General features: G+C 57.5%; 102 protein-coding genes, 4 tRNA genes and 1 other RNA gene (2 of these 107 only partly in view). 53 read left to right on the top strand and 54 right to left on the bottom strand.

Features of this window, described 5'->3' with window-relative positions; genetic code table 11:
- The 3 genes in view from purL to AC0V6Q_RS03720 are tightly spaced (at most 11 nt apart) and all read left to right on the top strand, a layout consistent with a single transcriptional unit that may run on beyond the window.
- Positions 1-1,675, top strand: the 3' portion of a protein-coding gene (purL, locus tag AC0V6Q_RS03730; RefSeq protein ID WP_486167074.1) for a phosphoribosylformylglycinamidine synthase subunit PurL. 566 nt of this gene lie to the left of the window's left edge; only the last 1,675 of its 2,241 coding nucleotides appear in the window; its start codon lies off the left edge, out of view; the stop codon is at positions 1,673-1,675.
- 11 nt (positions 1,676-1,686) lie between these two features.
- Positions 1,687-2,022 carry a DUF6122 family protein gene (locus AC0V6Q_RS03725; protein ID WP_486167073.1) on the top strand — a complete coding sequence of 112 codons (336 nt, stop codon included), beginning with the start codon at positions 1,687-1,689 and terminating at the stop codon, positions 2,020-2,022.
- Entirely contained in the window at positions 2,019-3,287 is a 1,269-nt protein-coding gene (locus AC0V6Q_RS03720) for a TCR/Tet family MFS transporter (protein WP_486167072.1), read from the top strand. The genes AC0V6Q_RS03725 and AC0V6Q_RS03720 overlap by 4 nt, the downstream gene beginning before the upstream one ends.
- Here the strand turns inward: AC0V6Q_RS03720 and AC0V6Q_RS03715 are convergent.
- Positions 3,275-4,081 carry a Coq4 family protein gene (locus AC0V6Q_RS03715; RefSeq protein ID WP_486167071.1) on the bottom strand — a complete coding sequence of 269 codons (807 nt, stop codon included), beginning with the start codon at positions 4,079-4,081 and terminating at the stop codon, positions 3,275-3,277. The genes AC0V6Q_RS03720 and AC0V6Q_RS03715 overlap by 13 nt on opposite strands.
- Positions 4,082-4,171: 90 nt before the next feature.
- Between AC0V6Q_RS03715 and AC0V6Q_RS03710 the strand changes: the two genes are divergently transcribed.
- Positions 4,172-4,858, top strand: coding sequence for a nitroreductase family protein (locus AC0V6Q_RS03710; protein WP_486167070.1), 687 nt, complete (start codon positions 4,172-4,174; stop codon positions 4,856-4,858).
- Here AC0V6Q_RS03710 and AC0V6Q_RS03705 read toward each other — a convergent pair.
- Complete coding sequence (locus AC0V6Q_RS03705; protein ID WP_486167069.1) at positions 4,855-5,682, bottom strand: Coq4 family protein; 828 nt, start codon at positions 5,680-5,682, stop codon at positions 4,855-4,857. The genes AC0V6Q_RS03710 and AC0V6Q_RS03705 overlap by 4 nt on opposite strands.
- A 128-nt stretch (positions 5,683-5,810) precedes the next feature.
- Entirely contained in the window at positions 5,811-6,722 is a 912-nt protein-coding gene (gene serB, locus AC0V6Q_RS03700; RefSeq protein WP_486167068.1) for a phosphoserine phosphatase SerB, read from the bottom strand.
- Between serB and miaA the strand changes: the two genes are divergently transcribed.
- The 5 genes from miaA to AC0V6Q_RS03675 all read left to right on the top strand — a co-directional run bounded on the left by miaA (position 6,715) and on the right by AC0V6Q_RS03675 (position 11,939).
- Positions 6,715-7,668, top strand: coding sequence for a tRNA (adenosine(37)-N6)-dimethylallyltransferase MiaA (gene miaA / locus AC0V6Q_RS03695; RefSeq protein WP_486167067.1), 954 nt, complete (start codon positions 6,715-6,717; stop codon positions 7,666-7,668). The genes serB and miaA overlap by 8 nt on opposite strands.
- Positions 7,669-7,999: 331 nt before the next feature.
- Positions 8,000-9,739 (top strand): biosynthetic-type acetolactate synthase large subunit, encoded by a 1,740-nt coding sequence (gene ilvB, locus AC0V6Q_RS03690; RefSeq protein ID WP_486169244.1) that lies wholly within the window; start codon positions 8,000-8,002, stop codon positions 9,737-9,739.
- Complete coding sequence (gene ilvN / locus AC0V6Q_RS03685) at positions 9,739-10,254, top strand: acetolactate synthase small subunit (RefSeq protein WP_486167066.1); 516 nt, start codon at positions 9,739-9,741, stop codon at positions 10,252-10,254. The genes ilvB and ilvN overlap by 1 nt, the downstream gene beginning before the upstream one ends.
- 46 nt (positions 10,255-10,300) lie before the next feature.
- Positions 10,301-11,320, top strand: a complete 1,020-nt coding sequence (ilvC, locus tag AC0V6Q_RS03680) for a ketol-acid reductoisomerase (protein ID WP_486167065.1) — start codon at positions 10,301-10,303, stop codon at positions 11,318-11,320.
- A gap of 19 nt (positions 11,321-11,339) precedes the next feature.
- Entirely contained in the window at positions 11,340-11,939 is a 600-nt protein-coding gene (locus AC0V6Q_RS03675) for a DUF4329 domain-containing protein (RefSeq protein ID WP_486167064.1), read from the top strand.
- Between the two features lie 79 nt (positions 11,940-12,018).
- On the opposite strand, the gene AC0V6Q_RS03670 is transcribed toward AC0V6Q_RS03675, so the two are convergent.
- Together AC0V6Q_RS03670 and AC0V6Q_RS03665 are read right to left on the bottom strand one after the other, a co-directional pair.
- A complete protein-coding gene (locus AC0V6Q_RS03670; protein ID WP_486167063.1) occupies positions 12,019-12,405 on the bottom strand; it encodes a hypothetical protein in 387 nt (128 codons plus the stop codon).
- A gap of 119 nt (positions 12,406-12,524) precedes the next feature.
- On the bottom strand, positions 12,525-13,007 hold the full coding sequence (locus AC0V6Q_RS03665; protein ID WP_486167062.1) for a YHS domain-containing (seleno)protein: 483 nt from the start codon (positions 13,005-13,007) through the stop codon (positions 12,525-12,527).
- Between the two features lie 296 nt (positions 13,008-13,303).
- Here AC0V6Q_RS03665 and AC0V6Q_RS03660 point away from each other — a divergent pair, with 296 nt between their 5' ends.
- Together AC0V6Q_RS03660 and AC0V6Q_RS03655 are read left to right on the top strand one after the other, a co-directional pair.
- Positions 13,304-14,458 carry an alpha-hydroxy acid oxidase gene (locus AC0V6Q_RS03660; protein WP_486167061.1) on the top strand — a complete coding sequence of 385 codons (1,155 nt, stop codon included), beginning with the start codon at positions 13,304-13,306 and terminating at the stop codon, positions 14,456-14,458.
- Positions 14,459-14,474: 16 nt separating this feature from the next.
- Complete coding sequence (locus tag AC0V6Q_RS03655) at positions 14,475-14,945, top strand: hypothetical protein (RefSeq protein WP_486167060.1); 471 nt, start codon at positions 14,475-14,477, stop codon at positions 14,943-14,945.
- Positions 14,946-15,025: 80 nt separating this feature from the next.
- Here the strand turns inward: AC0V6Q_RS03655 and AC0V6Q_RS03650 are convergent, their stop codons facing one another.
- Positions 15,026-15,586, bottom strand: a complete 561-nt coding sequence (locus tag AC0V6Q_RS03650) for a YHS domain-containing (seleno)protein (protein WP_486167059.1) — start codon at positions 15,584-15,586, stop codon at positions 15,026-15,028.
- 389 nt (positions 15,587-15,975) lie between these two features.
- On the opposite strand from AC0V6Q_RS03650, the gene leuA reads away from it, so the two are divergent.
- Positions 15,976-17,646 carry a 2-isopropylmalate synthase gene (gene leuA / locus AC0V6Q_RS03645; protein ID WP_486167058.1) on the top strand — a complete coding sequence of 557 codons (1,671 nt, stop codon included), beginning with the start codon at positions 15,976-15,978 and terminating at the stop codon, positions 17,644-17,646.
- A 6-nt stretch (positions 17,647-17,652) separates the two neighbouring features.
- On the opposite strand, the gene AC0V6Q_RS03640 is transcribed toward leuA, so the two are convergent.
- Positions 17,653-19,434 (bottom strand): vWA domain-containing protein, encoded by a 1,782-nt coding sequence (locus tag AC0V6Q_RS03640; RefSeq protein ID WP_486167057.1) that lies wholly within the window; start codon positions 19,432-19,434, stop codon positions 17,653-17,655.
- Between the two features lie 217 nt (positions 19,435-19,651).
- Here AC0V6Q_RS03640 and AC0V6Q_RS03635 point away from each other — a divergent pair, with 217 nt between their 5' ends.
- Both AC0V6Q_RS03635 and AC0V6Q_RS03630 read left to right on the top strand, forming a co-directional pair.
- Positions 19,652-20,698 (top strand): amidohydrolase family protein, encoded by a 1,047-nt coding sequence (locus AC0V6Q_RS03635; protein WP_486167056.1) that lies wholly within the window; start codon positions 19,652-19,654, stop codon positions 20,696-20,698.
- 66 nt (positions 20,699-20,764) lie between these two features.
- On the top strand, positions 20,765-21,748 hold the full coding sequence (locus AC0V6Q_RS03630) for an NAD(P)H-dependent flavin oxidoreductase (RefSeq protein ID WP_486167055.1): 984 nt from the start codon (positions 20,765-20,767) through the stop codon (positions 21,746-21,748).
- 12 nt (positions 21,749-21,760) lie between these two features.
- Here the strand turns inward: AC0V6Q_RS03630 and AC0V6Q_RS03625 are convergent, their stop codons facing one another.
- The 4 genes from AC0V6Q_RS03625 to AC0V6Q_RS03610 all read right to left on the bottom strand — a co-directional run bounded on the left by AC0V6Q_RS03625 (position 21,761) and on the right by AC0V6Q_RS03610 (position 23,838).
- Positions 21,761-22,228, bottom strand: coding sequence for an AHH domain-containing protein (locus AC0V6Q_RS03625; protein WP_486169243.1), 468 nt, complete (start codon positions 22,226-22,228; stop codon positions 21,761-21,763).
- Positions 22,229-22,259: 31 nt separating this feature from the next.
- Positions 22,260-22,388 carry a hypothetical protein gene (locus AC0V6Q_RS03620; protein ID WP_486169323.1) on the bottom strand — a complete coding sequence of 43 codons (129 nt, stop codon included), beginning with the start codon at positions 22,386-22,388 and terminating at the stop codon, positions 22,260-22,262.
- The gene (locus tag AC0V6Q_RS03615) at positions 22,385-23,011 is read right to left on the bottom strand and encodes a hypothetical protein (RefSeq protein WP_486167054.1); all 627 of its coding nucleotides are present in this window, start codon (positions 23,009-23,011) and stop codon (positions 22,385-22,387) included. Before AC0V6Q_RS03615 ends, AC0V6Q_RS03620 begins: the two co-directional genes overlap by 4 nt.
- 344 nt (positions 23,012-23,355) lie before the next feature.
- The gene (locus AC0V6Q_RS03610) at positions 23,356-23,838 is read right to left on the bottom strand and encodes a flavodoxin family protein (RefSeq protein ID WP_486167053.1); all 483 of its coding nucleotides are present in this window, start codon (positions 23,836-23,838) and stop codon (positions 23,356-23,358) included.
- Between the two features lie 81 nt (positions 23,839-23,919).
- Here AC0V6Q_RS03610 and recJ point away from each other — a divergent pair, with 81 nt between their 5' ends.
- The 10 genes from recJ (at position 23,920) to phoB (ending at position 34,819) form a co-directional block, all read left to right on the top strand.
- Positions 23,920-25,713, top strand: a complete 1,794-nt coding sequence (gene recJ, locus AC0V6Q_RS03605; protein WP_486167052.1) for a single-stranded-DNA-specific exonuclease RecJ — start codon at positions 23,920-23,922, stop codon at positions 25,711-25,713.
- 131 nt (positions 25,714-25,844) lie between these two features.
- Positions 25,845-25,919 (top strand) — tRNA-Glu (locus tag AC0V6Q_RS03600).
- Between the two features lie 107 nt (positions 25,920-26,026).
- Positions 26,027-27,223 (top strand): sensor histidine kinase, encoded by a 1,197-nt coding sequence (locus AC0V6Q_RS03595; RefSeq protein WP_486167051.1) that lies wholly within the window; start codon positions 26,027-26,029, stop codon positions 27,221-27,223.
- A gap of 189 nt (positions 27,224-27,412) precedes the next feature.
- Positions 27,413-28,807 (top strand): OprO/OprP family phosphate-selective porin, encoded by a 1,395-nt coding sequence (locus AC0V6Q_RS03590; protein ID WP_486167050.1) that lies wholly within the window; start codon positions 27,413-27,415, stop codon positions 28,805-28,807.
- Positions 28,808-28,912: 105 nt separating this feature from the next.
- Positions 28,913-29,959, top strand: a complete 1,047-nt coding sequence (locus AC0V6Q_RS03585; protein ID WP_486167049.1) for a substrate-binding domain-containing protein — start codon at positions 28,913-28,915, stop codon at positions 29,957-29,959.
- A 26-nt stretch (positions 29,960-29,985) separates the two neighbouring features.
- Entirely contained in the window at positions 29,986-31,362 is a 1,377-nt protein-coding gene (gene pstC, locus AC0V6Q_RS03580) for a phosphate ABC transporter permease subunit PstC (protein WP_486169242.1), read from the top strand.
- On the top strand, positions 31,355-32,632 hold the full coding sequence (gene pstA / locus AC0V6Q_RS03575) for a phosphate ABC transporter permease PstA (RefSeq protein WP_486167048.1): 1,278 nt from the start codon (positions 31,355-31,357) through the stop codon (positions 32,630-32,632). Before pstC ends, pstA begins: the two co-directional genes overlap by 8 nt.
- A gap of 38 nt (positions 32,633-32,670) precedes the next feature.
- Positions 32,671-33,417: a phosphate ABC transporter ATP-binding protein PstB gene (pstB, locus tag AC0V6Q_RS03570; RefSeq protein WP_486169241.1), complete on the top strand. Its 747-nt coding sequence runs from the start codon at positions 32,671-32,673 to the stop codon at positions 33,415-33,417.
- The gene (gene phoU, locus AC0V6Q_RS03565; protein ID WP_486167047.1) at positions 33,417-34,085 is read left to right on the top strand and encodes a phosphate signaling complex protein PhoU; all 669 of its coding nucleotides are present in this window, start codon (positions 33,417-33,419) and stop codon (positions 34,083-34,085) included. The genes pstB and phoU overlap by 1 nt, the downstream gene beginning before the upstream one ends.
- Before the next feature lie 44 nt (positions 34,086-34,129).
- Positions 34,130-34,819 carry a phosphate regulon transcriptional regulator PhoB gene (gene phoB, locus AC0V6Q_RS03560; RefSeq protein WP_486167046.1) on the top strand — a complete coding sequence of 230 codons (690 nt, stop codon included), beginning with the start codon at positions 34,130-34,132 and terminating at the stop codon, positions 34,817-34,819.
- Here phoB and AC0V6Q_RS03555 read toward each other — a convergent pair.
- The 4 genes from AC0V6Q_RS03555 to AC0V6Q_RS03540 are packed head-to-tail and all read right to left on the bottom strand — an operon-like array spanning position 34,816 to position 41,775.
- On the bottom strand, positions 34,816-35,559 hold the full coding sequence (locus AC0V6Q_RS03555) for an extensin-like domain-containing protein (protein ID WP_486167045.1): 744 nt from the start codon (positions 35,557-35,559) through the stop codon (positions 34,816-34,818). The two genes, phoB and AC0V6Q_RS03555, sit on opposite strands and share 4 nt — an antisense overlap.
- A 9-nt stretch (positions 35,560-35,568) precedes the next feature.
- Positions 35,569-39,078, bottom strand: coding sequence for an error-prone DNA polymerase (locus AC0V6Q_RS03550; RefSeq protein WP_486167044.1), 3,510 nt, complete (start codon positions 39,076-39,078; stop codon positions 35,569-35,571).
- A 1-nt stretch (position 39,079) separates the two neighbouring features.
- Entirely contained in the window at positions 39,080-40,525 is a 1,446-nt protein-coding gene (locus AC0V6Q_RS03545; protein WP_486167043.1) for a UdgX family uracil-DNA binding protein, read from the bottom strand.
- Positions 40,525-41,775 (bottom strand): putative DNA modification/repair radical SAM protein, encoded by a 1,251-nt coding sequence (locus tag AC0V6Q_RS03540; protein WP_486167042.1) that lies wholly within the window; start codon positions 41,773-41,775, stop codon positions 40,525-40,527. The genes AC0V6Q_RS03545 and AC0V6Q_RS03540 overlap by 1 nt, the downstream gene beginning before the upstream one ends.
- Positions 41,776-41,963: 188 nt before the next feature.
- Between AC0V6Q_RS03540 and AC0V6Q_RS03535 the strand changes: the two genes are divergently transcribed.
- Positions 41,964-42,530 (top strand): phosphoribosyl-AMP cyclohydrolase, encoded by a 567-nt coding sequence (locus AC0V6Q_RS03535; RefSeq protein WP_486167041.1) that lies wholly within the window; start codon positions 41,964-41,966, stop codon positions 42,528-42,530.
- A 138-nt stretch (positions 42,531-42,668) separates the two neighbouring features.
- Here AC0V6Q_RS03535 and AC0V6Q_RS03530 read toward each other — a convergent pair whose 3' ends face one another.
- From AC0V6Q_RS03530 to AC0V6Q_RS03515, 4 genes are all read right to left on the bottom strand, one after another.
- Positions 42,669-43,004: a PilZ domain-containing protein gene (locus AC0V6Q_RS03530; RefSeq protein ID WP_486167040.1), complete on the bottom strand. Its 336-nt coding sequence runs from the start codon at positions 43,002-43,004 to the stop codon at positions 42,669-42,671.
- A gap of 62 nt (positions 43,005-43,066) precedes the next feature.
- Positions 43,067-44,701, bottom strand: a complete 1,635-nt coding sequence (locus tag AC0V6Q_RS03525) for a Y-family DNA polymerase (protein WP_486167039.1) — start codon at positions 44,699-44,701, stop codon at positions 43,067-43,069.
- Entirely contained in the window at positions 44,643-45,527 is an 885-nt protein-coding gene (locus AC0V6Q_RS03520) for an ImuA family protein (RefSeq protein WP_486167038.1), read from the bottom strand. The genes AC0V6Q_RS03525 and AC0V6Q_RS03520 overlap by 59 nt, the downstream gene beginning before the upstream one ends.
- A gap of 111 nt (positions 45,528-45,638) precedes the next feature.
- Entirely contained in the window at positions 45,639-47,051 is a 1,413-nt protein-coding gene (locus tag AC0V6Q_RS03515) for a sodium-dependent transporter (protein ID WP_486167037.1), read from the bottom strand.
- A gap of 448 nt (positions 47,052-47,499) precedes the next feature.
- On the opposite strand from AC0V6Q_RS03515, the gene panB reads away from it, so the two are divergent.
- Entirely contained in the window at positions 47,500-48,372 is an 873-nt protein-coding gene (panB, locus tag AC0V6Q_RS03510) for a 3-methyl-2-oxobutanoate hydroxymethyltransferase (protein ID WP_486167036.1), read from the top strand.
- Here the strand turns inward: panB and AC0V6Q_RS03505 are convergent.
- The 6 genes from AC0V6Q_RS03505 to AC0V6Q_RS03480 all read right to left on the bottom strand — a co-directional run bounded on the left by AC0V6Q_RS03505 (position 48,362) and on the right by AC0V6Q_RS03480 (position 57,274).
- Positions 48,362-49,330, bottom strand: a complete 969-nt coding sequence (locus AC0V6Q_RS03505; RefSeq protein WP_486167035.1) for a bile acid:sodium symporter family protein — start codon at positions 49,328-49,330, stop codon at positions 48,362-48,364. The two genes, panB and AC0V6Q_RS03505, sit on opposite strands and share 11 nt — an antisense overlap.
- A 75-nt stretch (positions 49,331-49,405) precedes the next feature.
- Positions 49,406-50,881, bottom strand: coding sequence for a tetratricopeptide repeat protein (locus AC0V6Q_RS03500; RefSeq protein WP_486167034.1), 1,476 nt, complete (start codon positions 50,879-50,881; stop codon positions 49,406-49,408).
- A complete protein-coding gene (gene prsR, locus AC0V6Q_RS03495) occupies positions 50,874-52,238 on the bottom strand; it encodes a PEP-CTERM-box response regulator transcription factor (protein WP_486167033.1) in 1,365 nt (454 codons plus the stop codon). Before prsR ends, AC0V6Q_RS03500 begins: the two co-directional genes overlap by 8 nt.
- Positions 52,238-54,397, bottom strand: coding sequence for an XrtA/PEP-CTERM system histidine kinase PrsK (prsK, locus tag AC0V6Q_RS03490; protein ID WP_486167032.1), 2,160 nt, complete (start codon positions 54,395-54,397; stop codon positions 52,238-52,240). Before prsK ends, prsR begins: the two co-directional genes overlap by 1 nt.
- Positions 54,398-54,399: 2 nt before the next feature.
- Complete coding sequence (locus tag AC0V6Q_RS03485; protein ID WP_486167031.1) at positions 54,400-55,785, bottom strand: TIGR03013 family XrtA/PEP-CTERM system glycosyltransferase; 1,386 nt, start codon at positions 55,783-55,785, stop codon at positions 54,400-54,402.
- A 154-nt stretch (positions 55,786-55,939) separates the two neighbouring features.
- The gene (locus tag AC0V6Q_RS03480) at positions 55,940-57,274 is read right to left on the bottom strand and encodes a helix-turn-helix domain-containing protein (protein WP_486167030.1); all 1,335 of its coding nucleotides are present in this window, start codon (positions 57,272-57,274) and stop codon (positions 55,940-55,942) included.
- Between the two features lie 152 nt (positions 57,275-57,426).
- On the opposite strand from AC0V6Q_RS03480, the gene AC0V6Q_RS03475 reads away from it, so the two are divergent.
- Entirely contained in the window at positions 57,427-59,025 is a 1,599-nt protein-coding gene (locus tag AC0V6Q_RS03475; protein ID WP_486167029.1) for an isocitrate lyase, read from the top strand.
- 129 nt (positions 59,026-59,154) lie between these two features.
- A complete protein-coding gene (locus AC0V6Q_RS03470) occupies positions 59,155-59,334 on the top strand; it encodes a hypothetical protein (protein WP_298333358.1) in 180 nt (59 codons plus the stop codon).
- 319 nt (positions 59,335-59,653) lie between these two features.
- Here AC0V6Q_RS03470 and AC0V6Q_RS03465 read toward each other — a convergent pair whose 3' ends face one another.
- The 5 genes from AC0V6Q_RS03465 to efp form a co-directional block, all read right to left on the bottom strand.
- Entirely contained in the window at positions 59,654-61,453 is a 1,800-nt protein-coding gene (locus tag AC0V6Q_RS03465) for an SLC13 family permease (RefSeq protein ID WP_486167028.1), read from the bottom strand.
- A gap of 80 nt (positions 61,454-61,533) precedes the next feature.
- Positions 61,534-62,319: a DUF998 domain-containing protein gene (locus AC0V6Q_RS03460; protein WP_486167027.1), complete on the bottom strand. Its 786-nt coding sequence runs from the start codon at positions 62,317-62,319 to the stop codon at positions 61,534-61,536.
- A 157-nt stretch (positions 62,320-62,476) separates the two neighbouring features.
- Positions 62,477-62,562: transfer RNA gene (locus tag AC0V6Q_RS03455), tRNA-Leu, on the bottom strand.
- Between the two features lie 45 nt (positions 62,563-62,607).
- Positions 62,608-63,426 carry an inositol monophosphatase family protein gene (locus AC0V6Q_RS03450; RefSeq protein WP_486167026.1) on the bottom strand — a complete coding sequence of 273 codons (819 nt, stop codon included), beginning with the start codon at positions 63,424-63,426 and terminating at the stop codon, positions 62,608-62,610.
- A gap of 5 nt (positions 63,427-63,431) precedes the next feature.
- On the bottom strand, positions 63,432-63,995 hold the full coding sequence (gene efp / locus AC0V6Q_RS03445) for an elongation factor P (protein WP_486167025.1): 564 nt from the start codon (positions 63,993-63,995) through the stop codon (positions 63,432-63,434).
- Positions 63,996-64,262: 267 nt separating this feature from the next.
- Between efp and AC0V6Q_RS03440 the strand changes: the two genes are divergently transcribed.
- On the top strand, positions 64,263-64,706 hold the full coding sequence (locus AC0V6Q_RS03440; protein ID WP_486167024.1) for an elongation factor P: 444 nt from the start codon (positions 64,263-64,265) through the stop codon (positions 64,704-64,706).
- 5 nt (positions 64,707-64,711) lie between these two features.
- Here the strand turns inward: AC0V6Q_RS03440 and AC0V6Q_RS03435 are convergent, their stop codons facing one another.
- The 10 genes from AC0V6Q_RS03435 to tkt form a co-directional block, all read right to left on the bottom strand.
- Entirely contained in the window at positions 64,712-65,287 is a 576-nt protein-coding gene (locus AC0V6Q_RS03435) for a YdcF family protein (protein ID WP_486167023.1), read from the bottom strand.
- Complete coding sequence (gene thiE, locus AC0V6Q_RS03430; RefSeq protein WP_486167022.1) at positions 65,284-65,928, bottom strand: thiamine phosphate synthase; 645 nt, start codon at positions 65,926-65,928, stop codon at positions 65,284-65,286. Before thiE ends, AC0V6Q_RS03435 begins: the two co-directional genes overlap by 4 nt.
- Before the next feature lie 46 nt (positions 65,929-65,974).
- Positions 65,975-66,451 (bottom strand): hypothetical protein, encoded by a 477-nt coding sequence (locus AC0V6Q_RS03425; RefSeq protein WP_486167021.1) that lies wholly within the window; start codon positions 66,449-66,451, stop codon positions 65,975-65,977.
- A gap of 9 nt (positions 66,452-66,460) precedes the next feature.
- Positions 66,461-67,351 carry a fructose bisphosphate aldolase gene (locus AC0V6Q_RS03420; RefSeq protein WP_486167020.1) on the bottom strand — a complete coding sequence of 297 codons (891 nt, stop codon included), beginning with the start codon at positions 67,349-67,351 and terminating at the stop codon, positions 66,461-66,463.
- 86 nt (positions 67,352-67,437) lie between these two features.
- Positions 67,438-67,896: a PaaI family thioesterase gene (locus AC0V6Q_RS03415; protein ID WP_486167019.1), complete on the bottom strand. Its 459-nt coding sequence runs from the start codon at positions 67,894-67,896 to the stop codon at positions 67,438-67,440.
- 25 nt (positions 67,897-67,921) lie between these two features.
- A complete protein-coding gene (locus tag AC0V6Q_RS03410; protein WP_486167018.1) occupies positions 67,922-68,350 on the bottom strand; it encodes a nuclear transport factor 2 family protein in 429 nt (142 codons plus the stop codon).
- A gap of 1 nt (position 68,351) precedes the next feature.
- Positions 68,352-69,551, bottom strand: coding sequence for a phosphoglycerate kinase (locus AC0V6Q_RS03405; RefSeq protein ID WP_486167017.1), 1,200 nt, complete (start codon positions 69,549-69,551; stop codon positions 68,352-68,354).
- A 24-nt stretch (positions 69,552-69,575) separates the two neighbouring features.
- Complete coding sequence (locus tag AC0V6Q_RS03400) at positions 69,576-69,998, bottom strand: hypothetical protein (RefSeq protein ID WP_486167016.1); 423 nt, start codon at positions 69,996-69,998, stop codon at positions 69,576-69,578.
- Positions 69,999-70,007: 9 nt separating this feature from the next.
- On the bottom strand, positions 70,008-71,015 hold the full coding sequence (gap, locus tag AC0V6Q_RS03395; protein ID WP_486167015.1) for a type I glyceraldehyde-3-phosphate dehydrogenase: 1,008 nt from the start codon (positions 71,013-71,015) through the stop codon (positions 70,008-70,010).
- A 16-nt stretch (positions 71,016-71,031) separates the two neighbouring features.
- Complete coding sequence (gene tkt / locus AC0V6Q_RS03390) at positions 71,032-73,029, bottom strand: transketolase (RefSeq protein WP_486167014.1); 1,998 nt, start codon at positions 73,027-73,029, stop codon at positions 71,032-71,034.
- 272 nt (positions 73,030-73,301) lie between these two features.
- Between tkt and AC0V6Q_RS03385 the strand changes: the two genes are divergently transcribed.
- The 6 genes from AC0V6Q_RS03385 to AC0V6Q_RS03360 all read left to right on the top strand — a co-directional run bounded on the left by AC0V6Q_RS03385 (position 73,302) and on the right by AC0V6Q_RS03360 (position 77,058).
- Positions 73,302-73,544 (top strand): hypothetical protein, encoded by a 243-nt coding sequence (locus tag AC0V6Q_RS03385; protein WP_486167013.1) that lies wholly within the window; start codon positions 73,302-73,304, stop codon positions 73,542-73,544.
- On the top strand, positions 73,537-74,115 hold the full coding sequence (locus AC0V6Q_RS03380; protein ID WP_486167012.1) for a cell division protein ZapA: 579 nt from the start codon (positions 73,537-73,539) through the stop codon (positions 74,113-74,115). Before AC0V6Q_RS03385 ends, AC0V6Q_RS03380 begins: the two co-directional genes overlap by 8 nt.
- 11 nt (positions 74,116-74,126) lie before the next feature.
- Positions 74,127-74,294, top strand: a non-coding RNA gene (gene ssrS, locus AC0V6Q_RS03375) — 6S RNA.
- A 105-nt stretch (positions 74,295-74,399) separates the two neighbouring features.
- Positions 74,400-74,987 carry a 5-formyltetrahydrofolate cyclo-ligase gene (locus tag AC0V6Q_RS03370; protein WP_486167011.1) on the top strand — a complete coding sequence of 196 codons (588 nt, stop codon included), beginning with the start codon at positions 74,400-74,402 and terminating at the stop codon, positions 74,985-74,987.
- 281 nt (positions 74,988-75,268) lie between these two features.
- On the top strand, positions 75,269-75,496 hold the full coding sequence (locus tag AC0V6Q_RS03365; protein WP_034957542.1) for a DUF2842 domain-containing protein: 228 nt from the start codon (positions 75,269-75,271) through the stop codon (positions 75,494-75,496).
- Between the two features lie 119 nt (positions 75,497-75,615).
- Positions 75,616-77,058 carry an MFS transporter gene (locus AC0V6Q_RS03360; protein WP_486167010.1) on the top strand — a complete coding sequence of 481 codons (1,443 nt, stop codon included), beginning with the start codon at positions 75,616-75,618 and terminating at the stop codon, positions 77,056-77,058.
- Positions 77,059-77,090: 32 nt separating this feature from the next.
- Here AC0V6Q_RS03360 and AC0V6Q_RS03355 read toward each other — a convergent pair.
- The 7 genes from AC0V6Q_RS03355 to AC0V6Q_RS03325 form a co-directional block, all read right to left on the bottom strand.
- A tRNA-Asp gene (locus AC0V6Q_RS03355) sits at positions 77,091-77,167 on the bottom strand.
- Between the two features lie 367 nt (positions 77,168-77,534).
- Complete coding sequence (locus AC0V6Q_RS03350) at positions 77,535-78,812, bottom strand: dihydrolipoamide acetyltransferase family protein (RefSeq protein ID WP_486167009.1); 1,278 nt, start codon at positions 78,810-78,812, stop codon at positions 77,535-77,537.
- 4 nt (positions 78,813-78,816) lie between these two features.
- Positions 78,817-79,875, bottom strand: coding sequence for an alpha-ketoacid dehydrogenase subunit beta (locus AC0V6Q_RS03345; RefSeq protein WP_486167008.1), 1,059 nt, complete (start codon positions 79,873-79,875; stop codon positions 78,817-78,819).
- A complete protein-coding gene (locus tag AC0V6Q_RS03340) occupies positions 79,872-81,167 on the bottom strand; it encodes a thiamine pyrophosphate-dependent enzyme (RefSeq protein ID WP_486167007.1) in 1,296 nt (431 codons plus the stop codon). The genes AC0V6Q_RS03345 and AC0V6Q_RS03340 overlap by 4 nt, the downstream gene beginning before the upstream one ends.
- Before the next feature lie 71 nt (positions 81,168-81,238).
- Complete coding sequence (thyA, locus tag AC0V6Q_RS03335) at positions 81,239-82,165, bottom strand: thymidylate synthase (RefSeq protein ID WP_486167006.1); 927 nt, start codon at positions 82,163-82,165, stop codon at positions 81,239-81,241.
- Between the two features lie 78 nt (positions 82,166-82,243).
- Entirely contained in the window at positions 82,244-84,838 is a 2,595-nt protein-coding gene (locus AC0V6Q_RS03330) for a M14 family zinc carboxypeptidase (RefSeq protein ID WP_486167005.1), read from the bottom strand.
- A gap of 136 nt (positions 84,839-84,974) precedes the next feature.
- On the bottom strand, positions 84,975-85,469 hold the full coding sequence (locus AC0V6Q_RS03325; protein WP_486167004.1) for a DUF3429 domain-containing protein: 495 nt from the start codon (positions 85,467-85,469) through the stop codon (positions 84,975-84,977).
- A gap of 157 nt (positions 85,470-85,626) precedes the next feature.
- Between AC0V6Q_RS03325 and AC0V6Q_RS03320 the strand changes: the two genes are divergently transcribed.
- Positions 85,627-87,012 carry an ABC1 kinase family protein gene (locus tag AC0V6Q_RS03320; protein WP_486167003.1) on the top strand — a complete coding sequence of 462 codons (1,386 nt, stop codon included), beginning with the start codon at positions 85,627-85,629 and terminating at the stop codon, positions 87,010-87,012.
- Between the two features lie 84 nt (positions 87,013-87,096).
- Complete coding sequence (locus tag AC0V6Q_RS03315; protein ID WP_486167002.1) at positions 87,097-87,615, top strand: low molecular weight protein-tyrosine-phosphatase; 519 nt, start codon at positions 87,097-87,099, stop codon at positions 87,613-87,615.
- Between the two features lie 4 nt (positions 87,616-87,619).
- On the opposite strand, the gene recG is transcribed toward AC0V6Q_RS03315, so the two are convergent.
- A complete protein-coding gene (recG, locus tag AC0V6Q_RS03310; protein WP_486167001.1) occupies positions 87,620-89,683 on the bottom strand; it encodes an ATP-dependent DNA helicase RecG in 2,064 nt (687 codons plus the stop codon).
- A 55-nt stretch (positions 89,684-89,738) separates the two neighbouring features.
- Here recG and AC0V6Q_RS03305 point away from each other — a divergent pair, with 55 nt between their 5' ends.
- The 3 genes from AC0V6Q_RS03305 to AC0V6Q_RS03295 all read left to right on the top strand — a co-directional run bounded on the left by AC0V6Q_RS03305 (position 89,739) and on the right by AC0V6Q_RS03295 (position 94,173).
- A complete protein-coding gene (locus AC0V6Q_RS03305; RefSeq protein WP_486169240.1) occupies positions 89,739-90,017 on the top strand; it encodes an FAD assembly factor SdhE in 279 nt (92 codons plus the stop codon).
- A 78-nt stretch (positions 90,018-90,095) separates the two neighbouring features.
- On the top strand, positions 90,096-93,608 hold the full coding sequence (mfd, locus tag AC0V6Q_RS03300) for a transcription-repair coupling factor (protein WP_486167000.1): 3,513 nt from the start codon (positions 90,096-90,098) through the stop codon (positions 93,606-93,608).
- A gap of 79 nt (positions 93,609-93,687) precedes the next feature.
- Positions 93,688-94,173: a hypothetical protein gene (locus tag AC0V6Q_RS03295; RefSeq protein WP_486166999.1), complete on the top strand. Its 486-nt coding sequence runs from the start codon at positions 93,688-93,690 to the stop codon at positions 94,171-94,173.
- Positions 94,174-94,254: 81 nt separating this feature from the next.
- On the opposite strand, the gene AC0V6Q_RS03290 is transcribed toward AC0V6Q_RS03295, so the two are convergent.
- Positions 94,255-95,136 carry an EAL domain-containing protein gene (locus AC0V6Q_RS03290; RefSeq protein WP_486166998.1) on the bottom strand — a complete coding sequence of 294 codons (882 nt, stop codon included), beginning with the start codon at positions 95,134-95,136 and terminating at the stop codon, positions 94,255-94,257.
- Between the two features lie 210 nt (positions 95,137-95,346).
- On the opposite strand from AC0V6Q_RS03290, the gene AC0V6Q_RS03285 reads away from it, so the two are divergent.
- Together AC0V6Q_RS03285 and AC0V6Q_RS03280 are read left to right on the top strand one after the other, a co-directional pair.
- Complete coding sequence (locus tag AC0V6Q_RS03285; protein ID WP_486166997.1) at positions 95,347-96,192, top strand: NAD kinase; 846 nt, start codon at positions 95,347-95,349, stop codon at positions 96,190-96,192.
- Between the two features lie 155 nt (positions 96,193-96,347).
- Positions 96,348-96,422: transfer RNA gene (locus AC0V6Q_RS03280), tRNA-Asn, on the top strand.
- A 385-nt stretch (positions 96,423-96,807) separates the two neighbouring features.
- Here AC0V6Q_RS03280 and AC0V6Q_RS03275 read toward each other — a convergent pair.
- Positions 96,808-97,080: a response regulator transcription factor gene (locus AC0V6Q_RS03275; protein ID WP_486166996.1), complete on the bottom strand. Its 273-nt coding sequence runs from the start codon at positions 97,078-97,080 to the stop codon at positions 96,808-96,810.
- Positions 97,081-97,565: 485 nt separating this feature from the next.
- Between AC0V6Q_RS03275 and AC0V6Q_RS03270 the strand changes: the two genes are divergently transcribed.
- The 8 genes from AC0V6Q_RS03270 to AC0V6Q_RS03235 all read left to right on the top strand — a co-directional run bounded on the left by AC0V6Q_RS03270 (position 97,566) and on the right by AC0V6Q_RS03235 (position 104,602).
- Positions 97,566-98,123: a hypothetical protein gene (locus AC0V6Q_RS03270; protein WP_486166995.1), complete on the top strand. Its 558-nt coding sequence runs from the start codon at positions 97,566-97,568 to the stop codon at positions 98,121-98,123.
- The gene (locus AC0V6Q_RS03265; RefSeq protein WP_486166994.1) at positions 98,120-98,746 is read left to right on the top strand and encodes a hypothetical protein; all 627 of its coding nucleotides are present in this window, start codon (positions 98,120-98,122) and stop codon (positions 98,744-98,746) included. The genes AC0V6Q_RS03270 and AC0V6Q_RS03265 overlap by 4 nt, the downstream gene beginning before the upstream one ends.
- A 22-nt stretch (positions 98,747-98,768) precedes the next feature.
- The gene (locus AC0V6Q_RS03260; RefSeq protein ID WP_486166993.1) at positions 98,769-99,842 is read left to right on the top strand and encodes a hypothetical protein; all 1,074 of its coding nucleotides are present in this window, start codon (positions 98,769-98,771) and stop codon (positions 99,840-99,842) included.
- 100 nt (positions 99,843-99,942) lie between these two features.
- Positions 99,943-100,659 carry a C39 family peptidase gene (locus AC0V6Q_RS03255; protein WP_486166992.1) on the top strand — a complete coding sequence of 239 codons (717 nt, stop codon included), beginning with the start codon at positions 99,943-99,945 and terminating at the stop codon, positions 100,657-100,659.
- An 89-nt stretch (positions 100,660-100,748) separates the two neighbouring features.
- Positions 100,749-101,546, top strand: a complete 798-nt coding sequence (locus tag AC0V6Q_RS03250; protein WP_486166991.1) for a hypothetical protein — start codon at positions 100,749-100,751, stop codon at positions 101,544-101,546.
- Between the two features lie 50 nt (positions 101,547-101,596).
- Positions 101,597-102,187: a peptidoglycan-binding domain-containing protein gene (locus AC0V6Q_RS03245; RefSeq protein WP_486166990.1), complete on the top strand. Its 591-nt coding sequence runs from the start codon at positions 101,597-101,599 to the stop codon at positions 102,185-102,187.
- Between the two features lie 67 nt (positions 102,188-102,254).
- Positions 102,255-103,691, top strand: a complete 1,437-nt coding sequence (locus AC0V6Q_RS03240) for a transporter family protein (RefSeq protein ID WP_486166989.1) — start codon at positions 102,255-102,257, stop codon at positions 103,689-103,691.
- Positions 103,692-104,008: 317 nt separating this feature from the next.
- Entirely contained in the window at positions 104,009-104,602 is a 594-nt protein-coding gene (locus AC0V6Q_RS03235; RefSeq protein ID WP_486166988.1) for a transposase, read from the top strand.
- Here AC0V6Q_RS03235 and AC0V6Q_RS03230 read toward each other — a convergent pair.
- The gene (locus AC0V6Q_RS03230) at positions 104,599-105,012 is read right to left on the bottom strand and encodes a response regulator (protein WP_486166987.1); all 414 of its coding nucleotides are present in this window, start codon (positions 105,010-105,012) and stop codon (positions 104,599-104,601) included. The genes AC0V6Q_RS03235 and AC0V6Q_RS03230 overlap by 4 nt on opposite strands.
- A gap of 17 nt (positions 105,013-105,029) precedes the next feature.
- Positions 105,030-108,827 carry a chemotaxis protein CheB gene (locus tag AC0V6Q_RS03225; RefSeq protein WP_486166986.1) on the bottom strand — a complete coding sequence of 1,266 codons (3,798 nt, stop codon included), beginning with the start codon at positions 108,825-108,827 and terminating at the stop codon, positions 105,030-105,032.
- Positions 108,828-109,125: 298 nt separating this feature from the next.
- On the opposite strand from AC0V6Q_RS03225, the gene AC0V6Q_RS03220 reads away from it, so the two are divergent.
- Positions 109,126-111,639, top strand: coding sequence for an HWE histidine kinase domain-containing protein (locus AC0V6Q_RS03220; RefSeq protein ID WP_486166985.1), 2,514 nt, complete (start codon positions 109,126-109,128; stop codon positions 111,637-111,639).
- A 50-nt stretch (positions 111,640-111,689) separates the two neighbouring features.
- The gene (locus AC0V6Q_RS03215) at positions 111,690-112,100 is read left to right on the top strand and encodes a hypothetical protein (RefSeq protein WP_486166984.1); all 411 of its coding nucleotides are present in this window, start codon (positions 111,690-111,692) and stop codon (positions 112,098-112,100) included.
- 46 nt (positions 112,101-112,146) lie between these two features.
- Here the strand turns inward: AC0V6Q_RS03215 and AC0V6Q_RS03210 are convergent, their stop codons facing one another.
- Positions 112,147-112,557 (bottom strand): hypothetical protein, encoded by a 411-nt coding sequence (locus AC0V6Q_RS03210; RefSeq protein WP_486166983.1) that lies wholly within the window; start codon positions 112,555-112,557, stop codon positions 112,147-112,149.
- 360 nt (positions 112,558-112,917) lie between these two features.
- Between AC0V6Q_RS03210 and AC0V6Q_RS03205 the strand changes: the two genes are divergently transcribed.
- Positions 112,918-113,352, top strand: coding sequence for a response regulator (locus tag AC0V6Q_RS03205; protein WP_486166982.1), 435 nt, complete (start codon positions 112,918-112,920; stop codon positions 113,350-113,352).
- On the opposite strand, the gene AC0V6Q_RS03200 is transcribed toward AC0V6Q_RS03205, so the two are convergent.
- Positions 113,349-113,938: the 3' portion of a hypothetical protein gene (locus tag AC0V6Q_RS03200; protein WP_486166981.1), read on the bottom strand. Its footprint extends 469 nt past the window's final position; the window shows 590 of its 1,059 coding nt (coding positions 470-1,059); the start codon falls outside the window, past its right edge; the stop codon is at positions 113,349-113,351. The genes AC0V6Q_RS03205 and AC0V6Q_RS03200 overlap by 4 nt on opposite strands.

The following is a 113,938-nucleotide window of genomic DNA, read 5'->3' as shown; positions in this document are numbered from 1 at the left end:
GATATTCTATTCGGCGGCAACCGGTGTCGGAAACCCGATTGTCTATGTCGGCTCTAAGACAGGCCGAGACGGCATCCACGGCGCTACCATGGCGTCTGCAGATTTCGAGGAAGACGCCGAGGCAAAACGCCCCACCGTGCAAGTGGGCGACCCGTTTACCGAGAAACTGCTGATCGAGGCATGCCTTGAGCTGATGGCGACCGACGCAATCGTTGCGATCCAGGATATGGGCGCGGCGGGCCTCACCTCTTCCAGCGTCGAAATGGCGACCAATGGCAAGGCGGGTATCCGTCTCGACATGAACAAGGTGCCGTGCCGCGAAGAGGGCATGAGCCCTTACGAAATGATGCTGTCAGAAAGCCAGGAGCGAATGCTCATGGTGCTCAAACCGGGCAAAGAAGAGATGGCAGCTGCGATCTTTGAGAAATGGGAATTGGATTTCGCGGTCATTGGCGAAGTGACCGATACGCGGCACATGGTTCTCGAATTCGATGGCGAGGTCGTTTGCGATATTCCTCTTGGGCCACTCGCAGCAGATGCGCCAGAGTACGACCGGCCTTATGTCTCGAAAGACGAATACACCGCATGGGCGGGTATCGCGCCGATGAAGGATGTGCCCGATACGGACAATCCGGGCGCTGATCTTTTGAAAATGCTCGCCTCTCCCAACCTCGCCTCGCGCGGCTGGATTACCGAGCAATATGACAGTCAGGTCATGGCCGACACGCTGCAAACCGGCGGCGATGCGAGCGTTGTGCGTGTGCACGGCACCGAAAAAGCGCTTGCGATGAGCACCGATTGCACGCCGCGCTATGTTTATGCCGACCCTTATGAAGGCGGCAAACAGGCGATTGCCGAAGCATACCGTAACATTTGCGCCGTGGGCGCGCGGCCATTGGCTGTGACCAATTGCCTGAACTTTGCGAACCCTCAGCGGCCCGAGATTATGAGCCAGTTTGTCCACGCTCTTGAAGGCATGGGCGATGCCTGCCGGGCGCTCGATTTCCCAATCGTCTCGGGCAATGTCAGCCTTTACAATGAGAGTAAGGCAACAGGCGGCGGTTCAGCGATCCTTCCAACACCAGCGATTGGCGGGGTCGGTATTCTCGAAGACGCCTCGAAAATGGTGACGCCAGCGTTCAAGGCCGAGGGCGATGCGATATACCTTATTGCGCCGGAGTTTTGGGCCAAGCCTGATCCCACCCGCTCGCATCTTGGCAAATCGCTTTGGCTCGATGTGGTCAAGGGCCGCGATGAGGGCCGCGCGCCACCCGTCAATCTGGCGCTTGAACTGGGCGCGGGGCAGATCGTACGCAAGCTGATTGATGCAAGGCTCCTCAACGCGGTGCATGATCTTTCCGATGGCGGCCTCGCAGTTGCTTTGGCCGAAATGGCCATGTCGGGCGGGATCGGTGCGCAAGTGTCGAGAAACGTTTCATATACCACTGCACAGTGGTGGTTTGGCGAAGATCAGGCCCGCTATGTCGTGACGGTCTCCCCTGCGAAAGCCGACGCCTTCAACGCCATGGTTGCCGAGGGCCCAGACATTGACGAGGCCGAAATGGTCGGCTTCACGCGCATCGGTACAGTTGGCGGCGATAGCCTTCTTGGTGTCTCTCTCGACGAGATGCGCGCGGCACATCAGAGCTTCTTCGCCGACTGGATGGGGTCGTAAAAGGGACCGGGGTGGAGCTTCTCCAACCGATCCTGCACTACGGTGGCCATTTCATCGTTCCGTTCCTTATCGCTTGGGCTATATGGCGGGGCGAATGGAAGCGGTTTGGCGCGGTGATGGTTGCGGCAAACATGATCGACATTGACCACCTTTGGGCGGTTCCGATTTTCGATCCGGGCCGCTGCTCGATTGGCTTTCACACATTCCACGGATGGGAAGCGGCGATTGTCTATTGCGCCCTGCTTTTCATCCCGCGTTGGTGGGCGCGAGCGTTTGGGGCGGGCGCTTTGTGGCACCTTGTCGTTGACGCGGGCGATTGTATGGCGATGACTGGCACCTTCTTATGAGCGAAAAAGCCGCGCCTTCCCCTGACCAACACAGCCCACAAGCATCCACATCGACGCTATTTATCGTTGCGCTCATTGTCTTCATCGACATGCTTGGCATCGGGCTTATCATCCCTGTGCTCCCCGGATTGCTCGAAGAAGTCACAGGGCTTGGCCTTGATGAAACCGCGCGGATCGGCGGATGGCTCCTGTTTGCCTATGCGATGATGCAATTCGTGTTTGCGCCTATTATTGGCGGGCTTTCGGACCGCTTCGGACGCAGACCGGTGCTGCTCGCCACCCTGTTCATGCTGGGGATTGACTACGCCATCATGGCCTGGGCACCTACGCTATTCTGGCTGTTCGTCGGGCGCATCCTGTCGGGGATCATGGGGGCAAGTTGGGCCGCCGCCAATTCCTGTATCGCTGACGTTGCCGGGCCTGAAACGCGCGGCAAATACTTTGGGATCATGGGAGCGGCTGGCGCTGCGGGCTTTGTAATCGGGCCAGGTGTTGGCGGATTGCTGGGCACGGTGGATGTGCGCTTGCCCTTTGTCGCTGCGGCAGTAATCGCAGTTTGTGGGGCGGTGGCTGGCTATTGGCTCCTCAAAGAAACCTTGCCCAAAGAACGCCGCCGCGCATTCAGCGTCGCCCGCGCAAACCCGCTTGGAACGCTCATCCAGATGGCGCGCGTGCCGGCGGTTGTCGGCTTTCTTGCGGTGATCTTCTTCTCGCAATTGGGCGCGCAATCGCACCAGACGGTTTGGGCCTATCATACCGAATTGCTGTTCGACTGGAACGAGCTCCAGATCGGGCTAAGCGTGGCTCTCTTCGGCGTCATGCTGGTCGTCGTGCAAGGAGGCGTCACTGGCAAAGTGATCGAACGCATTGGCCCTGCGCGCACCATTTTGTTGGGCTTTGCTTTGTCGCTTCCCGCCAACCTCTTCTTCGCCTTCGCACCGGCTGGCTATTTCATGATCATCGGTATTGTCATCGGGGCCATTGGCGGCATGACTTTCCCCGCGATGCAGCAAATGATGAGCGCGCAGATTTCAGAGGACGCGCAAGGCGAATTGCAGGGAGCCATCGCCAGCACGATGAGCATCACCGCGATCATCGGCCCTCTCATTATGACCAATGCCTTCAGCAGTTTTGCCGATGATGAAGGACTGTTTTTCCCGGGCGCACCCTATTTCATCGCGTTCCTTTGCGGGGCAACTGCAATGACGATAGCCTTCTGGAATATAAGACGTAGCCGGCAAGAAAGCGAAGCTCAGGCCGCCTGAATTTGTGCGTCTTCGTCTGCGGTCAGGCCAAGCTCTTCTTTTGAAAACCCTTCGCTGTGCAGGGTATCGAGGCACTCGCGATAAATCACCGGCTTGCCAATGCCGAGCCGTTTGCGCGCTTCGTCAATGTCTTCGCGCATCAATGCCGCGATGTCCTGATGCGCAATCTTTGCAGCGGCTTTGCCCAGACGCTGACCCTCGCGCACAGCGCTGTAAAGCGGGGCCTTGGTCCCGGTCACTTTCTTGATCTGACGCGCGCCAGCATAGGCGATGAAGAACACGCCATTGTTGTGGTTTTGTGAATAACTAAAGCCAAGCAACGACGCCTCGCCCAGTGCATCACGGCCATAGCCGGTAAGGACATGGAAAAGGTCATGCGTGTCGCGCAAACGGTCAAAATACCATTGCGTCTGATCTTGGGGGAGCGCCTCGGGCGGTGCCCATTTGTGGCTTTCGTCGACCAGACCTTGCGCGCTTAACCCTTCGCGTTTCATGAAAGCGATGTAGTTTTTGGCGACACTGTTTTGTGGCAGGTCAGCCCAGTTTTCGTGGGCATCAAGCATGGCAGGAATATTCACGCGGTCACGAAGGAAGCGTTGCCCCTCGTCCGATTTGATGAAGTCCCAAGCCTGGCGGTGGGCTTTTTTGCCTTTGGTGGCTTCGATGATGTGAAAGACCTGCTCTGTGTCTTCCTTGTCTTCGATCAGCTTGCCGAAATGGTGGAGCACTTTGAACGGGTGGAAGCCCGACACCACACGGTCCGGCGCGACCAAGGGCAGATCCAACACAGCCATTTCGTTCCTCCTCTTGCGTAATAATACTTACAGTTGTGTCAGTTAAAAGTCCACTAGCCTTCGTTCGCGAAACTAACGATAGAGGGACCTATGCGTGATCACGAAACCGTCCCCTATTCGCTTGAAAACCTGCCCGATGAAGAAAGCATCGCGCGCGCCCGTTCGTTGCGTGACCGTCTGAAACAGCGTCGCACCTGTCGATATTTTTCAGATGAGCCTGTCCCGCGCGAGGCCATAGAGGCCGCAATTGAAGCTGCTGGTACTGCGCCCAATGGGGCAAACCATCAGCCGTGGCATTTTGCGGTTATCTCATCGCCGGAGAAAAAGCGCGCGATCCGGGAGGCCGCCGAAGCAGAGGAGCGGCGCTTTTACGGCGCGGACGGGGACAATCCCAAAGCGAGCGAGGAATGGCTTGGCGCGCTCAAAGACCTTGGCACCGATGATGAAAAGCCGTTTCTGGAAACAGCGCCTTACCTCATCGTCGTTTTTGCGCAGCGCAAAGGCGGGATTGAAGAAGATGGCAAGACACAGAATTACTACGTCAATGAAAGCGTCGGGATTGCCTGCGGGATGCTGATCGCGACCTTGCACGAAGCTGGCCTCGCCACTCTCACGCACACGCCCTCCCCCATGGGATTTCTTCGCGAGGCATGTGAGCGTCCGGAATGGGAAAAACCGCTGATGATTGTTGTAGTCGGTAAGCCAAGCGACGATGCCACTGTGCCCACCCATGCGCTCAAGAAGAAGCCGCTAAGCCAGATCGCAAGCTGGCTTTAAGCCGAGGCGAGCTCTTTTGGCGTATTCTCGCTTGCCAGCAGATTGTAAGGATCGATGCCCTCCTCTGCCCATATCCGGTGGCATTCGCGATATTGGGTTGGCTCAGGGATATTGAGCGCCTTGCGCACTTCGTCGACCGGTTGCTTCAAAAGTTCACGGATCGATTGAGCAATCATAGGCGGCGCGCCGCGGCCGGTTGCCTTGGCCTCGCGCACAGCGCCCATTACGGGTGCCTTTGAGCCCCAAACCATTTTCTTGATATTGGCAGAGCCCGCATAGCCGATCAGCAAGTGCCCTTGGGTGGGCGATTGACCATGGGTGAAGAGCAGCACGCACTGCTCCCCCAGCGCATCGCGGCCATATCCCGTGAGCACGTGGAAGAGATCATGTGTATCGCGCGAACGGTCACCGAACCATTGCACAAGGTCGTCGTACTTCGGGCGGCCCAATCGGTCGCTCTCGGCTACAAGGCCAGCAGCGGTCAGCCCTTCGGTCTCCATAAAGTCGCAATACGCATGCGCCAGACTGCCCTTTGGCGTTTTGCGAAGCGCAGCGTGATCGTCGAGGATCTCCGGAAGGTTTGGCTCGGTCCGGCGAAGATACTCTCCATGCTCTGAAAGCGTGAGCTCCTTCACACGAGGCATAAAGTTTTTCGACGGAAGCGATTCGTAAATTTTGAAGACGAGGCTTGTGTCTTCCTTGTCCTTCATCAGCAGGCGAAAGTTCTTGATCGCACGCGGCAAGGAGTAGCGCGGCTCAGGACGATCCGGGTGGCGAAGCACAGTTCCATCGGCGGCGAAGGTTTGAGAATAGGCTGTGGTCATCGTGGGCTACTCTTGACTGGTGCGAACTCAAGGAAGCTCTAAAGCTCGTTACTTACATAAGTGTCAATAACGACATAGGTTCCCTTTTGCAACCCTATTATCCGACCCAACCGCAAACGGTAAACGGTTTATCCCTTCACCCATTCGTTTTCGGAGACCCCAAGTAGCGACAGAACCGTCGTCAGATCGCCGTGGTCAATGCGCCCGTCTGCGGCATCACGCGCTTTGGGTTTGGCATAATATGCAAAACCATAAGTCGCCGCTTCGATCATCGGGATGTCATTTGCACCATCGCCAATGCTCACTGAAATCGCTTGAGGGTGGATCTCGGCAACCTCGCGTTCCAACACGGCTTTCTTGGTGGTGCTATCTACGATTGGTCCGTCAAGCTTTCCGGTGAGCTTTCCTTCGGCCACTTCCAAACGGTTGCCAACAACGAGATCAAAGCCCAGCTCTTTGCCGACGTGGTCTGCGAAATGGTGAAACCCACCTGTCACAAGGATCGTTTTGCACCCCTTTGCCTTCAATGTCTGGACGAGCATCCGTGCTCCCGGGTTCGCTTCGATCCTTTCATCGAGGCACTGCGTGATCGCTTCCTCTGGAAGTCCTTTCAGAAGAGCCACACGCTCTCTCAGCGCATTTTCAAAATCAAGCTCCCCTTGCATCGCGCGCTCGGTGATGTCGGCAACTTGCTCTTTGAGCCCGGCGTAATCGGCCAGTTCATCAATGCACTCTTGCCCAATCATGGTGGAGTCCATGTCTGACACAAACACATGGGGAAAGCGGATCAACTCAGGCGCAAAAAGCACGTCTGCCGGACCAAAATGGATATTCATTGCATTGGTGACAAATCCCTTGTCCTCAGCTGCAAAATGCAATTCCAACACAGACTGCGCGATTGGCAATTGCACCGCGGAATGAAGTTCCCACCCTGTAGGCCGCGTCGCATTCATGGGAGACGGCGCGTAAAACCTCCGGCGAAGGCTCGCCAACTGTGTTTCCCAATCCGGATTGTCTGCTATCAGACGCGCAATGAGCACGAAAAAATCTCCTACAGAAAACGCCCAAATGGACGTGAGAGGCGCGCGGCCGGTCTGGCTCATTGCAGGACCAACCGCGAGCGGCAAGAGCGCATCTGCGCTTCAACTGGCAAAAGCCCTGTCTGACAAAGGGCAGACCGGCGTGATTATAAACGCTGACAGCATGCAGGTTTATGCTGACATTCCGGTGCTGTCGGCTGCGCCCACCAAGATCGACCTCAAACATTGCGAGCATAGGCTTTATGGCGCCTGGGACGGGGCACAGCCTTGTTCGGCGGCCGATTGGGCGGCGCGGGCCAAGGCGGAAATCGAAGAAGCCCATGCGGCGGGCAAAACCCCGATCCTTGTCGGTGGCACAGGCATGTACCTCAAGGTCCTGATCGAAGGCATCGCCCCCATCCCCGAGATCGACCCTGAAGTTCGCGAGCAAGTCCGCAGCCTGGAAACCGCAGACGCCTATGCGGCCTTGCAGATCGAGGACCCTCTTCGTGCAGATGTGCTGGAACCGGGCGACAGCCAGAGGATAGCGCGTGCGCTCGAGGTGAAACGCTCCACCGGCGTGACTTTGGCCGATTGGCAGCAGGCGAAATCGGGCGGTATTGGCGAAGAGGTCACCTTGCACCCGATTGTTCTTATGCCGGAACGCCAGTGGGTTTACGATCGCTGTGACGAACGGTTTGCCAAAATGCTGGAAGACGGGGCCATTGAAGAGGTTGAGGCATTGCTTGCGCGCGGGCTCTCCCCTGACCTTCCTGTCATGCGCGCCATTGGCGTCCCCGAGATTGCTGCCCTGATTGGTGGAAAGATGACCCGCGAAGAGGCCATTGCCGCAGGCGGCCAATCAACCCGGCAATATGCAAAGCGCCAATTCACCTGGCTGCGCAACCAATGTCCACCGGAATGGCCACGCATCACACCTGAGGATGTTGCTTCAAAGCTTCCTTGAGTGTAATTTAATTTCACATTTATTTGTTGACTTATTATATTGTGAAGGTTAGCGGGCTTGCAGGACGGCCAAGCTATTGCTTGGCTCCTCGGCTCTAAGTCGCTATAGACATCTCGGTTACGAGCAGGGTTCTTTGGCGGCGTGACTGGAAGCAAACTATAGGTTTTGATCATCATGGTACTTGTCATTCTTGTGGGAAAAACGGGCTGATCGGGATCTATGATAGATGACCTGACCGGCCCGATGCGACAACGCAGCGGGCCTTTTTTTATGGGTCATCGTTATTTGGGAGTGAATACACGTGGGACAGCGCTCTGGAGCGGCCCTTTTGATGGAATGCCTGATCGAACAGGGGGTCGAATATGTCTTCGGCTACCCCGGCGGCGCGGTGCTTCCCATCTATGACGAGCTTTTCGGCGATGCCAAAGGACCCGGGCGCATTCGCCACATCCTAGTGCGCCACGAAGCAGGCGCGGCACACGCAGCAGAAGGATACGCGCGCGCCACCGGCAAGCCCGGCGTTGTTCTGGTGACATCTGGCCCGGGCGCGACCAATGCGGTGACCGGCATTGCCGATGCATGGATGGATTCGATCCCCATGGTTGTTATCACAGGGCAAGTCCCCTCCGGCCTCATCGGCACCGACGCATTCCAGGAAGCGGACACCGTTGGCATCACCCGCCACTGTACCAAGCATAATTACCTCGTGAAGGACCCAGCGGAACTCGTCGCGACCCTCGAAGAAGCGTTTCGTATTGCCACCACGGGCCGTCCGGGCCCGGTTGTGGTCGATATTCCCAAGGACGTGCAAATCGCCGTCCCATCGGAGAGCCGCGGCCATGTCGCGCACCATGGATCGCACCGTTATTCGCCTCAGATGGTCGCCCCTGCCGAGCAGATCATCGAAGCCATCGAGCTCATCTCGCAGGCCCAAGCGCCAATCTTTTACACCGGCGGCGGCGTCATCAATTCAGGGCCGCGCGCGACAGAATTGCTGCGCCAGTTTCAGGACCTCACAGGCGCTCCAACCACCTCGACGCTAATGGGTCTTGGATGCTTTCCCAACACCCACCCCGATTGGCTGGGGATGCTGGGAATGCACGGCACCTATGAAGCCAATATGGCGATGAACAAGGCCGATGTGATGGTCTGTATCGGTGCCCGCTTTGATGACCGTGTAACCGGCCGCCTCGATGCGTTCAGCCCTGACTCCAAAAAGATCCACATTGATATCGACCGCAGCTCGATCAACAAAACGGTGCCTGTTGACCTCGGCATTGTTGGTGACTGCGCGAGCGTATTGGAACAACTGATCGCGGCATGGGGCGACCGGAAGCCGCAGGACCTTGGCGAATGGAAAGCGCGCATTGCCGGTTGGCGCGCGCGTGAGTGTCTCGCTTATCCCGAAGTATCCAAGGCTGATCCAAAAGCGATCATGCCGCAGAAGGCAATCGAGCGGCTCTATGCCCTAACCCACGAGCGCTCTCCCATTATCACCACCGAAGTTGGCCAGCACCAGATGTGGGCAGCGCAATATTTCGGGTTTGATAAGCCCAACAAATGGCTGACCTCTGGCGGGCTTGGCACAATGGGCTATGGCCTTCCCGCAGCGATTGGCGCGCAATTGGGCAATCCCGATGCGCTGGTCATTGATGTGGCTGGTGAAGCCAGCATTCAGATGAATATTCAGGAGCTTGGAACCGCTTCTCAATACCGCCTCCCGGTCAAGATTTTCATCTTGAACAATGAATATATGGGCATGGTTCGCCAGTGGCAGGAACTGACCTATGAGAGCCGCTATTCCAATTCCTATTCCGACAGCCTGCCCGATTTTGTCGCTCTGGGCGAAGCCTATGGCTGGAAAGGCATTCGCATCACCGACAAAGACGAGCTTGATGCTGGCATTCAGGCCATGCTCGACCACGACGGTCCAGTGATTGTCGATTGCTGCGTTGCGAAGGATGCCAACTGCTTCCCGATGATCCCGTCGGGCGCTGCGCACACTGAGATGCTGCTCTACGGCGACACGCACGAGGGCACGATGGACGATGAAGCGAAAGCGCTGGTCTAATGAAAATCAAAAACGCCCAAAGCGAGCGCCATGTTCTGACCATCACGGTCGACAATGAGCCCGGCATTCTCGCCAAAATCACCGGCCTGTTCACCGCGCGTGGCTACAATATCGACAGCCTGACAGTGGCCGATATCTCCGACGATCACGCAATCAGCCGGATCACGGTTGTCACCAACGGGCCGCCCGAAGTGATCGACCAGATCGAAGCGCAATTGGAGCGGCTTGTCCCGGTCCACAAGGTGACCGACCTCACCGCAGCTGGCCCGCATGTCGAGCGCGAGCTTGCCCTCATCAAGGTCGCTGGGAAAGGCGAAGCGCGGGTCGAGGCGTTGCGCATTGCTGACGTTTTTCGTGCCAATGTGGTCGACACCACGACCGAGAGCTTCGTTTTCGAACTCACCGGCGCGCCCGACAAAATTGACAGCTTCATCGTTCTAATGCGCGGACTTGGCCTCGTAACCGTAGGCCGCTCCGGCGTTGTCGGCATGATGCGCGGCAACCACGGCTCTTAAATCATTCTAATTCTTACCGATAATACGAATCACAAAGGGAACACCCATGAAAGTCTATTACGACGCCGATGCTGATCTCGGCCTTGTTAAGTCCAAGAAGATCGCCGTGCTCGGCTATGGCAGCCAAGGCCATGCCCACGCGCAAAATCTGCGCGATAGCGGCGTTGGCGAGGTCGCGATTGCGCTGCGCGAGGGGTCTGCCACCGCGAAGAAGGCAGAAGACGCTGGCTTTAAGGTGCTCTCCAACAAGGAAGCCGCCGAATGGGCCGACATCCTGATGATCCTCGCCCCCGATGAGCATCAAGCCGCAATCTATGCCGATGACATTCATGGGCGGATGAAGCCGGGCTCAGCCCTCGCCTTTGCGCACGGCCTCAACATCCACTTTGGCCTGATCGAAGCACAGGACGACATCGACGTCATCATGATCGCGCCCAAGGGTCCCGGCCACACCGTGCGCAGCGAATACCAACGCGGCGGCGGCGTGCCTTGCCTTATCGCCATCCACCAGGATGCGAGCGGCGCTGCCAAAGACGTCGCCCTCGCCTATGCATCAGGCGTTGGCGGAGGCCGTTCGGGCATTATCGAGACCAATTTCCGCGAAGAGTGCGAAACCGATCTCTTCGGTGAGCAAGCGGTTCTGTGCGGCGGGATCACCCACCTCATTCAAGCCGGTTTTGAGACGTTGACCGAAGCGGGTTACGCGCCTGAGATGGCCTATTTTGAATGCCTTCACGAGACCAAGCTGATCGTTGACCTCCTTTATGAAGGCGGCATCGCCAACATGCGCTATTCGATTTCGAACACGGCGGAATATGGCGACATCACCACAGGGCCGCGCATCATTACCGAGGAAACCAAGAAGGAAATGAAGCGCGTTCTCGACGACATTCAATCGGGCCGTTTCGTCAAAGACTTCGTTCTCGACAACCGCGCTGGCCAACCAGAGCTGAAAGCGGCTCGTAAACGTGCCGAAGCGCACCCGATTGAAAAAACCGGCGCAGAGCTTCGTGCAATGATGCCGTGGATCAGCGCTAACAAGCTGGTCGACAAAGCGAAAAACTAGGGCCAAAGCGGGTGGTGTGATGTCCGATCCACGCACCACTCGTACCCTCTATGCACTTTGCGCCATCGCCTTCGTGGTGATCATTGCGCGCGCCTATATGAACGTAAAAGGGCCAGAGGCGCTGCAACCGGTTGTCCCGCAATCAGAGGTGCAAGCCTTTGCAAAAGAGCAGTTAAACGCGCTGCAAGAGCAGAGCTTTTCTGAAAATATCGAGCTTTGCGGGATCATTTTCGAGACCAGCGAAGGCGAGCTTGGCGCATCGCGCAAGACCGGCGGCGATGAAGCGACATGCGATCTGTCGTATTTTGATGAGCCCGGTATGGTGCCCATCGCCAGCTTTCACACCCACGGCCGCTTTAGCCAGAATTACGACGGCGAAGTCCCGTCAATTACCGACATGCAGAGCGATATTGCCAGCGGCCTTGATGGTTATATTTCAACGCCGGGGGGACGGCTTTGGCATATCGATCATGAAAGCGAGGTCGCCAATCTTGTGTGCGGCCCCAATTGCTTGATCCAGGACGCGCGGTATCAACCTTGCGCGAATGATGTGATCCCTGACCGCTATTCTCTTTCAGAGCTGGCCGCGCGGTTTAACGGGTCCTCCCCCAACTGCTGAACGGTTTGAATTTGTGAAAGAGTGTGGCCGGAAGAAGCTAGGAGGAGTGTCCTCCCGACCACACTCACGCATGCGCCCGTCAGGCAGCAGGCGCACAACTAGAAGCAGCGCAGGCCGAAGCAGCACAAGCAGAGGCGGCGCAGGCTGAAGCTTCACAGGCAGACGCGGCACATGCCGAAGCATCACAGGCTGAGGCGGCACACGCCGATGCTGCGCATGCATTTGCCTGACATGCCGCAGCTGCGCACGCAGCCGCTGCACAGGCCGCTTTGCGTTCGGCTTTCGCCTGACGCCGTGCCTCGCGGTTGGCGCGGCGTTCCGAGTAGCTGCCGTTTGAGGCCGAGCTACTGCTCGAAAAGCCACTTGGGCCGCAAGGCACATCAGCCATCGCCGGAGCGCCTGCAGTCGCCGCGGCAAGGCCGCCTGCAACCATCAACATTTTTGCAAAGCTAGTATTCTTGGTCATGGGGTATTCCTCTCAAATCGTCACGTAGTAGGGGGTGTGGGCGGCTGCTCCTGCACAGGGTACGCAGGAAGGGTAAGCGCGCAGCCGCCGCACAATGGGGTGGGCAAAAGATCAGCAGATCAATCGCCGAACTTTTTGCCGTCTGGGATCTTCGTCCAGGCCGGATCAGACTTCGAAATGAAACCGTCGATGTCGCCAAGCCATGTACTTTGAACATCACGGTTGAAGTTCAGATAGAGCTTGCCATCGTGAATTTTATAAAGCGTGGGGTCGCCCGGTGCGAGGGAGCCGCGGCTCATCGCCCATGCACAGTGCCCGCCATATTGCGGAGCATAAGCGTCGGGGTTCGCCTTGAATGTGTCCGCATTCGCCTGGCTTGAAAAGTGGAAGACAGCGCCATCGTGCTTCACTTTGAAGTTTGCGCTGCCAAGGACGGGTTTGCCGTTGCCTTGGAAATAGCTGACCGTGTCATAGCCGCTGACAGCGACATTGCTGCCTTCAACGCCGACGAATACACCGCCGTCAGCCATTGCGGGTGCGCTCACTGCTACGGGGGCGGCAAGAGCGGCAGCTGCTGCTGCAATAAAGTACCTGAGTTTCATGTGTAATCTCCTTTTGGTCCGCTTCAGGGGAAATGCGTCGTGCGGCGACTGCAAGAGCTGATCAGGCAAGGGGGGATAGGGGAGCGCCGGTATATGGGGGGACCCGGCGAGAACCTGATAAGCGCCTTGCAGCCGCGCACATCTGTTGTTTCGCCGGGATCGCGCAAAAGGTGACAGTGTTGCGCAAAAAAATGTTCGGCTTGGCGATTTCACCCTTCGAATTGGTTCGCAGAAGAGCGGCTCGACACGGGCGCAACAATCGGTCAGAGGCAATCGGGAGATTGAGAGCGAGGGCTATGCGTCTTACCGACTGTCACAATATCGACGACTTCAGAAAGCTCGCGCGGGCGCGGCTGCCCTTCCCCGTTTTCGATTATATCGACGGGGCGGCGGATGATGAGCTGACCAAAGCGCGCAACACCGACAGTTACGCGCGGGTCGACCTTGTGCCGGATGTCCTGGCCGGGGTGGAGACGATTGACACCTCTTGCACAATCCTTGGCCGCAAAAGCGCCCTGCCCCTGATCCTGTCACCCACAGCCGTTCAACGCGCCTTTCATTGGCAAGGCGAGACAGCGGTTGCCAAGGCGGCTGAAAAATTCGGTCTGTGGTTCGGGATTTCCAGCCTTGCGACACGTTCCATCGAAGAGATTGCAGCGCTTACCCATGGCCCGAAGATGTTCCAGCTCTACGTCCACAAGGACAAAGGGCTAAACACCCATATGATCGAACGCTGTCAGGCGGCCAAGTTCGATGCGCTTGCTCTGACGGTGGACACAATTGTATCGGGCAAACGTGAGCGGTGTTTGCGCAGCGGCTTTACCACCCCGCCCCGTTTCACCCCGGCAAGCATTTGGAGCTATGCGACACGTCCGCGATGGACGCTCGATTACCTTTTCCGCGAGAAATTCCGCCTGCCCAATCTCGATACGCATGTGAGCGAAGGGTCGAGCGAGGCGGTGAGCATTGCGGAATACTTCAACACCATGCTCGACACCTCGATGGATTGGAGCACCGCTGCAAGCATTCGCGAGCAATGGGGCGGTACTTTTGTCCTCAAGGGCGTGATGAGCGCAGGCGATGCACGGCGCGCGGTTGAGATCGGCGCGGATGCGATCATGATCTCGAACCACGGCGGGCGGCAGTTGGACGGGAGCCGCGCGCCTTTTGATCAACTGCCAGAGATTGTCGATGAAGTCGGCGGCGAGATAGAAATAATCTGCGACGGAGGCGTCAGGCGCGGGACCCATGCCCTTAAAGCACTTTGCACCGGAGCAACGGCCGCATCGGGTGGTCGGCTATATCTCTATGCGCTCGCCGCTGCGGGACAAGAGGGGGTTGAGCGCGCTCTTGATATCCTCAAAGACGAGATCGAGCGCGGAATGCGCCTTATGGGGGTCACAAATGTGGACCAACTAACAAGAGAACGGCTAAGAACGCGCAACAATTGAGCACCGGAGGGAGGTCATGAACAAAACGCACGCCATTCTCGCTGGCTTTGTTTGCGTATCGCTCGTGGCTTGCGATGCCGGTAATCGCAGCGGTTCCAACTCGGCTGATGATTTTGCTGCGCGGATCAATGGCGGGAAACCCACTGCTCAAAAAGTAGAGCCGACCGATGCGCCCACCGTTGCAGCCCCCCTGCCCGGTGCTGTGACGCAGCCCGTGGCAACGCCCGGCGCCCAACCAGAAACCTATGTTCCGGGCACGATGGCCGATCCGCAAAGCTCGATCTGCGCGGCCAATGCGATGGGGCCGTTCATCGACAAGCTCGCGGATGATGCAACCCGTAAAGCAATTCTGGAAGCGGCATCGGGCGCTGGCTCTGTGCGATTTGTCTTACCCGGAAGTGCAGTCGTGCAGCCTGATCCGACCAGCACACGCCTCAGCATCATGATCGATAATCTCAATATCATCCGCGACGCGCGCTGCGGTTAGTCCGAAAGCCGGGCCGGCAAAAAAAAGCCCGGCGCCAATCTTCACGATCAGCACCAGGCTCCTTTCATCGGATTTAGAGATTAGCTCTTGAAGTGCTCATCGGCTGAGTGAGTTGGATAGTTCACATCGCCTTTTTCGATGAAGCCGGGGATGTCTTTTTCCCAGTTCGCCTGAACATCCTTGCTAAAGTTCAGGTAGAGCTTGCCATCGACGATTTCGAAGACTTCGGGATCGCCTGGTGCCAGCGCGTCATTTGCACCGATCGCCCATGCACAGTAGCCGCCGTATGCGGGGGCATATTTTGCGGGGTCTTCGACAAATGCTTTCGCGTTGTCTTCATTGGCAAAGCGATAGTCAAAACCGTTGTAACGAACGGTCAGCTCTTCGTTGCCAACGGTCGGTGTGCCGTCTCCTACGAAGTAGCTGACAACATCATAGCCGCGAACAGCGAGCGTATCGCCGATGTTTTCGGTGTAGATCGGGTTTTCAGCAACGCCGCCAAGATCGGCGTAAAGCGCAGCGCCTTCAACAGCTGCACCTTCAGCAGCAACCATGGAGTCGCCTTCAGTAGCGTTTTCGGCAGGAGCGCTACACGCGGCCACAGTTGCCAGAAGAGCGAGAGTAAACAGTGATTTTTTCATCGGGGTATCCTCCGTTAGGGTAACTTCAAATTTCCCAGCAGCCTGATTGCTGGGTCACTTGCCTTTTCGCCAGTCCACGTACGATGGTTACAGAAAAAACACCTTTCGTCAGAAAAATTGTCAAATTGGTTTGAAATTGGCTGTTTTACGGCGCTGAGCGGCTTGCGCTGATCGCACAATTGGGCAAAGACTATGTGCATGACTTACGGCCCTGCCACTTTCGGGAAAGCTCTCCTACTACGACTTATGCGCCCTTGGGCGGCATAGGGCGTTTGCGCAGGACAATGGCGCGGCCCACCGTTCAAGGGTCCAGTTAAAGCCATCACGCGGTCGCTATCATGACAAGTGATCAGCCCCAATGAGCAAGTCCCACCGAGTAAGTCCCAGCCATGTTGAAAAATCCATCGAACAAATATCGCCCCTTCCCGCAAATCAATCTGCCGGACCGCCAATGGCCTTCGCGCATCATTGATAAGGCGCCGCGGTGGCTCTCCACCGATCTTCGCGATGGCAACCAGTCGATCATCGACCCCATGGACGCGGTCAAGAAACGCCGCTTTTTCGATCTTCTGATTGAGGTCGGCGTCAAAGAGATCGAGGTTGGCTTTCCCAGCGCGGGCGCGACAGAGTTCGACTTTATCTCTGGTCTTGTCCAATCGGATGCCGTGCCGGACGATGTCACCGTTCAGGTGCTCACCCAAAGCCGCGAAGATCTGATCCGAACATCATTTGAAAGTCTCCGAGGTGCACGCGCTGCGATTGTTCACCTCTATAATGCGGTCAGCCCGGCCTGGCGCGATATTGTCTTTCGCATGAGCAAAGACGAAGTGCGCGAGATTGCCATGACGGGCGCTAAGGTCATGCGCGATTGCGCCGCTGCGCAGCCCGACACCGATTGGCATTTCCAATATTCGCCAGAGACATTCTCGACCGCAGAAATCGACTTCTCTATCGAGGTGTGCGCGGCAGTGATGGAAGTGCTGCAACCAACCCCCGACAAGCCAATCATCTTGAACTTGCCAGCAACAGTTGAGGCAGCGACACCCAATATTTACGCGGATCAGATCGAGTATTTCTGCAAGCACCTGCCCAACCGTGAAAGCGCGGTCATCTCGCTTCACACTCACAATGATCGGGGCACGGGCGTAGCAGCGGCGGAGCTTGGCCTGATGGCGGGCGCGGACCGGGTTGAAGGGTGCCTGTTTGGAAATGGCGAGCGCACGGGCAATTGCTGCCTCGTGACGATGGCGCTCAATCTCTACACGCAAGGCGTCGATCCTGAGCTTGATTTCTCGGACATCGACCGGGTGATCGAGACGGTCGAATATTGCAACGACCTGCCCGTCCATCAACGCCACCCCTATGGCGGCGAGCTCGTCTACACCGCCTTTTCCGGCAGCCATCAGGACGCTATCAAGAAGGGCTTTGAATCGCGCGATACGCAGAATGACGAGCTGTGGCGTGTCCCTTACCTGCCAATCGACCCCGCAGACTTGGGCCGCGATTACGAGGCAGTCATCCGCGTCAATTCACAAAGCGGCAAAGGCGGCTTTGCATGGGTATTGGAGCAGGATCAGGGCCTTAAACTGCCCAAGAAGATGCAGGCCGATTTCTCCAGATATGTGCAACATATGGCAGATGAGCTTGGCCGCGAATTGAATGCGACCGACATTTGGGAGGCGTTCAAGGGCGCCTACCACCTTGGCACGCAGGACCAAAAATTCCAGCTGGAGGACTATGAAGAAAGCCGGGCCTCTGACGGAACGCGTCTCTTCGCGGGCAAGATCGCGGTTGATGGCGGCACGCAAAGCGTATCGGGCAGAGGCAACGGCCTTATCTCCAGCGTTGTCACAACGCTTGAGGATGCTTTTGATCTCGAGCTCAAGGTGCTCGACTACACCGAGCATGCCCTTGGCACGGGACGCAATGCGAAGGCAGCAGCGTACCTTATGTGCCAATCGGGGGACCGCATTATCTGGGGCTGTGGCATAGACGAAGACGTCGCAACTGCCAGCGTGCGCGCCGTTCTAAGCGCGGCAAACTCGGCGGTTGCTGACTAAGCCGCCTCAAGCATCGTCACGCCGCCGCAGCAGGATGAGCGTTCCATCAATCGCATTGCGCAGGCGCAAAGTGTCTCCGTTAAGGCGATAATGGAACACCAGATCGGTGCCCTGAATGTGCAGTTGCTTCTCGTTGATCTGGTAGCTTTGCCAGATATCATCACCCCGATCGCGGCCTGAGTTACGCTCTGTGATGAACTCCATATCGTCGGTGATTTCGACAAAATCGCCGCGCGCAATATCGGTCACGCCGCTATGCCGGCGCACTTCCCAATCGCCGATAACCTGGCGCATATGAGCCTGCGCCGCGCACCCGGCACAGTCCAGAATGCGCGCCGATGTTTGCGTCAGTCCATCCACAAGCGCGATTTCTTTTTTGAGCCCTTCAAGGCCCGAGGCATTCAACCGGTCCGACAATGCGGCAAAGCTTGCCTGCGCAGCCGTTGCGTCACCTGTGCGTTGATAGGCGGCAAGCCCTGTGTTCATGACCTGGTATTGTTCAACCAGCATATGAGCCATGCGAAGCGCCTCAGACGGCTGCTCACTGATCGGAGCGACCTGCGCAATGTCCTCTCCCGTTTCCCCTGTCAAAGTGTCGGTGTATGTAAGCGAAACGCTTGCAGGTGAGAGATTTCCGTCCCCCTCACCCGTCAGGCTGGCGTAGATGCCGCCCCCGTTGGTGGACAAGAACGCGCTGCCGATTGTCGCCGTTACGCTTCCGCCAGGGCCGCGTTTGAGGATGTTTTCAGGCACCCCGTAAACATCAGCGATGCGAAAGCCATCTGCTGGTGTGATCGTAATGTCGATGTCTCTTGCGACCTCACCATTGACCATGTTGCGAAACTCACGGTCGAACAGTTCACCTGCCCCGCCCTCATCAGCCACAAAGAAGAGATTGCCGCCTTGGACCGCAGAAATCTTGCTCGCAAGCCGCCCGTCAAAAATCCGGCCAACACCGATTGAGGTAAGCCCAATGCCATCGCGCGCGCCGGACAGCGCCTGTCCCATAAAGCCGTCCGCAGAAGTATCGCCGACATTGGCGTTTTCGTCTGAGAACAGCATCAAGCGGGTGGTGCCATTGCTGCGCTCAAGCTCCTCTCGCGCGGTCGCATAGCCAAGCTTGAGCCCGGCTTCCATATAGGTTGATCCATTGATCGCAATGGTATCAATCGCAGCGGAGATTTCCGCTTCATTCCCCGCCACATCCATCACCGGCATGTGCACGCGCGTGTCAGAGCCATAGATAACAATGCCTAGTCGGTCCTGATCGCCCATTTGCTTAAGCACTGCGTGAAGGCCCTCTTTCACCCGCTCCATCGGCGGGCCGCTCATCGAGCCTGAGCGATCGACCACGGCAATAAGGCTCACGGGCCGTTTGCGATACGCATCAGGGTCCACCCCGCTTTCAAAACCAAGACCCACGAAGACTTTGGCATCAGGCTCCGTCGAAAGCCGGGCTGGCATGGCGCGGGCATTGATGCAGAAAAGCTGATCGCAGCTGCCTTGTGCAGGCAAGGTGAGGTCATGTTCGGCCAGCAACCCTTCGAGCGTCAGGCTCGACGGGCTGGGCAGTGTTTCACCCTCGTCAAGTGACACGGAGCGGAAGTGCTTGATGTCCTGAGCGCCGCCCTGACGCATGGTTGCGGTTACGATAATCGTATCGGCCGCATCCTCGTCATCACCCGCGTCAATGCTATTGTCCTGCGCATAAACGGCGCTTCCCGTCATTAAAGCTGCGAATGCTGTGCCCCCTAGGACAATTGCCTTGGTAAATGACGGTACACGCATCGCGACTCTCCTGTTTGTTGATGTGTCTAACAGCATGACGCGAAACGGGGGAAAGTCAAATTTACGTTACGGCCTAAAGGGTTTACGTGTCCGTAAAGACATCTCAAAGGGTGCCTCGATGGCCTCAACAGACCCTGCTCGAGCAGTTGTTTGCAACCTCATATTTTACCCCTAAGACTAACGCAGAAAATTACACGTGAGAGGGAAAAGACCGCATATGACCGAAGCAATTCTGGAAGCTGACCTTCCGATCATCGACCCGCATCATCACCTGTGGGACCTGCGCCCGATGATGCCGATGTTTCCCGAGCCTCACCATCGCTTTATCGAAACGCTTGTTCCGGTCGCGCATTATACTTTCGACCAATTCAATGCAGAGGTTGCCGGCAGCGGTCACAATGTCATCGGCACAGTCTTCATGGAGTGCGGCGCGTTTTACAACGGGGCCTATGGCGACGCGCTCAAACCTGTTGGCGAGGTTGAATATGTGAACGGCGTTGCGGCACAAAGCGCAAGCGGCCTTTACGGCAATGCGCGGCTGTGTGCGGGCATTGTAGGCCATGCGGATTTGATGCTGGGCGAAAGGGTGGGCGAAGTGCTCGACGCTTTGAAGGCCGCGGCCCCTTCCCGCTTCAAAGGTATCCGCCATCAGGGTGCTTGGGACGCCGACCCGGAGGTTCTGGGCCCTCCCTTCCACGCGCCGCCAGAGCTTTACCGGGATGCGACATTCCGCGACGGGTTCGCTGAATTAGGCAAGCGCGGCATGACCTTTGATGCATGGATATTGGAGCCGCAAATCGGCGACGTTATCGACCTCGCCCGCGCCTTTCCCGATACGCCGATCTGCCTTGACCACTGCGGCACACCGCTTGGCAATGCGAGCTATTCCGGCAAGCTTGAAGAGCGCTTTCCCATCTGGCGCGAGGCGATCATGGAGCTGGGCAAGTGCGAGAATGTGATGGTGAAACTTGGCGGGCTTGCGATGCACAATTGCGATTTGCCACCAGAGGGCCCTGCCGCGGGCTGGCCTTCTGAAAAGCTCGCCCCTCTTTGGAAGCCCTACATCGAAACCTGCATTGAGGCGTTCGGCACAAACCGCGCCATGTTTGAAAGCAATTATCCGGTGGATCGCTGGGGCGCGAGCTATTCGGTGCTGTGGAACACATTCAAGCGCATTACGGCTGATGCCAGTGATGATGAGAAAGCCGCGCTCTATGCCGGGAACGCGAAGGGTTTCTATGGGTTAGAGGACCTGCTTGCCTGAGAATGCTTGTCGGATTGCGATTTGCAACCTAACTCAGGCGCAAATTGTGATTCAGGAGAGAATTTGATGGCCCTTCCCGCCCCGTTTGACCGTCTGCGTTTGCCGCTGATCGGTTCACCGCTGTTCATTGTTTCCGGCCCGGAGCTGGTGATTGCACAGTGTAAGGCCGGGATCATCGGAAGCTTCCCTGCGCTCAATGCGCGCCCGCAAAGCCTGCTGGACGAATGGCTGCACCAGATCACGGAAGAGCTGGCCAAGCACAACCGCGAAAACCCGGACCGTCCCGCCGCGCCATTTGCCGTCAACCAGATCGTTCACAAGTCGAATGACCGGGTGATGCAGGACATGGCGACGTGCGAAAAATGGCAAGTTCCGATGGTTATCACCTCGCTTGGCGCGCGCACCGAGATTTTCGACGCAGTGCGCAATTGGGGCGGCATCACAATGCATGACGTCATCAACAACCGCTTCGCCAAAAAGGCCATCGAGAAAGGCGCAGACGGCCTTATCCCGGTGGCAGCAGGAGCCGGCGGTCACGCAGGCACGCAATCACCCTTTGCCCTTGTTCGCGAAATTCGTGAATGGTTTGATGGTCTTATCGCGCTTTCCGGTTCTATCGGTCACGGTGCATCCATCCTCGCAGCGCAAGCGGTCGGCGCAGACTTCGGATATGCCGGAAGCGCATTTATCGCCACGGAAGAAGCGAACGCTGACCAGGGCTACAAGCAAGGCATTGTCGAGGGTTCGGCAGAGGGCATCGTCTATTCCAACCTCTTCACCGGCGTGCATGGCAACTACCTGCGCTCGTCCATCGAAAACGCTGGGCTTGACCCCGACGACCTTCCGACAAGCGATCCATCCAAGATGAACTTCGGCTCTGGCGGCAACACCAAAGCCAAGGCGTGGAAAGACATCTGGGGTTCTGGCCAAGGGATTGGCGCGATCAAGTCGGTTGGCACGGTCGAAGACATGGTCGCCCGTTTCGAGAGCGAATATCACGCTGCCAAGTCGCGAATGCTCGAGGTTTCCGACTACACTTCCTGGAGTTAGGACCTCATGAAGCTAGGTCGAGGACCATATCTTCTCGGCCATTGCGTCCAGAGTATCAAAGTTGAACCCTGTTCCTAGCGGGTCCTTGCGATTTAACACGAACCCTTTGTCTTCATTTATCAATCGGATGCGCAGCGCTCTTTGCAGCAGGCGCATCCGGTCAAGGGCCTCCACGCGCGCAGTCTCCGGATCCTTGCGCTTCACAAGCTCCCAGCGCGTTTCAATCGAGCCGATACGCTCGATCACAAGTTCATTGTAAACAGGGTGCGGCCCGCGATGGAGCGGTAGGCCGGTTTGCACCGAGGCATCCTCTGTGGCCGGTAAGAGCAATCCGTTAAAACGGAAGTCGTCAAAGCCGATCCGCACCCGCCCGATGCTCTCGAACATGCGGCTGAAATAGCGCTTGTTGAGCAACTGCTTGGGCAAGAGGTGGTGGCGTTGAAGTCCGGGTCTATAGTGTGGCGTCCCACGACGATTTATGGACTGGAACGAGATCGTAACCCGGGTAGCGCTAAGGGCGCTTGCGCTCGGCCCATTCGAATTCAGGCCGGTTGCTTGCGGTCGCACCCCATGTCTTTTGCGCGCAATCCCTTGCGCATTCATCCCAGACAACCGATCCCTCGTCGTCAGTGGCGATCATTCTCGCCATACTCGTACAAATTTTCCGTTGCGAGAAGGCCGCATCAGCAATCTTGTGCCGTCAGGAGCCACCACTCGCTCGCTGGTTTCTACACCTCCAACCAATACCATTTGGTTTATGAGGCGTACACCAAGACGGGTGGCAGCAATCTTGTCCTCCGCAAGCGGTGGTTCGATCCGCACTTCCTGGCCAATCCAGAAATCCAGCCCTTCGCTCTGCAATGCTCCATCAACCGTCTCGCGAAATGCCGTCAAGCCAAGGGCAGGAAACGGCCCGCCCTCAAGCCAAGCGGTAATAACGGATTCAAAAAACTGGTGCCCGATTGCGCTGCCTGCCGGTGGCCAAACCACGCAGGCCAGTTCATCAAAATGATCAACCAGATCACGGGCCATTCCCAACAGGCTTTTTGCAATCGGCATCATCTGCTCACCACCTGTAAGGTGATGGCCGGGCGTCAGATGGAGCACTTCAAAATCGCCCGGCGCGGGCAATTGTGGGAGATCGAAGCGATGCAAAACTTGTGGAAAATCCGAAGATTGTCCCGGTGCAAGGCCTGCAAGATCGAATGTTAGACCATCCCGGACGAATTCGACCCAAACCCTGTCATGCCGGACATTGGCCATCGTCTCTCCGGCCTGGTCTGTGTCTTCGCCATCGGAAGTGACGAGATGCAGTGGAGCTTCGCCAACAGGATCATGGCTGATTGACACATTCGGGTGACACGCTGCGAATTCTTTTACAGCGCGGCGATCTGGCCGCTGGCCGCTGGAAAACAAAAGAAAGAGCCCCCGGGGGCCCGGAAAACCATGATCAGAGATAGCAAGTCCCCCCTTGGTTGGATGTCCAGCGGGCGCCTTGAACGCATTTTACATTATCTCTCAGAAACACAAGAAAGGCAAACCGTCCTTTTGCCCTAACTCGTTCTCTTGCGTCGGTATTCCCCATTTTCGCACCTCTTCTTAGTAACTTAGAATACACCCAAAGAGATGCCTTCCGAAATTGACAGTCCCAAGTCACTGCATTGCTTCTCGACTTGCGGCGGGACAGTTTTGTGAGCCCAAATCTCTTCTGCCTTTTGAGCATCGAAGTTGACAACCATCGGATCGGCAACGCGTCTTAACCGCCATCCGGTCGCGATCCGTTCGATTTGCCGCTGAGCGCCCTGCCCGTCAGAACCCGCCGCAATGATCGTGGCATAGGGCCGACCCTCAATCTTCCCGAGCACCGCATAGTAGTGGCAATCGAACATCTCTTTCATCTCGCCGCTCATCGAGGCGAGGTTTTCGGGGCAGACAAAGAGATAGGCAGAAGCATCAAGAATATCCTGCGCCGTCACATCACGTGCACGGATCAGGCACGAGTTGGCGTGGCATGCAGCAGCTTTCGCCATCTGCTCGCTTGCCCCCGTGCGGCTGTGCCAGATTATTAGAAGCGTCCTATCCTCGCCCATAACCCACCCAATCCCAGCAGACTGTCGATTGTCAATCCTTTGCGCCTGTTGTCCTGTCCATGGATGGGTTAAATGCGGTGAATGGCAACACGATCACTTTCAAATGTCCTGGGTGTCTCGCAATCGCTTGGCGGGAAAGAGTGGCGTTGGCGCGGCGGCACAATGGATTGCGGCGAGGAAACCTTTGGCCTCAGCAGCGACATTTTCGAGCAATTGCTACTATCGCGCGGGGTGGCCCGCGATGAGATCGCAAAGCACGCCTCCCCCACGATGCGCGAGTTTTTGCCTAACCCGTCCGAGTTTCGCGACATGGACAAAGCGGCCGAGCGCATTGCCGAAGCTGTGCTCAAAGGCGAGCAGATCACCGTCTATGGCGACTATGACGTGGACGGCGCGACCAGCGCGGCTTTGCTGATCGATCTTTTGGCAGGGCTTGGCGTTGAGGCGGGCTATTACATCCCTGATCGCTTGCTCGAAGGCTATGGGCCAAGCGGAGAAGCCCTTGTTCGACTGGCCGAGGATGGTTCAAGCCTTATTGTAACCGTCGATTGCGGGGCGATGGCTCATGAGGCGCTGACCATGGCGCGTGACGCGGGCGTCGATGTGATTGTGGTCGATCACCACAAATGCGCGAGCGATCTGCCCCCTACCGCTGCTCTCGTGAACCCGAACCGCCTTGATGAAAGCGACCTTGCCGCATCGCACGGGCATTTGGCAGCGGTTGGCGTCGCCTTCCTTTTGGCAATCGCACTGGTGCGAACCCTTCGTTCAAAAGGCTATTTCGAGGAGCGCAAAGAGCCCGATCTGATGGGACTTCTGGACCTCGTTGCTCTTGGCACGGTGGCCGATGTCGCGGCCTTGCATGGCCTAAACCGCGCATTTGTCGCGCAGGGGCTCAAAGTGCTTGCCCGCAGAGATCGCATCGGAATGGCCGCGCTGCTGGATGCAAGCCGGTTAAAACGCGCGCCGATTGCCTCTGACCTTGGCTTTGCCTTGGGTCCGCGGATCAACGCAGGCGGCAGGATCGGCGAATCGACCCTTGGCGTAAGGCTCCTCACGACAAGCGATCCCGAGGAAGCGCGTGAGATCGCAGAGCAGCTTTCGGCACTTAACGAAGAGCGCCGCGCAATCGAGGCTGAGGTGCAAGAAGCCGCCGAAGCCCAGTTGGAGGGCCAGCACAATATGGCTGTGCAGGTCCTTTCGGGGAGCGGTTGGCACCCGGGCGTGATCGGAATTGTTGCCGGGCGAATCAAAGAGAAGACCGGCAAACCTTCCATCGTCATTGCTCTGGATGGTGAAGAAGGCGCTGGCACTGGCAAAGGGTCCGGCCGTTCCATCAGCGGGGTTGATCTTGGCGCTGCCATTATCGCTGCACGCGAGCAAGGATTGTTGGTCGCAGGCGGAGGCCACGCGATGGCCGCAGGGCTTACTATCGAATCAGGCAAGCTTGCAGGGTTCAGCGAATTTCTGGACACTCGCCTCGCCCGCGATGTCGAACGAGCGCGCCTTTCGCAGTCCATGCAGCTTGACCTGTCCCTTTCACCCGGAGGATTGACGCCGGAACTGGTGACAACGCTGGAACAGGCGGGGCCGTATGGTGTTGGTTGGCCTGCCCCGCGTGTGGCGGTTGGCCCTGTCCACATCATAAAGGCCGATATCGTTGGCAAAGACCACTTGCGCATCATCGCAGCGGGCGCGGATGGGAAGAGCTTCAAGGCGATTGCCTTTCGCGCGGCCGAGACAGAAATGGCGCAAACCCTGCTCCATCGCAGCAAGTCTCGCCGATTCCATCTGGCAGGCCGGGTAAAGATCGACGACTGGGGCCCGCGCCCCGCGGCAGAGCTTCACCTCGAAGATGCGGCATTTGCGGACTGAAGATCGAGCGGAAATCAGGGCGAAATTCGCAGTTCCACACAGCATTGCGCAATTTTTCTCCAAACTTCGCAAGATGAGGGCTTGACCCATACCAAGAGCCCTCGTAGATGCGCGCTTCCGCAAACGAGCGTGGCCCGTTCGTCTAGCGGTTAGGACGCGGCCCTTTCACGGCTGAAACACGGGTTCGATTCCCGTACGGGTCACCACCTCCCCTCGCCTTTGGCAGGGTATTGCGAAGCGGTTTTTGACAAACCGATGACACTTCGAAAATAGACATTTGACGCACGGCGCTCAGCCACTAGAGGCTGTCGCTATGGAGGACCGTCGTGCAATCCCGCATACTGGCATCTGGCTCGCAGTCATCACGAGCGGGGCCATGCTGCTTTTCGGCCTCGACCCGGTGCTCAGTATCGCAGTGCTAGGTCTTTGGATCGGTTCTCTTTTCCTTGTCACCAGCACACCTCCTGAATCCCGCGTCAAGAAGGCGAAGAAATCGCTTAGCCTTTCGTCAATGCGCGAGCTGCTGGAGAACTCCTCGACGCCGGTTCTCGTGACAGAGAAGAACACAATTGCGATTGCCAACCGTGCCTCGCGCAAATTGCTGGGCTCGCATATCGTGGGACAGGATGCGCGCCTCGTTTTCCGTCAACCCGCAGCGATTGCTTTGTTGGATAAAGAACCAGGCGGTCAGGCGATTGTCCGCGGCCTTGTCCGAAGGCAGGACATCTGGCGCATCAATCGCCAGTCAATTGACGATGAACTCGCTGTGCTTGAGCTCATCAACCTTAGCGCAGAGGCCGATATCAGCCGCGCTCACACCGATTTTGTTGCCAATGCCAGCCACGAACTGCGCACGCCGCTTGCCTCTATTCTTGGTTATGTCGAAACCTTGAGCGAGAGCGGCGCTGACTTTGACACCCCCACCTCGCAGAAATTCCTCAAAACAATCCAGCGCGAGGCAAGCCGGATGCAAAGCCTCATCAGCGACTTGATGAGCCTCTCGCGGGTTGAGGCAGAAAAGCACGACGTTCCGCAAAAGACCCTCGACCTTGCGAAGACCGTAAAGCGGGCGGGGAATGATGCAGCGGGTCCGGAACGGTTGGAGAGGCTGGAATTCCAGCTTACCGAGACCCCGCTTGTCCAAGGAGACGAGCAGCAGATCGAGCAGGTGATCCGCAATCTGATCGACAATGCGCTCAAATATGGTGCCCCCGATACGCCGGTGCGCATCCGGCTGGACCATTCGCGGCTTGGCGAGGCCCGCATTACGGTCAGCGATCAAGGCGATGGTATTCCGTCTGAACATGTGCCGCATCTTACACGCCGGTTTTACCGGACTGATCCGGGCCGAAGCCGCGCCTCAGGGGGAACCGGCCTGGGCCTTGCAATTGTGAAACACATTGTCGAGCGCCACCGCGGACGACTTGATATCGAAAGCCAGGAAGGGGTCGGGACCAAGGTTATCGTGAGATTCCCGATCGCCGAAGAAGCGGCGCAAGTCTCGCAATAGACACCAAGAGGCACGCGCTACACCGAAACGGGCCCCGTTATTGTGCAGCTATCCAAACCGCAGACGGATCCCGGTTATCCACCATTGTCATTTTTCTGAAACACTAAAGTCATTTTCACGTCACATAATGGTCATATCCGCGCCTCGTCCAGACGATACCTCCGGCTGGACCAAGAGGGACGGGAAATAATGAAAACTACAAAGAAAGTCGCTATTCTAGCAGCGTTTTTGAGTTGCTCTGTGTCTAGCCAAGCGATGGCGCAGGATACTCAATCAAGCGAAGACGAGATCGAATCGCTTCGCGCAGAGCTCATCCGCCTGGCCGAGCGTATCCAGGAGCTTGAGACCAGCATCGCCCAGAACGCACAAAACGCGCAGATCGCGCAGAATTCAGCGCAAGAAGCTGGACAGGTTGCCCAGTCGGCATCACGGGCCGCCGAAGAGGCGACCCTTGCTGCCAACTCGGTACCATCAGTCAATTTCAAGGCTGCGCCCGAGGTTAAAGACGGCAACGGCTTTACCTTCAAACCCCGCGGTCGTCTTAATATTGACGCAGGGTTCGTAAGCGCACCCAGCTCCACTGGCGCAGATAGCGGCTTTGACGCGGAAGCGCGCCGTATCCGTCTTGGCGCATCGGGCAAGGTCCCGGGCGGTTTCGGCTATAAGATCGAGGTCGACTTTGCCGAGAATACGGTTGGTTTGACCGACGCGATTATCAGTTACACGGACGGAGGCCTCACGCTTCAGGCTGGCCAGTTCAACCCGTTCTGGGGTCTCGAAGAAATTTCGAGCAGTCTGCACACATCCTTTATCGAACGCTCGGCATGGACTGATGTGTTCCCGCTGGAACGCCGCGTGGGTGCATCGGCGGCCTACAAAACCGGCGACTTCATGATCCAGGGCGGCGTCTTTAGCGACAACAGCGAAGACCTGCCCAATGACAACACCAGCTTTGACAGCCGGGTTGTCTATGCCCCGAAGTCAGGTTCGACACAGCTGCACTTTGGTGGATCGGTTCACTACAACAAGCTAGGTGAAGGCACAGAACTTCGTTACCGCCAACGCCCGCTGGTCCACTTCACCGACAACCGTTTCATCGACACAGGCCGTTTCTCGGCGACTAGCGAGCTCGGTATCGGTCTTGAAGCGGCAGCGATTGCCGGTCCTTTCCACGTATCGCTTGAAGGGTACAATCAACGGGTCAACCGCCCGGGAGCCCTCGCAAGTCCGAACTTCCTCGGGGCCTCGGCCGAAGTCGGCTATTTCCTGACCAAAGGCGATACGCGCGGATACAAGCTTGGCGAATTTGATCGGGTCAAGCCGGTCAATCCGGTTGGCGAAGGTGGCACGGGCGCGGTTCAGGTGAACCTTCGTTACGACTATCTCGACCTGAATTCGCAAGGTGTGATCGGCGGTACGCAAGACAGCTTGCAGGCCTCGCTTATCTGGACCTTCACAGACTACACGCGCATTTTGCTGAATTACGGGCTTTTGTCCTATGGCAATTCAGCATTCCCGACCGACACCGGAGACACGTCCTACAACGTGCATGTCTTTGGCGCGCGTGCGCAAATGGACTTCTAACTGGACACGTCGGGTCACATGTCTTGCGGATTTGTGACCGTCTTGTCTCTAATCTGAAACATCAATCCCTATTGAACCTCCCAAGCCTATAAGGGGAATACCATTATGAAACTCGCAAAATCCGCCATTCTGTTGGCTGCATCGGCTCTCGCGCTCACTGCGTGTGGCGACGATCTGGGCACTGTTGAAAGCCGCGACACTATCCGCTCGGTTGGCTCCTCCACTGTCTTTCCATTTGCCAAAGCCGTTTCCGAATCGCTGGCCCGTTCAAATCCGGAACTGCCTGCTGTAGTCATCGAATCGACCGGCACCGGCGGCGGCATGAAATTGTTTTGCTCAGGCGAAGGCCTCGACACCCCATCGGCCACCAACGCATCGCGCCGCATGAAAGCATCGGAATTTGCCGATTGCCAGGAGAACGGCGTTGCTGAAGTCATCGAAATGCAGGTCGGCCTTGACGGTATCGCATTTGCTTCTGCGCAAGGCGGTATCGAGCTGAACCTCACGCCAAAGATCGTTTACGAAGCGCTGGCAGCGGCTCCTTACGGCGGTGAGCAGACCACGAAGACATGGGCCGATGTAGACCCATCGCTCCCTGCCCTCCCCATCCTCGTTTACGGTCCGCCAACCACATCGGGCACACGCGACGCTCTTAAAGAGCTGATCCTTGAAGTGGGTTGTGAGAGCAATCCTGAGATGGAAGCGCTCAAAGAAGCTGATGAAGACAAATACGACCAGGTCTGCACCGAAGTGCGCGCCGATGGCCTGTATGTCGATCAGGGCGAGCAGGATAACCTCATCGTTCAAAAGATCGAAGGCAACGAGAATGCAGTGGGCGTTTTCGGCTACTCATATCTCGAAGAAAATGCCGACAAAGTTCAAGGTCTTCCTATGAACGGTGTTGATCCGACCTATGAAAATATCGCTGGTTTTCAATACCCTGGTGCTCGTCCGCTTTATGTCTATGTCAAGAAAGCTCACATTGGCCAGGTCAATGGCCTTGCTGAATATCTGACAGAGTGGACAAAAATGTGGGAACGCGGTGGCCCTCTGGCTGGCATTGGTCTAGTGGCCTCGCCAGACGACGTGATGGCCGCGAATCTGTCGGCTGCTACCGAGTACACGACCATCGACGGGTCGGAACTTAAGTAAGGCACTTTGTAAGTTAGGATACGACGCTGGCTGCTTCCTTTCTCTTGGTTCTGGGCCTTGCCCTTGCCGGGTGGCTATCTGCACGCAGCCGCGCATGGGCGCTGCGTGCAAACTCGGGAAGCAGGCTGGCGAGCCTACCCAACTATCATGGTTGGTACGTGGGTCTCTGGATCTTCGTACCAACCATCATCTTCGTTCTTGTCTGGAACGCGATTTCACCAAATCTCGTGATCCAGTCTGTCCTCGCAAGCCCGGCTGCGGACGGCTTGCCAGCGATGGAAAGCGCCCGGCTCGACGCGCTTAGAGAAGCGCGCGCGGTCGCGTCCGGTGCGCTTGCCTCGACCACAAATCCCGATGCCCTTCCTATGGTTGCACCGTTTAGCGATGCGCTGTCGCAGTATCGTTGGATCGGGATTGCTCTGACCGTGATTATTGCTGGGGCGGCGGGTGCCTGGTCCTACCTGCGGGTGAAGCCGGAATTTGGCGCGCGTACGCGGGTCGAGCGGGTCATTATGGCCCTCCTGATCCTTGCCTCTCTTGTCGCCGTGTTCAGCACCTTCGGTATTCTGGCGAGCCTTATCTTTGAAACCTTCCGGTTCTTTGAAATGGTGTCGCCGATAGACTTTCTGTTCGGCACATTCTGGTCGCCTGACCCGATGGCGAACCCCGACAATCCCGACCCCACACGTTATGGCGCCATCCCGCTGTTCTGGGGCACGCTTTTGATCGGCGCGGTGATCGCGATGATCGTTGCCATTCCTATCGGCATGATGAGCGCGATTTACCTCACCCAATACGCCCACCCCCGTTTCCGCGCATGGGCAAAGCCCGCGCTGGAGATTCTCGCTGGCGTTCCAACGGTTGTTTACGGCTATTTCGCAGCTCTGACTGTTGCGCCTATGATCCGCGATCTGGCGATGTCGGTCGGGATCGCAAACGCTTCATCGGAAAGCGCGCTTGCCGCAGGGCTTGTGATGGGCGTGATGATCATCCCGTTCGTTTCTTCCATGGCCGACGACAGTATCGCTGCTGTGCCCCAGGCGATGCGCGATGGCAGTCTTGCCATGGGCGCGACCACTTCCGAAACCATCAAGCAGGTTTTGGTGCCCGCCGCCCTTCCCGGAATTGTAGGCGGGGTCATGCTCGCGATCAGCCGCGCGATCGGTGAAACGATGATCGTGGTGATGGCGGCTTCCACCGCTGCAAATCTGTCTGCCAACCCGCTCGATTCCATGACCACTGTCACGGTGCAAATTGTCGCGATGCTCACCGGTGAAGGCAGCTTTGATCACCCTGCAACGCTCAGTGCTTTTGCGCTTGGCTTTATCCTGTTCCTTGTGACCTTGGCCCTCAACTTCGTCGCCTTGAGCGTCGTTAAAAGGTATCGCGAAGCTTATGAGTGATACTCTCGCCCCCACCGCCGACAGCGCGCCTGTAAACGCTCACGATACCAAGCGGTTCGAGCAGCGCTTGAAAGTTCGTTACGCCCAAGAGCGTCGCTTCAAGATGCTCGGTCTTGCTGCGATTTCCTTCTCGGTAATCGTGCTGATCGTGCTTCTAGCGAACATGGCGTTCAATGGCCTTGGAGGTTTTCAGCGCGCTGAATTGTCGGTCGAAATCGACTTTGTGCAAAGCGGCCTTACCGCGCCAGAACAAGGTGCGACACCGGCTGAAACCATGCGTAGCCTTGATAACCAGGGCCTTCGCTCTGTTGTGTACGGCGCGGCTCAGGCGAACCTTGGGAATGAAGCGGCCGAAGAGCTTAACGGCGAAGCCTGGCGCGAAGTGGCTTCGATGATCCATGCCAACCCGTCCATTTTGACGCGCAAGGAAGTGCTTGAACTTCCCGCCTCGGCTGACCTTTCCGCCGGCTATTCCGGCGAAGGCTCACCGGCGATGCAAGAGCTTGCGAGCGACCTTTCGGCAAGAGGCTTGCTCGACAAGAATTTCGACTTCGGCTTTCTCGAAAGGTCCGATGCAACCGATCCGCAGCTTGCAGGGATATGGGGCGCGCTCAAAGGGTCTGTGCTGACCATGCTGGTGACCTTTGTGCTGGCCTTCCCGATCGGGATCATGGCTGCGCTCTACCTTGAGGAATATGCGCCCAAAAACCGCTGGACCGATTTTCTCGAGGTTTCGATCAACAATCTCGCGGCGGTCCCATCCATCATCTTCGGTCTGTTGGGTCTGTTTTTCCTGATGACGGCCTTCCCGACCTTGCGTTCGACCCCGGTCATCGCCGGTATCACCCTTGCCTTGATGACGATGCCGGTGATTGTCATTTCCAGTCGCAACGCGATCAAGGCTGTGCCGCCTTCGATCCGCGATGGCGCGCTTGCGGTGGGCGCATCGCCGGTACAGGTCGTGTTCCACCACGTCCTGCCATTGGCCCTTCCCGGAATGCTGACCGGCACGATCATCGGCATGGCGCGTGCTTTGGGTGAGACGGCTCCTTTGATCCTGATCGGCCTTCGCGCCTTCGTCGCATCGCCGCCCGAAGGCTTCACCTCTGCGGCCACCGTTTTGCCGGTTCAAATCTTCCTGTGGTCCGATGAAATTGACCGCGGCTTTGTCGAAAGGACGAGTGCGGCTATTATCGTCCTGCTTATCGTCCTCCTTATGATGAATGGCCTCGCCATTTATCTTCGCAACAAGTTCGAGAAATCCTGGTGACAGTAATCCATCCCAACCTAGAAGTCGTCGAACCAAAGATGAGCGCTGAAGGCGTCTCGGTCTATTATGGCGAAAAGCAGGCAATCAAAGATGTCTCAATCGGCATTCCGGCCAAATATGTGACCGCTTTCATCGGTCCGTCAGGCTGTGGCAAATCGACATTCCTGCGCGCATTGAACCGCATGAATGACACGATCCCTTCCGCGCGGGTTGAAGGCCAGATCGAGCTGGACGGGGAGAATATCTATTCCTCGGCGATGGATGTGGTGCAATTGCGCGCACGGGTGGGGATGGTGTTCCAGAAGCCCAACCCCTTCCCCAAGTCGATTTATGACAATATCGCCTATGGCCCGCGCATCCACGGCATTTTTGAGCAGAAGGGCGATCTTGACGGGATCGTCGAAAGCTCGCTTCAACGCGCCGGCTTGTGGGATGAGGTCAAGGATCGCCTGAACGATCCGGGCACAGCCCTATCCGGCGGTCAGCAACAGCGTCTTTGTATTGCGCGCGCAATCGCGGTTGATCCCGAAGTCATCCTGATGGACGAGCCCTGCTCTGCGCTTGACCCGATTGCCACGGCCAGGATCGAAGAGCTGATTGCCGAGCTTTCAAGCCGTTATGCTATCGTGATCGTCACCCACTCCATGCAGCAAGCCGCGCGTGTTTCGGATCGTACGGCATTCTTCCACCTTGGCGAGATTGTGGAATACGGACGCACTTCCGATATCTTCACCAATCCCATCGAGCAACGCACTAAAGACTATATCACCGGGCGGTACGGATAATGAACGACCATACAGTAAAGGCGTTTGACGAGGACATCACCCGGCTTCGCGGCCTCATCGGAGAGATGGGCGGACTTGCCGAAGTGGCAATCGAAGAGGCTCTGGCTTCCCTCGTCACCGGAGACACCGAGCGCGCGCAGAAAGTCGTCGATGGCGACAAGAAGCTCGACGAGCTGGAGATGCAGGTCGATAAGCTTGCGATCCGCGTCATTGCCCTTCGCGCACCGATGGCCGATGACCTTCGCGAAGTGATCGCGGCCCTGAAAATCGCAGGCGTGGTTGAACGCATCGGCGACTATTCCAAAAACATCGCGAAACGCGTTGGAAGTGTTGAGGGCAAAGACCGCTTTGAACCTTTGACCCTTCTTCCAGCCATGGGCGAAGTGGCAGCAGAGATGGTGCACGATGTGCTCACCGCCTATGCCGCACGCGACCCTGATCTGGCGCGCGAGGTGATCGCCACAGACAATAAGGTCGATGCTTTCTACAACAGCATTTTCCGCAACCTTGTCAGCTATATGGTCGAGAACCCTGCGACCATTTCGAGCGCGGCACAGTTGTTGTTCGTCGCTCGTAATCTTGAACGGATCGGCGACCATGCCACCAATGTCGCCGAGATGGTCCATTTCGCTGCAACCGGTGCTTATCCCCCGGAGGATGACCGCTAGGCCACGCGTTTTTTTGGGATCGAATTTTTCAGGAGGCCAAGCTCATGCACGCTGCCAAATTGCTCCTAGTTGAAGACGACCCTGCCCTTTCCGAATTGCTGGAATATCGCTTCCAGAACGAAGGCTATGACGTTCGCGCGACGAAGGACGGAGATGATGCTCTCATCCTTGCGCGCGAAGATGTGCCCGATCTTGTCATCCTTGATTGGATGATCGAAGGCACCAGCGGGATCGAAGTATGCCGCCAATTGCGCCGCCACAAGGAAACCGCGCATGTGCCCATCATCATGCTGACCGCGCGCGAGACCGAAGATGATCGGGTGCGCGGGTTGGAAATGGGCGCGGACGACTATCTGACGAAACCTTTCTCTCCGCGCGAGCTTCTCGCCAGAGTGGCCGCGGTCATGCGCCGCATCCGGCCTGCACTTGCTGGTGAAACCATTGAGGTGGGCGACATTACGCTCGATCCGGTCGCCCATAAGGTGCAACGCCGCGGAGAATCGCTCCAACTGGGACCAACCGAATACCGGCTCCTGAAATTCTTTATGGAAAGCCCGGGCCGCGTGTTTAGCCGTGGGCAATTGCTTGACGGCGTTTGGGGTAATGGCAGCGATATCGAACTGCGAACCGTGGATGTGCACATCCGCCGATTGCGCCAGGCGATTGAAATCGATGGCGTCAAAGGTCCGATCCGCACAGTGCGTTCGGCGGGCTACGCATTAGAGGCCGTTTAACGACAGGCTCCGCCCCAGTTTCCGCCCTGATCGAGGTGGAAGTGATCGGCATGGGCTGCGTTATAGTCCGGTGACAGGACCACAGCGAAAACATCGCAGGCGTCATCGCGGATCTGGCGCAGGAAGTTTGCCTTGGCAGGGTCTCCATCCCAATCATCAATCAGGCTGATCCGGCGACCATCTTCCAGCACTACGGCGCTGATATCAATGGCGTTTCCGGTGGCATGCTGGCTCCACGCATTGGAGCTTCCGCCGCGCATCCGGCGGCAATTGTAGACGCCCATATGCTCGAAATGGGAAAGCTCGCTGCCCAGAATTTCGCGCGCGGCAGGGGCAACGCTTTTTATGCGCCAAAGCTCCAATGCGGCGGCCACCGGACAAGTCGTCGCAGGCACGCTTGGCCTCAATGGAAAACCGGAAAGCTGTGTCCTGTCGGGCCGCGCGCATGGCCCTTCGCCTTCAGCAGGCATGGTGGAATAGGCGACCTCGCTACGGTCGAGTACGGCGCGGCAGGCGGAGATATCATCACGAAGTGCGACAAGCTTTGTGGCTGTGGCAAGACCAACCGGATCGCGCAAATCGAGCGGTGCAAAAGGGTTATGCTGAGGATGCCGGTGAAGCCAGTTCCAGCCTGCAAACCCGGCGAAGACAGCGATAGAGAGCAAGAGAAGGCTTATCACGCCGCGCTTGCCCTGCCCCTTTTTGCGGCGTCTTGGTCTTGAACGGGGTTTTTGTGCCATGTGCTCGCTCTAGTGAAAATCGCGCGATTTCGGAATAATCCGGTGGTTGCGTGGGTGGCCGCCAGAAATTGGTGGCACCTCGGGTAGCTGGTCGATGATGTCGCGTGGATGTACCGCGTCTTTTTCAACTGGTGATTTGCGACCCTGAAGGGGCGTATTCACATGGTCTGCGCGGGCTAAAGGCGCATCAAGCATATCATCGGAAAGCGCATAAAGCTGATCGCTCGCATCGACCATGTTTTGCGCGATCACGTGGATCACCTCGTCATCATATTCGACGCGGCCCCGCACCTCCATAAGCCGCGCGCCCATCACAACCTGACGCTGTTTTTCCTTAAGGTCAGGCCACACGACGAGGTTCACAACGCCCGTCTCATCCTCCAGCGTGATAAAGCACACACCCTTGGCAGAGCCGGGTCGCTGACGGATGAGGACAACGCCTGCGACCTGGACCATCGAGCGGTACTTGCGACCTCGAAGGTCTGAAGCGCGCACAAACCCGCGTTCAGCCAGGCGCGGGCGCAGGAAGGCCATGGGGTGCGCTTTAAGGCTCAGCCGCGTGGTCTGGTAGTCGTTCACCACCTCCTCTGAAAGCGGCATTCTCGGTAGCTTGGTGGGCGAGGCTTCCGCTCCCTCATCTCGGGTCTCAGCCGCACGGAACAGCGGCAGGTCGGGCCCTGCAATAAGGCTCCGCGCATCCCACAAGGCCTGACGGCGGGAAAGGTTCAGCGAGGTGAAGGCATCGGCGCTCGCAAGCCGCTCGATATGCGCAGGAGACAACCCTGCCCGCTCACGCAGTTCAGCCACGTCGCGATAAGCGCCGTTCTCCGCGCGCTCTGCGACCAATTGCGCGGCCACATGTTCGTGCAAGCCGTCAATCTGGCGGAGCCCCAAGCGAAGGGCGATGTGGCGGTCCAAACGCCGGGTTTGCGCATCCCTCGCCTCGGCAATCTCCTCCAAAGTGCAGTCCCACTGACTGCAATTCACATCCGCTGGCAGCACTTCGACCCCATGCTCCCTTGCATCGCGCACGATCTGTGCAGGCGCATAGAACCCCATGGGTTGTGAGTTCAAAAGTGCCGCCGCAAACGCCGCCGGGAAGTGGCATTTGAGCCAGCTTGAAACATAGACCAGATGCGCGAAGCTTGCCGCGTGGCTCTCGGGAAAGCCGTATTCGCCAAAGCCCCTGATCTGGTTGAAACACCGCTCTGCAAATTCGGGGTCATAGCCGCGCTTCACCATGCGCCCGACCATCATGTCTTGCAGCTCATCAACCATCCCGCGCGACCGGAAAGTCGCCATGGCTTTGCGCAAACGATTGGCTTCAAGCGAAGAGAATTTGGCCGCATCCAGAGCGATCTTCATCGCTTGCTCCTGGAAAATGGGCACACCCAAAGTGCGCTCTAGAATGCTGGAGAGTTCATCGGGGGGACCGTGGGCAGGCGATGGCTTGGGGATCACCACTTGCTCGGCCCCGCGCCGGCGTTTGAGGTAAGGGTGCACCATATCGCCTTGGATCGGTCCGGGACGAACAATCGCGACCTGAATGACAAGATCATAAAACTCGCGCGGGCGAAGGCGTGGGAGCATGTTCATCTGCGCGCGGCTTTCGACTTGGAAAACACCCAGCGAATCCCCCTTTCGCAGCATCGCATAGGTTTCCGGGTCCTCGCGCGGGACGCTCGCAAGCGTCAAAGTGCGGTCATGGTGCGCTTCAAGCAAGTCGAGGCATTTCTTGATGCAGGTCAGCATCCCCAGAGCCAGCACATCGACTTTGAGGATACCCAGCGCCTCGATATCGTCCTTGTCCCACTCGATGAAACTGCGCTCGGGCATAGCGCCATTGCCGATCGGCACGGTCTCGGTCAGCGGCCCGTCCGTGAGGATAAACCCGCCCACGTGCTGGCTGAGATGGCGCGGCATTCCGATCATCTGCTCGGTCAGCGCCAGCACGCGTTTCAAATGCGGGTCGGTCACATCCAGACCGCTTTCGCCTGCGTGTTTCTCGCTTATCTCGCGGCCCCATGATCCCCAGACGCTTTTGGCAAGGCGCGAAGTCACATCCTCGGACAATCCCATCGCCTTACCCACTTCGCGGATCGCCATGCGCGGGCGGTAGTGGATGACCGTTGCCGTCAGCCCAGCGCGCGCGCGGCCGTATTTCTTGTAGATATACTGGATCACCTCCTCGCGCCGCTCATGCTCGAAGTCGACGTCGATATCGGGCGGCTCCTTGCGCTCTTCGGAGATGAAACGGTCGAAGAGCAGCTGGTGCTTGGCGGGGTCCACGCTGGTGATTTCGAGACAATAGCACACAGCAGAGTTCGCAGCAGAGCCCCTGCCCTGACACAGGATCGGCGGGTCGACGCTGCGGGCGAAATCGACGATGTCCTTGATGGTGAGGAAGTAGCGCGCAAGATCGAGCTTGGCGATGAGCGCGAGCTCGCGTTCGAGCGTGTCGTGGACGCTGTCAGGCACGCCTTCCGGATAGCGTCGCTCGGCGCCCGCCCATGTTTCCACCTCGAGATATTCCTGCGGCGCCATGCCGTCAGGGTAGATTTCCTCGGGGTATTCGTAAGCGAGTTCGTCGAGCGAAAAGTCGCAATTGTCCGCGACTGCGCGCGCGGCCTTGATCGCATGGGGCCAGCGGTCGAACAGGCGCAGCATCTGCTCGGGCGATTTCAGGTGCCGCTCGGCATTGGCGTGGAGCAGATGGCCTGCCTCTGCCACGGTGGTCTTGTGCGCAATCGCCGTCATGACATCCTGCAAAGGGCGGCGCGAGGGCGCGTGGTAGTGGACATCATTGGTGGCGAGGAGTGTGAGGTCGTTCTCGCGGGCGAGCCTATCCAACTGGTCAATCCGTGCGACATCATCGCCGCGGTAGAGATAGCTTGCCGCAAGGTGGCGCAAGGTCGGGAGTTGCTCGGTCAGATAGGGGAGCAGTTTGGGGAAAGGCGCGGTGAGCGGCATCCTTCCGACCTCTTCACCATCGGGTCGAAGCGGCACCACATTGCTCTCGACCTCTATGGTGAACTCTGCACCCAAATCACCCGGCGGAATAAGGATCAGCTGCACACCCTCGCTGTGTTCAGCCAGCATCGCCAAGCTGATCTCGCACACGCCCTTTTCCTGCCATTCGCCGGTGAGTGTTTGCATCCGCCCCTGGCTGATCAGGCGCGAGAGGCGGCCATAGGCTTTGCGGTCCTTCGGGTAGGCGAGGAAGGCGAGCCCCTCGACCGTTTCGATGCGGGTGCCGATAACCGGGCGCAGCTTGAGGGTCTTGGCCTCGGTATGGAGCCGCACCACGCCTGCAAAGCTGTTCGCATCGGCCAGCCCCAACGCGTCATAGCCGAGCATCCGCGCAGTCATCGCAAGGTCCACCGCATCAGACGCGCCGCGAAGGAAAGAGAAACAGCTCACCAGCCCCAGCTCCACAAAGGGCGCAGGTTGCGGCGGGTCGATCAGGTCGGGATCAAGCTCCAACGTGCGTTTGTCAGGGGTGAGCGGGGCCTCGGGCATGTCACGAGGTGACCTCGAGCAAACGCCCCCTCACCGCCGCTAAGTCTCGCGCGAAAAGCTCTTCTTGTACCGCCCTCGCCTCACCATCGAGACGCAGGAGATAGGACGGGTGCGCGGTGATCCACAGCTCGCTGCCATCCTCCAATGGCACCGGCGCCCCGCGTTCTTTAGCAAGGCTCACCGTGCGGCCAAGCATCGCTCTTGCAGCGCTTGCGCCAAGAGCCAGCACCACGCGCGGGGCCACCACTGTGCGCTCTGCCTCAAGCCAGAAGCGGCAGGTGTCGATTTCTTTCGCTTGCGGGGTCTGGTGGATGCGGCGTTTGCCGCGGCTCACAAACTTGAAGTGCTTGACCGCATTGGTGACATAAGCGCTCGCCCGGTCAATCCCGGCCTTGGCGAGGTACACGTCGAGCAACTGTCCGGCGGGGCCAACAAAAGGCCGTCCTGCTAGATCCTCCTGATCGCCTGGCTGTTCGCCTACGATCATCAGGGGAGCGCCAACAGCCCCTTCCCCCATAACGCTGCGAGTTCCGCATTCGGCTATAGGGCAATCGCGGCAGGCGTTGATCCCCTCAGCAATCGCCTCCAGGCTTGAAGGCATTTCGCGCACCTCGCGGCTCCCTTGCGCCACCATGCCCGCCTCGCGCGCCTGAGCGCCTGCAATAAGCTCAGGGATAAGCTCTGCCTCGGGCATATTCTTCCAGTATTTCTTCGGCATCTCCGACAGCATCGCGCCGATTTTCAACCGCGCCGGGTTGAAGGTTGAGGCGTAATAGGACTTCCATAGAGCCTCCACCGGATCGCCCGCTGGCGCATCCTCGCGCCGTGCCGGAGGGCCTTCGCGCATGGTCTTGCCGTCCCAATGGATGCTTCCGCGCGGGGTCAGGATCGACCAGTTCATATTGGCAAAGCGGCGCATGAAAAAGCCCGCCTCGCGCCGCACGATATGGTGGTCAGGTTCAAACCAGGCGACGTAGTGCTCGCCCTCTTCACTTGTAACCTCGCGGAAGCGGACGAAGGCGTGCATCTTATGAGCATCGCGGCGCACTTCCTTGTCGAGTTCCTCGATCCGGCGCACGTCTGTGTCAGCGCTGTCCTGCATCATACCGGGCTGCGATTGGAGCCGCCACAACACGCGATAGAGCAGGCTGAAGCGCTCAGGATCAGAGTGGACCGAGGCATTGCGGGCAAGACGCATGAAACGCTTGGAAGCGCGCACTTCGCACGCATCGGCATCGGGCACAGGCAGGCGTTTCTCACCCCGAGAAGGCCCTTCAAAAGCGAAGAGGTCGCCCGTGCCCCCCGGCTCGGCCCAGCTCACACGGTCAGGGGGCACATCGCATTGGATCAGCTGCCGCGCACGCTCGCGCCAGAAGGCGAAGTCATCGGGGCGCGGCAGGTGGACGACATAGTGCGCACCGAGGGAGACGTGCTGGAGGGCGGTCATCAAAACAGCTCCAACTGCTCTTGCTTGGGCGCGAGCATTGAGCGCAAATCCCCCCGGTCAGTAAGCTGCGTTGGTCGCCAGTCAGCCGCCACCAGAAAGGGGCGCACTTTGGCGATGGATTGGGTGAGCCTGCCAACATCCTCAAGCCGCAAACGCCTGTAACGCCGCGCTTTGAGGATACGCCCCACCGCCGTCGTCCCCAGCCCCGGTACGCGCAGCAACTGCTCTTTCGACGCGCGATTCACATCGACCGGGAATTGCCCGCGAAACTTCAAAGCCCAGGCAAGCTTGGGATCAATGTCGAGCGGGAGGTTCCCGTCCTTCTCGGTCGCATCAGCCACGTCATTTGCGCCAAAACCATAAAAGCGAATAAGCCAATCCGACTGATACAAACGGTGCTCGCGCATCAGCGGAGGGCGTTTTAACGGCAGCACCGCGCTCGCATCAGGGATCGGTGAAAAAGCGCTGTAATAGACGCGGCGAAGGCCGAAATTGCCGTAGAGACCCGCCGCCCGCCCAACAATGGCTGCATCATTGGCGTCATCCGCGCCCACAATCATCTGCGTCGATTGGCCGGCGGGCGCAAAGCGCGGTGCATGGCGAAAACGCTTTCGTTCGTCCTTCGCCTGAATGATGCGGCTCTTGGTCTTCGCCAGAGCGCCCTCAATCTCCGCCTCATCCTTATCGGGCGCAAGCTTCGTCAGCCCTGCCTTCGTCGGCAATTCCACATTGATTGATACACGGTCGGCATAAAGCCCCGCCTGCTCGATCAGTTCAGGATCAGCCTCCGGAATGGTTTTCAAATGAATATAGCCGCGAAAATCATATTCCTCACGAAGGATGCGCGCTGTCTCCATCAACTGCTCCATCGTGTGATTGGAGCTTTTGATGATGCCGGAGGAGAGGAACAGCCCCTCGATATAATTGCGCTTGTAGAAATTGATCGTGAGGTCGGCGACTTCCTGCGGCGTGAACTTCGCGCGCGGCGTGTTCGAGCTCTTCCGGTTGATGCAGTAGTGACAATCGAAGATGCAGTGATTGGTCAGCAAAACCTTCAACAGCGAGATACACCGGCCATCGGGCGCATAGGCATGGCAAATGCCCATCCCCTCGGTCGAACCCACGCCTTTCCCGCCCAGCGAATTCTTCTTCGCCGTCCCCGACGACGCGCAAGAGGCATCGTATTTCGCCGCATCGGCGAGGATTTCGAGGCGTTCGCGCAAGGATTTCTGAGGCGATCTTTGAATCATATGTTCTGTATATGTTCTTTTCCTCATTCCAACAAATGCAAAGTGTGCAACCACCCCTCCCCCCTGATGTAGGCCATCCAGCCTACTCCCACCGGTCTAAGCTTGCCGGGGAATTTCGCAGCCCGGAATGTTGCAATAGACAGCACTCAAGATTTCGAGACGGGCAATGAGGGCCCAAGGAGAATATAATGAAGAAGATTGCTTACATTGGTTTCATTGGCGCAGGTTCACTTGCACTTGCTGCATGTGGCGGCGACGATGCGGCAACCGCTGCGACCGAGAGCGCGAACCCGATCACCGCAGCTGAAGTTGAAGCGGCTCAGAAAGCCTGGGGCGAAGGCATCGTCGCTATCGGCAAAACCTTCACCGAAGAAGGCGATTACAGCGCGCGTGCATCAGAGCACATCGCGACCCATTACGCTTACGGTGCAGAAACCATCCTGTTCAAGCCGACCCTGGCTGCAGAAGATCAATTCCGTGAAACGGCCGAAGAAGCTCTGAGCTACTTTGTCGGCAAGGAAGGCACTGAAGATGGCGGTTTTGCGATTGCGCCTTACACCGATGTGCGCTGGGAGAATAACGGCACCGTCATTTCCGAAAGCGGCGATATGGCGGTTGCGATGGGCAACTACTTCTTCACCGGCACGGACGGCAGCGAAACCAAGGTTGAGTATTCATTCGCTTATGAACGCGGCGAAGACGGTGAGCTTGATATCGTGCTTCACCACAGCTCGCTGCCTTTCAGCGCAAGCTAAAAGACAACCCGATCCGCGAGGAGAGGTGCAGCTTTAACAGCTGCAAACGAAAGGGGCCGGATGTTCCTCCCGGCCCCTTTTTCGTGCGTTTTGCAGATGTGATTCCGGACCGCCGACGCGCCGAGTCTGTAGGGGCGCCTAGACGCGGTGCATGCGCTGCTGTTCGTAGAAACTTGCGTTCTCGATGCTTTTGCAAAGGTGATCCAGGACCGCGATGTGCATGTTGCTTTCAAAGGCGACCCCGGCAAATTTGCCGTCTACCCACACGACCTTGCCCAACGGGGCATTGATACCGTTCAGGCGAATGGTGACACGGTCACCTACGCTGGCAAAGCCAGAGCTTGCTTTGAGCTTGCAGCCACCTTCGGAGATATCCAGCATATCGGCAAAGATCGCGCGCGATTGCACACGGCCCTTCACCATAAGTTGGATGTGGCGTCGATCAGATCCGCGATTTGCTTGTTGAGTAGCCATAAGCGGATCATCGCAGAAATACGTAAACAAAGGATAACCATGCCTTCATGATTGACATCCCTTTACACATCAATGCCGTGGAGGAACCAATCCGGAGTGCCGCCACGGCCATCACCGGCGATCCCTGAACGGTATATCCAATAGCGCGCGCCCTGCTCGTCCTCGATACGGTAATAATCGCGCAGGCGTGTGGAAGATCGCTCGCGCCACCACTCAGGCGCAATGCGTTCCGGCCCTTCAACGCGGGCGACTTCGTGCACGCGTGAGCGCCATCTGAAACGTTGCGGATAGCCATCGGGTGAGGCGTAAAGCACCGCGATTTTCTCTGCGCGATCGAGCAGTTTCAGCGGGCGTTTGCGGGGAATTATGAGCGTAGAAGGAGCACAAACTGGCGCAAGCGCAGGCTGCCAGATGTGGCTGCGTTCAGGCAGGTGGCTGGCATGGGCAACCGGGCGGCGCACCGCATTAGGGCCAAGGCGCACACTCAACCGGTCGATACACGCAGACAGCGAAGTGCCATGACGGGCCGCGGCTTCCTCGACATCGCTTTGGGAGGCGGAAAAAGGCTCTGCCCAGCTGACCCGCAAACGCACCGTCTCTATCCCGAAACCCGCCTCGATCCCTTCGAGCTTTTCGGCAAACAACCTTGTGATGTGCGCAGGATCGCGGGTGGCAGCGGCCAGTTCCAACCGGCGCACAATCACCTCTCCATCAACCCGCCACATACCCAGTTCAAGCCGCCGCGCGCCCTCACCTTTCGCCTCCAGCTCGCGCGCCATATCCTGCGCCAAATCCTCCAGCACCTGGTCAAGCAGCGAGCGGTGGCGCAAGGGCTCCATCAAGCGGCGCTGAACCAGAGGCATATGCTGCGGGACCACAGGAAGCAGCGGTTCGGGCACGCGGCCGAGCAATTGGTCGAGCCGGATGAGCGGGTTGGCCGATGGCGATTTACGGCCCCGGAACCGGCGGTGGAGCGCGTCACGCGCAGCCGCCTCTGTCCGATTGACCGCCCCCCGCGTGATATCGGCAAGGTCGCCAAGGCGCTTCAGACCAAGGCGGCGAAGGACGGTAAGAACGTCGGTGTCGAGCCTGAGCGCTGCTGAAGGAAGGTCGGCAAGCTGGCGCATCATCGCCTCTTCGCTGGAAGGTGCAAGGATGCTGCCCCCACGATCAAGTCGCGGTCCGAAATGTGCCAATGCCCAGGCAGCGCCTGCGGTAGGAGCGATTGCCGCACGCACAGCCAGATGCCGCTTCGCAAAGGCTTGGCTTACATCCGCCAGAAGCCTTCCCTCCCCGCCGAACAAATGCGCGACCGCCGTCACATCGACGATCACACCATCGGGCGGGTCAAGCGCGCTCCACGGTCCCCAACGCTGGGCCCAAAGGGCAAGTTTTTCGAGGAAGGCAAGGTCGCCCGCAGGGTCAGACGGCGCGGTCTTGAGCCCCGGGTAAAGCGCGCGTGCATCCGCCAGCATCTGTCCTGTGCGAGCGCCCGCCGCATGCCCCGCCGCATTCACCGCATCAATGCGCGGACCATGGGCGGTTTCGGTGATGAGAGCGGTGGGAAGCTCTTCTTCCCCCTCACTCTCGCCTTTATCCCCTTGCGCCCTAGCCCCCGCAAACTCAGCCTCGCGCGCCCTATCCCCTTGAGACAGCCGCCATCGATCGACCGAAAGTTGCGCGCACCAGATTGCCATTATGCGCCGGTTTATGCCGGGATTTTCTGGAGGATTTGAAAGGGACATCTGGAGTGTGCTCTAGGGGGCGTTCAGTTTCTTTGGCGGGTGGCTTGGGCGATTTGGAAAGGCACAATCGCCCACTGTTGGAGGACAGCTTCCACTCCCCCGGCGCATGGGAGCGCGCCCGGAAAAGCTCCGCTTGCCAAGTGGGCACACCTGGCCCCTTCGCATTCCATCTCGGCTCAGATGAAACCGCAGGGCGCGCGCGCCAACGCATCCTTGCCGAAGACAAATCGCTCTGCGCCTCAAGCCGCACCAGCCACAAGGCCACGCCATGCTTTTCTGCTGCCAGACTAAGCCTGCGCGACGCTGTAAAATCGAGCGCGCGCGGATTTCCGGCGATCTCTCCGATCACGCAGGCCAAGTCCCGGCATTTCAGCCCCTCTTCCAGCGCAAACAGAGCATCTTCGGGCCTGCCCGCCTCGACACAGATCACCCGTTCGCGCCATTCTTCGGGAAGGCCATGGATGTAAGGTCGCCCGTTCAATTCGACCGCGCGTTTATCCTGCACCCACAAAATCTGCCGCCGGTCCTCTGCTTCGGCCAGCGCACCTTGTTCCCGACCCCCCTCGCAAACGCTTAAGCCATCGCGCGCCAGAGCCAGTGCGAGCCCCGCCCCGCTTGCATCACGAGCGCTTGCAAAAATCTCGCTGTGCAGCGGTTGATCGGTAAGCCCCGGACGCCAGCGCGCCTCACGCTGTTTTGACAGAGCGGCGACATCCACACCCGAGAGGTGCGCAAGGGGCGGCGCTTCAGGCCAGGAAAGAGGATCGGATTTGGTCATAGGAACATGGAAAGAGACTCATAGAGAGTCACTTTGTTCCTATTATGTTCCACAAAAAACAGAGGAGCGCAAGTCCCGCGCTCCTCCCTATTTTTCCCTAGGGACCTGACCCTAGCTGGTCAGACCCACAAACAGGATCACGGCGAGAACAATCGGGCACACAAAGCGCACCAACGCCCGCCACAGCTTATGCAAAGCGCCATCAAGGCCGTTCTCTTTGTCGATCAGCCGCGCATCGGCGATCCAACCGACAAAGATACAGGTCAAAATCGCACCGATGGGCATAAACAGCTTAGCCGTCACCCCGTCGAGCGTGTCGAAGAAATTGGTCTCTGCAAACAGCGGGATGAAACCGAGCGGATAAAACTCTGCCAGATCGTTAAACGACAGCGCAGACAAAATCCCCAGCACCGCAGCGCCCGCACCAACAATGATAGTCGCCACAGGCCGCGCCAGCTTGAACTTTTCGAAGACATAAGCGGTTGGAGCCTCGAGCAGAGAGACCGAGCTTGTAAGCGCTGCGAAGAAGATCATCACGAAGAACGCAAGACCGATAGCTGAGCCAAATGGCATCTGTTGGAATGCGATCGGAAGGGATTCAAACATCAATCCTGGACCTGCATTGGTCGAAAGGCCTGCTGCAAATACAATCGGAAAAATGGCCAAGCCAGCAAGCAGCGCAACCGCTGTATCCGCGCCTGCAATAATGCCGGAGGTTTCACCCAGATTGGTGTCACGATTGGCATATGCGCCATATGTCATCATGCCTGCCACACCCAATGAGAGTGAGAAGAAGGCCTGACCAACCGCTGCCAGCATCACTTCGCCCGTCAACTTCGAGAAGTCGAAAGTGAACAGATAAGCGACCGCCTCAGCAAAATTACCGGTGAACGCGCCATAAATCGTGATCGCAAGGAAAAGGACGAAGAACAGCGGCATCAAATACACCGCCACCCATTCAATGCCGCTTGATACGCCGCGCGCTACAAAGAACATGGTGACGCCAAGAAATCCAAGATTGAGCCCGGCCATCAAAGTGCCATCAGCAAACAGACCCGGCATCAACGCCTTGATCTCTTCCGGATCACGCCCCTGAAACGCCCCGCCGGTCAGGCCGGTCTGGAACAGGTCACTGGCGAACACACCGATGTAATAAACAACCCAGCCGCCCACGACGCAGTAAAAGCTGAGGATCAGGAAGGCTGCGAAAACGCCCATCGAGGCGAGCACGCTCCACCCTTCGGAAGCTTTGGAATCGCGCGCCACCCGGCGCACACTTTCAGGCGCGTTGGCCTGACCGTGACGGCCGATAAGGACCTCTGACAAAAGAACCGGCAAGCCGATCAGCAAAACGCAGAAAATGTAGAACAGGACAAAGGCCCCTCCTCCATTTTCGCCCGCTTCAGCCGGAAAGCGCCACATATTGCCAAGGCCGACGGCTGATCCGACGGCTGCAAGAATAAACGCGCTGCGCGATGACCAGTTCTCGTGACCGGCTCTTGCGCCCGAACCTGCTGCTGCCATCTTATGGTAGTTCCTTTTATGCGCGCCCTTTATTGGCGCTATCCCTCATTTATGCGGGCCTTTGTGCAATGTTTCGCACGCGAGGCCAAGGGCCACTTTGCCGGTTTTCGTGTATGATGCCCGCCTTGAACCGCCCTTTAACACCCAGTTCCAAGCAGACACGCGCTTTGAGGGAGCGCTTTCCTACATCAGTATCCCTCGTCAAACTGGCTGTGCCATCGTGCAATTTCAGGAGATAGCCAAATTCCTAGCGCAAAAGTGTCTCATAGGGTTAACAAGCAAGGTACTGAATTTATGAATAAAGTAGGAAAGCAGTGACCATCCTATGAGACAGTGGTGTCTAATAGGCGGATCGGGCAGTCCCACCCCGCCGCGCCATGGCTGACCACAATTTTGCCCGTTTCCAAGTGCTTTGCGTTTTGCCAAGTCCCCTTTTAAAGAAGTCCCCATGTCCACAACATTCCAGCTCGATACGAGCACCAGCCGAGCCAATCCCACCCCTCAGCCAATGAAGCGGCTGACCGTGCCCAAGATCAGGGCGCGCAAAGTAGATGGTGTGACGCAAGAACCGCTCGTGATGCTGACCGCATACACGGCGCGTCAGGCGCAGCTTCTGGATGCGCATTGCGATCTGCTGCTGGTGGGGGATAGCCTTGCGCAAGTGATTTACGGCCTGCCGTCTACTGTCCCTGTGACATTGGAGATGATGGCCAATCACGGTGCGGCTGTTGTGCGCGGGAGTTATCACTCGGTCGTGATCGTCGATATGCCGTTTGGTTCTTACGAGGCGTCCAAAGAACAAGCGTTTGAGAGCGCGGCTTACCTGCTTAAACAAACGGGCGCGGCTGCGGTAAAACTTGAAGGCGGCGAGGCCATGGCCGAAACCGTCGAATTCCTCAATCAACGCGGCATCCCTGTCATGGGTCACGTTGGCCTTACCCCGCAGGCGGTGAATGTGCTTGGCGGATATATGGCGCGCGGGCGTTCTGATGCAGAGGCAGAGAAGATTGTGAACGATGCGATTGCGCTCGACCAGGCAGGCGCATTCGGGATCGTGCTCGAAGGGGTGCTTGAACCCATTGCGATCAAGGCGACCAAGGCCGTGTCTTGTCCCACCATCGGTATTGGCGCTTCGGCTCAGTGCGATGGACAGGTGCTCGTGACCGAAGACATGCTCGGCATGTTTGAGCGGGTTCCGCGCTTTGTGAAGAAATACGAAGATATCGCCAGCGTTATCGAGAAGACGGTGGCGCACTATGCCGAGGAAGTGCGCGAGCGAACCTTCCCCACGGCAGAACAGACGTACCAGCCTAAGAAGTAGGTTCTTTGGCGAGCATGTTGGCGAGTGGCGCTGCGATTATCAGCTGAAGCAGGTGATAAAGGAGCAGCGGCGCGATCACGAAGCCTGCGACATCGGGCGCAAACAAAATAGCGGCCAATGGCGCGCCGATAGCAACGCTCTTTTGCGCGCCGGCGAAAAGAAAAGCGATCCGGTCTTCTCGGGTGATGTTGAGCAGGCCGCCTGTGAGCCAAGCGCCCCCTGAGGCCGCGATAAGGTAGACTATGATGAGACCAATAAGGGCCACCCAGCCAAGGAGAGTGAACATCTGACCCAGCCCTTGCTCAACCGCGCCTGAGAAAGCGACATAAACCGCGATGCCGATCACGACTCTGTCGAGCCATGCGACATCACTCTTGCGCTCTTTTAGCCAGTCAATCGTCCACCCCTGCACCGCTTGGCCGATCATAAAGGGCAGGATCAGGATGACGCCGATGCGAAGAATAGTCTCGGTGCCAATATCTGCTGCCTCACTGCCCGCAAGAAGCGCAAACAGCGGTGCGGTAATGAACACACCGGCGATGTTGATTAGCGCTGCGCCAACGACGGACAGCGCTACATTGCCACCCGCGAGGCTGGTGTATGAGGTAGCGGACTGGATCGTAGATGGCAGCGCGCCAAGGAACAGGAAGCCAAGGGCCACTAACGGCGGAAGGAAATTTGAAGCAGCGCTCGACAGGCCAAAGCCGATAAGCGGCATCACGCCAAAGACCCACGCGAAAAGCGGCAAGAAAAACCGCCAGTTCGCCAGCCCCTTGCCAATTTCGCCGCGCGCAATGCGCATTCCGTTCACTAGGAAAAGGAGAAAAATCGCGATGTTGGAGATGGTCTGAGCGACGCCGCGTGCATCGCCCGCTGCTGGCACAATAATCGCCAAAAGCGTCGCGGTAAGCAGGACCACGATCATCGGATCGGCAAGAATGGAGAAGCGGGACAACATTGGCCAAAGCCCCTGCCCGCTCATCACCAGATTGTCGAGACGGCACTGCTCGAGGCGGCTCGGGGCGGCTGCTATCTACAGGAAGGGTTTGATCACAAGATCTGCGAACATTGCATCGGCTTGTGCCGCGTCTTCCTCATTGCCAAGCTCGCGCGCTGCCTTTGCCCTTAAGACCAAAGCGGTCGGATCGCTCCCGGCCCCTTGTGCAATCGCAGTATCGAGCAGCACGGCAACGCGAAGCCAATCGGACTCTTGTGCGCTCACCCGTGCCAACACCATCAAAGCATCAAGGTTTTGCGGGTCACCTTGGATATATCTTGAAAGGAGCGCTTTTGCAGCATCACCCTCGCCCGCTTCAAGCATTGCAGCGACAAGCTTGCGCGTTAGCGGCCAGGAACGGCGGACTTTGGCTGATGTTCGATACGCTTCGATTGCGGCCAATGGCCGGCCGTTTGCAAGCGCGACATCGCCCGCGAGCGAATAGGCATCGCCGGACTGCGGAAATTGGCGAACCACGCCTGCGGCAGCGGAGCGTGCTTCGCTTAGATTACCGGCGGCGAGAAGGCCGCGCAGACGGCGTGTTGGCGCAGGTAGATCGCCTTCACTGGTCAGGACGAAGCTCGAACCATTGCCAAGCGCATTGGCTCTCTCAATGAAAGGAATTGCCGCCACACGATCACCCGACCGCTCCAACGCGCGGCCAACCAGCATCACGAGATATGAGGAGGCATCGGGCCGTTTGGCTGTTTCACCAAAACGCTGCGCAATCAGATCATCACGGCCCCCGAGCCACCAGGCTTTAACCAGAAGCTCTATCACGCGCATATTCGCAGGCTGCTCGTCAGCAAGGAGCTCAAGCGTGTTCGCCGCAGTGTCGTAATTGCCTTGCTGCAAATTGATGATCGCATCGAGCATTCTGGCCGCTGGCACGTCATTTTGAAGATAGCGACTACGTTCTAGCAACCTTGCCGCCACCGCCGGATTGTCCGCGCGCGCAGCAAGCACCGCTTGAAGATAGAGAGCTTGTTCATTGTCTGGAGAAAATTCGGTGAGATCGCGCACCGCAGCCAGCATATCGCGATAAAGGCCAAGGTCCCCCAGTGTGGCGGCATATTCGCCGAGCACTTCTGGGTTTGCAGGGTCCGCTGAATTGGCTGCTTCGAACCACGGCAAGGCTTCTTCCATGCCATTGGCATCGCGCACCATCTGCGCTCTCAAAAGAAGCGCAGGTCCATAGTTCGGTTGCAACTCAAGCGCATAATCCGCCGCTTCGATAGCAGTGAGGTTCTCACCCCCGAGGAAGCGAAGCCGCGCAATGTCGACCCACAATCCGGGGTTTTCCGGCTCAATCTCGCGCGCCTCATCATACGCCTTTCCGGCAGCCGCCAGATCGCCCTGACGTACATATCGACGAGCATCCTCTACCACGGCAAGGAAATCCTCGCTTCCGCTGATTTGCACAGCTTCGACCGGTGGCGTTTCACCAGAGCACCCGGCGCTCACCACGCTGAACAAAGCCAGCAACGAGATAATGTGGGCGCGCTTAGACATGGAGATCATACTGCTTGAGCAGGTCATAAAGGGTTGGACGGCTGATCCCGAGGAGCTTTGCCGTGCTCGAGATATTGCCTTCACTGCGGGCAAGCGCATGGCGGATAACCCGGCGATCCGATTGTTCGCGCGCGGATTTGAGGTTCAGGACCTCTTCGTCCTCTTCATCATCGCCATCAAAATCGAGATCACCTGCGCCGACTAATTTGCCATCGGCCATAATGACAGCGCGCTTCACCCGGTTTTCAAGCTCGCGAACATTGCCCGGCCAATCATGCCCGTCGATGGCTTTGAGCGCATCGGGAGCAAAGCCTGTGACCGCCGGGTTCATCTCTTTTGCGAACCGTTTGAGAAAGGCTTTGGCAAGGAGGATCCCGTCGCCGTGCCGCTCTGCAAGGCCGGGAATGCGCACCACAATCTCTGCAAGGCGGTAGAACAGGTCTTCGCGGAAAGTCCCTTGCGCAATCATGCCTTCAAGGTTCTGGTGCGTTGCGCAAACGATGCGCGTGTCGACCTCGATAGTCTTTCGGCCACCGATGCGTTCAATCGTGCGTTCTTGCAGGAAACGAAGCAGCTTCACCTGAAGCGGCAGGGGAATATCGCCCACCTCGTCAAGGAAAAGCGTACCGCCATTGGCGCTTTCGATCTTGCCTTCGGTCGTTTTGACAGCGCCAGTAAACGCGCCCTTTTCGTGACCGAAAAGTTCGCTTTCCAGAAGGTTTTCCGGGATAGCTGCGCAATTGATAGCAACAAAGGGTTTGTCGCTCCGATTGCTTGCATCGTGCAAGCCTTGGGCCAACAATTCCTTACCCGTACCGCTCGCGCCCAGAAGCATGACGGACACATTGGTCGATGCCACACGTTCAATCGTGCGGGCGACCTTCACCATTTCGGGCGCACCGGTGATCAAACGGCCCAGCACCGTCTTGTCTTCGCTCGCATTGGCGACAAGGCGGCGGTTCTCTTGTTCGATATTGTGAAGGTTGAACGCGCGGCGAACGATCAGGCCAAGCTGCTCGATATCGACCGGTTTCTGATAGAAATCATACGCCCCGCGCTCAATCGCCTGTAGCGCGCTTTCACGGGCGACATGGCCGCTGGCCACGATTACTTTGGTGTCAGGCTTCAATGCCATAATCGCATCGAGCACAGCAAACCCTTCGGTTGTACCGTCAGGGTCAGGCGGAAGCCCAAGGTCGAGCGTCACAACTGCGGGCATCTCACTGCGCAAAGCGGCGATCGCGCTGTCGCGGTCGCCTGCGATCACAACTTCAAAGTCTTCATAGGCCCATTTCAGCTGAGCCTGCAGGCCTTCATCGTCCTCAATGACGAGCAATACGGGTTTCTTATCAGCCATCAGGCGGCCTCTTCGTTTTCTGGAGATGTATGTTCGGTGATTTTGCTGGCGGGCGCGCCTGAGCCGATCCTTGCATCGACCATGCGCACCGCTTCGGGCACGGGAAGACTTACGCAGAACCGTGTGCCGATGTTCTCGCGCGATTCAACTGTCAGTCGTCCGCCCATCGCCTTTATCATTTCGCGCGCTTCGAACGCGCCGATGCCAAAGCCACCCTGCTTGGATGAGACAAACGGTTTGAACAGGCCGGTGCGCAGGAATTCAGGGGACATACCGGTCCCCGCATCGACGACCTCGAGCATTCCCGACGGCCCATCTCTAAGCGTATTGATCGTGACCGGCTCACCCGCTTCACTGGCATCAACCGCATTCTGGACCAGATGGATGATCGCCTGTTCGGCCGCTTCCGAATTGGCAAGAACCGTGACCCGTTCCGATCGGGCAAGCGAGACAGGGTGCACGCCCTTGAACCGCTCACAAACCTTGGCGGCAAGATCGGCCAGATCAAACTCATGCGCTGTTTGCGTGTGCCCCGATCCATACCGGCCAAGCCGATCAAGAAGCGCGTTCAACTTGTCCGATGAATTGCGTAATGTGACCAGCATATCGGCCCTGAAATCCGGATTGTCGGCATGCTTTTGCGCGTTGCGCGACAGCAGAGACAGCTGGCTCGCGATGTTCTTTATGTCGTGCATGACGAAAGCCATACGCCGGTTGAATTCGTCAAACCGGCTTGCATCCATCAAAGCTTGCTGACCCGCTTGCTCAGCCAGATAACTTGCCAATTGGTGCCCGACGACGCGCAAGAGATCAAAGTCCTCCCAATCGAGCTTTCGCTCGATCTGCGGACGGGCAAGAACGATGACACCGACAAGGCGGTCGAAGTGGAGAAGAGGCACCAGCGCCCAGGCATCTTCCGCCTCGCTGAGCCAGCTTGGAATATGTTCAAGCTCGCCGAAATATTCGATACCGGCGCGCGTCTCATCCAGTGCAAGGATGTGATTGTGCTGTTCAAGAATGCTCGGCAAATTGAAGTCGCTTGCCAGGGCCGGCACGTCGAATGTCGCCCAATTCCACCGCGCGTTGAGCTCAAGCTGCGCTTCTTCATTCGGCATCAGCAGAAGGCCTGCCGGGCTTTCCGTGACGTCTGCAATCGCTTTGACCGCGCGTTCTTTAAAGCTGCTGCCCGAACTGGATGCATGGCCAATTGTGCGCGTGAAACGCAACCATTCCTCACGGTAGTCATAGCGGTGCTGGAAAAAGTGCTTCGCCACCATAACGCGCAATGACCGGCGGATACGCTGTGACGGGAGCCAGATGATGGCTGCCGCAATTGCGAAGACCAGAAACGCAATTTGGCTGGCTCTACCCACATCACCGCCAAGCAATGCAAGGCTGCGGGTCACAAGGACCATCACGATCAAATAGGAGCCAATGACAAGCAAAGAGAGCGTTTGGAACGTGACCGCGCGCGATGGGCGGAACTCCAGCCCTGCGCTGCTCGAATTGGCGCCCACAGCCATCATAATTGCCATAACACCGGCGACGATGCCATGGAGCGATCCCAGCACAACCGGGTTCGTTTCTCCAAGATAGGCAAGCGTGTGAAGGTTGAGATCGTAGGCGAAGAATGCGCCAAGCCCGATACCGCTCCACATAATGATCCGGCGCGATGCCGTTGCCGCACCGGCGTAAAGGTTGTGCAGCAGGACAAGCGCACCAATGGCGATCATCATGCTGAAAAGCCCCTCGATCTCGCTCGCAAGCTGCATCACTTGCGGGAAATCCCTCGCTTGGGTTTCGATCAGGATCACCAGCAGTTGGAAAAGCTGGACCAGGACCAAAGTGACAATCACGGGCCTTGTCGGTTTGAGGCTTTCGTCGCGCCCGTCTGCGGCGAACAGCTGAAAGATCACGGCCAAAAGCGCGAGGTTGCGCGCTGTTTCGGCAATAGCGATCAGGATTGAGCCCGGTTCTGCTGCGATCGACAGGCTGCACCAGATGACCGTTGCCCCAAGAGCCATGAGCGCCGCTTCGCGGTCAGGGCGATTGTCGTCCCCTGCCCGCGCAATCCAGACGCCAGCGCCCGCCGCAGCAATCCCGCCGATCAAATAACAGATCAGCGCAATCATTTCGGTAAGGTCGGTGTAGACAGGCACGATTACCGGGCCCCTTCCGGCCACAGCACAACGCGGACCGTTTGCAACAGGATCACAAAGTCGAGGAAGGGCGTATAGTTCTTCGCGTAATACAGATCGTATTCGAGCTTCTTGCGGCTGTCTTCGGTCGATGCGCCGTAGGGGTAATTGATCTGCGCCCAACCGGTGATGCCCGGTTTGACCATGTGCCGCTCTTGATAAAAGGGTATCTCTTCCTGGAGATCATCGACGAAAGTTGGCACCTCGGGGCGCGGGCCGACAAAGCTCATCTCGCCTTTCAGAACGCTCCAGGTTTGCGGAAGTTCATCGATCCGCACCTTGCGAATGAAGCGTCCCACACGGGTAATCCGGTCGTCATTCTCGGCGGCCCATTTGGCGCCGTCCTTTTCCGCATCAACCCGCATTGAACGCAGCTTCACCAGGTAGAACGGTTCGCCATACAAACCGACCCGCTTTTGCCTGAAGAAGGCGGGGCCCTTGCTGTCCAATTTCACGATGAGTGCAAACACACCGATGACCGGGAATGTCAGCAGCAACAAAGCGAGGCTTGCGACAATGTCAAATACACGTTTCACCGCGCTTGAAAGTATCCGGCTGCTTGAAAATCCGTCAGAGAAGATCAGCCAGCTGGGATTGACCGTATCAAGATCAACCCGGCCCGTTTCACGCTCCAGAAAACTGGAAAAATCATTGACGTGAACGCCCTTGGTCTTGATCCGCAACAAATCGTTCAGCGGCAAGGAATTGCGGCGCTCCTGCAGGGCGAGCACCACCTCGCTCACGCCGAGGTTTTCAACAAACCGGCCCAGATCATGGATTGCATCACGGGCAATGGCCTCTTCAACCACGCGGTCCGCTTCGCCCATGGAGATGTAGGAAACGATCGCAAAGCCGGATTCCGGCCGGTCGCCAAGCTCGCGCAAACGTTGTGCGCGGTCGCCAGCACCAAGCACCATGACCCGCCTGCGAAAAGCAGAGGAACCAAGAAAGCTGTTAAGCAGCAAGCGGTCCACGATCAGCACCAATATCGATAGGCCCATCGCGTAAAGAAGGGTGGAGCGCCAGAAAGTCTCGCCCGGCAAAATCCAGTCGATTGTCGCAAGGGCAATGATACCCAGACTGATCGCAACAAGCAGGCGTGCGCTGGCAAAACGCAGCGATCTCAACGCGTATGGTCCGTAAACGCCGACAGCAATCATCGCGAGCCAGACGACGCTTGCCGAACCCAAAAGGGGTACCCAGCGCCCTTCGATAGGCCCCGGATCCATGCCGATCTGATTGGCCCTAAGCAGCCATGCGGTCTCGCTGGCCATCACCAAAAGCGCAAAATCGAGCAAGCCGAGAAGCAGCACGGCATGGGGGATATAGTGCTTAAACAAACGGATCATTGCAGCGTAAAGCCTTAGGCCGGAGAATCTCTTGGATCTCCCCTCTACGCCCTAGAGTTTAAGTGTCGGTAAACTTTACAGTGCCTTTCCAAGCCCCCCAAATACGGGGCAGTCAGCGGTTAACGCCGCGATAAGGGTGTGCCCGGTTCAGGCCCTATCCCTGTTGCAGAGCGAGGCGTGCAGGCGCAGGGGTAAGGCATTCCAAGCGGCCACATCGCGGACACCCCGTTCCCAGTGGCACCGCATCCTCGGGGTCAAGCGACACCCCGCGTGCCTGCGCAAGCTCACCTGCAAATCGCGCCTCTAGCCCAAGGACGATGGACCGGCGTGCGGAACAGGCGGCTCCGTCAACCTCGATTGTTCGCGCGATAGTGAACCAGTGTTTGGGCGCCGCTTCCCCTTCGCCAAAAGTCACCGCTTGCGTGTGCATCGTGCCCCGGCTCTCAAACGAAGCATAGGGCGCCCAGGCGGGCCATCTGGCCCCGTCAAGCGGATAGAGCCCACCGCTTGCGCCTGCGCTGAAATGGACCATGCGGCCGGTTCTGCCGAACCACGCCGTGAAGAAGGGTAAGCCCCGCTCGCCGAGGCGTTGGAGCGTTGTCAAGCGCTGGGCCAACTGGTCGAAGCTTACCGCAAACCGGCGCGACAGGATCGGCAGATCATAGCCGGTCTGCTCGCAAGCCCTGAGGAACCGGCCATAAGGCATCAGCAAAGCCGAGGCGACATAGTCGGTCACATGCTCGCGGAACCTCTCTCGCGCTTCTGTTGAGGAGAGGTTGCTCCCCTCTACAACCAGTTCAATTGCCTCACGTTGTTCAAGGCTGGCGATCTGGCGGGCGATCTGGAAACGACGCGCCGCCCCGCCAAGCATCTCGGACAATTGCAACTGGCGCGCATGCAGGTCTAGCCGGTGGACAAGGCCCGGCACGACCTCTGCGGGAAGGACGCGAACCGAAAGCCGGTGCTTTTCGCGCAGCCGCTCGATCAGTCCTGCACTGATATCGCCGCGCGACAAGCGAAGCTCGTCTGCCAGCGCCTCTGCCGATTGATCAAGGTCGGCAAAGTGGTTTTGCCAGCGCTCTATCGCGCGGCGCACCTCATCCACCGGGTCCTCGCCCCCACCTTCGCGTTCATCCGAATTGTCATAGAGCCGCGCGAATGCAGCGGCTGCTTGCGGGGCGGCAGAGAGGAACTCCTGCAATTCCTCGCGGTCGATATTGAGGTCGGCAAAGCGCTTGTCCGCCATGCGCCGTGCAAGGCCATCGATCCCGCCGATTGCCTCATCCTCACGAAGATCGCGCGGGTCGAAGTCGAACCGCTCGATGACCTGAACCAGAACCCGCGCAGAAAGCGGGCGCTGGTTGCGTTCGATGAGGTTGAGATAGCTTGGCGAGATGCCAAGTGACGCGGCCATAGTGGCCTGGGTGAGCCCTTCGCGCTTGCGAAGACGGCGAAGGGATGGTCCGGCGAGGAGTGAGGAGTCGGTCATAAGGTCTTTGTAAATATATTTACATGGTTACACAAGAATTACCAAAATTCGGTCCATAGAGACAATAAAGTCTGTAACTTTTCCTGTTGTGCTGCGCCGCACCATGGCAAGGAATGCGCATAACACCTCTCAACGACCAAGGACCTCTCCCCATGAGCTACCAAGACACTATCGCCAAGATGGGCAACACTATCGCAGCCAACGGCCCAAGCTGGGGCGCGATCGACCCCGAAGCGACCGCTCGCATGGCGATCCAGAACCGCTTTCCGACCGGTCTCGACATTGCAAAGTACACCGCAAAAATCATGCGCGCCGACATGGAAGCCTATGACAACGACACCAGCCACTACACGCAATCGCTGGGTTGCTGGCACGGGTTTATCGCTCAGCAGAAGATGATCTCGATCAAGAAGCACTTCGGCACAACGAAACAGCGTTACCTCTACCTTTCCGGCTGGATGGTGGCCGCCCTTCGCAGCGAGTTTGGCCCCCTTCCCGACCAATCGATGCACGAGAAGACATCTGTTCCAGCTCTCATCGAAGAGCTCTACACCTTCCTCAAACAAGCCGACGCCCGCGAGCTTGGCGGCATGTTCCGCGAACTCGACGCGGCTCGCGAAGCGGGTGACGAGGTGAAAGCCAAGCAGCTTCAGAACGACATCGACAATTACGAAACACACGTTGTTCCGATCATTGCCGACATCGACGCTGGCTTTGGTAACGCGGAAGCCACCTACCTCCTCGCCAAGAAGATGATCGAAGCGGGCGCGTGTGCTCTCCAGATCGAGAACCAGGTGTCGGACGAAAAGCAGTGCGGTCACCAGGACGGCAAGGTCACCGTTCCTCACGAAGACTTCCTCCAGAAGATCCGTGCTTGTCGCCATGCCTTCCTTGAGATGGGCGTTGAAGACGGCGTGATCGTTGCCCGCACCGACTCCCTCGGCGCTGGCCTCACCAAGCAGATCGCTTACTCGAAGGAGCCAGGCGACCTTGGCGACCAGTACAACGCCTTCCTCGACTGCGATGAAGTAGACCCCGCTGACATCACCAACGGCCAGGTCTTCATCAGCCGCGATGGCAAGCTCCTTGCGCCAAAGCGTCTTCCGTCGAACCTCTACAGCTTCCGCGCTGGCACCGGCGAAGATCGCTGCGTTCTTGATTGCATCACCTCGCTTCAAAACGGCGCTGATCTCCTGTGGATCGAGACCGAGAAGCCCCACGTAGAGCAGATCGCCGGCATGGTTGACCGTGTTCGCGAAGTCGTTCCGAATGCGAAGCTGGTTTACAACAACTCTCCTTCGTTCAACTGGACTCTTAACTTCCGCCAGCAAGTGTATGATGCGTGGGCAGAAGCAGGCAAAGACGTCTCCGCCTATGACCGCGACCGTCTGATGAGCATCGACTACGACGCGACTGACCTCGCTATCGAAGCCGATGAGAAGATCCGTACCTTCCAGTCTGACGCAGCGAAGCGCGCCGGCATCTTCCACCACCTCATCACGCTGCCGACCTATCACACCGCGGCTCTGAGCACGGACAACCTCGCCAAGGAGTACTTCGGTGAGCAGGCCATGCTCGGCTACGTCAAGAACGTCCAGCGCGAAGAAATCCGTCAGGGTATTGCCTGCGTTAAGCACCAGAATATGGCTGGCTCTGACATTGGCGATGACCACAAGGAGTACTTCGCCGGTGAAGCAGCCCTTAAAGCGGGCGGCAAAGACAACACGATGAACCAGTTCGCTGCCGCGTAATTGAACAGCCAACGAGCTGGAGAGGGGACCCGCAAGGTCATCGAAAGACTGGCCTTGCGGGAACCGAACCAACCCGTCATTAGCTTAACTCATCATTCGGCCCAAAAGGGACCATAAAAGAGAGAACCGATGAGCGACACCGATACTCCGAAAACAGAACCTTCACGCGCACGCGCGCTTCTTTCGACCGCTGACATGAAGCTCCTGCGCCGCGCGCTCGAGAGCCATGCACGCGGAACCGAAGACCGCGAGGAGCTGGCGAAGATCAACGCCCTGCACCACCGCTTGGGCACATATGTGCCAAGCTAAAGCGTAAGACGCTTTCCATCACCCAATTCTCCTGGGGAGGAGAACACGGCCGCCAAGCGGGGTTTTCACCCTGCTTGGTGGCCGTAACTGTTTGGGGGCCGTTAACTTCTGGCTCAAATCCGTAAGACACTGTCTTTGCGTCTTAATCGGGCAGTTTTGACACACTTGACACACTGTCCAGGGCCAAAAAATCAATCGATCAATCATTCGCCTGGTGATCGCCTGAATCGATTGAAGTATTGGCTGTGCGAAGAACATGAGCAGAGCATCGCAGAATGGTCTGATGTAGGAAAACCCAAGCTTTCGGTTGCGTCAGGTCCTAAAGCCCGTAGCTCATCACCAGCAGCACCGAGAGCGCCATCACCATAATCACCACCAATGGCACACCCGTCCGGATATAGTCGGCAAACTCGTATTTGCCCTCTGCCATAATCAGCATGTTGGTCTGATACGCAATCGGCGTCGCGTAACACAAATTGCAGCCAAACAGCACGGCCAGCACCAGCGGCTCTGCGGGCAGGTCGAGGGTAGCTGCGATGCTAAACGCAATCGGCGTTCCCACGGTCGCAGCGGTTGCGTTCGAGGCGAAGTTGGTGAGCACGGTCACAAAGGCCATAATCGCCGCCAGAACCAGCGCAGGCGGCAGATACACAAGGCCCAGAGACAAACCCTCGCCCAGCCACGCCGCAGCGCCGCTTTCGTCGATAAACCGGCCTATGGTGATGGAGGCGGCAACAAGCACAATGACCTGGCCCGAAAGCGCCCTTCCCACCCGGTCAAATTTCACACAGCCTGTCACAAACATCAAAATCGCGCCCGCAAGCGCGCTGATCGCGATGGGGAGGATGCCAAACGCGGCCATCAGAACCGAAAAGCCCATGATCGCAGTGGAAAGCAGCGCTTTGGAGCGGCGAGGCAGTTCGCGCCCGCCTTCGAGCATCAGCAGGCTGTCTGCGCGGGCGAATTCCTGAAGGTCGGGTTCAATCCCCATAACCAGCAGCACATCGCCTTCCATGATGCGCAAATCGCCACCGTCGGAAAATTTGTCGCGCTCTCCCATCAGCCGCTCTGGCCGGTGGATGCCCAGAACCGCAACGCCGTAAAGGTCCGCAATGCCCGATGAAGGTAATGTCCGCGTGATCAGGCGCGAATCCGCTGTGACGGTCATCTCGACAACCATCTGATCGAGCCCTTTGGCAGAGGCTGTACGCTTGATCCGGTCAAGCACCCAGCTTGGCGCCAATTCTCCGCGAAGCTCGCGCGTTGCGTCTTCCAATGCCTCGTGCGTGCCCGAGATGTGGACGCGCTGTTGCGGTAGGAACGGGCCTGTCAGCTTGCCGTGGAAGGTGATGCCGCCTGGAAGCTTATCCTCGATCTCGGACAGCTCTTTGCCGGTCAGCATCGACTGCGAACCAACGCGAAGCCTGGTGTGGAACATGCGCGCACCTGCCGCCGCCTCGACGCTGTTGTCTTTGAGTAGGCGCGGCATGACAAGCCACATGTACGGGATCGCGATAAGCGCGGCTCCCAACACAATCGGCGTGAAGTCGAACACGCCAATCTCGCGCATGCCAAGGTCCACCGCGATGGAGACCACGAGAATATTGGTGGAGGTGCCAACGGTTGTCGCAAGCCCGCCAATAAGGCTGGCAGCGTTGAGTGGCATCAGCGTCTTTGACGTGGGCAATGCGCCTTTGGCTGCGAGCGCTGCAAAGATCGGGATCATCAACACCAGCACAGGCGTGTTGTTGACGAACATCGAAAGCACCAGCGCAATCACTAGCGATATGAGCAGGCCCAGTTGCAGGTTGAATTTGAACAATTGCTCCAGAATGCGCGCCGCAGGCTCCAGCGCGCCGGTCACGACCAGCCCCCTGCCCATGATCATAAGCGCGCAAATGGTGATAAGCGCGTAGTGACCAAACCCGCCAAAGGCGAGCGCAAGGCCGTCAATGGGCCGCGTATCGGGGAGCGGATAGAAATACAGCCCGACCGCAATGACGGCGATCGTCAGAAGCGAAACGATCTCGATCGACAGACGCCCACGCACGAACTCGATAAACATCAAGACCGTGACGGCCATTGCGGCCATTGCGTGATAGGAGGGGGCTTCGATCATGGTCAGTTTGAGCTCTACGATGTCTCAATTTGTGGACGCCATGGCAAGTGTTTTCGCGCTAGACTGCGATCCGTCCTGAATTAGGCTTTAGCATCCTCGATATCGCGGGGGTCCAGAAGCGGCGCAAACACCCGCCCATGCACCATCCATGATACGCCATATGTGAGCAGGCAAATCGTCTCGCCCACATAGATCAACCGGTATTGCCGCACCACTTCCTCACCAAGCTCAAAGGCAAGCCCCGTGGCTCCCAAGGAGACAAGGATAATGGTGCCTGACACGCGGTAAAGCCGGTTGCGGCGGCGCTTGGTCGCAATCAGCTCTCCGTCCGGGCCCACTTGCTCTGGCGTGACGCGGGTGAAGACGAAGAAGCAAAACCAGGCAAGGATCAGGAACACGATGACCGAGGCCCAGAGATGGATCTGGTCGCTGACGGTTTCGAAGATTGTTTTGCCCTCAAAGGCGTCCGGCTTGACCTCTTCCAGCATAATCCAGCCATCGGCAGGAAAAAACGCAACAAGGAACATGCACACCCCACAAAAACTGGCGAGCGTTGCGATCTTGGAGTGCCACCCTTGATAGGCGAACATGGCCACGCCCAGAAACACGAGGCAGCCGACAAAAATGTCTCCGAGGAGAAACTCCTGATAGTAAAAGGCGCTAAGGCTTTCGGTGAACTCACCAAGGTCGAAGAGGTTCAGGATCAATCCACCGAGGGCGAGCACGATCGGCATGCCGAGCGCGACATAGCCGATGATGGCGGCCAACCGCTTTTGTCCGGCGCGCTTTGCCGGGTTCTGGGCATGGACGTTGCCCTGTTCGAGCGGATAGCGCTCCTCGCCCACTTCAAATGGCTGTAATCGCATGGGGTCCCCTTACTTCCGGCCGCGAGTTTACAAACTGTGCGCAAATAGAAAAGTGACAGGCGCACACCTTGGCAGCTTGGCAGCCGAAATGTCGCGTAGCATCAGCCGCACGCTCGCAGGGACGCAAGGGGATTAGCACAGGAAATTTGAAGAGAAGTGGTGCCCCTGGCCCGACTCGAACGGGCACTCCGTTAGGAATTCGATTTTGAGTTCGAACGCGTCTACCAATTCCACCACAGGGGCACACCTGCGCGTTAGCAGAAGCGCGCTGTTAGCGAGGCTTGGCCTTTATCGCAAGCTTCCCGCCAGAATTTTGTGCAGTTTGGAATGCAGCGCATCATTGGCAGCGATAATCTGCTTGGAATGGATCTGTTCCGAGCGTCCGCGATAGTCGGAGACAAACCCGCCCGCCTCTCGCACCAGCAAACAACCCGCAGCCGTGTCCCAATCGTTGAGTCCGCTTTCCCAAAAGCCGTCAAAACGCCCTTGAGCAACGTAAGCGAGATCAAGTGACGCCGCGCCAAAGCGGCGGATGCCTGCGACTTCGGGACCGATGGCGCCGAAAATGCGGCTCCATTCGGCAAAGTCGCCGTGACCCTGAAACGGAATACCGGTGGCGATCAAAGCGTCAGACAAATGGCGGCGTGCCGAGACGCGAAGACGCGCATCCTGAAGCCACGCGCCGCGGGTTTTTTCTGCCCAATAGGTCTGGTCGCTGATCGGGTTGTAGATGACACCGGCGGTCACTTCGCCCCAGCCTTTACCATCAAGGCGCGGTTCCTGCACCGCGATGCTGATCGCGAAATGCGGGATGCCGTGGAGGAAGTTGGAGGTGCCATCGAGGGGATCGACAATCCAGCGCGGTTTGTCCGGCGCACCTTCGATCACACCAGCCTCTTCCATCACAAAGCCCCAGTCTGGGCGCGCATGGAGCAGCTCGTCATATATCGCGCGCTCTGCACGCATATCAGCTTTGGAGACGAAATCCGCAGGGCCCTTGCGGCTCACCTGCAAGTGTTCAACTTCGCCAAAATCGCGGCGCAAACGCCCGCCCGCTTTGCGAGCGGCGCGCTCCATCACGCGGATAAGGCCTGAAAACATCGACATAATGGTTAGCTCGCTTTGCCGACGTAGGTTTGCTCATACACGTCAACGATGATGCGCGTGCCGCTTTCGATATGCGGCGGAACCATGATGCGAACACCATTGTCGAGCACGGCAGGCTTGTAGCTGGACGAGGCGGTTTGCCCCTTCACCACGGCGTCAGCCTCGGTGATTTCGGCCTCGATCTGCGCCGGGAGCTGCACGCTGATCGGCTTTTCTTCCCACAGCTCGAGCATGACCTGCATGCCGTCCTGCAAGAACGGACGAGCATCACCAAGAAGGTCGTTGGGCAAGTTGATCTGCTCATAAGTGTTCGTGTCCATGAAGACGAGCATGTCGCCGTCTTCATAGAGGAATTGGTATTCCTGCGTATCGAGGCGCACCTTCTCGACCGTATCGGCGCTGCGGAAGCGCACATTGGTTTTGCGGCCGTCCTGAAGGTTCTTCATCTCGACCTGCATATACGCGCCGCCTTTGCCGGGCTGGGTATGCTGGATTTTGGCAACCTTCCAGATGCCGTTTTCATACTCGATGATATTGCCGGGACGGATATCGACGCCGCTGATTTTCATGAGACAAATGCTTTCGAAAAATGTGACAGGCGCTGCCGCTGTTGAGAGCCGCGCACCTCTGACTGGAAATCAAAGCGCGCCAATAGCCGCTGTGTCCATCCGGGGCAAGCGCAGTGACGGCCTTGGCCCTGCCGCTGCCGCTAAGACTGCCCCTGGGCCTGCCCCCGAGCCTGCCCTTCACGCAGGATGCATGTTTTTACGGTTAACGCGCTGGCCGTCCTTACGGTAAATCGGTAGTAAAGCATGAGGCAGGTATACAAGCGAAGCATGCGAACCCTATTCATCATCTTATTGGCAGTGAGCGGAGCCGTGGTTGCGACCGCCGGACCGGTGCTGTCCAAACAAGGCATGGAGCATCGAGGCCCTGCCCAAGACGCTGCCCGAGGCGGGGCCCAAGCGAGGGTTCCTGCCGGCGGGATGCTGCGCACCATGCCGCATGGCGATTATGAATGCGCTTTGCCCGGCGATGCCGGTGGCCGCGCCTATGAGGTGGTGAAATCCGAAGGTTTTCGGATCAGCACCGCGTCGCGCTACAATTCTGATGCAGGTTCGGGCACGTACATTCTTCGCGGCAACAAATTGACCTTCACCGCAGGCCCCAAAAACGGCGAACGGTTTGAACGCGTTGGCGAAAACCAGCTGCGCAAGACCGACGCCAAAGGCGAACGCGGCGATCTTTTGTGCACAAGGTTAGCCGACCGCCGACAATAGGCCCGCTACTCCACGAACAACCAGTAATGGTGCACGAAGTAGAGTTCGCGCAGCAAAAAGTCGCCTTTTGTAGACCACGAACGATAGAGCGTCGTTGGTGTGGCACTCGCCCTGGCGGTGACATTGAGGTCGCCCGCCATCATCATCGCCCGGCGCAAGTGATAGGGATCAGAGACAATCAGCGCGTCCGGAATACCGGCAGAGGCCATGACGCCTTTGGCCTCGATCAGATTTTGCCGTGTCGTGCGGGACATGTCTTCCGTCAGGATCGCAGCCGGGGGTACACCTGCGCTTTGGGCATAGACCTTTGCCGCCATGGATTCAGACACAGCATCTTCTGGCGAGCGAGCGCCCGTAAAAACGAGCCGAGAGACCCGGCCTGCCTTATAAAGCGCTACCGCGTGATCGATGCGCGCGGCGAAAACGGGCGATGGTTTGTCAAAGTCGACCCCCGCCCCAAGAACGACGGCTGCCTCTGCGGTGTCCGATTTGCTTTGCGGCGGTCCGGTTGCAATCCACACGGCAACCGCGGCAAGCCACACAGTTATAGCAGTAAAGCAAACAAGGAACGCTTTCTTCATTCGCCCCGGATTTGCTTTGCGAAAGCCTGTATGACTTTCGCCTCATCGCCATTCCAGACCGCTCCTGAAACGGCGAGAAAATCCGCGCCTGCAGCCACCAGTGGCCCGCAATTTTCCGGTGTAATCCCGCCGATCGCGACCAGCGGAATCTCGAACAGTTTCACCCAGCGCTCAATCATGTCGGTGGTGGGGTGTTCAGCCTCACCCCGGGACTGAACTGTGTCCTTGGTGGTGCTTTCGAAAAACGCACCGAAGGCAACATAGTCGGCCCCCGCCTCGCCCGCTTCCATCGCCATATGCATCGACGCGTGACAGGTCACCCCGATCTGCGCATCTCGGCCCAGTTCTTCGCGTGCTTCCCTCGGATCACCGTCATCCTGCCCCAAATGCACACCGTCAGCTTTCAATCGTTTCGCAAGCGGGACGCTGTCATTGACGATAAAGGCCACATCATGCGCCGCGCAAATTTCCTGCAAGGGCGCTGCAAGCCGCGCCGCCTCGTGCTGGTCTGCGATGCCCTTCACCCGGAATTGAAACGCGGTCACGATGTCCTCACCCGCCTCAAGCGCACGCTTAAGCCGGTCAGGAAAATCGCCGTCCACATCTTGCGGGGAGATCAGGTAAAGCTGTGTGTCCGTCATGGCTTGCGCTTAGCCATCCTTTAGCCCTTCGCCAAGCCAGCACTGCCTATTCGACCGAAAATCCATGATTTCGCATCGCCAGGTCAAAGGATGCGGCATCATCGCAGCGAATAAATACACGTGTCTTGCCCTTATCCACCGCGCTTTTCAGATCAAGGCAGCGATTTGGATGAGCAATAGGTGCAAGATTAAGGCTTGCCTTGTCGTCATGTGCGCCCTGCTCCCACGACGATTTGACACCACTCACATTCTCAAGCGCGACTTCAACATTTTTGAGGTTGCCTAGTCTGAGGCTCAACACGCCGTCCCGCAATTCATGCGGCAGACGTTTGAAGGAGAGTATCCAACGGACAAGCCACACTGCGCCAAGCGCTGAAATCGTGGTCAAGGTCCACCCGATCAATGGCCATTTGAGCGCAACGAAGAGGTGAACCACCACCAATTCAATGAGCGATAGGACAAACAAAACCCACATCATCGGCGCAAGACCTTGATGGTAGGGGAAGCTCTGCGGCTCGCTCATCGGGGCTCTTCACCCCGCGACGCTGGCCGCCTGAATTTGGTCGATGGCCTTGCCAAGCGTGCCGTCGAATTCATCGTCCGATTGGCCCTTGCGCAGGTCCTGAAGAAGGCCGCGGCTAAAGCTTGCGATCATGCCTGGGTTCTTGGCGAGGTGAGCGCACGCGTCATCTGTCGAAAATCCACCGGACAGTGCGACCACGCGCAGCACATTAGGGTGCTCGATTGCGGGGGTGTAGTGGCCGGGTTTTACAGGGATCGAGAGCTTCAGCATCACCTTGCGGCCCTCTGGCAGGGCGTCCAGACCCTTCATGATTTCAGCCAGAAGAATATCTTCGCCCGCCTCGCGGTCGTCCGCTGTAATGTCAAACTCAGGCTCAAGCATTGGCATAAGCCCTGCGTCAGCAATCTGGTTGCCGATTTCAAACTGCTGAGCCACCACGGCGGCTATGCCCTTGGCATTGGCTGATTTGATGACCGAACGCATTTTGGTGCCGAACATGCCGTGGCCAACCGACTTTTCCAGCAGCGCGGGAAGCTTGTCCAAAGGCTTCATCATTTGCGCGCCGTTTTCTTCGTCGGCGAGACCCTGATCAACCTTGATGAAAGGCACGATGCCGCGCGCTTTCAATGCATCGGCGGTGGACTTGCCGTCGACTTGCCCATCCATCGTTTTTTCAAACAGGATAGCGCCAATCACCTTGCCGCTGGAAAAGCATGGCGAGGTGATGACGCGGGAGCGCATTTTGTGAATTTGGGCGAACATTTCCTCGTCGCTCGACCACTCATTGTCTTCAACACCGTACCCGCGAAGCGCCTTGGGAGTTGAGCCGCCTGATTGGTCAAGCGCTGCGATAAAGCCTTCGCCGGTTGCAATTTTGGCTGTCATCTCTTGAGTGTTCATCGTGAAAAGGTCCCTGCCCTTGCATTCGTATGCGTGAGTGTTTCGTGCCCTTTAGCCATGCCGCCCGTAACGGGCAACCGGGCTTGCTAGGGTCGTTTGGAGAACTTGCGAATAATTCCGGTAAAGCTGAGCACCGGCGCGCCGTCGCCTGTTATCAGGCCTCTGATAAAAATGGTCTTACCGCCGCCGCGTGTCACTTCGCCGCGCGCTTCCATCAAGGCACCAGGCTTTGCCCCGCCCAGAAAATCGCTGGACAGGTTCATGGTCACGCCCATCTGGTCGCGCATTTCATCGGTCGCGATTGCGAACAGCGCAAAATCGGCAAAAGTCATCAGGCATCCGCCATGCATCGACCCTGCCCCGTTCATGTGCTTTTCTTCGGCACGAAAGGCGCTCAGATACGACCCGTCATCCTCGCGGCGCATAAAGAACGGGCCGGACCGCGTTTCATACGGGTCGTGGTTCCAGTGATACCATCCGGCAAACTCGCCTTCCTTGCATTCAACAGCGTTGCCATAACCGTATTCGGTTTTCTGCTCGGTCATTTGTAGAGTTCCTTGGATAGGCGCATCAACGCCACAATTGCAGCGCGCGAATGGCATCGCACAGCTTCGTATCGGGCTCTGTCGGGGCAAGAGAGCGCTCGGCCAATTGCCACTTGCGTTTGATTGTCCCGCGCCGCCACAGATCGGTCAAAAGAAAGGTGCCGGACCAGTCGTTGCCGCCGATGTTCAGTTCCATATCGACCTGGCCGCAATACCACGCAGTCGCGCCATATTTGCGGACCGTTGCTTCGTGAAAGCGAAAACCCTTGCATCGTAGCCCGCGATCAAGCCCTGCCAGAAAGCTTGGCCGGTCGAGCAGCGCAGGCGGCTGTGTGCCGAACAGCATCAGGCAATTTCGGGCAACAACCGCGCGCACTTCATCGCCGTCGCGGTTCATCCACGCACGCATCAGGCGCGTTTCATCGACCTCAAGTTCGGCCTGAATTCTGCTCATTTTAGCCTTCCAGAGCCGCAACACCGGGGAGGGTTTTGCCCTCCATCCACTCAAGGAACGCGCCGCCTGCGGTAGAGATATAGGTCACGTCTTCGGTGACGCCAGCCTGTGCCAGCGCGGCGACCGTGTCCCCGCCCCCGGCAACGCTGATCAGCGATTCTTCAAGAGTGAGCGCAGCAACATGATTGGCAAGCGACATGGTCGCGGTGTCAAATGGCTCGGTTTCAAACGCGCCCAGAGGCCCGTTCCATACCAGCGTGCGGCAGGTTTTGAGCACATCGGCGAGCGCTTCGGTAGCCTGCGGGCCGATATCGAGGATCATCTCGTCTGCGGCGACCTCATGGACGTTGCAGGTGCGCAAGGAAGCAGGGTTTGCCGTGAATTCCTTCGCCACCACCACGTCATAGGGGAGGTGTACGGTGCATCCTGAATGGTCGGCTTCGTCCATGATCTTTGAAGCGGTGTCGGTAAGGTCATGCTCACACAGCGATTTGCCCACATCGACCCCGCGCGCAGCGAGGAATGTGTTCGCCATTCCGCCACCAATGATGAGATGCTGCACCCGGCCGACGAGGTTTTCGAGGACAGCAAGCTTGGTCGAAACCTTCGCCCCGCCCACAACGGCGGCAACAGGGGCTTGCGGATTGCCAAGCGCTGCGTCGAGGGCTTTGAGCTCCTTCTCCATCGCGCGCCCCGCATAGGCCGGCAGGATATGCGCGATGCTCTCTGTGGTCGCATGGGCGCGGTGCGCAGCGGAGAAGGCGTCGTTCACATAGAAATCGCCATGCGCGGCAATGGCTTGCGCGAACTCTGCGTCATTTGCCTCTTCACCCGGCCAAAAGCGGGTGTTCTCCAGAAGGCCGATGTCCCCATCGCGAAGGATGCCAAGGGTTTGTTCCACCACCGGGCCAGCCACCTCGGGGATGAACATGATCTCTTTGCCCAGAACCGTCTCGACATCACCAACAACCATGCTGGTCGACAAGATCGACGAGCGCATCCCCTTGGGACGGCCAAAGTGGGCGAGCAAGAGAACTTTCGCGCCCTTTTGCGAAAGCTCCAGAATGGTCGGCTTTACCGCCTCTGCGCGGGTGAGGTCCGTTGCAGACCCGTCCTTCATCGGAAGGTTGAGATCGACCCGAACCAGCAGGACCTTACCGGTCACGTCACCCAGATCATCGAGGGTTTTGAATGTGGGCATTAGATCGAGTTCTCCAAGAGATTCTTATGCGAAGTCTAGTAGCAAAGGGACGGCGCCCAGGAATGCCACAATCGAGGTGACAATCCCAAGCGGCTTAGAGCGCGACCAACCACTTACACCGATTGCCGCAAGAAGAGCGAAGGATCCAATTCCAAAGCTGAGGGACATGCCGACCTGAACGGCCACAATGGAGTTGCCCGCCATTTCGGGCGGCGCATTGGGGTGACTGTTCGCAATCACCCCGACGCTCATGTAAGCGGTGACGATAAAGGCGACAGCTGCGACGGCGGCCAATCCGATCGCCCATCGGACCACCTTGCCCGGCTTTGCCAAGGTTAACAAAGTGACGAACAGTGTCGCCGAGATACCGCCCAAAAACGCACCCAGAAATCCAAACTGCCGCGCAAGCGCCGCAAGGTATTCAGGGTGCAGTTCCGTGAAGTTCATGAGCCGCGCTTAAAGAAATTTCGCCATCACCTTAGCGGTGTCGATCATGCGGTTGGAGAAGCCCCATTCGTTGTCGTACCAGCTCACCACGCGGGCCAGCTTGCCTTCCATGACGCTCGTCTCGAGGCTGTCCACGGTCGAGCTTGCAGGGTGGTGGTTGAAGTCGCTGCTCACCAGCGGATCGGTCGTGTAATCGAGCACGCCTTTCATCGGACCTTCGGCTGCCGCTTTAAGCGCTGCGTTCAATTCCTCAGCCGTCGTGTCGCGGCCCGGTTGGAATACCAGGTCAACCAAAGACACATTCGGCGTCGGCACACGGATCGAAGACCCGTCCAGTTTACCCGCAAGCTCTGGCAGTACCAGACCCACAGCGCGCGCAGCACCGGTGGTGGTCGGGATCATATTCTGCGCCCCGCCCCGCGCACGGCGCATATCGCTGTGCATCTGGTCGAGCATACGTTGATCATTGGTGTAGGAGTGGACCGTGGTCATAAAGCCGCGCTCAATCCCGACCGTGTCGTTGAGCACCTTCGCGATTGGCGAGAGGCAGTTTGTGGTGCAGCTTGCGTTGGAAACGATCACGTCTTCTGCGGTCAGAACATCGTGGTTCACGCCGTAGACAACGGTGGCAGAAACGCCCTTAGCGGGTGCTGAGATCAGGACACGTTTCGCGCCAGCGGCAAGGTGTGGACGGCACGCTTCGTCGCTTTGGAAGAAACCGGTGCATTCCAGCACGATGTCCACGCCCTGCTCGCCGTGAGGCAGGTTGGCCGGATCACGCTCTGAGGTCACAGCGATGCGTTGGCCGTTGACGACAATCGCGCCCTCTTCGACTTCAACCGAGCCGGGGAAGCGGCCATGGGTTGAATCGTATTGGAACAAAAGAGCGTTGGACTTGGTGTCGGCCAGATCGTTGATCGAGACCAGCTCCATATCGTCATCGCTGCGCTCAAGGATGGCGCGGGCGACAAGACGGCCGATGCGGCCAAAACCGTTAATTGCAACCTTAGTCGTCATTGTGAGGGTTTCCTGCTTAGTTGCTCAATTTGTTGAGGATTTGTGGAACAATCGCCTCTGGAGTGAGGCCGAATTTGGCGAACAGATCATCTGCCGGAGCAGACGCTCCGAAACGGTCGATACCAATGTTGAGGCCGCTGAGCCCCGTATAACGCTCCCACCCTTGGGTAACGCCCGCTTCAATCGAAACGATCAGCGCATCGCTTGGCAAAAGGTCTGCTTTGTAAGCGGCGTCCTGAGTATCAAACAGCTCCGTGCATGGCATGGAGACAACGTCTGTACCGATGCCTTGGCTCTCAAGTGCGGCTGCACAATCTGCGGCGAGCGCGACTTCGCTGCCCGAGGCAACGAGCACGACTTTGCGCGCGGCTTTGGCCGGTTGGAGGCGATAGCCACCTTTGGCGCAGCGGTTGTCCGCGCCGGTCCATGCCTCATCGCCCTTACCGCGCAATTGCGGCAGGCCCTGACGGGTCAGCGCCAACACCGAAGGCGTCTCGGTTGATTTGATCGCGAGCGCCCAGCATTCGGCGGTCTCAATCGTGTCGCACGGGCGGAAAGTCAGAAGGTTCGGGATCAGGCGAAGGCTCATCACCTGCTCGATCGGCTGGTGCGTCGGACCGTCCTCGCCAAGACCAATGCTGTCATGGGTCATGACGTAAATCGCGCCTACTTGTTGCAGCGCCGACAGGCGGATCGCATTGCGGCAATAGTCCGAGAAGATCAGGAACGTGCCGCCATATGGGGTCACGCCGCCGTGAAGCGCCATGCCATTCATCGCGGCTGCCATGCCGAATTCGCGGATCCCGTAATAGACATAGCGGCCCGAATAATCGTCCGCCATGAATGGGGTGGTCGAAGGCGTCTTGGTATTGTTGGAACCGGTGAGGTCGGCTGAGCCGCCGATAAGCTGCGGCAGTTTCTCGGTCAGAGGCCCGAGCGCCATTTCGCTTGCCTTACGGGTGGCAACCTTCTTGGGCTCTGCGGCAAGACCGCGAATATAATCCTGCAAAGCCGCATCAGCGCCCGCCGCTGGACCCGCCATTTGCGCTTCGAAAGCGTCCTTGTGCGCCGACGCCGCAAGCCGTGCATCCCACGCCGCACTCTCCTCTGCGCCCTTCGCACCGACAGCGCGCCAGTTTGCCTCAATATTCTCAGGCACTGTGAATGGTGCCGCAGCCCAGCCAAGAACATCGCGCGCAGCGGAAATCTCGTCAGGGCCAAGCGGCGCGCCGTGCGTTGCGCTGGTGCCTTGCTTGTTGGGGGCGCCTTTGCCGATGATGGTTTTGCACGCGACAAGTGACGGGCGCGGATCGGCCTTGGCCTCTTCCAATGCCGCATCAATGCTCGCAAAATCGTGGCCATCGCATTTGACCACATGCCATCCGGTTGCCTCGTAACGGGCGCAAATGTCTTCGCTGGTCGACATATCGGTGCCACCATCAATGGTGATCGCGTTGTCGTCCCAAAGGATGTTCATCTGGCCAAGCTTAAGGTGGCCCGCAAGACCAATCGCTTCGTGGTTGATACCTTCCATCAGGCACCCGTCGCCCGCCACAACCCATGTGCGATGGCTGACCAGATCATCACCAAATTTCGCGTTCAAATGCCGCTCTGCCATCGCCATGCCAACAGCCATCGCAAGGCCCTGACCCAGAGGACCGGTGGTGCATTCAACGCCATCAAGCAGGAAGTTTTCAGGGTGGCCCGCGCACGGGCTGCCCAATTGGCGGAAGTTCGCGATTTCCTCCATAGTGGGACGCGCATATCCCGACAGGTTGAGAAGCGAATAGATCAGCATCGAGCCATGGCCTGCCGAGAGCACAAAGCGGTCGCGGTCGGCCCAATCGGGGCGCGCGGGATCGAACTTCATGTGCCGGTCAAACAGCACCGTCGCCACATCTGCCATACCCATAGGCATACCGGGGTGCCCGGAATTGGCTGCTTGAACCGCATCCATCGACAAAGCGCGGATTGCATTGGCCATTGGCTGAAGGCGTGCGGGGTCGATGGTCATGTGACGGCTTGGCTCCTGCTAGCTCGCCATGGCGCGGCGAACATTGGTGGTGGTCGCAATTCTTCAGGCGAGATTACAGGGGGCGATTCGCAGCCCTACCCGCCGTGTGAAAGGCCATTGCCGAGCGGCCTCACGAGGTCAACACTTGGCCCTGCATTGATACCGGCTAAGCGTGCATTGAGCCTGTAAATCCATCCTCTGGTCGAGATCATTTATCAACAGAGCGAACCAATGCTTTGCGAAAGGGAGCAAACTTGGTAAATCGTTGGGCCATGAGCGCCACACGTATCGATCAGGCAATGACCCGCATCACCGCAGCGATGTCTCGCATTGATGCGGCGCGGCTGGAGTTGAAATACTCCTCGGAGAAGGCCGAAAAAGAGCCTGCACCCGCGGATGGCGGCGGCTCTGCCCGCGTGATGGCTCTGGTCAATGCCCATGAGAAGCTTCGCGAAGAAGTGGCTGATACTCTTGGAGAATTGGACACGCTGATCGAGGAGCTGGAGGGTGAATAAGGTCAAGATCCAGATCGGCCCCCGCACCTACCAGATCGCCTGCGATCCGGCAGATGAGGAAAAGGTGCGTAAGTTCGGCGCATTGATCGACGAAAATTACGCTAAACTGGGCGGTGCACGCGCTGCGCAAGAGGCCGATAATATGGTCTTTGCCGCGCTCTTCATGGCCGACGAACTCGACGAAGCGCGGCGAGACATCGGCAATGCCCGCACAGAGCTCGCTCAGGCCAATGCTGAACTGGCCCGCGCAAAAGACGATATTGCAAACGCTTCTCGCAAGGCAAAGTCCGAAGTCGAGCAGGACATCGAAAAGGCCAGCAAGGGCAAAGCTGAACTCCACGCAGAGATCGAAACCTTGCGCAAGGCCGAGGAGCATTCGCGCAAGGAAATCGCCAAGCTCAAGGCGGAAATCGCCGCAATGCAGGAAGATGCGCGTCACCAGCACGACCTATTCGGCAGCGCCGAGGACAATGCGGCCCACACCAAAGCTCTTGCCGAGAAGCTCGAGGCACTGGCCTTGCGCGCCGAGACTGCCGCGACCGAGCTTGAAGGTCAGGTACAAGTCTCCTAGATAGCTTCTTGGCGGGGCTGCCCGGCACGAGCTAACGAACATCCCTGAGGCTATAAGCAATCCATAGGGAGCTGTCCCTTCTTTAGATTACGGGTTTGTCCTGGGGTCTAGAGTATACGGCGCCCACCTGACGTTTTCGCGTCAGAGGATTTCATGGTCCGGCCCATGGTGGTTCCGTCACGTCTTTGTTTTTTCGAGAGCGCATCCGCACTCTCGTCCTCGCTATACGGGCAGGCAAGCTGCCCACGCTGCGGGCGGGCGGTCGCCCTTTCGGCCTTCGGCCGTTGGTTGGAGCCCAAAACATCACTAAAGCCGACCTTAGAAAATCTCTACGCAAGGCTCGCCGCGAGCATGTGTTGGCTCAGCCTGACATCGTGCGAGGGCTGCTGTTCAACACGCCCCCTCGCCCTCTCTTGCCAAAGATCGACGCTGGCGCGGTGATCGGCCTGTATCACGCGACCGAATTCGAAGCGCCAACAGGTGCTTACGCGCGGTTCTTCCAGGAGGCAGGGCATACTATAGGTCTGCCGTACTTCGCCGATGAAAGCGCGAGCATGGAGTTTCGCATCCACACCGATCCGCATGCAGAAACCGACCTTGAACCGGGGCCTTTTGGCCTTGTTCAGCCCCCGCAGGACGCAGCCCTCATCTCTCCCGATATCGTCTTCGTACCTTTGATAGGCTTTACGCAGGACCTCGAACGCCTTGGCCAAGGTGGCGGACACTATGACCGCTGGCTGACGGCACACCCGGACACATTGGCAATCGGCCTCGCCTGGGATGTGCAATTGTGCGAAGAACTGCCGGTAGAGCCACACGATATGAAACTCAGCGGGGTCATCACCCCCACTCGGATGTACGGATTAGAATAGGTTGCACCTACGAATTGGGTGCGGTCACGACTGGATGAGAAATCGTCTGCTAAAGGAGTAAGGACGACGGACATGTGGAACATATTCAAGGACGAGGGACGCATAGCTGGCGATTTCTCATCCAGCCCCCCATTTCAGGTCTTTGGGGCGGTTTGGCCTAAATCCGCTCTCGCAGCGTCACATTCACTTGAAAGTGAGCCGCACTTCCTGCGCTCACGTTCCTCGCGAAAGCGGATTTTGTCCCAAATCGTGATCCACACCCAATTCGTAGGTGCAACCTAATGCGCGAGACACCCACCTGGAGAATCCCTGTCGGCATTATCGGCCTGTTTCTGGGTCTGATGGTCTATGGCATTTTGATCGCCGTTTATCTCGCTGATATTCTCGCTGGCTGGCACTGGTTGGCGCAGACCGTGGTCTACATCTTTCTCGGCGTCGTCTGGCTTTTGCCGCTGGGCAATTTCCTCATCTGGATGGAAACGGGGAAATGGGGAACAAAGCCCGACTAGCGTTTTCGTCACTGCGACGATTGCAAGCCTGCACCCTTGCCAGCCTGAACCCTTGCCAGCTTGAACCCTTGCCAGTCTGAACCCGTGCCCCTAGCCTCTTCTCCCGGAGAGATAAATATATGGCAAGCACTGCCAAGGCTGGCGAAAACGCGGGCCAACTAGCGCCGCCCACATTGTGGCTCAAGATTACCCACGGCTTTGGGTCTTCGGCGCTCGGCATCAAAGAGGGCGGGTTCAACTACTTCCTGCTTCTCTTTTACGGAACGGTCGTGGGCCTCGAACCGGGCCTTGTGGGCTTGTCGATCCTCATCGCCCTTGTGTTCGATGCGATCTCCGATCCACTCGTTGGCTATTGGTCGGACAATTTTCGCTCGCGCCTCGGGCGGCGGCATCCCTTTATGTATGCCTCGGCGATCCCTGTGGGGCTCAGCTATTTCCTTTTGTGGAACCCGCCCGTCTGGTCGCAGACGGGTCTGTTCTTCTATCTGACCTTTCTCGCCATCGCGATCCGCACATTCATAACGCTTTATGAAACGCCCTCTTCCGCGCTTCTGCCCGAGCTTTCGCGCGACTATGAAGAACGCACAAGCATTCAGTCTTTCCGCATCTTTTTCGGATGGGCGAGCGGCAATTTGATGAGCGTCCTGTTGTTCGGAGTGCTGCTTGCCGGGCCATTGGGCATGCAGGACCGCAGCGGGTTTGAAACCTACGGTATCATCGCCAGCTGCGTCATCTTTGCCGCAATCATCGTCTCGTCCATGGCCACCCACCACCGCATTCCAACGCTCACCAAACCAGCGCAAGCGACCGAACCGTTCAGCTTTGCCCGCATCATGCGCGAAATGTTCGAAATATTGAGCGAGCGCAGCTTCATCCCGCTGTTTGTCGCCACAGTGCTTTTCTCGATAGCAGTTGGCCTCAACACCTCTCTTGCCTTCCTCATGCTCAAGCACTTTTGGGCCCTGTCCGAATTTCAAATCTTCATCTGGACCTCGACGGTGTTTTTGTCGGCAGGTCTTGCCTTGTTTTTGGCGCCCATGATCGGGCGCAAAATGGGCAAGAAGAAAGCGGCGCTCCTGCTCGGCTTCTTCGCCTTTACGATCCAGCCTGCACCCTATCTGCTTCGGCTTGTCGGATTGATGCCGGAAAATGGCGATCCGATCCTGTTCCCTTTGCTTGTCGCAGTGAACATGATTGATCTGGCGCTGATCATTGCGGTGCAGATGCTCAGCTATGCGATGACGGCTGATCTGGTCGAATCAAACCAGCTGCGCACCGGAAGGCGCAATGAGGGCGTCTATTATGCAGCGATGACCTTCACGCGCAAAACCACGCAAGGCTTGGGCGTGCTCGCGGCCGGGCTCATCTTGTCGGCAATTGCTTTCCCGCAAGGCGAGGAGCTTGCCGACGTTCCCGATGACACATTGTGGATGCTGGGCGCAGCTTATGCGCCATCGCTGCTCGTGCTATATCTGGCGGCGCTTTTTTGCTTGTCGCGTTACACGATCGATAAAGCGCAGCATGAGGCGAACCTCACGGCACTTTCCAATCGTGCTGACTAACGTCAGGTCAAAGATGAAGAAAATGTCCCAAGTGGCGCGAGTGACGGGACTCGAACCCGCGACCCTCGGCGTGACAGGCCGATACTCTAACCAACTGAGCTACACCCGCGCATTTAAGCGGCTAGCGCCTCTTGGGAGACGCGCCTCTAGGCCAGCTAATCGGGGCTGTCAACGCCCACATGCGACCTAAAAGCGCTTTTTTGTGAGCTAAGGGATCAGGCCCCATAGTTCGCACGTTTGAGGCGTCAGAATGACGAACATATCGGGCGGAAGTACGCGCCGGGACAGCTGTCTGCTATTCCAAGCGTGTTTACGGACGAGATGGAAGTCATTCTGTAGTCCCGAAGGGATTTGACCAAAAAGGCCATTCACTTCGTCGCGAACGCTTGAAAGACCGCCGGTATTCCAGCGCCTTCGCTTCTTATGACTGGCCTTTTTGCCTCAAACCTCAATCGCGCAAACTATGGGGCCTGACCCTAATCTGAAAGCAGCAAAACAGGGGTCTCGATCAGTTGCTTGACCTCCTGAATGAAGGATGCTGCATCATACCCGTCCACAACGCGGTGATCGCACGAAATCGAGATGTTCATGAGCTTGCGCTTCTCGACCCGCTCTCCGCCCTGACCGTCAGAGACGAACATCGGGCGCTCAACAATCCGGTTGGGGCCGATGATAGCGACTTCCGGGCGGTTTATCACCGGAGTGGTCGCAACCCCGCCAAGGGGGCCCAGAGAGGTCACTGTGAGTGTCGAACCCGACAACTCCTCGGACTTAGCCGATCCATCGCGGGCAGCGGCTGCCAAACGGCCAATCTCGGTGGCAAGCTGCCACAAATTGCGCGCCTGCGCATCGCGGATCACCGGCACCATAAGGCCATTGTCGGTCTGCGTCGCCATGCCAAGGTGGACCGAGCCGTGACGGGTCACAACGCCCGCTTCATCATCGAAGCGCGCATTGATCATCGGATAGTTCGGAAGCACCTTGCAGAACGCGGTGATGAGCATCGGCAGCATGGTAAGTTTGGGCTTTGACCCGCGCGACGCGTTAAGGTCGGCCCGCGCCGCTTCCAGTGCAGTCACATCGCATTCTTCGACATAGGTAAAATGCGGGATGTTGCGTTTGGCAGCGCTCATATTGGCGGCAATGCGCTTGCGAAGGCCGATAACCTTGATGACCTCGTCTTCGCGCTTGCCAGCAGCAGGAGAGAAGCCTCCGCCTGCATTATAGGCGAGGAATTGGTCAAGGTCCGCGTGGCGCACACGTCCATCGCTTGCCGGCTTTACTTCGGACAGATCAATTCCGAGATCGCGCGCACGCTGACGAACAGCAGGGGATGCGAGGACCTTTGCCGCTGGCGCTGTTTCAACAGGCTCGGGTGCCGGTTCCGCAGATGGAGCAGGTGCCGGAGCGGGTGTTGGAGCGGGTGTTGGTACGGGTGCAGGCGCAGGTTCTGGTGAAGGCGCGGGTGCGGGAGCTGCGGCAGCCACTTCCTCAACCTCAGGCACTTCGTCGCCCTCGACTTCCACCACCAGCAGCATCGAGCCAACCGCGACCACATCGCCAACCTCGCCTGCGACTTCGATAACGGTGCCATCAACCGGGCTCTCGATATCGATCGTCGCCTTGTCCGTCATGACGTCGACAAGGTGTTGGTCCTCGGACACGGTGTCGCCGACCTTGACCATCCATTCGACGATCTCGGCCTCTGCAACGCCCTCGCCCACGTCGGGCATATTGAATGTAAACTTTGCCATCTGCTCAGTCTTTCAAAATCTTGTCCATTGCCTCGCCAATGCGGACAGGGCCCGGGAAATAGGCCCATTCGAGACTGTGGGGATAGGGTGTGTCGAAGCCTGTGACCCGCTCAACGGGAGCTTCGAGGTGATAGAAACAGCGTTCGGTGACAAGCGCCGACAATTCCGCGCCAAAGCCGCTGGTGCGGGTGGCTTCGTGGACGATCAGGCAGCGGCCTGTCTTCTTAACCGACGCCTCAATCGCTTCGATATCGAGCGGGACCAGAGTGCGCAGATCAAGGATATCGGCATCAATGCCTTTTTCCTTTGCAACTGCCTCGGCCACGTGAACCATTGTACCATAAGCTAGTACGGTGAGCGCTTCGCCCTCTTGCACGTGCCGCGCCTTGCCAAGCGGGATTTTGTAATATCCTTCGGGCACAACGCTTGCATCGTGTTTCTTCCACGGCTCGACCGGCTTGTCATAGAAGCCTGTGAAAGGGCCGTTGTAGATACGCTTTGGTTCGAAGAAGATCACCGGATCGTTGTCTTCGATACAGCTGATAAGCAGACCCTTGGCATCATATGGCGTGGAAGGGATCACTGTCTTTAGCCCCGAGACATGGGTGAACATGCTTTCGGGCGATTGCGAGTGGGTTTGCCCCCCGAAAATCCCGCCACCAAAAGGAGAGCGCACCGTCATTGGCGCGATATATTCGGTCGCTGAACGATAGCGAAGGCGTGCCGCTTCACTGATAAGCTGGTCAATGCCGGGATAGATATAGTCCGCAAACTGGATTTCGGGGACAGGGCGCAGACCATAGGCCCCCATGCCGACCGCCACACCGATAATGCCGCATTCGCTGATCGGGGTATCGAAAACGCGGGTCTTGCCGTGCTTTTCCTGAAGGCCCGCCGTGCAGCGGAAGACGCCGCCGAAGTAACCAACATCTTCGCCCATGACGATCACATCGGGATCGCGCGCCAGCATCGTGTCGAGCGCTTCATTGATCGCCTCGATCATATTGATGCGGCGTCCGGTGGATGCGCTCGTCTCGGTCATTTCCTTACTCTGCGCGTTCATTTGCCGGCTCCATCCATCGGGTGCTGGTCAGGCCATTTGATCTTGCGCTCGCGGGTCGCTTGCTCGGCCTGTTCCTTGAGGTGCCATGGAAGCTCCTCGAACACGTCTTCGAACATGGTGTGGAACGGGTGATGCAGGCCGTGGCCCAGAATGCCGTTCTTCTCGGCTTCTTTTGTGGTTTTCTTGACCTCCTCCGCGCACGCCAGATCCATCGCCTCCTGACGCTCTTCGTCCCACTCGCCAATCGCGATCAGGTGGTTTTTAAGGCGCATAACCGGATCACCCAACGGCCATTCCTCACGCTCTTGCGCGCTGCGATAGCCCGATGGATCGTCGGACGTTGAGTGCCCTTCGGCGCGGTAGGTGAAATATTCGATGAGCGTCGGCCCCTGATTCGCACGCGCACGGTTGGCGGCCCATTGCTGTGCCGCGAAACAGGCAAGCGCGTCGTTGCCGTCCACACGCAGACCAGCGATGCCATAGCCCAAGGCGCGCGCCGCAAAAGTCGTGCGCTCTGCCCCTGCAAAGCCGCTGAAGCTGGAAATTGCCCATTGGTTGTTGATCACGTTGAGGATCACCGGCGCGTTGTAAACGCTGGCAAAGGTGCAGGCCGAGTGGAAGTCGCCTTCTGCGGTTGAGCCCTCGCCCACCCATGTCGCTGCGATCCGGCTGTCGCCCTTGATCGCGCTGGCCATGGCCCAGCCAACAGCTTGCGGGGTTTGGGTGGCCAGATTGCCCGAGATCGAGAAGAAGCTGTGTTCGCGGCTCGAATACATGATCGGCAGCTGGCGGCCTTTGAGCTTGTCGCCTGCGTTCGAATAGATCTGGTTGATCATCTCGATCAGCGGATATCCGCGCGCGATCAGAATGCCTTGCTGGCGATAGCTTGGGAAAACCATGTCGTCGCTGGCCAGAGCCATTGAGGCCGCCACGCTGGTCGCCTCTTCGCCGGTGCACTTCATATAGAAGCTGGTCTTGCCCTGACGTTGCCCACGGAACATGCGTTCGTCAAAAGCGCGGACCATCGCCATATGGCCGAGCATCGTGCGAAGCGTATCGGGATCAAGCTTCGGGTCCCAGGGACCGTGCGCCTTATTGTCCTCGCCCAAAACGCGGACGAGATCATAGGCGAAGTCTGTCATGTCTTCAGGCTTGGTGCCTTCATCAGGGCGGCTTTGCGCGCCCGCTTCGGGAACATGGAATTCACTGAAATCAACCGGATCGCCGGGCCGCGACTTGGGCTCGGGTACGTGCAAGGCTAGCGTAGGGCGATTTGAGGCCGGATCGGCCATATCTGCTCTCCCAGAAAAAGCGTGTGGAAGAGCGATAAGCCCGAGGGAAAAGCCCGGTCAAGCCGCGCCGGTTACACCGCAACAGGAGCCTTGATTGGAGGCAGAGGCGCGTAATCATGCACCACAAAATCCTCGATTTTGTAATCGAAAATTGTTTCAGGCTTTCTGGTGATTTCGAGCGTCGGGTTGCCGGAGGGTGTGCGACTCAATTGTTCTTCGATCAAATGCGCGTGGTTGAGATACAAATGCACATCTCCGCCCATCCAGATAAGCTCCCCCGCCTCAAGGCCGGTTTGCTGCGCCAGCATCCTGTTCAAAAGCGCCGCTGACCAAAGGTTGAAAGGCAGACCCAAGGCAACGTCACAAGACCGCTGGTAGAGAATGCAATTCAACCGATTGTCTGCGACATGAAACTGATAGGTCTTGTGGCATGGGGGCAGAGCCATTTGGTCAACCTCGGCCACGTTCCACCCTTCGATAATATGGCGGCGGCTTCCGGGGTTATTGCGCAAGGATTCCACCACATCGGCAACCTGATTGATGCCGGGGCCTTTTTCGAAAAGCCCATCTTCGCGCCTCTGGTATGTGGGCCAATCGACCCATTGCTTGCCATAAACAGGGCCAAGGTCGCCCCATTTTTGCGCAAAGGCTTCGTCATCGGCAATGCGCTGCACGAAATCTTCAAGGGCAATATCCTCGCCTGTCGCTTTCACGTAGCGCGCATGGGGCCACTCGTTCCAGATCTTCACCCCTTGCAGGACAAGCGGGCGAATATTGGTCTCACCCGTCAGGAACCACAGCATCTCGCGCGTTGCAGTCTTCCAATAGACGCGTTTGGTGGTGAGAAGCGGCATCGCCCCATCCGCCAGATCAAACCGCAACATGGCACCGGGAATCGAACGCGTGCCGATACCGGTGCGGTCCACGCGCTCGCTACCAGAGGTCCAGATCTGGTGCATCAGATCCAGATATTGCTGTTCGGAATGAGGTGCAGTCATAGCTGATCTATAGCTCGCAATCGCCAGCTTGCCACCTCAGCTATCCACACCCGTCGCGCCCATTATTGGTCGTGCCAATTACTGCCCGTGAACGTGCTCGCCCTCATCCTCATAATCGCCGCGCGGGGCATCGATCAGACCGGAGAAGAACAGCGCGTTCATGAGCAGCTTCTCTGTGCCGGGATAGGTGCCACGAAAGACCGGGTTATCCGCCATCAGGATAACGGTGCCGCGCCCTTTGCGCTCTGCCACAACCGACGGTGTACCAGCGATTTCCTCTTGTCGGCGCTGCGATGCATAGCCTGAAAGGAGCGGGCTGGACGTGTACTGGACCGGCACCGCGTAGGGGTTTTTATCCGGCCTTTGCAAAGTGAAAGTCACATTGCGATGGACCGGCAGGTCGCGGTCGGAAAAACCAAAGCCGAGCGGATGCGAGGTATCAAGGTCGCTAGCGAAAATCGCGCCGCCGATCACATGCTCTGCATCGCGAACGCCCAGGTCCTCGAAATTGAGGCGCTGCGGCGTTTCCCCCTCATCGGCTTCCTCAACTTCGCCCTCGTTAATACGGCCAAGGATCTGCTTTTCAGCCCATAGGCTCGCGCTGCGGGTTGCGACCAGAGTACCGCCGCCGCGGATCCAGCGGTTCAATCCATCGGTCACAGATTTGCTGAGACCGACATTGCCGCCGACAAGGATAAGGTGGGTGTATTCGCTCCAATCAAGGCTGCCGAGGCGGTCTTTGCTCACCAAAGTGACGGCCATGTTATGCCCGTGGTCCAGTGTCCACCACATCTCGCCTGCGTCATAATAGGCAAGGCCCCCGCCATAGGCGAGCACCACGCGCGGCTTCTCCAATGCGCGGAAGATGTTGCTCGCGCCCAGATCACGGCCCGCCACAGGGGTGAGGCCGGAAATCGCCGAATAGACAGGCACGCCGTCTTTGGAAGCAATCGTCTGCATCACTTCATGAATGGCATCGGCAGACACCTCTTGCCGGTCGAGCGGTACGAAAATCGAGCCGCGTCCAAGTGTCACCTCACCGGTGGTGGTGCGCACAACGGTGCCCTCCATCGCGGCGCGTGCCATAATGTCTTTGGACAAAATGCGGTTGAGCGCGCGCGGCGCATATGTGTGCGACCAGTCGAACACATAGCCATAGGGTGCAACATCGGGTGCAGCAGCGCTTTGGAATGTGCCTTGTGCCCGGCCTGCAACCGATGGCGCGCGGCTGACGCGCGTATAATCAAGGTCATAGGCCAAAGGCAGGGTCCAACCCGATACATCGTAGAAAATGTTCTCTTCAAAGTCGGTCACGCGTTCAAAAATGCCGCGGATCAGGCGGTTGTTCATTTGCGACATGGGCACAAAATAGCTTGTCCCGGCCTTATAGGTCATGCCGCCAGCAGTGATGTCAGAACCAAGCGCGCTGACCTCGATATCGTGCATGTTGAGAAGACGGACAAAGCGCGCCGCCCGCTCCGGATCGCCCTCGGCTGTAAAGACCCAGCCACCGCCGCTTGCCTGTCGCGCGTTCTCTGCAAAGAAGTCGCGTTGGTAGGCGGTGATCTCTTGGCGAAGGTCAAGCGCGCCCTGAATGCTGGTCAGGCTTGTGCGGAACTGTGTGCGCACATTTTGTGCCGTTTTGACAAGGCCGCGCTCGGTCTGGATTGCGCCGCCGCGCGCTGCCCCTGCTTCAAACAATATGCCCAGCGAACCGTTGACCTGCGGATAGGTCGAACCCTTGCCGATATAGTAATTATCGAAGCGTTCTTCGGTGGTGTAGAGGTGCTTTTCCCCGTCCAGATAGGCCGCATGACGCGTTGCGATGCTGTAGGTCAGATCACGCGCACGGTCCGGGATCAGCGGGTTCTTGCGCTTTTCTTCCCCCGGGTGGAAGTAGTACGGCGCGTTCGATCCCATCTCGTGATAATCCACTGACAGCATCGGCTTCCATTTGTGCCACTGCTTGATCCATGCCTGAGATTCAGGCTGCGTCAAAAGGAGCCATTGGCGGTTCAAATCAAACCAGTAATGATTGGTGCGCGCTTCTACCCAAAGGTCGTGCGCTGCATCATTGGGGTCGGAATTGTCGGCGTATGACCAGTAGGTATCGACATGGTCGATCCGGCGCGTGTGTCCGTCAGGGTTAAACGGCACGGTGAAGATCAGGACAGCGTTGTCCAGCATAGCCTCTACCTCTGGCCCTTGCGCCGCGGCAAAGTGGTAAAGCACTGGAACCGATGCCTCCATTCCCGACGTCTCTGCCCCGTGCACGCCAAAGTTCAGCCACAGCACCATTGGCGCATCATTGGCCCCCGCCCGACCCTCAAGGCGCGCCAAGTGCGTTTGGCGAATGCTTTCCAGATTGGCGTGGTTTTCAGGGCTCGTGACGATGAAGGAGAGGATCGGGCGCCGCTCATGCGAATAGCCCAATGTCTCAACCACAATGCGGTCCGAATTCGCCGCAAGTCCGCGCAAATAGGGGACCATCTCGCCAAGACGCACAGGCCGCTCGCCGATTTCGTAGCCTGCATGGTCCTCATATGCCGGAACGCTCTCGTCATAGGTGACGCCTTCGACCTGGAAGTAACTCACCGGTTCTGCCGACGCATGCGATGCAAACACAGCCAATGGAAAGGCCAATGAGAAAGCAGCAAAAATTCGGGCCAGCATTAGAGCTCCTTTTGGGATCGTTTCAGATGCAGTGCTTAGCACCGGGCAGCCATGATTTGTAAAGTTATACCGCAGATTAAACCGCAGATTAAACCGCAGATTAAACCGCAGATTAAACCGCAGATTAAACCGCTGATTAAACCGCAAGGCTTCCACGCATAAGGTTCATTGACGCAATGCCCAAAGCAATGGTGAGCCCGCCCAGCCCCAATGACAAATGCCAGCGAAGTCGCAGAAAATCAGGCGCTGCAAAACCGAGCGTCCGGTCAATCAGGGGCGACAAGGCAATAAACGCCCCGAGATAAAGCAGCGCAGGTCCCGGCCATTCCCAGCCAAAGCTCCACGGAAGGAACAGGGCAACAGCAATGAGGCTGGGCATAACCGCGATAATGTAGGCCCCTGCCCCCGCACCTGGCCCCACCATCCCGTCTTTACCCTTCTGGATCGCCTGCCCCCACCATACACCGCCCAGAAAGCTGAAGATGGCGGCCGCATAGGCGAACCCTCCGGCAAGAGCCGAATAGGCATATTCATGTCCGGTGAACGCCAAGCCGACGCAGATAATCTGGGGCAAAAGACCTGCATAGCCGAGCCAGCGTGACGCAGGGGTCAGGGAGGTTTGGGTCATCATCGAATGCGTCTTCTTCATCTGATTTGCGGCCCGCCGATGGCCAATTGCGACCCTCAACGGGATTATAAGCCGGATTGTATAATCACAGCGCTTGGAATGCGGAACCGGTTCCCCACATTTCCGTTATAATTGCGCATCCAACAAATCGAGAGACCGCGTGCCTGATAAAGACCCTGAGACCAGTTCAGAGAACGCGAAAGCGAGCAAGTCGCGCGAGCGCGCCGTTCCCTCAAGCCGCATCGCCCGCTTTGGCTCGTTCGGCAGGCTGGTCGGCGGTGTCGCTGGTGGCATGGCAGCCGAAGGCGCACGGCGGCTCGCCAGTGGAGAGGGCATTTCTGCACGCGAGCTTATCCTGACGCCGGGCAATGTGACCCGCATGACGGATCGCCTGTCGCACATGCGCGGCGCGGCGATGAAAATGGGCCAGATGATCAGCATGGATGCCGGCGATTTCCTGCCAGAGGAGCTTTCCACCATTCTGGCGCGCCTGCGCGATCAGGCCAATTTCATGCCGACCAAGCAGCTGGATACTGTCCTTAAAAAGGAATGGGGCAATGATTGGCGCCGCCAGTTCAAATGGTTCAACCCGCGCCCGATCGCTGCGGCCTCTATTGGTCAGGTGCACAAAGCCATGACCCGTGATGGTCAGGAGCTTGCGATCAAGGTCCAATATCCGGGCGTTGCCAAAAGCATCGACAGCGACGTCGACAATGTGATGACCCTGCTCAAAATCGCAGGCTTTGCCCCGCCCGAGCTTGAGATCGAAAAGCTTCTCGCCGCTGCCAAAAAACAGCTTCACGAAGAGGCGGATTACCAGCGTGAAGGCGAACAGATGGAGCTTTATCGTCAGCAATTGGCAGGCGAAAAAGGCTTTGTTGTTCCCACACTTCACAAAGAGCTAACCCGCGGATCAATCCTCGCGATGAGTTTTGAGGCAGGGACCAGCATCGAAGATTTGAACGACCTTCCTGCTGAGCGGGTCAACGATATTACCGGGCGGATGATGCGGCTGGTTTGCCGCGAATTGTTTGAATTTGGCGTCATGCAAACCGACCCCAACTTCGCCAATTTCCGCTACCGCCGCGAAACCGATGAGATCATCCTTCTCGATTTTGGTGCCTGCCGCAGTGTCGATCCCGATGTCGCCAATGGCTATCGCAAGATGCTTGAAGCCGGGCTCAATGGGAACCGCGAACAAGTGCTTGCCGCGACCATCGAGGCGGGCTTCATGATGCCCATAGTCGCAGAACGCCACCCTGAACGCGTTGCCCGCATGATCGACATTGTGATCAATGAAATGCGCGAGGATGCCCCCTTCGATTTTGGTGATCGCAGCTTCATTCCTCTGCTGCGCGACGAGGGTTGGGAAATCGCCCAGGACAAGGCCACATGGGCTTTCCCGCCGATCGAAACCCTGTTTGTGCAACGCAAAGTGTCCGGCACAGCCCTTTTGGGCGCAAGGCTGAAGGCCAAAGTAAACGTGCGGCGCATAACCGAAGAAACACTTGGTGCAACAAGTCCCTTCGCAGTTAACGCCGCATAGTACTGGGCACCGGCTGGACTGGTATTTTAGCGCGTTTTAACCATGCTTTGTTGCAACGCGGCCCGTCGGTGCTAAGTATTACTGATGCAATGGGAAAACAACGTAGAGCCTGCGGTGCTGTTTGTGTGCCTTGGCAACATCTGTCGCTCACCGATGGCAGAAGGGGCGTTGCGTGCGGCCGCCGCGAAGGCGGGCCTTAACATACGCATCGATTCCGCTGGCACGGCCTCTTATCACATTGGCGATCCACCCGATCCGCGCGCCATCGAAACAGCGCGCAAAAACGGCGTCGATATCTCGGGCGCACGCGGGCGGCAATTGACGGCAAAGGACTTTGAAGAGTTCACGCATATCTTCGCGCTCGACACGGCGAACCTTGCCGGTATCGCCGCCCGCGCCCCGCGCCATTCCCAAGCGAAGGTCGCCTTATTGCTGGACTGTATCGAGGGTCAGGAAGGCGGATCGGTTGCGGATCCCTATTACGGCGACGTGGCCGATTTTGAAGAGTGCTGGAATACGGTCCAAGCCGCGGTTGAACAGCTGGTGCTTTCGATTGCCAAGGGGCCACAAATCCACCTGAGCCAAGGTCAGCCCGCCAGTTAGAGCGCTATCCACCGCGCAGCAATTGCACACCCCAGTCGCGTTCAAATAAATAGAGCAGAATACGCGCAGCCTCACCGCGTTTTGAGGTGAGCCCGCCATCACGCTCCATCAAAAGCCGCGCATCGGCGTGCGCTGCGGGAAGCAGCTTTTGCACCTGATCAAGGTCAGCTATCCGAAACGCAGCCTCGCCCGATTGACGCGTGCCCAAAAGCTCACCGCCACCGCGAAGCTCGAGGTCTTTTTCGGAGAGATAAAACCCGTCCTGCGATTCCTTGACGTAAGCAAGCCGTTTCTTGCCCGTCTCGGATAGCTCCTCCCCGCGAAGCAGAACGCAGCGGCTCTTTTCCGAGCCCCGCCCCACACGCCCGCGCAATTGGTGGAGCTGGGCCAAGCCAAAGCGCTCCGCCTGCTCGATCACCATAAGCGTGGCGCTGGGCACATCGACGCCGACTTCAATGACGGTGGTCGCGATCAGAAGCTTCGCCTTACCACTGGCAAAGCTTTGCATATTGGCGTCTTTGATATCGGGGTGAAGCTGTCCGTGGACCATCACGACCTGATCGCCGAAATGCTCAGCCAGCGCGGCATAGCGCGCTTCGGCGGCGGCGATATCAACCATCTCGTTTTCGCGCACCATGGGGCAGACCCAATAGGCTTGTTGTCCGCTCGCCAAATGACGACCGACGGCTGCGACCATTTCTTCAAGCCGGCTTTGCGGGAAGACGAGCGTTTCAATCGCCTGTCGCCCGGGCGGCAACTCATCGAGGCGGCTCACATCCATCTCGCCATATTGTGCAAGCGTCAGACTGCGCGGAATCGGTGTGGCGGTCATGGCGAGAGTATGCGGCGCGCGCTTGCCCTTGCCCGCCAGTGCCAAGCGCTGAGCCACGCCAAAGCGGTGCTGCTCGTCGATCACGACAAGGCCAAGATCTTTGTAGGTGACGCTGTCCTGAAAGATCGCGTGGGTGCCCACAAGAATGTCGATATCGCCTTGCATCAGGCTCATCAAAAGCCCCTCACGCTCACGCCCCTTGGCCCGGCCCGTGAGCAGAGCAACCTCAACCCCGCAAGGCGCCGCCATCTTGCGAAGGGTCTCGAAGTGCTGGCGCGCCAGAATCTCGGTCGGGGCGAGCAACGCCGCCTGCTTGCCCGCTTCATTGGCGATAAGCATCGCGTTCAAGGCAACCACGGTCTTGCCCGCGCCCACATCGCCTTGCAGCAGGCGCAGCATCGGCGCTTCCTGCTGCAAATCGCCTTCGATTTCGGTGACAGAGCGTTTCTGCGCCCCCGTCATCTCAAACGGCAGGTCGAGTTTTGCGCGAAGGCTCCCATCGCCTTGGAGCGCCTGCCCCTTGCGGCGGCGGCTGTCTGCTTTCACCAGAAGCAGTGCGAGGCTGTTTGCGAGCAGTTCATCATAGGCAAGGCGATTGCGCGCAGGCTCATTGGGCCCCTTGTGAGCCTCCCTCACCGCCTCTTGCCAACTTGGCCAGCCCTCTTTTTCAAACTGACCCGGCTCGATCCATTCGGGAAGGTCGGGTGCCTTGGCGAGCGATTGCTCCACCAGCGAGGCAACACGCGGCTGCGTGAGCCCTTCGGACAGGCGATAAACGGCCTCGGTCATCCGGCCCATATTGGCGTCGCTCGTCTCCTCAACATGGTCGGGATGCACGATCTGGAGCATATCGCCATAGCGGTCCAAACGCCCCGCAACCCAGCGTTTCTCGCCAATCGGAAGCTGTTTCTTGCCCGTGTAAGACGCGCGCCCGAAATAGGTGACGGCGCAGATATTGCCGATTTCATCCTGCGCCAGAATGCGGAAAGGCCCCCTCCCCGGATTGCGCGAGGCACGGTGCTCTGTCGGGGTCAGAACGACGATAACCTGCTCACCTTCACCCGCCTCATCCAGATTGGTGATCGCGCGCCGTGTTACAAACCGCTCCGGCAGGTGGTAGAGCAAATCGCGCACCCGCGTCAGGCCCAGCTTCTCCAGCGGCTTGGCAAGCTTTGGCCCGACACCGTCCAGTGTCTGGCTTTCAGCAAACAGGGGATTGAGCACGTCTGGCCGCATGGGCTTGCTCTATAGGCGGCTTGCGCGCAGCTTTCGAGTGCCTTACCTGAAACCCATGTCCGATATGCCCACTTTAGAAACCCGTTTGGCCCGCGCCAAATTCCGCGCCTGGCACAGAGGCACACGCGAGGCCGATTATATGATCGGCGGATATTTCGATCGCTACCATAAGGAATGGGGTGAGGCGGAAATGGATTGGTTCGAAGACCTTTTGGCCGAAGACGATGTCGATGTCATGGCATGGGGCCTCCAGACGCAGGCCGTGCCGGAGCGATTTCAGGGCGCAATGATCGAGAAGATGCAGAAGCTCGACTACGTCGATATTCCAAGCTAAGCGCCACGCAAGAACTGAAAACTTGTAAGGCCCCTCGGAACTTTCGCGGGGCCCAATTGCTATTGAGCTAATCGAAAAATGCCTGACCTTTCCCGCATCCTTTCTGCACACGCGCCGCTGACGCTATCCTCGCTTCCTAGAGGCGCTCAGCCTTTGGTGCTCGCCGACCTTGCAAGAGCCGCGAAACAGCGCGCCGTTTTCATCGCGCCCGATGATGCAGCGATGCGTTCGGTGGCGGAGGCCGCGCGCTTCTTTGCGCCAGAGGTTGAGGTGTTGGAATTCCCGGCATGGGATTGCCTCCCCTACGACCGCGCCTCGCCCGCGCTTTCTGTGAGTGCTGCGCGTTTGTCTGCGCTGTTCCGAATGCAGCGTCCGTCGAGCTCTTCGCAATTGGTAGTCACGACCGCCAACGCGGTGCTGCAACGCGTGCTCACCCCGTTCCGCATCCGCGAAAGCGTGCGCGAGTTTAAGGTCGGCACAACAATCGGCCATGACAGCCTCGCCGCCCTGCTCACTCGCCAAGGATATTCGCGCACGGACACCGTGATCGACCATGGCGAATTTGCCGTGCGCGGGTCGATTGTCGATATCTTCCCTTCGTCGCTCGATGAGGGCCTGCGGCTCGATTTCTTCGGCGATGAGTTGGAAAGCCTGCGTCTTTTCGACACCAGCACCCAGCGGTCAACCGGACGGCTGAAAGACCACCTCCTGCTCCCCGCATCCGAAGCGCTGATCGACGATGAGAGTATCAAGCGTTTCCGTTCACGCTATCGCGAGTTGTTCGGGGCAAACGCCACGCAGGACCCGCTGTATGAGGCGGTCAGCGATGGCAGGCGGCTGGCTGGGATGGAGCATTGGCTCCCTCTGTTTGAAGAGAAGCTGGCGACGCTCTTCGACCATCTGGACAAGGACGATGTAGTGGTGATCGACGCCGCCGCCGTAGGGGCCGTGGAAGAGCGGCTCTCCGACATCACTGACTACCACGATCAACGCACGCGTATCGCCAGCGAGAAGTCGGGCAGCTATCGGCCGCTTGCAAAAGACGCGCTCTATCTGGCTGAAGGGGAATACAAAGCCGCCCTCGCCGGGGCCAAGGCCCACAAGGCAAGCGTATTTGCCGAGCCTGAAAGCGCCACCTCGCTGGACTTCGGCTTCAAGGCAGCCCGCGATTTCTCCCCCGAACGCGCGCGGGGTGACAATATCTACGAGGCCGCTGCCAAACACTTCAGCGCGATTCTCAAATCCGGCAAGAAAGCCCTCTTCGCTGCCTATTCCACCGGTAGCCGCGCGCGGATTGCCTCCATCCTTGATGAGGCAGGCGCGCCGTCGGTGATCGCTGAAAGCTGGCAAGAAGCACAGGGCCTCGCCGCCAAGGGCAAGATCGCCGCAATGGTATTGCCGCTCGACACCGGCTTTGCGAGCGACGAGCTAGAGATCCTCACCGAGCAGGATGTGCTGGGCGACCGGCTCGTCCGCCGCAAGAAAAAGCGCAAGGATTCCGATGCGTTTCTGGCAGAGCTTCAAGCGCTCACCAAAGGCGATCTTGTGGTCCACGTCGAACACGGCATCGGCAAATATATGGGCCTTGAACCCGTCCCTGTGGGCAAGAGCCAGCATGACTGCGTGCAGCTGGAATACAAAGGCGGCGACAAGCTGTTCATCCCGGTTGAAAACATCGACGTCCTCTCGCGCTATGGCTCCTCCGAAGACGCGGTCATGCTCGACCGTTTGGGCGGAGAAGCCTGGCAAAAACGCCGTGCGAAACTCAAAGAACGCATCACCGCAATCGCTGGCGAGCTCATGAAAGTCGCGGCAGAGCGCGCGCTCAAAAAAGCCCCCGTTTTCCAGGCGGACGATGCCATCTTCAACCAATTCGTCGACCGTTTCCCATGGGAGGAAACCGAGGACCAGGACGCAGCGATCACCGATGTGTTGCGAGACCTTGAGAGCGGCAAACCGATGGACCGGCTCGTGTGCGGAGACGTGGGTTTTGGCAAAACCGAGGTCGCCCTGCGCGCCGCTTTCGTTGCCGCCATGAACGGGCAGCAAGTAGCCGTGGTCGCCCCCACCACCCTGCTCGCGCGCCAGCATTACACCAATTTCAAAGAACGCTTTGCAGGCTTCCCGCTGAATGTCGGCCGCCTCTCCCGCCTTGTCTCGTCCAAAGAGACGACCGAGACCCGAGAGGGCCTTGCGAGCGGCAACATCGACGTGATCGTCGGCACCCACGCCATCCTGTCCAAATCGACCGAGTTCAAGAACCTTGGCCTCGTGATTGTCGATGAGGAACAGCGTTTCGGGGTAACGCACAAGGAAAAGCTGAAACAACTGCGCTCCGACGTGCATATGCTCACCCTCACCGCAACGCCCATCCCGCGCACACTGCAAATGGCGATGACGGGATTGCGCGAGCTATCCACCATCCAGACCCCTCCGGTCGACCGATTGGCGGTGCGTACTTATGTGATGGAGTGGGACGATATGGTGATGCGCGAGGCGCTGCTTCGCGAACACCACCGCGGCGGGCAGAGCTTTATCGTCGTCCCCCGCATCTCCGACATGGCCGCGGTAGAAGAGTGGCTTGCTGAGAACGTGCCCGAGGTAAAGCCCATCTCCGCCCACGGCCAAATGGGCGCAGGTGAAATCGAAGAGCGGATGAGCGCTTTTTACGAGGGCAAATACGAAGTCCTGCTCTCCACCACCATCGTGGAAAGCGGGCTCGACCTGCCGAGCGCCAACACCATCATCATCCACCGCGCCGACCGTTTTGGCCTCGCACAACTCTACCAATTGAGAGGCCGCGTGGGCCGATCCAAACTGCGCGCCTATGCCTATCTCACTTACGAGAAAGACGTGCAGCTCTCTGAAATTGCAGAGAAACGCCTTAAGGTTCTCAGCGATATCGATTCGCTTGGCGCAGGCTTCCAGCTTGCCTCGCATGACCTCGACATACGCGGCGCAGGCAACCTTCTTGGTGATGAGCAATCCGGCCACATCCGCGAGGTCGGCTTTGAACTCTACCAATCCATGCTCGAGGACGCGATCATGGCGGCGAAGGCTGGCGAGATGGGCCTTGAGAAAGCCCAAGACGCCTTCTCACCACAGATCACGGTCGATGCGCCGATCATGATCCCCGAGGATTATGTGCCAGACCTTGCCGTCCGCATGGCGCTCTACCGCCGCCTTAACCAAGCCAATGACAAGGCCGAGATTGAAAGCATGGCCGCCGAGATGATCGACCGCTTCGGCGACCTGCCTTCGCCAACGCAAAACCTCGTCAAACTTATCGAGATCAAGCACCAGGCGATCGAGGCCAACATCGCCAAGATCGACGTAGGCGCGCGCGGGACTCTAGTGACCTTCCATAAGGACGACTTCCCCGATGGCCCAGGGCTCGTCGCCTATGTCGACCGGCTGAACCAGACAAAGAACCAAAACGGTCAGGAAACCGCAAAACTGCGTCCCGATATGAAGCTCGTCATCAACCGCGCATGGAGCAGTCCGGAAAGCCGTCTCAACGGATTGTTCCAATTGACCAAGGGGCTTTCAGGCATTGTGCGCAAGGCCAGAAAGTCGAAAGAGGCAGCTTGAGAGCAGGACGTGCGCCGAAAGCCGACATTCCGCTAACGACCCAATTGCCGCCGTTTCACTCTCAGGATATTGAAGAGAAATGCACATCATCGGCAAACACAATTCCGAAGAGGCTGGTGACGCAATCCGCGACATCCTGATGATGTATGTCGATCTAGCGGAAGGGACCGCCGGTTTTGGCCACAACGCAGATGTCTATATTCGTTTTGATCCGCTCAAGCTCGTTGATGCTGAGGTCGAAAAGGACGGTTGTTACTACGTCGATTTAGAACTGCTCCGCTCGGGATCAGCAATTGCGATAATGTGCGCCTTCTACAACGCTTGGACCGAAGAGCAGAAGCTGGTTGGACACCCTCTAACTAAACGCTTTCAAGCTGCTATCAACGCGGGAAAATTGCGCCGTTTTCCAGATATCGAGGGGGTGATCCTAGAAGCCATTCGCCGCAACTGTGCACCAATTGAGAACCAGTGGATGGATGATGCCGTCAAACCGATTTATCGCAAATACGTGCTCGGATACTTCGCTCGGCTGGCAAATCAAGACTGCTCCGAACGAGCCACCTAACGTCCGCAATCACCCCCAGTTGCAGACATGCGCCAAATCCGCCCGGTTCTTCAAAAGCAGTCTTCTCAGCCGCTTTCGCACTCACCCATGCCCGCGCCCGCGCGCCGTTGCCGCTAGTGTCAGCACATCCGCGCTCTTCATCGGCTGCGCGCGCAAGAACCCTTGCCAGTAATCGCAACCCTCTGACGTGATCGCCGCGCGCTGCACGTCGTCCTCGATCCCTTCGGCATAGATCGCCAGATCAAGCGCTTTACCCAGCTGCATAATCGCGCGAAGAACCGCCAGTGCCTTGGCATCGCCCGGCACGCCGTCGACCATAATCTTGTCCAGCTTGATCGCGTCCAGAGGCAGCTCTCGAAGGTATCGAAAGTTGCAGAACCCTGCGCCAAAATCATCGAGAGCGGTCTTGAAACCAAGCTTGCGCAGCGCGCGAAGGGCCGAGGCCGCCTGATCGAGATTGCGCAAAAGCACATCCTCTGTAATTTCCAGCATAAGGCGCTGTGGCTCGATGTCGCTTTTGGCGATCACCTGGGCAAAATCGGCCGCAAAGCGCGGATCGCCCAGCTCTTCGGGCGTGATGTTAAGCGATACGGATAGCTCTTTTGGCCATTCGCTCGCATGCTCCAAAGCGCGGGCAACAACATGGCGCGACAATGGCGCAACCAGCGCCGCGCGCTCTGCAACCGCGAACAAATCGCGCGCACCAATCTCGCCCAGAGACGGATGTTGCCAGCGTGCCAGAGCTTCTGCACCGACCAAAGCGCCCGTTCGGCACGAAAACTGCGGTTGGAACAATACCTCGATCTCGCGGCGGTCAAGCGCCCGCAAAAGATCAGCGTCAAGCGCCCCGGGCTTTACGCCGGGAAACTCACCTGCAGGCTCAGTCCCCGCAGGGCCTCCCCCCACAGAGCCTCTGAGCGAATTTGCAAGCCGCGCCGAATTGGAAGATGTCCCGTTAGCCATTCCGCTCCCTTTACCCGTGCAATTCCCAATTGGTTTGACTGTTTGCAATCCGACCGATTTTGGAACATCAGGGTTTATCACAAGCGCCGAAATTTATGGGGCGCATTGCGTGTTTGTTGTGCCCATACTCCTACGAGGGTCAGTCGATGACAAGACCAAGGGCGCGGCAAAGCGGCAATGCGATGGGGAAAATTCTTGCGGAGAGCGCATATGGATACGGCAACTGGCATCGATGCGACAAACGGCTCGCAGGGTAAATCCGAGGCCGATGCGGCCAAACGGTTCGAGAAAGTCGCTCTGGTGGCGTCGGAAACTCCGCGCGCGCAGGAGGCTTTCTCCAAGCTTGAGGGTCAGCGCGACTGGGTGCCTTTGAGCGAGGCCGACGCTGTGGTGGTTCTGGGCGGCGATGGCTTTATGCTGCACACGCTTCACAACATGCTTGATATGCGCCGGATTGTGCCCGCCTACGGGATGAACAGGGGCACTGTGGGCTTTCTGATGAACCGCTATGACAACCGCGCCAATGTGACGCGGCGGTTGGAAAAGGCACGGGGCAAAACGATCTCGCCCCTTCGGATCACTGCGGTTACGCAGGACGGCGAGATGCACAAAATGTGTGCAATCAACGAGTTATCCCTGCTTCGTGAAACGCGCCAGACCGCCAAGATCGAGGTTACCGTGGGAAGCCGGGTCAGGATCGAGGAATTGGTTGGAGACGGCATTCTTGTCGCCACTCCCGCAGGATCAACCGCATACAACTTGTCTGCCAACGGTCCGATCTTGCCTTTGGACAGCTCCATGCTTGCCCTCACCCCGATCAGCCCGTTTCGCCCTCGTCGCTGGCGCGGCGCCATTCTGCCTGACGAGATGCGTATCACTCTACGGGTGCTCGAGCCGGCCAAACGGCCCGTTGCGGCCGTGGCAGATCAAAAGGAACTGCGCGATATTGCCGAAGTGCACGTCGATATTGACCATTCCTCGGAACTCGAACTGCTTTTTGACCCCGGGCAATCATTGGCAGAACGGATCGTATCGGAGCAATTTGCGGTCGATTGACGCTTCAAATGTGACGTGGTCTTGGCCATTCTTTTTGCAAATCCAGTCATGAAAATGGCGGTGAGCACAAAAAACCGCAAAGCCCCTCTTGCCAAGGTCGCAAAGCCCCCATATAGGCGCGCTCTCGCTTCCCTTTATACCGCTTGGGAAGCTGCTCCCCGATAGCTCAGCGGTAGAGTAGGTGACTGTTAATCACTTGGTCGTTGGTTCGAATCCAACTCGGGGAGCCATTGTCACTCAGAAAATATTTTATTTTCAATGGTTTTACCGTTTCCGGCTTAGCCTATCCCCACATCCTTTCCCACACTGCGAACAAGAACGCCTCTTCGGGGAAAATAGCCTGGTTCCATAGAAAGGCGACCGCTTTCGCGAGCACTCATAGCGCGTTCGAATGTCCAAATTTGGGGGGTGAAAACGGACTTTCGAAAATCGTCCAGGAAGCCCGCAACAGTCGCGTTTAGGCCGCGGAGTTTTCCAATTGAACTTCTCCCTGGTGCAGGACGAGACGCTTATCGAATACTTCTGTTGGCACCGGATTAGGGAGCCGAACATCGGTCAAGTCTGGCACATTCCGGTGCCTAAGTTCGAAGGACCGATCAGCCTGAGAAAGGAAAGTCAGGCAGACAGCTTGTTCGGCCCTTGCTCAGTCGCGCTCTCACTATCCTCGATAGTCAATAGTCCGGCTGCAATCGCCTTGCTTATCATGTGAACGCGATTCTTCGCGCGCATCTTGAGGCGTGTGTTTTCAATGTGCCGCTCCACAGTGCTCGGAGCAATCCCCGCCCTTTGAGCCATTTCCTTCGTCGTCAGTCCGAGAGCAGCAAGCTGCAGAATCTCTGTTTCGCGAAGTGTCAAATGCAAGGGTTCATCGTCTTCATCAATAATCACAAGTATGTCCTCCTACCGCAAGACTTTCTCTATCGCAGACCCAAGGATTGTGATTGTAAAGCAGGCGATCTCTGATCTCGATCTTGCGTATCGCCAAGATCGAGACTTCCTTTATCGGCAAATGACGGGTCGCCCCCCATAGAGATTTTACAATACATCAACACCAGCAGGCGCGGCTACCAAGAAAAGCGGGAAAGCTACCGTTCGGCGCGCGTCCGGGACTATAATATTGATTTATAATCAGGAAAACTTTCCAAGAACATTGATCTCAATCAATCAATAGTAAAAAGTCTCGCCCACCTTTGAGTACACTGGGTGTTTTCCAGTTGGGGTTTTTACTCACTTAGAATCACATTGGCGATTCGACCTTGGACCAAGGCAAAGGGGATTCGCTCGGATAGCTTTCCCTTTCCAGCTTATGCATTCTTCTTCTCGCAATGGGGGGATGGGGCGGTTGTCCTTTCCCCAAAAGTGGGAGAGGGATCATGCATCGCAATCTGCGAAGAAATCAATTGCGTCCTCTTGGCGCAGCTGGCCGACTTTCCATAATCGCCGCACTGGTGTCAGTCACATGGCCGATGAGCCTTGTCGCCCAAAATGCGCAAGCTGGAGGCGAGCCATCTCCGGGTAGCCTGCTAATCACTCGCGAAGTGCCAACCAGGCCAGCGCAAGCGACTGGGTCGGGCGACATTCTTGAAGTGTCTCTGGTCCCCAATCAGGCATTTGAGGGTGCGATCAAACTCGGGATATCCGAGCTCAATGACGCTCAGGCTGCGCAGATTACTTCCTCAGCACTCAACGGGATCGACCAGTTCTCGCAGATTGCTTCCGCAACTCGTTCCACCGACGAGTTGGTATCCGGTACGCTGGAGCAAAACGGATTAGTGCCGCCAAATGGCATTACCGAAACGGGCGGAGGGTCAATCGTTGTCAGCTCGGTTGGATCAGGCCTTGGTTCAGCAAACGCGGCAGTGAGCAACGCGCTGGGCTCGCTTTCACAAGCAATCGGCGCGGCCAGTAGTTCAAATGGTGGCGGCCAATGACTGGTATCGCACGCCTTGTAGGCCATGCCGCTTGCACCTTTGCACTTCTTCAAGCCTGGCCGGCGGTCGCGCAGGATACAAGCGACACGCCAACCGCCAAGCCTGGTGATTATGTCGTCATCGACAGCGAAGTGGGCGGATTTGAAGGTGTGAGACACCTCAATATTGCCGCCGGAGACGGCAACCAACAGGCAAATATTGCGTCAATCGCCACAGGGGATGTCGCGATAAATACTGCGGCAGTTTCTCAACTGAGTGAGAACACAAGTCCAGTGCCTGGTCGTCGCTACGAAGCGAGAATTTCAGAAGATGCCTTTGCTGGCAGCAATGGCTTGACCGCAGTCAATATCGTGGCGGGTTCCAACAACCAACAAGCCAATATCGCAATGATCACAACAGGATTGGAAGGGCGGGTCGCATCGACGGCGATCCTGTCGCAGACCCGCGCTTCCTCCGAACCGTTGAGCGTAAGCGACCCCTCTTCAAAGTCGGAACATATCGCCCGGATCGATCCAGGCGCATTCCGAGACAGCAGCGGGATCGTCCAAGTCAGCCTCATCGGTGGCACGGGGAATTCCTCGGCCAATGTCGCTGTGCTGTCCATGGAGGTCGGCACGAACTGAAGCACTATGAAGGAGAAAGACAATGCGTAAATATGTGCTCCTTACGGGAGTAGCGGCAGCAGCCGTAGCCTTCGCACCGACATCCGTTCTTGCGCAGGATATCGTCGATGACATCGTTGATGAACTGGGTGACTCGCTCGAGGAACGGCCAGACCCCGGTGTCGAACTTGGTCTCGAGGGTACTGTGGAAATACACTACGAGAATGAGATCGAAACGGAGATTGAAACCGATATCGATTTCACCAAGGATGTGACCCTTGCGGGTACCGTCAATCTCAATGGTGACATCAATGTCGATGCAGCGGCTGTCGCCGTGGTCGACAATAAGCAGTCTCTCGTTGGCAACACTCTGTGGTTCAACGAAGAGAATGAGCTCAATGGTGAAAACGGCTTTGTCGATGAGGTCTTCGGTCCAGGCATCAGCGAAGCTGGTCAGGATCCAAATGATGGCCTCACCGATGGCGTAGTCCAACCACAGATCCGTGCTGGCTTCTTCGCCCCGCTTATCAACACGATCGCAGGTTTCTCGGTCGATGTTGAAGGCAATGTCGGGATCAACCTGTCGGCCGGTAACTTCAATATCCAGGACAACATTGCTGCCCTCGCAGTTTCAAACTTCGAAGGTGACGATGATGATACTGGAGGCATGGCTGAGGCATCGCTCACCGCGTTGCAGCTCACAACGCTGAACAACATCAACGATGATCCGAACACGCTAGAGGAAGATGACAAGAACAACTTCCGCACCCGCAACACGGTGTTCGATGGTGATGCCACAATCAATGCCAACGGTAACCTTGGCTTGAACGCGGCTGCCGGCAACATGAACTTGCAGAAGAACGCTCTTGTGCTTTCTGTTGCGACCGATGCGGCGATGGCAGAAGCAACTGCTGGTGTCATCCAGGCAAGTGTTGGCAACTTCGCCAATATTCAGGATGAGACGAACATCATCAATGCTGGAACCTACACAGGATCGGGCAATCTTGGTGTGAACCTTGCCGCTGGCAACTTCAACCAGCAGATGAACTCGCTGGTTGCAGCAGTCGGTGAAGCCGGCGCCGGAAACGGCGGCGGTGGCGGCGGCGACGGCTCGTAGAGGCCCCCGCGACGGCTTTTGAAAGAGCCGTCTCAGGACAGGGGGCCTCTATCCAAGCGGTCCCCTGTCCCCCCTTTCACAATGCACGAGGCATTACGAAATGCGGCAACTTACTTCCTTGATGATAGGCTTCTTGTGCCTTGCCAGCCTGTCCGGCTGTGCGACCGCTCCAGAAGGGATACAGCCTTTCGCCGTCGGTCAGGAAGGGTTGCGCACGCAGCCTCTCTATAAGAATGTCTCAAGCTGGCGGACGCGCAAATTCAACAATCTGGTGCGTCAGCAAACTGACTTCAGCTGCGGGGCTGCCGCGCTCGCGACGATCTTCAACTTCGCATACGGCAAGAACACCAGCGAGCAGCAAGTGCTCGTCAACATGCTCAAGATTGCTGACCCTGACGTGATCCGTGAAAAGGGTTTCTCGCTTCTCGATATGAAGAATTACGTGCTTGCCGTTGGAATGACCGGGCAAGGCTACGAGGTTGAGTACAACTCTCTTCAGAGACTGAAGGTCCCTGGAATAGCCTTGATAGATATAAAGAATTACAAGCACTTCGTTGTGGTTCGCAAAGTCAGCGAGGACTTCATTCAGATCGGAGACCCTGCGCTCGGCAACAGAACGATGTCGCGCCGCGAATTCGAGGCAGCTTGGAACAATGTGATCTTCGTCATTGTGGGCGAGGGATTTGATCCTGACACCGTACTTCTTGATCCACCCCCGCCCCTTTCTGCCGCGCGCCTCTACAGCATGCGCTCACCTGTCCCGAACGCTGAAATCTATGACCAGGGTCTTGGGCCCACTTACAGCTTCGTTTTCTAGGAGACCTAAAGATGCAACGCTCCAACCATCATCACTGCAGCCCAGGCAGAACGATGCCGGGACGTGCTCACCGGCTTACTGGCTGTCTCATGTTGAGCATCGCCTCATTGAGCCTGATTGCAGCCGCGCCGCCTGCAACCGGGCTGGAAGGTTTAGGCCGCGAGGTTTCCGACGAAGAACTCTCCAAAATGCGTGGGAAATTCGTGCGGGCGAACAACATTCATTTCTTCGGCGTCGAGCTTCTTCAGAGTTGGCAAAGTGCCGATGGAGTGACAGTCCTTGCGACACTGCAGTTCTCAGTCGACTTCGCGAATGGAGCGGGAAATCTGGACGGTGCATTACCGATGATCCAGATCTCTTGGGACCGTACCTGCGAGGATTGCGGCGATGCGACAATGGACGTAGGCGGCCTGCAAACCGGGAGCAGTTTTGGCCTCGCTTCAGATGCGATGAACTCAACATTCTCGATTGGCCGCCTGGAAGGTGTTGAGGGCCTGGTCCAGACACAGGAAATCGCCGGATCGGACAACAGCGTACTCAATACACTCAGTGTATCCGTAGTCCCCAATGGATCGATTCAGTCGCCCTCAATAGGCGACGGCTCGTCAATTGATTCCAGCGCTACCCTCGTGACAGATGGTGGTGAATTCATCGACTTTCAGGTGGCCCGAAATCAGCTGGGCATTGTGATGACGCGTGGCAATGATTCAGTCCGACAAGGAATAAGCGGCGAGATGAATCAGGCCGCCCAGCACGTAATCCTCCAAAGCAGCCTCAATTCGATCCGCAATGAGATGGCGATCACAATCGGGTTGGATGATCTGCGCCGTGCGCAGCAGCACAACGTTCAGACTGCCCTGTCGGCGATGAAAGGGAGGGGAATGTGACGGAATATTTCAGAGCAAACCAAAGTTCATATGATCGCACGAGATCGTGGGTGGCTGGATTGATGCTGGCAATCGTCATCTTCTTCCTTCTCTTTGGAACCGCCATGGCAAGGGCTGAAACGGCTGATCGGCAATTCGCCGTAGAAGGTGCGGGACGCGCGAGCTGTGCGGCCTATACCGAGGCCCGGGATAAAAACCCTCAGCAGGCGGCTCGATATCTTGGCTTTATCGAAGGATACCTCACTGCTGCCAACCGCTATGAACCCAATACTTTTGACTTGGCTCCGTGGCACACAGTCGAGGCTTTTGCGCTCATCCTTGATCAACATTGCATGCAGGCAAGCGATGATCGCCTTGCGATGGTCGCGCAGAGACTCGTCGTATCGATGATGCCGCATCGTTTGGCGAGCGAGTCAGAATTGGTGGAACTGCGTCAAGGTGACAAGAGCGTGCTCGTCTATGAGAAGATCATTCGACGCACGCAAAACCAGTTGGCGTTGCGCGGCCTTTTCGCAGGTGAGCGCGATGGGAAGGATTCGCCGGAATACCGCGAGGCTCTGAGCCGCTTTCAACAAATTGCCAGATTGGATCAGAGCGGCATCCCCGATGTCGCAACCTTGTGGGTGCTGCTCCATCCATAAATGCGCACAACGAACGAGAAGGATCACTGTTCGAGAATGGCTTGATTGACGGGAGGGGAGAAATCAAATGTCGAACACGAAAAGAATGCGCAGCGCAGCGCTAATGATTGCGACCGCATTGCCGCTCATTGTTGCCGCACAGGCACAGGCACAGGCACATGCCCAAGAGCCAGGCCCAGTGCAGCCAGATGCCCCGCAAATCGGATACGAAGCAGTCGACTTGGACGATCAGATGATCGACAGCAGTGCAATGGAGGCTGAGATCGCAGACCTGCGCGCACGTGAAGTAGTAGCGCAAGAACGCATTACCGATCTGGAAGAGCGGCTGGAAAGGTTAGAGAGAGTTGCTGGCTTAGCCGGCGCTTATCCACTCAACGCTGAGGAGCAGGCAGCTATGAGAGGTCGCGGATTTAGCACGAACGTTATGGCTCCGACCTATCATGGCGACCAAATCGAATTACAGAGGGGGCCAAGGCAGTTCGTCAGCACGGCTATGCAGGATCAAGCAGGCGCCGTGGAAGACACCGAACCCGGGCGTAGGCGCGAACCAGCCCCATCACAGTCGGTCACCGATATCACTGAGGACACCCAAGGCTATTTCGGGAGACGGTTCAGTTTCGAGGCAGGGGTCAACTACACCCATTTCGACGATGCGCGGATAAATCTCAGTGGCTTTCTCGCGCTAGATGCAATCTTTCTGGGCCGTATCAGCGTTGACGAGCAAAGCTCGGACATCATCACAACGGATTTCACTGGACGCTTTGCCCCCACTGACCGGTTGCAGTTCGATGTCAGTGTTCCCTTGATCTACCGATCGTCGGTTTTTCAATCCGGGGGCGCTGGAGGCAATGCAGCGGGCCTGGCTGACGCTCGAGTTGAAGAGTTCGGTATCGGAGATATCAGTTTGGGCGCGAGTTACCGCTTGTTGCAGGAGACCGTCCGCAGGCCCGACGTCGTTCTAAACGCGAGGGTTAAGCCTCCTACGGGCCGGGACCCTTTCGGAATCGAGCTTGTCGAGATTGCTGGCACGGAGGGCAATCTTGAAGTCCCAGCCGCTTTATCGACCGGTAGCGGTGTCTGGGCTGGCTCCGTCGGGGCTTCAGTGCTTAAGACGCTGGACCCGATGATTGTGTTTGGCAACGTCACCTATTTCCACAATTTCCCACGGAGTTTTTCCGATATTGACGAAATCGAAGGCGACCAGCCCGGCCGCGTGGACATTGGCAATTCGATCCAGTTCGGCGCCGGTCTCGCCTTCGCGCTGAATGATAAGTCGAGCCTCTCAAGCAGTTTCACGCTGCGCTTCGGGGATGAGACGCGCCTGCGCTTTGTGGATGAGGAATTCAGCGACGTCATCGGTAGCGGATCGACCGTAGGCCTCCTCAATCTGGGAGCGACCTTCGCCTTGACCGAGAGAGCCTCGCTACTCACGAGCGTGGGTGTTGGTATGACAACGGACGCGCCGGACTTCACAATAAGTGCAAGGGTCCCATTCAGGTTCTAGTGAAGAGAATGAATATGTACACCGTGCCCGTCGAGTTGGAGCCATTGCGCTACCCTTAACCCATCAGAATGGTTAAACAGGACAACGGTCTGCGCCACCTCCCTGACTTGTTTGGTGAGATACCACTTGGCAGCGAGACCCGGAGGGACAGTCCTGACATCTTTCGCCGATTTCGATTATCTATTCTGGCATCGGTTTTCAGCCGTGAAGATCGTCACTTTTTGGGCGTTAGCAAAATGGCGGCTTTGCGCCGTTCATTCGACAGAAGCGGATTGTCAGCAACCGGCCCATCTTCAGCCATCACTTAACGACCGGCATTGGGGGTAGAATGGGAACTGATCGGGCCTCTGCTGCCACCTGAGCGGGGACGCTGGGCGCGTCCCGCGGGGAATAATTGGCGCTTTCTCAATGGCATGCTCCACGTGCTGCGGGTCGGCTGCCCTCGGCGCGACATGCACGAGCGCTACGGCAAGTCGAACTCGGTCTATGTCCGTTTCCAGCGCTGGGCCGAACAGGGCGTCCGGGATGCGCTGCTGCAAGCGCTGGTTGAGCTTGGTCTGACCGGCGGCGAGGCTTCTGATTACGCCGCAGCCGAGCCGCTCATGGATATCCCGGTCGGCGCGCCCAAGGCTCTGCTGGCAGACAAAGGCTACGACGCTGATCGCTTCCGGGAGAGCCTGCTGCTCCAGGGTATCCTGCCGATCATCCCACCTCGCCCGAACCGCAAGGTACCCGAGCATCCCGGCTATCGCCGCTATCTTGACCGCAATCGAGACGAGCGCATGGTAGGAAAGCTCAAGCAGCAGCGCGGGATCGCCACCCGCTACGACAAGACTGTCCTCTCATTCGAGAGCTTTCTCAATCTCGCAGCCTCCCGCCTATGGCTGAAGTCTTTCGTCAACACTGCCTAGTGCAGCGTGTCTTCCAGTTGCGCTGTATTGGGATAGCTCTTAAACTGGATGGCCTTGAGCGAGGCACGCACGATCTCTGCGGGTGTCGCAGGCTTCGGGCAGAAGATGATGCCTGGCAGGCGCGCAGAATGATAAATCTCTGCATGGCCTGAGTGCATCACAACCGGCACTCCATCCCCGAACAAATCCATCGCCAGAGGGAAGGAAAAACCGTCCGGCAACCGAATGTCCAACAGGGCAAAATCAAAGCGGGTCTTCCTGACCGCATCCCATGCATCGGCCATTGTCCCGACAATTGTAACATCAGCCGCGCCAGCGCTGCGATAGGTATTCTCGAGGCCGACCGCCGCAATGAATTCATCCTCAACGATGAGAACGGAAAGGTCACTAAGTAAGGCCTCTGAATTCATTGGGCTCTCCAGGATAACTAAAGCTGAAAATTCAAGTCAATCAGCGCCCCTTGTGTGTTGAAGCGCCGGGTAAAACCTCCTTTCAACTGCCTGACGCCAGTGTCAATAAGTAGACTTCCGAAGCCATTGCCTTCTTCAGGCGGTGAAAAATCGCTTCGACTTTCGACCCATTTCAATTTGACATTCCGGTTTCCGTGCACCTTCCAGTCAATCTTGATTGTGCCGCCTTCAGAGCCGAGCGCTCCATACTTGGCCGCATTGGTTGTAAGCTCATGGATGATCAAGGTGAGAGTGTTCACCTGGTCCCCGTCAACAAAGATTGTTGGCCCGTCAATCTTGATTGTGTGTCCGATCGAATGCGGCTCGAGGACGGACTTCAAAAGGTCGCCAAGCGGCACGCCCTTCATGGAGTTTTCCTTGCGAGCAAGGTCATAAACCCGGCCAAGCGACACCACCCGATCAAGCAAATCCGAAGCCATGTGTTCAGCCTCGGAATTCTGCTTGGGCGCTGCTTGGATGAGCCCTGCGACGACCGCAAACAGGTTCTTGATGCGGTGGCTCATCTCCTCGACCAGCATCTGCTGATCTTTCATCGCCGAAATGTCGAGCGTGGGGCCGGCGACTTTCTTTTGCCCGTCAATTGTCGTGTAAGGCCGCCCACGGGTGCGCACCCACCGGATGCCCACGTTGGGGTCATTTACGCGAAAGTCCAGTTCGTATTCTTCGCCCTGCTCAATGGCCTTGGCGAGTTGCTCTCGTACAATTGTCGCATCCTCATCCAGGACATTGGCCAAGACATCATCAAGAGGTATCTGGCCCGCCTTGGGTAAGTTGAGATGTTCGGCCAGCACTTCGTCGACGGTCATAACGCCGCGTTCATCGTCAAGGTCAGCCATTCCCATACGGCCCGCGTCCATAACGAGTTCGCGCAAGTTAGATTGTTCCTGCAACTCCTGCTGAAGATGCATGCTTTCGGTGATATCAAAGCCAAGGCCGATAACCTTCTTACGGCCCTGCTCATCTTCATAGGGTAAGGCATTCACCAGGACCCAGCGGCTTGGAGCGTTGGGCGGATTGACCTTCAGGGTATGCGAATACCCTCGCCCTTCCGCAATCGCTGCATTGCGTTCAGCAACATGTTTTTCCTCTTCATCTTTGCTGAGAAATTTGTGGAATGCATCACGGCTATACTCTCCAGCGCCATCGAGCGCCGCAAGCTCGGCGGCCGCCTCGTCAATCACCATCGCGCCCGTTTCAAGGTCGGTGTCCCAGGATCCCATCTTGGCCGCATCCATCGCAAGGCGAAGTTTGCGTGTCTCAGATGCAAGATCGCGGCGCAGCTCGGCCTCTTGCGAGATATCGACCAGAGTTATCGATGCACCTTCAAGCGAGCCATTGGCGAAGAAGTAGGGTGTGATCCGCACAAAGTAGGAATGGCCCGCTTCATTGGGCTCGGTGGTCTGTGAGAACGCCTCACCACTTTCCATGACCACACGCACCTGCCTGGTCAAATTGATGGTGCCAACCGGAATGTTGAACTCGGCCAGTGAGCGGCCTTCGTCGGATCGCAAGAGTGGCAGCATTTTGCGCGCTGCGTCGGTAACATGGCGAATGCGCATGCTGCGATCGAGCACGATCATTGCAAGGTCGGCGCTTTGCAGGAAGTTGTCCAAATCTGCATTGGCCAAGGTCAGCTCATCGATCTTGTTCTTGAGCTCCTCGTTTGCCGTGGTCAGCTCTTCATTTGCCGATTGAAGCTCCTCGTTCATCGACATCATTTCTTCGTTGGAGCTTTTGAGCTCCTCGTTCGCTGTCTCGATCTCCTCAACCTTGCCCTTCAGGGTCAAGCGGGTTGCCTGGAGATCGTCCTGCAAGTCAGAAATGCGTCGATCGCGAGAAATCGGCTGTAGCGCGAATTGATCAGCGAGTGGTTGCAAGCGGTCTCTCACCACAAAAACCACTGCCACCGTTCCATCTCTCATCGGATGAGCAAACACATCGGCCTTTTGCACGCCAAAGGGAGAGGCAACCTCGACATCTTGAAGCGCACGGCGCTCATTGGCCACCGATGCTTCGTTGATAAGCGGCTGAATAATTTCATTAAGCCCATCGCGCGCCAATGCATCCAAGCGCCGTTCATCACCGGGTCGAGACGACATGAACAAGCTGAGATCGCCCGAACTGTCGACAATCTGACCATCCCTTGCGACACGGACAAACGGCGGCGCATAGTTTTCGTAAATGGCGGAATTGGTCGCATCGTGGCTGGTGTGCCTCGGGAAATCCCTCTCCTCAGACAGGCGGCCAATTCCGCGAGTACCGCCAGAATCGCGTGCATTCTTGCTCAGGGGCAAAGTCACGTGGACGCGTTTTGCGTCGTTGTTGCGCCGGAAAATACGGGCTTTCAGGTCCACGGGCAAAAAGAGGTCCCCTGCGCGCGTCACACTTTCAGATGTGCCAAGAAACAGATAGCCGCTGGGGCGCAGGCTAAAATGAAAGAGCGGGAAAAGCCCCGCCTGCAGGTCTTCGCCCAGATAGATCAGAAGATTGCGACAGGACACAAAATCAATCTTCGAGAATGGCGGGTCTTGGGTGATATTGTGGACGGAAAAGCGCACCATCTCGCGGATAGGGCGCGCGATCTCGAAGCGTTCCTCCGATGCGATCGTGTAACGCTCCCGGTATCGTGTCGGGATTTCGTCAAGCATCGCGATCGGGTAGGAAGCACGGCGCGCCTTCTCGACAATCTCCTCATCAACATCGGTGGCGAAGATGGTAACCAGAGGAAACTTGTCCTGCTCCCTGCAAATGTCATCGATAATCATAGCAAAGGAGAACGCCTCTTGCCCGCTGGAGCATCCAGGCGCCCAAATCCTGAGCTCGTCGGATGATGCCGCCTGCTCGATCAAGGGCTCAAGGATGGTTTTGCGCACAAGGTCAAAATTTCCCCTGTCCCGAAAGAACGATGTAACGTTGATCAGAAAGTCACGCGCCAAAGCCCGCTGTTCGCTAATTTCGTCCCGTAACTTAATGAGATAATTTTCAACATCCTCGATCTCTAGCACTTGCATCCGGCGGTTCAGACGCCGCATCAAGGTTGAGCGTTTGTAGCCTGAAAAATCGGTTCCGACATTGTCGTGAATTGCGGTGAAAATCGATGCCATTGCCTCTTCGGAGGCTTCGTTGTCTTGTGGGAAGCGCGCTTGCATGGCGCCGTCAAAAAAGGCGCTAAGCCTGGGGATGATAGACTTCGCCTCAAGGACGAAATCGACAAGATTGGTCGATATCGCTGATTGTGGCATTCCATCATATCGCGCTTCTTCGGGCAACTGTGCGACGCAAACGCCTCCGAACTCCTTGATCACACGAAGCCCGGCGGTCCCGTCAGCTCCTGTGCCTGACAAGATGACACCGGCCGCCTTGTCGGATTGGATTTGGGCAACCGATGTGAAGAACCTGTCAACCGGCCGCCTCAGACCGCGCGGTTCGCTGAACGGGTCGAGCCGGAATTGCCCCTTATCGAGGCGCAAACTGGAGCCCGGCGGAATGATGTGAAGGCTATCCACCTCAATTTGGTCACCATCGCGAATTTGTCGCACCCGCAAATGGGTTTTGCTCGAAAGCAGCTCGGCCATCATGCTTTCGTGATTGGGGTCGAGGTGCATGATCAGCACGAACGCCATGCCCGTCCCCGTTTCCACCTCCTGAAACATTTGAGTGACGGCTTCCAACCCGCCAGCCGACGCTCCAATTGCGACAACGGGAAAATCCAACTGAGCCTCTGCTTCAGGCTCATCAACTTCTAGGTGCTCCATCCAGATTCCATCCAAAATAATCCCATGCAACCGTGCACCTAGGTCGCCCAAACAAAACTATGCACCATTCTCATCGAATTCAGAAGCCCTTGCATCCAAAATGGCGGGATATTCTTGCTATCGACCGTTGGAATGCGAAAATACGCATAGAATTCATTCAAATACTGTGCTTGGGTTCTATTATTTTGCGGAAGGCGCATGCACCTTCCTAGTGAAACAGCAGATCGTCAGAAGTTTTATTTGATTACATAGTCATTATGAGCTTCACGAGTGCCAATCCTGCATAGATGGATGAGTGATGAAGACTGTCGATGAACGCGCCTTAGAGAGCTGTGACAAAGAACAGATCCATATTCCCGGATCAATTCAACCCTTCGGATGCCTGATCGCATTCGAGCGGGAGAGCTACGCGATCAAGGCGATCTCCGCGAACTCGGGAGAATTGTTGGGCAAGCCGGCTGAAGAACTATCGGACGAGTTGCTTGAAGCGCTGTTTGATCAAGTCATTTTGCATGCCTTATCCAACAAGCTTGCTTATTCAACGATTGCGTCACGCCGCGAATATGTCGGGACGATTGACGGAGTGGGCGACACCCCGATGCTCGACATCTTTGTGCATGCCGGGCCGCGATTTGATTACCTGGAGATTGTTCCATCAACCGCTGCGTCGCGTGCACTACAAGACCGTATCGCAGCTTTGACTAGTGGCATGAAGAACCTGGCATCGCTCCAGGACATTTTTGAACTGGCGACCGTCAATGTGCACGCGATTGCCGAATATGACCGCACAATGTTTTATCGCTTTTTGCCCGATGGGGCCGGCGAGGTGGTTGCGGAATGCTGCTCTGGACATATGGAGCCGTTTCTGGGCCTTCGATACCCGGCATGGGATATCCCCAAACAGGCCCGGCACCTTTACGCATCAACGCCAATCCGTACCATTTGCGATGTGCATGGTGACGGGGTCCCATTGCTCTATTCTCAGGGACTGAACCACGAGGATTTTGATCTCTCGATTGCAGTCTTGCGCGGCACATCACCGGTTCACCTCGAATACCTTGCCAACATGGGCATTGCGGCAACGATGACGATCCCGGTCGTTGTCGATGGGAAACTCTGGGGTCTGATAACCTGCCATCACGAGAAGCCGCGAACAGCTAGAATGGACTTACTCGATGCCGGCGAAGTGATCGGCCACATCGTGTCTTTCAGCATCACCAAACTCTTACAGCAAAACACTGCAGATCATCAGGCCGCTATCGGAGAGATACGCGATAGCTTCATCAGCCTGCAAACGCGCCTCAAGACAGCCGATCAATTTGCCTCGGACGTCGAGGCGGCGACAAAAGGCCTGATGGATTTCGAAGGGCTTGGCGTAGCGGTCGGGACAAGCTGGGTGACCAGGGGAATCGCTCCTCAAACGTTCAAGCCATCACAGGCCAACTCCTTTGCAATCGCTTCGGATGTCGCTGAGATCACGGGGTCGAATGATGCGTCCGATGTGCTCGGCACAATAGGGGATGTTGATCTTGCAGGCTATCTTGAGGTGCCATTGGTCAAAGAACCTGACACACGCATTGTGTTCTTCCGCAAGACCGTCAAATCACAGGTCACCTGGGCGGGCCATCCCTCGAAAGACATCCAGGAGAACGAGGGCAAGCCGCGGCTATCCCCGCGCAAGAGCTTTGCCAAATACATCGAAGACAATGGCGAAAAGTGCGATGAATGGACAAGCGAGAACATTCAGCTTGCCTTGCAGATGCAACACGAATGCGCCGCAAGCCAGAGCGCGGCCGGGCGGATTTTGCAGCAGAAAGACAATCTTCGCATCCTTGCCGACGAGCTCAACCACCGGGTCAAAAATATCCTTGCACTCGTCAAATCGCTTTCCAGTCACGCCCGCGATTCAGCAGCATCGCCCAACGACTATGCCGCAAGCCTAGAGCAAAGACTTTTCTCGCTCGCCGCGTCGCATGACATGCTGACGCGGTCGGACATGGAAGGTGTATCGCTGCGCGCTCTTGTAGCGATGGAGTTGGAGCCGTTTCTTTCCGGGGGTCAGATAAGTGAAGCGATTTCAGGCCCCGATGTCGTCCTTGCAACCGAAGCGGTTCCGATGGCGACCCTTCTGGTTCATGAACTGGCATCCAATGCAGCCAAACACGGAGCCATGTCCGTGCCGGAAGGGCGGATATCGATCAGCTGGATGGTTGCCGGGCCTTCTTTCATTTTCCAATGGAAAGAGCACGGTGGGCCCGCGGTCGCCGAACCAGATCGGGAGGGCTTTGGCATGGAACTGCTGCGCGAGGCTATCCCATACGAGTTTAACGGAACAGCGGACCTGAGCTTTGCCGAAACGGGATTTGAAGCGGTCTATAACTTACCCGCTCACCCGTTTTTGAAATCGACCGGCATTAATGGCATCTCCCCTGATTTTGAAACCCAATCCACTCCCCGGACAAAGTCTCATCATCGCGGCCGCGCGCTGGTCGTGGAGGACAGTTACCTTCTAGCCATGGAGCATTCAAAGATTCTAAAGCGCGAGGGTTTCCAGGAGGTGGATTCAGCATCTTCCGTTCGCGCAGCCATCAGTGTGATAGAACAAGAGGTTCCTGAATTTGCTCTACTCGATATCAACCTGCGCGACGAAATGAGCTTTGCGATCGCCGATGCATTGACTGACCGGGCTGTACCATTCGCCTTTGTTACCGGCTATGGCAGTTCCTCGAATTTGCCGGCGAAATTTTCCGGCGTCACACTGCTCAAGAAACCTCTTACTGTTAAGGCGGTGCGCGAAGCCCTAAAGGAATAGGGAAGGCATGCTGAATGGGATCAGACATGGCATCAGACATGGCATCAGACATGGCCAAATACATACTATTGATCGACGATGACCAGGTGCTCGCGCGGCAATGGCAACTGGCGCTTGAGGCGCGTGGGTTCGAGGTTGGTATCTGTACCAATGTCGAGAATGGAATTTTGGCATGCGAGCAACGGTGGCCCGATGGTGTCGTGTTGGACGCATTCTTTCGCGATAAAGACGGCAGGCCAACCGGAAGCGGCGGGATACTGTTTTGCACAAAGCTTTCCATTTACGCGTATGATAACCAGCTCGAGCCGCCCCTTATCATCGGGGTTACTGGCTCACGTCCAAGCAAGCATTTCCCCGTCGATGTCTTTGGATTAGTGTCAAAAAATCTGATGCCGGTGAGGCTCGAGAAGCCCTTCTCATCAGATCGGTTGATCGAGGCTTTTGAAAATGGGCTAAAGTAGCCAGCATCAAGCTTCAATCAATCGAAAGCGTTTCGTGAACAGGCTGTTAAGCGACCCTCTGGCCAAGCAAACGGCCGACCTCATTGACCAAAGTACGAGATGCGAAAGGTTTTTGGAGCCTGATGGGCATCACTGCCTCGGGCACAGCATCGAAGACATGATTGGGCAGGTATTCAGAGACTCGCACGCCGCTCACACCTACAATCTTTGGTAGTACCCGGTCTGTTTCCCTGGCTAGGCAAACAAGATCGGCACACAAGCTCGTTCCTCCATTTCGCGCAATCTCGCCTTCAGGTGTGGTGAAAAATGCATCAATGATGATGACATCCGGCCAATCGCGAATGCAGCCATGAAGCGCAGCTTCGACTGTCGTGAAATGGGCAACATCATATCCGCAAGCTTTCAGCCCACCGCTCCATTGGTAAGACAAAACTGCATCGTCATCGACGATATACACCTTCGGCTTCCTGAGTGTCATTCCCTCACTCCACGATCAACTTCCCGAGCTCCGTTCGTATCGTGCTCTTTCGGAGACTTGGCCACAAAACTGCCAAGTGAGAGAGTGAAGGGGAAGTCAGGAAAGGCCCTTAGTCAGACGGGTTCAGTTTCAGTACTTACGCCTTTTGCGGGCCTTACGGATTCCCGCTCGCCTGCTCTTCTTCTATCTGAAATCGACAAGGAAAACTGAGGGTAAGTCCTGCGGGGCCTACCCACGGTTTGACCAATGGTGAGCCAGTCTCAGGCTGTGGCCTGAGCGGTCATCTAAGAATTTGATGAGGTTTTTATGTTCCAAGACCAGATGGTTGGCCGCGTTCTAGTGGTCGAAGACAATGTCGCTCTTGCATGTTCTTGGAGCCAGCAGCTCGAAAATCGCGGCTACGAGGTAATCCATCGCATTGATGCACTGAGCGCGCTCAAAAGTTGCGCTGAAAATTGGCCGGACGCGATCATTCTTGATGCGTTCTTCAAGGAGAGCTGCCCGCACCACGAAGGGTCAGGTGGTCTGATGTTTTGCTCGGAGCTGTTTGGTTTTTTGAGAAAGACGCGCCAGAAAATGCCGTTCATTGTGGGGGTTTCCGGAGCGGTGGCACATGACGATGCAGAGCGAGGGGTGTTCGGACGCGTCCCGGAGTTTTTGATGCCAGTGAGAATGCAGAAACCAGTGACAGGCCAGCAACTCGCGGATTGCATTGACGAGGCAGGTATTCGCGGCTTCATCACGGACCGCTCACAGCTGGCCTTTGCATTCTAATCCGGCTTGTCCAGAAGAGCCCCGAGTTTGAGCGAGAACACAGGCATCATGCAAGCCAGCACTTGCCTGAGCCGGGGTGATGTCATTTTCGGCTCTTTGGAATGAAATCCTAGCACTCCCCAAGGTTTGTCATTGATTTTGATCGGCATCAGCATGGTAGCTCTCGCCTCGAAATTCTCGGCAACCTTCAGGTCCGTCTCTCCGATTGCGCGCGATGCGGCATAAGACAAGTCCAGAGACGGCGCATCCTCACGCGCCGCATAGATGGACGAATTGCCCTGCTCGATATCATAAACGAATGGACTGGCCTCCAGAACGGGCAGCGGAATAGATTTGCCAAGCATTGGGGGTAGCAAAGCGCCCTTGAACTCCGATGAAATCAACAGACTGTTTTCGGAAAGCGCCTTGCAAATGGTAACCCTGTCAAAACCAGAAAAGTACCGCAGAAAACCACCGACATCTTGAAGCAGCTGCGGCGCGTTGTCGCACTTTTCGATTGCTCTGGTCAGAAAGATGATAGCGTCGAGAGCCTGACCTTCAGATAGCTTTGCATTGGCCATGGGAGAATGCTCGAGCTCAATGACAC

The sequence above is a fragment of the Erythrobacter sp. S227 genome, assembly GCF_057364925.1.
Note: the sequence above shows the minus strand (reverse complement) of the source record. Positions and strands in the feature narration are given on the sequence as shown.

Excerpts from the sequence above, each read along its gene's own strand:
- AC0V6Q_RS03505 (WP_486167035.1), bottom strand. The coding sequence starts at position 49,330 with ATGTTGTCCCGCTTCTCCATTCTTGCCGATCCGATGATCGTGGTCCTG.
- AC0V6Q_RS03715 (WP_486167071.1), bottom strand. The coding sequence starts at position 4,081 with ATGGCTGTGTTGGATCTGCCCTTGGTCGCGCCGGACCGTGTGGTGTCG.
- AC0V6Q_RS03610 (WP_486167053.1), bottom strand. The coding sequence starts at position 23,838 with ATGGGCGAGGATAGGACGCTTCTAATAATCTGGCACAGCCGCACGGGG.
- phoU (WP_486167047.1), top strand. The coding sequence starts at position 33,417 with ATGAACGACCATACAGTAAAGGCGTTTGACGAGGACATCACCCGGCTT.
- AC0V6Q_RS03595 (WP_486167051.1), top strand. The coding sequence starts at position 26,027 with ATGGAGGACCGTCGTGCAATCCCGCATACTGGCATCTGGCTCGCAGTC.
- pstB (WP_486169241.1), top strand. The coding sequence starts at position 32,671 with ATGAGCGCTGAAGGCGTCTCGGTCTATTATGGCGAAAAGCAGGCAATC.
- AC0V6Q_RS03240 (WP_486166989.1), top strand. The coding sequence starts at position 102,255 with ATGTCGAACACGAAAAGAATGCGCAGCGCAGCGCTAATGATTGCGACC.
- AC0V6Q_RS03670 (WP_486167063.1), bottom strand. The coding sequence starts at position 12,405 with ATGACCAAGAATACTAGCTTTGCAAAAATGTTGATGGTTGCAGGCGGC.
- AC0V6Q_RS03415 (WP_486167019.1), bottom strand. The coding sequence starts at position 67,896 with ATGACCGAGCAGAAAACCGAATACGGTTATGGCAACGCTGTTGAATGC.
- AC0V6Q_RS03475 (WP_486167029.1), top strand. The coding sequence starts at position 57,427 with ATGAGCTACCAAGACACTATCGCCAAGATGGGCAACACTATCGCAGCC.
- AC0V6Q_RS03530 (WP_486167040.1), bottom strand. The coding sequence starts at position 43,004 with ATGGCTACTCAACAAGCAAATCGCGGATCTGATCGACGCCACATCCAA.
- phoB (WP_486167046.1), top strand. The coding sequence starts at position 34,130 with ATGCACGCTGCCAAATTGCTCCTAGTTGAAGACGACCCTGCCCTTTCC.
- AC0V6Q_RS03420 (WP_486167020.1), bottom strand. The coding sequence starts at position 67,351 with ATGAACACTCAAGAGATGACAGCCAAAATTGCAACCGGCGAAGGCTTT.
- AC0V6Q_RS03620 (WP_486169323.1), bottom strand. The coding sequence starts at position 22,388 with ATGATCGCCACTGACGACGAGGGATCGGTTGTCTGGGATGAATGCGCA.
- AC0V6Q_RS03435 (WP_486167023.1), bottom strand. The coding sequence starts at position 65,287 with ATGAAGAAAGCGTTCCTTGTTTGCTTTACTGCTATAACTGTGTGGCTT.
- recJ (WP_486167052.1), top strand. The coding sequence starts at position 23,920 with ATGGCAACACGATCACTTTCAAATGTCCTGGGTGTCTCGCAATCGCTT.
- AC0V6Q_RS03615 (WP_486167054.1), bottom strand. The coding sequence starts at position 23,011 with ATGGCCAATGTCCGGCATGACAGGGTTTGGGTCGAATTCGTCCGGGAT.
- AC0V6Q_RS03385 (WP_486167013.1), top strand. The coding sequence starts at position 73,302 with ATGAGCGCCACACGTATCGATCAGGCAATGACCCGCATCACCGCAGCG.
- leuA (WP_486167058.1), top strand. The coding sequence starts at position 15,976 with ATGTTGAAAAATCCATCGAACAAATATCGCCCCTTCCCGCAAATCAAT.
- AC0V6Q_RS03340 (WP_486167007.1), bottom strand. The coding sequence starts at position 81,167 with ATGGCCGATCCGGCCTCAAATCGCCCTACGCTAGCCTTGCACGTACCC.
- AC0V6Q_RS03360 (WP_486167010.1), top strand. The coding sequence starts at position 75,616 with ATGGCAAGCACTGCCAAGGCTGGCGAAAACGCGGGCCAACTAGCGCCG.
- efp (WP_486167025.1), bottom strand. The coding sequence starts at position 63,995 with ATGAAAATCAGCGGCGTCGATATCCGTCCCGGCAATATCATCGAGTAT.
- AC0V6Q_RS03405 (WP_486167017.1), bottom strand. The coding sequence starts at position 69,551 with ATGCCCACATTCAAAACCCTCGATGATCTGGGTGACGTGACCGGTAAG.
- AC0V6Q_RS03675 (WP_486167064.1), top strand. The coding sequence starts at position 11,340 with ATGTCCGATCCACGCACCACTCGTACCCTCTATGCACTTTGCGCCATC.
- AC0V6Q_RS03450 (WP_486167026.1), bottom strand. The coding sequence starts at position 63,426 with ATGTCGATGTTTTCAGGCCTTATCCGCGTGATGGAGCGCGCCGCTCGC.
- AC0V6Q_RS03440 (WP_486167024.1), top strand. The coding sequence starts at position 64,263 with ATGCGAACCCTATTCATCATCTTATTGGCAGTGAGCGGAGCCGTGGTT.
- miaA (WP_486167067.1), top strand. The coding sequence starts at position 6,715 with ATGAGCACGAAAAAATCTCCTACAGAAAACGCCCAAATGGACGTGAGA.
- AC0V6Q_RS03585 (WP_486167049.1), top strand. The coding sequence starts at position 28,913 with ATGAAACTCGCAAAATCCGCCATTCTGTTGGCTGCATCGGCTCTCGCG.
- AC0V6Q_RS03635 (WP_486167056.1), top strand. The coding sequence starts at position 19,652 with ATGACCGAAGCAATTCTGGAAGCTGACCTTCCGATCATCGACCCGCAT.
- AC0V6Q_RS03515 (WP_486167037.1), bottom strand. The coding sequence starts at position 47,051 with ATGGCAGCAGCAGGTTCGGGCGCAAGAGCCGGTCACGAGAACTGGTCA.
- AC0V6Q_RS03720 (WP_486167072.1), top strand. The coding sequence starts at position 2,019 with ATGAGCGAAAAAGCCGCGCCTTCCCCTGACCAACACAGCCCACAAGCA.
- thiE (WP_486167022.1), bottom strand. The coding sequence starts at position 65,928 with ATGACGGACACACAGCTTTACCTGATCTCCCCGCAAGATGTGGACGGC.
- AC0V6Q_RS03215 (WP_486166984.1), top strand. The coding sequence starts at position 111,690 with ATGGCCAAATACATACTATTGATCGACGATGACCAGGTGCTCGCGCGG.
- AC0V6Q_RS03400 (WP_486167016.1), bottom strand. The coding sequence starts at position 69,998 with ATGAACTTCACGGAACTGCACCCTGAATACCTTGCGGCGCTTGCGCGG.
- mfd (WP_486167000.1), top strand. The coding sequence starts at position 90,096 with ATGCCTGACCTTTCCCGCATCCTTTCTGCACACGCGCCGCTGACGCTA.
- thyA (WP_486167006.1), bottom strand. The coding sequence starts at position 82,165 with ATGACTGCACCTCATTCCGAACAGCAATATCTGGATCTGATGCACCAG.
- AC0V6Q_RS03500 (WP_486167034.1), bottom strand. The coding sequence starts at position 50,881 with ATGTCTAAGCGCGCCCACATTATCTCGTTGCTGGCTTTGTTCAGCGTG.
- AC0V6Q_RS03520 (WP_486167038.1), bottom strand. The coding sequence starts at position 45,527 with ATGACCAAATCCGATCCTCTTTCCTGGCCTGAAGCGCCGCCCCTTGCG.
- gap (WP_486167015.1), bottom strand. The coding sequence starts at position 71,015 with ATGACGACTAAGGTTGCAATTAACGGTTTTGGCCGCATCGGCCGTCTT.
- AC0V6Q_RS03540 (WP_486167042.1), bottom strand. The coding sequence starts at position 41,775 with ATGATTCAAAGATCGCCTCAGAAATCCTTGCGCGAACGCCTCGAAATC.
- AC0V6Q_RS03655 (WP_486167060.1), top strand. The coding sequence starts at position 14,475 with ATGAACAAAACGCACGCCATTCTCGCTGGCTTTGTTTGCGTATCGCTC.
- AC0V6Q_RS03485 (WP_486167031.1), bottom strand. The coding sequence starts at position 55,785 with ATGATCCGTTTGTTTAAGCACTATATCCCCCATGCCGTGCTGCTTCTC.
- AC0V6Q_RS03315 (WP_486167002.1), top strand. The coding sequence starts at position 87,097 with ATGCAATGGGAAAACAACGTAGAGCCTGCGGTGCTGTTTGTGTGCCTT.
- ilvC (WP_486167065.1), top strand. The coding sequence starts at position 10,301 with ATGAAAGTCTATTACGACGCCGATGCTGATCTCGGCCTTGTTAAGTCC.
- AC0V6Q_RS03365 (WP_034957542.1), top strand. The coding sequence starts at position 75,269 with ATGCGCGAGACACCCACCTGGAGAATCCCTGTCGGCATTATCGGCCTG.
- AC0V6Q_RS03350 (WP_486167009.1), bottom strand. The coding sequence starts at position 78,812 with ATGGCAAAGTTTACATTCAATATGCCCGACGTGGGCGAGGGCGTTGCA.
- AC0V6Q_RS03250 (WP_486166991.1), top strand. The coding sequence starts at position 100,749 with ATGTTGAGCATCGCCTCATTGAGCCTGATTGCAGCCGCGCCGCCTGCA.
- AC0V6Q_RS03265 (WP_486166994.1), top strand. The coding sequence starts at position 98,120 with ATGACTGGTATCGCACGCCTTGTAGGCCATGCCGCTTGCACCTTTGCA.
- panB (WP_486167036.1), top strand. The coding sequence starts at position 47,500 with ATGTCCACAACATTCCAGCTCGATACGAGCACCAGCCGAGCCAATCCC.
- AC0V6Q_RS03305 (WP_486169240.1), top strand. The coding sequence starts at position 89,739 with ATGTCCGATATGCCCACTTTAGAAACCCGTTTGGCCCGCGCCAAATTC.
- AC0V6Q_RS03325 (WP_486167004.1), bottom strand. The coding sequence starts at position 85,469 with ATGATGACCCAAACCTCCCTGACCCCTGCGTCACGCTGGCTCGGCTAT.
- prsR (WP_486167033.1), bottom strand. The coding sequence starts at position 52,238 with ATGGCTGATAAGAAACCCGTATTGCTCGTCATTGAGGACGATGAAGGC.
- AC0V6Q_RS03230 (WP_486166987.1), bottom strand. The coding sequence starts at position 105,012 with ATGAATTCAGAGGCCTTACTTAGTGACCTTTCCGTTCTCATCGTTGAG.
- AC0V6Q_RS03295 (WP_486166999.1), top strand. The coding sequence starts at position 93,688 with ATGCACATCATCGGCAAACACAATTCCGAAGAGGCTGGTGACGCAATC.
- AC0V6Q_RS03290 (WP_486166998.1), bottom strand. The coding sequence starts at position 95,136 with ATGGCTAACGGGACATCTTCCAATTCGGCGCGGCTTGCAAATTCGCTC.
- AC0V6Q_RS03410 (WP_486167018.1), bottom strand. The coding sequence starts at position 68,350 with ATGAGCAGAATTCAGGCCGAACTTGAGGTCGATGAAACGCGCCTGATG.
- AC0V6Q_RS03640 (WP_486167057.1), bottom strand. The coding sequence starts at position 19,434 with ATGCGTGTACCGTCATTTACCAAGGCAATTGTCCTAGGGGGCACAGCA.
- AC0V6Q_RS03550 (WP_486167044.1), bottom strand. The coding sequence starts at position 39,078 with ATGCCCGAGGCCCCGCTCACCCCTGACAAACGCACGTTGGAGCTTGAT.
- AC0V6Q_RS03460 (WP_486167027.1), bottom strand. The coding sequence starts at position 62,319 with ATGCGATTACAGCCATTTGAAGTGGGCGAGGAGCGCTATCCGCTCGAA.
- AC0V6Q_RS03270 (WP_486166995.1), top strand. The coding sequence starts at position 97,566 with ATGCATCGCAATCTGCGAAGAAATCAATTGCGTCCTCTTGGCGCAGCT.
- AC0V6Q_RS03525 (WP_486167039.1), bottom strand. The coding sequence starts at position 44,701 with ATGGCAATCTGGTGCGCGCAACTTTCGGTCGATCGATGGCGGCTGTCT.
- AC0V6Q_RS03470 (WP_298333358.1), top strand. The coding sequence starts at position 59,155 with ATGAGCGACACCGATACTCCGAAAACAGAACCTTCACGCGCACGCGCG.
- pstA (WP_486167048.1), top strand. The coding sequence starts at position 31,355 with ATGAGTGATACTCTCGCCCCCACCGCCGACAGCGCGCCTGTAAACGCT.
- AC0V6Q_RS03225 (WP_486166986.1), bottom strand. The coding sequence starts at position 108,827 with ATGGAGCACCTAGAAGTTGATGAGCCTGAAGCAGAGGCTCAGTTGGAT.
- AC0V6Q_RS03660 (WP_486167061.1), top strand. The coding sequence starts at position 13,304 with ATGCGTCTTACCGACTGTCACAATATCGACGACTTCAGAAAGCTCGCG.
- AC0V6Q_RS03260 (WP_486166993.1), top strand. The coding sequence starts at position 98,769 with ATGCGTAAATATGTGCTCCTTACGGGAGTAGCGGCAGCAGCCGTAGCC.
- AC0V6Q_RS03425 (WP_486167021.1), bottom strand. The coding sequence starts at position 66,451 with ATGAGCGAGCCGCAGAGCTTCCCCTACCATCAAGGTCTTGCGCCGATG.
- AC0V6Q_RS03220 (WP_486166985.1), top strand. The coding sequence starts at position 109,126 with ATGAAGACTGTCGATGAACGCGCCTTAGAGAGCTGTGACAAAGAACAG.
- AC0V6Q_RS03345 (WP_486167008.1), bottom strand. The coding sequence starts at position 79,875 with ATGAACGCGCAGAGTAAGGAAATGACCGAGACGAGCGCATCCACCGGA.
- AC0V6Q_RS03590 (WP_486167050.1), top strand. The coding sequence starts at position 27,413 with ATGAAAACTACAAAGAAAGTCGCTATTCTAGCAGCGTTTTTGAGTTGC.
- AC0V6Q_RS03330 (WP_486167005.1), bottom strand. The coding sequence starts at position 84,838 with ATGCTGGCCCGAATTTTTGCTGCTTTCTCATTGGCCTTTCCATTGGCT.
- AC0V6Q_RS03480 (WP_486167030.1), bottom strand. The coding sequence starts at position 57,274 with ATGACCGACTCCTCACTCCTCGCCGGACCATCCCTTCGCCGTCTTCGC.
- AC0V6Q_RS03545 (WP_486167043.1), bottom strand. The coding sequence starts at position 40,525 with ATGACCGCCCTCCAGCACGTCTCCCTCGGTGCGCACTATGTCGTCCAC.
- AC0V6Q_RS03465 (WP_486167028.1), bottom strand. The coding sequence starts at position 61,453 with ATGATCGAAGCCCCCTCCTATCACGCAATGGCCGCAATGGCCGTCACG.
- ilvN (WP_486167066.1), top strand. The coding sequence starts at position 9,739 with ATGAAAATCAAAAACGCCCAAAGCGAGCGCCATGTTCTGACCATCACG.
- AC0V6Q_RS03630 (WP_486167055.1), top strand. The coding sequence starts at position 20,765 with ATGGCCCTTCCCGCCCCGTTTGACCGTCTGCGTTTGCCGCTGATCGGT.
- AC0V6Q_RS03665 (WP_486167062.1), bottom strand. The coding sequence starts at position 13,007 with ATGAAACTCAGGTACTTTATTGCAGCAGCAGCTGCCGCTCTTGCCGCC.
- AC0V6Q_RS03710 (WP_486167070.1), top strand. The coding sequence starts at position 4,172 with ATGCGTGATCACGAAACCGTCCCCTATTCGCTTGAAAACCTGCCCGAT.
- ilvB (WP_486169244.1), top strand. The coding sequence starts at position 8,000 with ATGGAATGCCTGATCGAACAGGGGGTCGAATATGTCTTCGGCTACCCC.
- AC0V6Q_RS03255 (WP_486166992.1), top strand. The coding sequence starts at position 99,943 with ATGCGGCAACTTACTTCCTTGATGATAGGCTTCTTGTGCCTTGCCAGC.
- tkt (WP_486167014.1), bottom strand. The coding sequence starts at position 73,029 with ATGACCATCGACCCCGCACGCCTTCAGCCAATGGCCAATGCAATCCGC.
- AC0V6Q_RS03650 (WP_486167059.1), bottom strand. The coding sequence starts at position 15,586 with ATGAAAAAATCACTGTTTACTCTCGCTCTTCTGGCAACTGTGGCCGCG.
- AC0V6Q_RS03285 (WP_486166997.1), top strand. The coding sequence starts at position 95,347 with ATGGATACGGCAACTGGCATCGATGCGACAAACGGCTCGCAGGGTAAA.
- AC0V6Q_RS03535 (WP_486167041.1), top strand. The coding sequence starts at position 41,964 with ATGAAGAAGATTGCTTACATTGGTTTCATTGGCGCAGGTTCACTTGCA.
- recG (WP_486167001.1), bottom strand. The coding sequence starts at position 89,683 with ATGCGGCCAGACGTGCTCAATCCCCTGTTTGCTGAAAGCCAGACACTG.
- AC0V6Q_RS03555 (WP_486167045.1), bottom strand. The coding sequence starts at position 35,559 with ATGGCACAAAAACCCCGTTCAAGACCAAGACGCCGCAAAAAGGGGCAG.
- AC0V6Q_RS03705 (WP_486167069.1), bottom strand. The coding sequence starts at position 5,682 with ATGACCACAGCCTATTCTCAAACCTTCGCCGCCGATGGAACTGTGCTT.